The sequence below is a fragment of the Microbacterium foliorum genome (assembly GCF_003367705.1).
Classification (GTDB): domain Bacteria; phylum Actinomycetota; class Actinomycetes; order Actinomycetales; family Microbacteriaceae; genus Microbacterium; species Microbacterium foliorum.
Genome location: NZ_CP031425.1, coordinates 1591348 through 1703994, shown reverse-complemented (window position 1 = coordinate 1703994; position 112647 = coordinate 1591348). Strand labels below are relative to the sequence as shown.

The following is a 112647-nucleotide window of genomic DNA, read 5'->3' as shown; positions in this document are numbered from 1 at the left end:
CGTACCAGAACGGAGTGCCGATCTTCTCGATGATCGCCTCGTTCCAGGACGCCGACCCCGGGGTGGAGCACGCGGTGCCGATGCCCGATGACGTGCCGGGGCCGGAGATGCTGCTCCCCGACGAGCAGCGGGTCGAAGGGCTGCCCGCGGGGGTCGTGCGGATGCTCAGCGATCGTGCGGCGGATGTGCGACACATCGATTCGCCGCTCTTCCTGCCGAGCGACGACTCCCGCGTGCCGCAGCAGGGTGTCTGGATGCGGATGAAGGCGCCTCTGCCCGATGACCAGAGGATCCATCGCGCCGCGCTCGCCTACTTGAGCGACATGACGATCCAGGAGTCGATCCTGCGCGCCCATGGCCTGTTCTGGGGGCTTCCGGGGTTGAAGGTGGCGAGCCTCGATCACGCGATGTGGTGGCACCGCCCTGCGCGCGTCGACGAGTGGCTGCTGTATCTGCAGGAGTCGCCGAACTCCCGAGGAGGGCGAGGGCTCGCCCAAGGGCGCATCTACACCGAGACCGGCGACCTCGTCGCCTCCGTGGCGCAGGAGATCATGGTGAGGGTGCCGACGGCGGAGTGACGGCGCCCGTCGGATCACCGGTGGGTGTACGCGACGCCTCAGCGGTGGTTGCCGTCCTGCCGGCTCAGCGGTGCGAGTACTCGATCGACGGGCCCACGAACGGTTCCCACGCCTCGCGCATCTCCGGGGTGAGCCGTGTGGGGCGCCCGGTGCCGGCGTCGACCAGCACGATCACGGCCGTGGAGCGCGCGTAGATGACGCGCGGCTCCGACGCGGGGTCGTTGTGCACCTCGTAGCAGACCTCCACGCTGGATCCGCCGAGCTTGCCGAACCACATCTGCACTTCGAGCGGTCGACGCTGGTACGGAACGGGCGCGAGGTATTCGATCTCCTGCCGAGCGATCAGGGTGAGCACGCCCTCGTCGATTCCGGAGTCGAGCACTGCCGTCGACGGCGCCTGCTCACCGGGCCCCGCACGCCAGAACGCGCGGACGCGCGCCTCCTCGAGCAACTTCAGCATCGAGGTGTTGTTGACGTGGTTGAAGGCATCCAGATCCCCCCAGCGGAGGTGGATCGGGATGTGCAGTCGGGGTCCCGGTGACAGATCGACCATCAGTGGCTCAGTCGCGAGTGAGCTTGCGGTGCGTGGAGCGGTGCGGCTTCGCGGCGTCCGGGCCGAGGCGCTCGATCTTGTTCTCCTCGTAGGCTTCGAAGTTGCCCTCGAACCAGTACCACTTGGCCGGCTTCTCGTCGGTGCCCTCGTAGGCGAGGATGTGCGTGGCGATGCGGTCGAGGAACCACCGGTCGTGCGTGATGACCACGGCGCAACCGGGGAATTCGAGAAGGGCGTTCTCGAGCGAGCCCAGGGTCTCGACGTCCAGGTCGTTGGTCGGCTCGTCGAGAAGCAGCAGGTTGCCACCCTCCTTGAGGGTCAGCGCGAGGTTCAGACGGTTGCGCTCACCGCCGGAGAGCACGCCCGCCTTCTTCTGCTGGTCGGGCCCCTTGAAGCCGAACTTCGACACGTACGCCCGCGAGGGGATCTCGGTCTTGCCGACCGTGATGAAGTCGAGGCCGTCGGAGACGACCTCCCACAGGGTCTTGTCGGGGTCGATGTTTGATCGCGACTGGTCGACGTAGCTGATCTTGACCGTCTCGCCGATCTTGAGGTCACCGGCGTCGAGCGGCTCGAGACCGACGATCGTCTTGAAGAGCGTGGTCTTGCCGACGCCGTTCGGGCCGATGACGCCGACGATGCCGTTGGGCGGCAGGTTGAAGCTGAGCCCGTCGATGAGCATCCGGCCGTCGAAGCCCTTCTCGAGCTTCTTCGCGTCGATGACGATGCTGCCGAGACGAGGACCCGCGGGGATCGAGATCTCCTCGAAGTCCAGCTTTCTGGTCCGCTCGGCCTCGTTCGCCATCTCCTCGTAGCGGGCGAGACGAGCCTTCGACTTGGTCTGACGACCCTTCGCGCTCGACCGGACCCACTCCAGCTCCTCCTTGAGGCGCTTGGCGAGCTTGGCGTCCTTCTTTCCCTGGATCTCGAGGCGTTCGCCCTTCTTCTCCAGGTAGGTCGAGTAGTTGCCCTCGTATCCGATGAGGCGCCCGCGGTCGACCTCGGCGATCCACTCCGCGACGTGGTCGAGGAAGTACCGGTCGTGGGTGATGGCGATGACGGCGCCCTTGTAGGCCTGCAGGTGCTGCTCGAGCCAGAGCACGCTCTCCGCGTCGAGGTGGTTGGTGGGCTCATCGAGGAGCAGGAGGTCGGGCTTCTGCAACAGCAGCTTCGCCAGGGCGACACGGCGCTTCTCTCCGCCGGACAGGGGTGCGATCGCGGCGTCCGCCGGCGGCGTGCGCAGCGCGTCCATCGCCTGCTCGAGCTGGGAATCGAGGTCCCAGCCGTCTGCAGCGTCGATCTCCTCCTGCAGCGTGCCCATCTCGGCGAGCAGAGCGTCGAAGTCGGCATCGGGATCAGCCATCAGCATGGAGATCTCGTTGAATCGATCGACCTTCGCCTTGATCGCGATCCCGTCCTGGATGTTCTCCAGCACGGTCTTCGACTCGTCGAGCTCCGGCTCCTGCATGAGGATGCCGACGGAGAACCCGGGCGAGAGCTTGGCTTCGCCGTTCGACGGCGTGTCGAGACCCGCCATGATCTTGAGGATCGTCGACTTGCCGGCGCCGTTCGGCCCCACCATGCCGATCTTGGCGCCGGGGAGGAACGCCATCGTGACGTCGTCGAGGATGAGCTTCTCGCCCACCGCCTTGCGCGCACGAACCATCGAGTAGATGTACTCAGCCACCGAAAACCGCTCCTTCTGTTGGCGTCGAAGATCGACACTCCAGCCTACCGGCGATTACGGCGCGGACCACCGAGAGCACTGCCAGGTGAAGGTCGTCACCAGTCGATGGCACGGGTGGTGCCGACGAGGCACCGCCCCTCGGCGAGCTGCGGCAGCACGACCGTCACGGGGTCGCCGGTGGACGGACCCACCTGACCGACCAGGCACTCCTTCTCGCCCCACCGCACGGAGAACTGCAGGCTCTCCGCCGGGTTGCCCACGGTCGTCGAATCCTGCGTCACCTGCATCGCCGAGCGGTCGAAGCCCGCAGCGATCAGCGCGTCGATGTACGCCCGACCCGAGGCCCGCTGATCGGACGCCCACACCTGGGCCACGATGGCCGAGAAGAGCGGGAGATTGTCATCGGCCGTCCCGTCGGGCACATAGGTCGGACCCGCCGGCTCATCGGTGGCACCCGGGGTCTCGACGGCCGGCGACGGATCGGGATCCGGCGACGGACTCGGACCGCAGGAGGTCAGAATCAGCATCAGGATCGCCGTGGCGCCGACCGCGCCGACCGCGCCGAGGACGTGACGTACGTGGGAGTCCGGTCGTCGAAGCACGAACCGAGTCTAGAGTGCGCGCCCGCGACCACACGCCGCGCGCGTCAGGCCTGCACGTCCGCAGCGGTCGCGTCGGGCTGCACGCCACTCGAGAGGTAGCCGCCATCGTCCATCGCCCACGGTGTCTGGATCTCCTGCTCCTCTCGCTCGACCGACCCCTCCGCGGTGTCGGGGAGCGTCTGGTCGGAGCCTCCGGCCTCGCGGGAGCCCTGCGGGGTTGAGGTCGACCGCGCGCTGCGCCGATAGGCGGTCGTCCCCCAGCGCAGGTCGTGCCCGATGACCTCGGCGTCGATGTCGACGCTCGTGCCCTGCTTGCCGTTGTTCTCCCATGTGCGGATCTTCATCCGCCCGGTGACGATGACGCTGTCCCCCGATCGGAGCGAGGTCTTCGCGTTCTCCGCGAGCTGCCGGAACGCGGCTACGGAATACCAGTTCGTGCCCACGTCGATCCAGGTCTGGGTCGCCTCGTCGAAGCGACGATGCGTGCTCGCGAGTCGGAAGTTCGTGACCGGGACGCCGCCTGACGTGCGCCCTTGCGTGGGATCCGTTGCGACGTTTCCGACGATGGTGACCGTGTCGTGCATGATGCCTCCTCTGTGGCCCGGGACTGCCCCCGGATCGATCCAGCGTGCATCACGTCGGGGCAGCGGTGCGGGGGCGAGAACACGACAACGGAACAACCTCGTCACACCGAGAATCGTGCAGAAGACGCGGTCTCGACCGCCGGTCTGCCGGGCGAGTCGCAATGTCGGTGGTCGATCGTATGTTCGAGGAATGAGAGGAGATTCCATGTCCGACACCCTGATCACGTCCCTGCCCGAGGTTCCTTACGCGACTCCGCGACTGTCCAGTCCTCGAACGCATCTCGTGCGCGCGTCCGACCACCTCTGGCGTGTGCAGGACGACGACGGCCGAGTCCTGGGACACCTGCGTCTCGTCCCGCACCCGCTCGGCATCCGCTATCGCGCGGAGCGTCTGCATCTCGCCACCGCGACGTTCCGCCTGGTGGGCGACTTCTGGAACCCTGACGACGTGGTCGCGGCGCTCCGAGCCGGGTGACGAGCACAGGGTGCGCAGCTCACGGCGGGGAGCGTGCGGAGGATGGTGCCCCCGGCAGGATTCGAACCTGCGACCAAGAGATTAGAAGGCTCCTGCTCTATCCCCTGAGCTACGGAGGCGCACGCATCCAGCGTACCGTCCCGGGCTGCGATGTCGGAGCCGTCGATAGGATGGCGACATGGTATCTGCCTCAGAGAACGACCGCCTCGTGTGGATCGACTGCGAGATGACCGGCCTCGATCTCTCCATCGATGAGCTTGTCGAGATCGCGGTGGTCATCACCGATTTCGAACTGCGACCGGTCGACCCGGGCTTCCAGGTGGTGATCCGGCCGAGCGCAGCGTCTCTCGAGAACATGAGCGACTTCGTCACGAAGATGCACGAGACTTCGGGGCTCATCACCGAGATCCCTAACGGCGTCTCGCTGGCCGAGGCCGAGGCGCAGACCCTCGCCTACATCAAGCGATTCGCCCCCGTGGAGCGCAAGGCCCCCCTGGCCGGCAACACGATCGGCACCGATCGCATGTTCCTCGCGAAGTACATGCCGCAGGTCGACAACTGGCTGCACTACCGGAACGTCGATGTCTCGAGCATCAAAGAGCTCTCGCGCCGCTGGTACCCCCGGGTCTTCTTCCAGGCGCCCAGCAAAGACGGCGGACATCGCGCCCTCGCCGACATCCTCGAGTCCATCCGCGAGCTGCGGTACTACCGCGAGGCGGTGTTCGTCGACGAGCCAGGGCCGTCGAGCGACGAGGCCCGCGACATCGCGACGCGCACCGTGTCAGAGTTCCCTCTCAACATGTAATAGACTCGTCTGGTTGCCAACTCCGGTTGGCGCATGGTGGGTATAGCTCAGCTGGTAGAGCGCTGGCTTGTGGTGCCGGATGTCGCGGGTTCGAGTCCCGTTACTCACCCCACACTGAACGAAGGCCCGGGTCCGAGACCCGGGCCTTCACTCGTATCACCTCGGATATCACCGTCGCCGGTCGAAGTCGACGCTGTGCTCGCCCGTAGGATTGCGTGATGTCCCCCGCCGTCTGGTTCTCACTGCTGACAGCGTGCGTGGTGATCAGCTTCACGCCGGGCGCGGGTGCCATCAACACCATGTCCAATGCCCTCAACCAGGGCTGGAAACGCGCGATCTGGGGCATCATCGGGCAGCAGCTCGCGCTCGTCGTGCACGCGGCCATCGTCGCCGCGGGTCTCGGGCTCATCGTCTCGCAGTCCGAGGTGCTGTTCACCGTCATCCGCTATGCCGGAGCCGCCTACCTCGTGTTCCTCGGGCTCCGGCTGATCCTCGCCACGCCGAGCGTGCCGGATGCGGTCGACGAGACGCTCGTCGATATCCGCGAGGGGCACTGGCCGATGATCAGACGTGGCTTCTGGGTGAACCTGCTGAATCCGAAGGCGATCGTCTTCTTCCTCGCGTTCATCCCCCAGTTCATCCGTCTCGATCAGCCGCAGCTCCCCCAGTACCTCGTTCTCATCGCCACCGTGATCGTCGTCGACGTCGCCGTGATGTGGGGTTTCTTCGCCGCGGCGGCACGGCCCTTCCGCAGGCTCACGCGCTCGTCCCGGGGACAGCGCACGCTGAACTCGGTCTTCGGCGTGCTGTTCATCGCCGTTGCCGGGCTCCTCGTCTTCCTGCACTGACAGCAGCGACGCGGTCGGCCATCGGCGGGCAATAGGCTGAAGACGATGGAGATGGATGCTGCCCCCTTCGAAGAACTCGTCGTCGACGAGCTCGATCGTCTGCCCGATGAGATGGTCGACGGCCTCGAGAACGTCGTCTTCGTCGTCGAGGACCGACCCGAGGACGGAAGCCTCGACCTCCTCGGCCTCTACGACGGGCTGGCGCTCACTGAGCGCACTCAGTACGGATCGGGCGAGCTTCCTGATCGGATCGTCGTCTACCGCGAGTCCCACCTCGCCGCCTGCGACACCGTCGAAGAACTCCGAGACGAAGTCCACACGACCCTCGTGCACGAGATCGCCCACTTCTACGGGATCGACGACGACCAGCTGCACGAATTGGGATGGGCATGACTCCGCTCGCCACACCCGACGTCGACGAGACGACAGACCTGTCCGCTGCGCCTCTCGAGCCCTGGGAGGTCGTGGTGTGGAACGACCCGGTCAACCTGATGAGCTATGTCGTCCGCGTGTTCCGCACGTACTTCGGATACTCGGTCGAGCACGCCACGCAGCTGATGCGCTCGGTGCACCATGACGGTCACGCGATCGTCGCGACCGGGCCCCGCGAGACCATGGAGGTTCATGCGCAGGCGATGCACGACTACGGGCTCTGGGCGACCGTGAGGAGATCGGCCGAATGAGAAGCGATGTCCTGCACATCGAGATGGCCAGGGTCGAGGGCGCGCAGCTCGCCCGCCTCGTCGACGACCTCCGCGATCTGGTCGGGGCCGACCGGGACCTCACTGATCCCGCCATCGATCGACTCGTCCCCGATCCCTACCCGGAGGATGCCGACGCCTCACGCTCGTTCAGGGAGACGACGCGGGACGATCTGCTCGACCGCCGCGCCCTCGACGCCGATACGGTGCGCGCCGCACTCGACGCCCTTCGAGCCGACCTGGACACGATCACTCAGTCCGAAGCGTTCGAAGAGCACGTCATCGAGATCCCGGAGCCGGAGGTCGATGCCTGGATGCGCACCCTCACGGCGCTGCGGCTCGTGATCGCATCACGCCTGTGCATCGAGACCGACGAGGATCACGACGCAGAGGATCCGAGGTTCGGGGTCTACGACTGGCTCGGATACCGGCTCGAGCTCATCATCGAAGCCGCCGACGAGCTGCTGTGAGTCGACGAGCTGCGGTGAGATCGGCTCGGTTCGGCATCATGGCACTTCTACGACTCGGGTCGCGAGCGCCCGGGGGCCGTCGAGCGCGATGTGCTCTTCCTCCTGTGCAGCCCAGCGTTCCCAGTGCGGGCGATAGGTGTCGCCGTCACGTCGCAGCGCCCGCGTCTTGCGTCCGCTCTCTCCCGACTCCACCCAGATGCTCACATCGGCGATCGCCGCTGTCGCCGGCGTGAGTATGCCGCTGCCTTCGACGATCACTCCGAGAGCCGGATCGACCGCGTGCGTCTCGGCCTCTGCAGCCGCGCCCCAATCCCAGCGCTGCCAGGACCCGAGGTATCCGCGACCGTGGGGTCTGAGAATCCCGTCGAGAGCGCGCGACACTCCTTCCTTCAGCCCATCCCACCCGGGATAGATCGAGTCCAGAGCGATCAGCTGCACGCGCCCCGCTATCGGCCAACGATCGACGAGCATGCGGGCGAGTGTGGTCTTGCCTGCTCCACTGCGCCCATCGATCAGGACGACGGGGTTCGATGCGGCGAGAGCGCGCACGTCAGTGATGATCGACGTCGCCGCTCGCTCGAGTGCGGCAGCGACGGGGTCGTCACTTCTTGAGGGCACGGATGATGCGGGAGAGAGCGCGTCCTGCGGTCCAGACGAACGGGATGGCGACCACGATCAGCGTGACGATGTTCGGTTCGAACCTGAGTCCTTCTTCACGACGCACGTAGACGCCGACCGGTACGGATACACCGCCGCCGCCACCACCCTCGGCGCCATCGCCGCTGCCTCCTCCGAAGCCTGAATACGTGAATGCGACCGGAGTGATGCTCACGCCGTCGACATCCAGTGTTTCGCCGTACGCGCTCTTCACGCCGAACGACGCAGTCTGCTTTCCGAGTTCCAGTGCAATGTTGGGCATTCCCCCACGCTAGCCCAGTCCACGTGAGGTGGAGGAGTCAATCCAGGCCGTGCGCCTTCGGATGCTGGGCCGACCCCCGCCCCTCTCCTCGTCCGATGTGCCGCGCCCGACCGATCATCGCCGATCCGAATCGAGCGACCGCGTCATCGACCGCCCCTTCGACTCGACGCCAGTCCTCGTCGTCGTCCCAGAGCCCGAACCCGCCTCCTCCGGCGGGTCGCAGCTTCTCGGCGCGCACACCGACGAGCCGCACCGGATCGCGCCGTTCGATCTGGTCGAAGAGCATCTGAGCGGCCTCACCGATCCGCTGACTGACCGCAGTGGCCTCCGGGAGGGTGAGGGAGCGACTGATCGTGCGGAAGTCGTCGAAGCGCACCTTGATCGCGACGGTCGACGTCTCCCACTCCGCCCTCCGCAGACGGGCACCCACTCGGTCGGCGAGACGCAGCAGCTCGGCGCGCAGATACGAGCGATCGGTGACATCGGCGTCGAACGTCTCCTCATGACCGATGCTCTTCTCGACGCGCTCGGTCTCGACGGCCCTGGCGTCTTCTCCGCGTGCGAGTTGAGTCATTCTGGAGGCCAGAGCGGGTCCGACCGCTCGGTCGAGCATGGGGCGTGACGCCATGCGAATGTCGCGGATCGTTCGTATGCCGCGGCTCTCCAGTGCCTCAGCGGCTTTCGGCCCCACACCCCACATCGCGCGGACCGAACGTGGATCGAGGAACGCCTGCGTGTCGGCCGCGGCGACGACGAGCATGCCGTCCGGCTTCGAGACGGTCGAGGCGATCTTGGCCACGTGCTTGGTCGCGGCGACGCCGACGCTGCAGGTGATGCCCACCTCCTCGTGCACACGCTCCCGCACCAGGTGGGCGATCCGGGCGGGACTCCCCCACAGACGGCGCACGCCGCGGACGTCCAGAAAGGCCTCATCGACCGACAGCGGTTCGACCAGAGGGGTGATCGACTCGAAGATCGCCATCACCTGACGCGAGACCTCGTGGTATCGATGGAAATGCGGGGGCACGATCCTCGCAGAAGGGCACAGGCGCAGAGCTTGTGACACCGGCATGGCGGCATGAACACCGTAGCGGCGCGCCTCGTAGGACGCACTCGAGACGACGGACCGACCGTCGGGCGCCCCGATGATCAGCGGAAGACCGCGAAGAGTCGGGTCGTCGAGAACCTCGACCGCAGCGTAGAACGCGTCCATGTCGACATGGAGGATACTCGTGCCGGCATCGTCGGCATCGGCGGGCGAGACGATGCGCCCTCTGCCGTCACCGTGTCCCATGAGACCATTGTCCCCCGGACCTCCGACATGAGGCCCGGGGAACTCGGTTACTGGGCAGCGCGCTCGAGAACGAGTTCGCGGACCCGGGCGGCGTCAGCCTGACCCTTCATCGCCTTCATGACCGCGCCGATGACGGCGCCGGCTGCCTGCACCTTGCCGTCCTTGATCTTGGCGAGCACATCCGGCTGCGCGGCCAGCGCGTCGTCGATGGCGGCGATGAGCGCTCCATCGTCCGACACCACCGCCAGTCCGCGGCTGTCGACGACCTCCTGCGGCGTCCCCTCTCCGGCGATGACGCCCTCGAGCACCTGACGCGCGAGCTTGTCGGTCAGGGTTCCCGCATCGACGAGCTTCTGCAGAGCGGCGACGTTCTGCGGCGAGATCAGCTGCGCCGCCTCCTTCTCCTGAGCGTTCGCGAGGCGGGTGATCTCACCCGTCCACCACTTGCGCGCTGTGGCAGGAGCGGCACCGGCCGCGATCGTCGCCTCGACGACGTCGAGCAGGCCGCCATTACGAACATCCTGGAACTCCAGGTCCGTGAACGCCCACTCGGCCATGAGTCGACGGCGGCGGGCCACAGGCTGCTCGGGCAGCTGAGCACGCAGCTCCTCGATCAGCTCGGGTGCGGGCTCCACCGGAACGAGGTCGGGCTCCGGGAAGTAGCGGTAGTCGTCGGCATCCGACTTCGGACGACCGGGCGAGGTGGTGCCGGTGTCTTCATGCCAGTGACGCGTCTCCTGCGTGATCGTACCGCCGTCGGCGAGGATCTGCGCCTGGCGCTGGATCTCGTAGCGCACGGCTCGCTCGACCGATCGCATCGAGTTGACGTTCTTCGTCTCGGTACGGGTGCCGAGCTTCTCCTGTCCGCGCGGGCGCAGCGAGACGTTGGCGTCGCATCGCAGGTTGCCGCGCTCGAGTCGAGCCTCCGAGATCCCCAGGCTGCGCACGATGTCGCGGATGGTCGCGACGTAGGCCTTGGCGACCTCTGGCGCGCGGTGTTCCGCGCCGAAGATCACCTTCGTGACGATCTCGACCAGTGGGACACCCGCGCGGTTGTAGTCGACGAGGGAGTACTCGGCGCCCTGGATGCGGCCGGTCGCCCCACCCATGTGCGTGAGCTTTCCGGCGTCCTCCTCCATATGCGCGCGCTCGATCGGGATCTGCACGATCGTGCCGTCTTCGAGCTCGACCTCGACGGATCCCTCGAACGCGATCGGCTCATCGAACTGCGAGATCTGGTAGTTCTTGCCGAGATCCGGGTAGAAGTAGTTCTTGCGCGCGAAGCGGCTCGACGGAGCGATCGAGCATCCGAGCGCGAGGCCCAGGCTGATCGACGAACGGATCGCCGTCTCGTTCACGACGGGAAGCGCCCCGGGGAGGCCGAGGTCGACGGGAGCGATCAGGGTGTTCGGCTCGGCGGCGTGGTAGAGCTCGTTCGCGGGGTTCGGCGCGTCCGAGAACATCTTCGTGTTCGTGTTGAGCTCGACGTGCACCTCGAACCCGAGCACGGGCTCGAACAGTTCGAGGGCCTTGTCGAAGTCCATGAGCTTGGCGGTGGCCATCAGCGGGTCCCTCCTGCGAGCTGCGGTGCACGGGTGAGGAGCGGCGCCCCCCACGAATCGACCAGCAGCGTCTCGACGGCCGCACCGACCGTGTAGAGACGGGCGTCCTGCCGCGCCGGCGCGATGAACTGGATGCCGACGGGCAGACCGTCGTCGGAGGCGAGACCGCTCGGGATCGAGATACCGGGCACTCCGGCGAGGTTCACCGGGATGGTCGTGATGTCGTTCAGGTACATCTGCAGCGGGTCGTCGATCTTCTCGCCGATCTTGAACGCCGTGGTCGGGGCCGACGGCGTCGCGATCACATCGACCTCGGCGAACGCGGTGTCGAAGTCCTGCTGGATGAGCGTGCGGACCTTCTGCGCGCTGCCGTAGTACGCGTCGTAGTAACCCGCCGACAGCGCGTACGTGCCCAGGATGATGCGACGCTTGACCTCGTCGCCGAAACCGGCGTCCCGCGTCGCCGACATGACGTCTTCGACCGTGGGGTTGCCGTCGGGAGTGACGCGGAGACCGAAACGCACGGAGTCGAACTTCGCGAGGTTGCTGGAGGCCTCCGCCGGAAGGATCAGGTAGTACGCGGCCACGCCGTACTCGAAGTGCGGTGCGCCGATCTCCACGATCTCCGCCCCCTGCGCCTCCATCATGGCGAGTGCGCTGCGGAACGACTCCGCGACGCCGGGCTGGAACCCGCTGTCGGGAAGTTCGCGGATCACACCGACCTTGAGCCCCTTCAGCACGTCTCCGCGAGCGCCCTCACGGGCGGCATCTGCGAACGAGGGCCACTCCTCGCGCAGCGACGTCGAGTCCTTCGGGTCGTGTCCGCCGATCGCGTCATGCAGCAGTCCCGCGTCGAGCACCGTGCGCGTGACCGGGCCGACCTGGTCGAGGCTCGAGGCGAGAGCGATGGCGCCATAGCGGCTGACACCGCCGTAGGTCGGCTTCACGCCGACCGTTCCCGTGACGTGCGCGGGCTGACGGATCGACCCACCCGTGTCGGACCCGAGAGCGAGAGGCGCTTCGAAGGCCGCGACCGCCGCGGCGGACCCGCCGCCGGAACCGCCGGGGATCCGATCGAGGTCCCACGGGTTGCGGGTCGGACCGTACGCCGAGTGCTCGGTCGACGAGCCCATGGCGAACTCGTCCATGTTGGTCTTGCCGAGGGGGATGAGTCCGGCCGCCCGAGAGCGGGCGACGACGGTGGCGTCGTACGGAGAGCGGTAGCCCTCGAGGATCCGGGACCCGCTGGTGGTCGGCTGGTCGGTCGTGACCAGAACGTCCTTGATCGCGAGGGGGACGCCGGCGATCGGGCCGAGCTGCTCTCCGGCCGCGCGTCGCGCGTCGATGTCGGCCGCCGCGTCGAGCGCACCCTCGTTGACGTGCAGGAAGGCGTGGACGTCGCCGTCGACGGCCGCGATGCGGTCGAGGTGCGCGCGCGTCGCCTCGACGCTGGAGATCTCGCGGCTCGCGAGCTTGTCGGCGAGTTCTGCCGCGGTCAGACGGATGATGTCGCTCACTGCTCTTCTCCCAGGATCGCGGTGACGCGGAAGCGGCCGTCGGCCTGATCGGGTGCGTTCTGGAGCACCTGCTCGTGCGTCAGGGTCTCGCCGACCACGTCGGGGCGGTAGACATTGCTCAGCGGGATCGGATGGCTCGTCGCGGCGACCTCGGGGCCCGCCACCTCCGACACCTTCGCGATGTTGTCGACGATGGCGTCGAGCTGTCCCGTGAGCCGGGACACCTCATCGTCATTCAGCTGGATACGCGCGAGCACGCCGAGATGGCGTACGAGTTCAGGGGTGATTTCAGACACCCTCCCAGTGTAGTCAGCGGGCCCGACGTCACCCCGCCGCCGGCACACCCCACCCCTATGCTGGGCTGGTGAGCTCGTTCCAGCCTCCTCGTCCGTGGGTCGCCAGCTACGCCGCAGGCGTCCCCGAAGACCTCTCCCCCGTGTCCGGATCGCTGATCGACATCGTCTCCGCGTCGGTCAGGGACTACCCCGACGCCCCGGCGCTGCAGTTCTTCGGCCGCGAGATCACCTACGCCCGGATGCAGGATGCGATCGATCGGGCGGCCGCCGGACTCCGCGATCTCGGTGTGCGTGCGGGTGATCCCGTGGCGATCGTGCTCCCGAACTGCCCTCAGCACATCATCGCGTTCTACGCCGTTCTGCGGCTCGGCGCCGTCGTGGTGGAGCACAACCCGCTCTACACACCGCGCGAGCTGCGCAAGCAGTTCGAGGATCACGGCGCGAAGCACGCGATCGTGTGGAACAAGGTCGTCGGCACCGTGCAGGAGTTCCCGGCCGACCTCGCGGTCACGAATCTGATCTCCGTCGACGTGACGCGAGCCATGCCGCTTCTGACCCGCGTCGCACTCCGACTGCCCGTGGCCAAGGCCCGCGACTCCCGCGCAGCGCTGACCTCGCGAGTCCGCGGCACCGTGCTGTGGGAGACACTGCTGCGCTCCGCCCCGATCCCCGCCACGCATCCCGCACCCGCGACCGACGACCTGGCGATCATCCAGTACACGTCGGGCACGACGGGCACGCCGAAGGGCGCGGCGCTCACTCATCGCAACCTGCTCGCGAACGCGGCGCAGTCCCGCGCCTGGGTGCCATCGATCCAGCGCGGCAAGGGCTGCGTCGTGTATGCGGTGCTGCCGATGTTCCATGCGTACGGTCTGACGCTGTGCCTGACCTTCGCGATGTCGATGGGCGCGCGGCTCGTGCTCTTCCCGAAGTTCGAGCCCGACCTCGTCCTCGAGGCGATGAAGAAGCATCCCGCGACCTTCCTGCCCCTGGTGCCTCCGATCGCCGATCGCCTGCTCGCGGCCGCGACCGCGAACGGCATCTCGCTCGACGGCATCGAGGTGGCGATCTCCGGGGCGATGGCGCTGCCGCACGATCTGGTGGTGCCGTTCGAGGCCGCCACGCATGGCTATCTCGTCGAGGGCTACGGACTGAGCGAGTGCTCGCCCGTGCTGATGGCGAACCCGGTCGCGGACAACCGGGTTCCCGGCACCGTCGGCCTTCCCCTTCCCGGCACCGAGTGCCGGGTGGTGGATCCCGAGAACCCGACCGTCGATGTGGCCGAGGGCGCTCCGGGTGAGCTGCTCGTGCGCGGCCCGCAGGTGTTCTCCGGCTACTACGGCAAGCCCGAGGAGACCGAAGCGGTGTTCATCGACGGCTGGTTCCGCACCGGAGACATCGTGACGGTCGACCGGGCCGGGTTCGTCCGGATCGTCGATCGCATCAAGGAACTCATCATCACGGGCGGATTCAACGTCGCGCCGACAGAGGTCGAGAACGCCCTGCGACAGCATCCGCTGATCGTGGATGCCGCCGTGATCGGCCTGCCCAGCGAACACTCCGGCGAAGAGGTCGTCGCGGCGATCGTGGTCGACGGATCGGCGGCTGTCGATGTCGAGGCCATCCGCGAGTACGCCCGCAGCATCCTCACTCCCTACAAGGTGCCCCGACGCGTCTTCGTCGTCGACGAACTTCCGAAGTCTCTGATCGGGAAGGTGCTGCGGCGCCAGGTCAGGGAGAGGCTGCTCGCGCTCAGCGCCTCCTGAGGGCGGCCTCACAGGCGCCGGATCTCGGAAGGCGCTACCCTTGGTCAGTGACTCCTGAAGACGCTGTGCCCACTGACGCCCCCGAGACCCCTGGATTCGAGGAGCTCGGCATCACCGGGCCCGTCCTCAAGGCCATCAAGGACCTCGGATACGAGACCCCCTCCCCCATCCAGGCCGCGACCATCCCGACTCTCCTGTCCGGACGCGATGTCGTCGGCATGGCGCAGACCGGAACGGGAAAGACCGCGGCCTTCGCGCTCCCCGTGCTGGAGCGCCTCGACGTGTCGCAGAAGACCCCGCAGGCGCTTGTGCTCGCACCGACCCGTGAACTCGCCCTGCAGGTGTGCGAGGCCTTCGAGTCGTACGCCTCGAAGATGAAGGGCGTCCACGTCCTCCCCGTCTACGGCGGCCAGGGCTACGGTGTGCAGCTGTCCGCGCTCCGCCGCGGCGTGCACGTGATCGTCGGCACCCCCGGTCGCATCATGGACCACCTCGCCAAGGGCACGCTCGACCTGTCCCAGCTGCAGTACCTGGTTCTCGACGAGGCCGACGAGATGCTGAAGATGGGCTTCGCCGAGGATGTCGAGCAGATCCTCGCGCAGACGCCGGAGGAGAAGCAGGTCGCCCTGTTCTCGGCCACCATGCCGCCCCAGATCCGTCGCCTCGCGCAGAAGTACCTGCGCGAGCCCGAAGAGATCAGCATCAAGTCGAAGACCGCGACCGGCACGAACATCACCCAGCGCTATCTCGTGGTGTCGTACGCGCAGAAGGTCGACGCGCTCACACGCATCCTCGAGGTCGAGAACTTCGACGGGATGATCGTGTTCGTCCGCACGAAGAACGAGACCGAGACACTGGCCGAGAAGCTCCGCGCCCGCGGATACTCCGCTGCGGCGATCAACGGCGACGTGCCTCAGGTGCAGCGCGAGCGCAGCGTGAACCAGCTCAAGGCGAGCAAGCTCGACATCCTCGTCGCGACCGACGTCGCAGCCCGTGGGCTCGACGTCGAGCGCATCAGCCACGTCGTCAACTTCGACATCCCCACCGACACCGAGTCGTACGTGCACCGCATCGGCCGCACGGGGCGCGCGGGACGCACCGGCGACGCGATCAGCTTCATCACGCCGCGCGAGCGGTACCTGCTGAAGGCGATCGAGAAGGCGACCCGCCAGCAGCCGACCCAGATGCAGCTGCCGAGTATGGATGACGTCAACACGACGCGTCTCGCCCGGTTCGACGATGCGATCACGGCTGCCCTCGGTGATGACGGGCGCATCGAGAAGTTCCGCGACATCATTGCGCACTACGTGCGCAACCATGATGTGCCCGAGGCCGATGTGGCCGCGGCTCTCGCGGTGGTCGCGCAGGGCGACACCCCGCTGCTGCTCGATCCCGCCGACGATGCCCTGTCGAAGGCCGTCGAGTACGACAACCGTCCTCCTCGCGAGAACAGCGGCCGCGGCGATCGGCGCGAGACCCGCGAGCCGCGGGAACGTCGTGGGCGCGGTGACTACACCCCGTACCGTATCGAGGTCGGACGCCGTCACCGCGTCGAGCCGCGTCAGATCGTCGGCGCGCTGGCGAACGAGGGCGGTCTCGGACGCGACGACTTCGGCGCGATCAACATCCGCCCCGACTTCACCGTCGTCGAGCTGCCCGCGAACATGGACTCCTCGGTGCTCGAGAAGCTGAAGGACACCCGCATCTCGGGTCGCCTGATCGAGATCAAGCCCGACCGCGGACCGGGTGCGCGCCGCAACGACGGACCTCGCGACGGTGCGCGTGGCGGCTTCGAGCGTCGCGACGAGCGTCCGCGCTACGACCGTGACGAGCGTCCCGCTCGGGGCGACCGCGACGAGAAGCCGTTCCGCAAGCCGCGCCACAAGGCCTGAGCGGTACGCTCATGCACATCGAGCGCGCAGGCCCCGAGGATGTTCGGGGCCTGGCGCGCGTCAAGTGGATCGACAGGGGCACTGACGGTCCGAACGTCGCGGAGTTCGAGTCTTTCGTGACAGCTCTCGCGTCCTGGTGGGAGGTCCATCGTGGGACGCACTCCGCGTTCGTCGCGCGCACGATTGATGAAGAGATCGTCGGTGCCGCGTGGGTCGCACTGTTGCCCCGAGTTCCGAGCCCGGGCGCGAACAACCGCCTTTCGGCAGACATCCAGAGCGTCTTCGTGCTGCCCGAGCACCGCAATGACGGTGTGGGAACCGCCCTCGTCGAGGTGGCGACAGCACACGCACACAGCGCCGGTGCCTCCAGAGTCATCGTGCACTCGAGCGAACGCGCTGTGCCGGTCTATCTAAGGCTCGGTTTCACAGAATCATCGAAGCTGCTCCAGCGCATCTTCGACGCGTAGGCCCCTCAGAAGCCCGACGGACCTGGCGCCGCGCTGCGTGCGAGCTTCGCCGCGACCTCGAGAAGGGATTCCGGGCGTGCGAGAAGCGCGCGCTGTTCGGGATGCGCGATCAGATGACGCAGCAGTCGGTGTGCCCCGTCGACCGTGGGCGCCCAGTAGCCGCCGACATGATGACGGCTGAGCGGCGTCGTGGTCGTCTCTCCTGCCGCCGTCACCGCGATCGACCCGTCGGCGGGGTCGAGATCGAGGCTGTCGAGAGTCAGGAAGGTCAGTGCGCCGATCACGACCGTGCTGACGAGGCCCGGCAGCCGGAAGCGTGTGGTCGGCACATCGAGCACCACGCGGTCGATTTCTGACCACGCGAGGATCCCGGTGTTCTCCGATCCCCGTCGGAACAGCACCGCATCCGGCGTCAGCCGCAGATGATGCCTGCCGGGGTCGCCGACCGCCAGCGCACCGGGAACGACGATCAGTGGTCCATAGCGCTTCATCCGAGCGCGTCCGGCCCTTCGGTCACGAGGATGTGGAACTGGGCGGCATCGAGGATGCGGATGCCGAGCTCCTCCGCCTTGCCGAGCTTCGATCCTGCGCCCGGCCCGGCCGCCACGAAATCGGTCTTCTTCGAGACGCTCGACGCGGCCTTGCCCCCCGCCTTGATGATCGCCTCCTGCGCGCCGTCGCGCGTGTAGCCGTCGAGGGACCCGGTGGCGACGACGGTGAGCCCCTCGAGCACTCCGCCCTCGACGACCGCAGCGCCCGGTCCCGGGTGTCCGGGAGTCGACCACTGCACGCCGGCTTCGGCCCATCGCCGCACGATGTCCTGATGCCAGTCCACGTCGAACCAGGCGAGCAGCGAGTCCGCGATGATGCCGCCGACCCCTTCGACCGCCGCGAGCTCGTCACGGGACGCCGCGCGGATGGCGTCGAGCGAGCCGAACCACTGCGCGAGCGCACGCGCGGCGACGGGGCCGACATGACGGATGTTCAACGAGACGAGAAGACGCCAGAGATCCTTCGTCTTGGCCTTCTCGAGCTCTGCGAGCAGCGTGAGCGCCTGGGATGAGGGCTGAGGCCCCTCGAGGCCGGACTTCTTCTCGGCGGCGGTCGGGTTGCGGCGGAAAGGCGCCCGAGTCTTCACCAGCCCGTCATCGTCTTCTTTGGGCAACCCTGTCTCGGCATCGCGCACGAAGAGCTCGATCGGCACGATCTCATCGAGGGTCAGGGCGAACAGGCCCGCCTCGGTCTCGAGAGGGGGCGTGGCGGGTGTCGTGGGCTGCGTCAACGCCGCCGCCGTGACCTCGCCGAGCGCCTCGATGTCGAGAGCGCCGCGGGATCCGATGTGCTCGACGCGCCCGCGCACCTGGGCGGGACATGAGCGCGCATTCGGGCAGCGCAGGTCGATGTCGCCCTCTTTCATCGCGCGCAGCGGCGTGCCGCATTCGGGGCAGTCGACAGGCATCACGAACTCCCGTTCGGTGCCGTCGCGCTTCTCGACGACCGGCCCGAGCACCTCGGGGATCACGTCGCCCGCCTTGCGCAGCACGACGGTGTCGCCGATCAGCACGCCCTTCGCCTTCACGACGTCTTTGTTGTGCAGCGTCGCCTGCCTCACGACGGACCCCGCGACGTGAGCGGGAGCCATCACGGCGAAGGGCGTGGCCCGCCCCGTCCGCCCGACGGACACGACGATGTCGAGGAGCTTCGTCTGCACCTCTTCGGGCGGGTACTTGTATGCGATCGCCCAGCGCGGCGCGCGGCTCGTTGCGCCCAGTTCGTCGTGCAGGGACAGCTCGTCGACCTTCACGACGATGCCGTCGAGCTCGTGCTCGATGTCATGCCGGTGCTCTCCGAAGTACTCGACGAACGCCGCGACCTCGTCGATGCTCGTGCAGACCTTGGTGTGCGGGCTCGTGGGGAGTCCCCACTCGGCCAACGTCTCGTATATCTGACTCTGCGCCGCCACCGGGGGGTTCTCCCAGGCGCCGATGCCGTGCACGTACAACGCGAGCGACTCGATCCGCAGCATTCCCGCTTCGAGCTCGAGTCCGTCCTTCTTGTCGATCTGCTGACGCAGACCGCCGCTCGCCGCGTTCCTCGGATTGGCGAACGAGGGGAACCGCCGGGCAGCCGCGGTGCGCGCCTTCTCTTCGTCGAACGGCTTCTTCGCCCCGCCCCGTGCCTCCCAGCGAGCGAGCGCGTCGGCATAGGCCCGTTCGCGGAACGTGGCCTGTGCGGCGTTGAGCCGTTCGAAGGCGGCCACGGGTATGAACACCTCTCCCCGGACCTCGACGATCTCGGGGTGCCCCTCGCCGCTGAGCTCCCGGGGGATCTCGGGCAGACGCAGCGCGTTCTCGGTGACGATCTCGCCGACCCGGCCGTCGCCCCGCGTCGCGGCCGACGTCAGGATCCCGTTCTCGTAGCGCAGATTGATCGCGAGTCCGTCGATCTTGAGCTCGGTCAGCCAGTCGACATCTCGTCCTGCCGCGGCGCGCGTCTTCGCGGTCCACTCACGGAGCTCGTCGATCGAGAACACGTTGTCGAGGCTCAGCATGCGCTCGGCGTGCTCGATGGTCGCAAGCCCTGTCGCTTCGGCCACGCCCACCATCTGGGTGGGAGAATCCTGACCCTGCAGCTCCGGATGCAGCCGCTCGAGCTCTTCGAGCCGGTGCATCCAGCCGTCGTAGGTGGCGTCGTCGACGACGGAGGTGTCGCGCCCGTAGTACGCGTCCTTCGCCTCGAGGATGCGAGTGGTCAGCCCGTCGGCTTCGTTTCGGGCGTCTTCCAGCGAGATGTTCTCCGGCACTCCGCCAGTCTACGAGCGGCCACCGACATCGGGAGCGAGACGCTACGCGTCGACCGGCACCGCCGACACCGTGCGATCGATCGTGAACTGACCGAGCACGCGGGTGCCGACGTAGAGCACGGCGGTCTGCCCCGGTGCGACTCCGTTGAGCGGCTGCTGCGGCTCGACGCGCACGCCCTCGGGCGACACGAAGGCACGGGCGGGCTCGGGCTCCGCATGGGCGCGGATCTGCACCTCGCACTCGAACTCCGACTCCAGAGGAGCCGCCCCTGCCCAGCTGAATCGCTCACCGGAGATCTCGCGGATCGCGAGCGCCTCCTTCGGACCGACGACGACCGTGTTCGAGACAGGTCGCACCTCGAGCACGAACCGGGGCTTGCCGTCCGCCGCCGGAACTCCGAGCTTGAGTCCTCGACGCTGACCCACGGTGAACGCATGCGCGCCCTCGTGCGACCCCACGATCTCGCCCGTGCGGTCGACGATCTCCCCCGTCGCCGTGCCGACCTTCTCGGCGAGCCAGCCGCGGGTGTCGCCGTCGGGGATGAAGCAGATGTCGTGGCTGTCGGGCTTCTGCGCGACGGTCAGCCCGCGCTCCGCGGCCTCCGCGCGCACGACGGCCTTCGAGGGCGTCGTACCCAAGGGGAAGTACGTGTGGGCGAGCTGCTCGGCCGTCAGGACTCCGAGCACGTACGACTGGTCCTTCGCGTTGTCGGCCGCGCGGTGCAGCTCGAGGCCTGCATCCGTCGGGATCAGGGTGGCGTAGTGGCCCGTGCAGACCGCGTCGAACCCCAGCTCGATCGCGCGCTCGAGCAGCGCGGCGAACTTGATCTTCTCGTTGCAGCGCATGCAGGGGTTCGGGGTGCGACCCGCCTGATACTCCGAGACGAAATCGGCGATCACGTCTTCGCGGAAGCGTTCGGAGAAGTCCCACACGTAGAACGGGATGCCGAGCAGGTCGGCTGCGCGCCGGGCGTCCAGCGCGTCCTCGATCGTGCAGCATCCGCGGCTGCCGGTGCGCAGCGTGCCTCCTGCTCGCGAGAGCGCCAGGTGCACTCCGACGACGTCGTGGCCGGCGTCGACGGCGCGGGCGGCCGCGACGGCCGAGTCGACGCCACCGCTCATGGCCGCAAGAATCCTCATGCTGCCAGTCTACGAGCGCTCGGCTGAGCCGGAGCCGGATGCGCGCGAGTAGGCATCGGCGATGGCGGCGAGCACCGCATCGATGTCGTCATCGCTCGACGTGCGCCCGAGGGAGAACCTGAGGACGCTGCGCGCGTCCTGTTCGCTGCGGCCCATGGCCATCACGACGTGCGACGGCTCCGCCACACCGGCCTGGCAGGCGGATCCGGTCGACACGGCGATGCCGGCCATGTCGAGCAGGAACAGCAGGCTCTCGCCGACGGCGCCGGGAAAGAGGAGGTGCGCGTTGCCGGGGAGCCTCTCGCGGGGGTCACCCAGGAGCTCCGCCTGCGGCACACGCTGCCGGATGCCGTCGACCAGACGATCCCGCATCGTCTGCAGTCGCGAGTTCTCGGCCTCCCGCTCGGCCTCGGCGAGCTCCAGCGCGACGGCGAACGCGGCGGCACCGGCGACATCCTGGGTTCCCGCGCGCAGACCGCGCTGCTGTGCACCCCCGCGCAGCATCGCGGCGAGCCGAGCCGTTCGCGCCGTGACGAGGGCGCCGACGCCGACGGGGGCGCCGATCTTGTGGCCGGCGACACTCATCGCGACGAGGCCTGCGGCGTCGGGAGCGTCACCGCGCAGCCCGCGGAACGAGAGCGGGACGTGCCCGAGAGCCGACACCGCATCGAGGTGCAACGGGACCCGCGCCGCGGCCGCCGCGGATGCCAGTGCGGGTGCGTCGTTGATCGTCCCCGCCTCGTTGTTGGCGATCAGCGCGGTGGCCAGCGCCGCACCGGGCAGTCGAGCGGCGAAGGCGCTCGCATCGATCGCAGCAGTGGGACGCACCGGGACGGGGCGCAGAATCGCTCCGTCCGCCAGCAGCGCCTCCACCGTGTCGACAGTCGCATGGTGCTCGGCATCCGGCATCACGATCGCATCGGTGCCCGCGGCGCGCGCGTGCCACAGTCCCTGCACTGCGAGGTTGATCGACTCGGTTCCGCCGGACGTGAAGACGACCTCTATGGGATCGCAGCCGAGCACCGCCGCCGCACGCTCGCGCGACTCCTCCAGCAGGCGCCGCGCGTCCTGACCCGCGCCGTGTGTCGAGGACGCATTGCCCACCGTCTCGCTGGCGGCGAGCCATGCGCCGCGCGCCTCGGGGCGCAGCGGTGTGGTCGCCGCGTGATCGAGATAGTGCTGCATGCCTCCACTCTCCCGCATTTCCCGGCGTCCTGGCTCGTGCGCGCCCCGGCGGCCGGTGTCCTGGCACCACAGCGCAGACCTCTAAGGTGTACTCATGCCCGCGAACCGAGACTTCACCGTGCCCGGCGGTCCTGTACTCGACGACCTCGGCGTCCGCCTCCACGACGGCGTGGGGACGCTCCGAGTCTGGTCGCAGAACGCCTCGTCGATCGAGCTCGTCGTCTTCGATGCGACGGATCTCGACTGGGTGGTCGATCAGGCGCCTCTCGAACGACTCCCCGGCGGAGTCTGGGAGGTCACGACGGAACTGCTGCAGCCCGGCACGCGCTACGCGATCCGCGTCGGCGGACCCCACGGACCCGGCAACACCTTCAACCCCGAGACACTGCTGCTCGACCCGTACGCCCGCGGTCTCGCGCAGGGAGACGGGTACGAGGAGTGGCGTTCGGTGGTCATCGTCGACGGATTCGACTGGGGGCAGTCGGCGAAGCCGCGCATCCCCCTCGACCGCACGGTGCTCTACGAAGGCCACCTCAAGGGGCTCACCAAGCGGCAGCCCGACGTCCCGCCCGCTCTGCACGGCACCTATGCGGGTCTCGCCCACCCGGCGATGATCGAGTACTTCCGCGAGCTGGGGATCACCTCGATCGAACTGCTGCCCGTGCATGCCTTCGTGCCCGAGCCCCGTCTGCTCGAACGCGGCCTCACCAACTACTGGGGGTACAACACCCTCAACTTCTTCACCCCGCACAACGCCTACGCCACCGAAGATGCTCGCAAGGGCGGACCCGAGGCCGTCCTCGCCGAGTTCAAGGGAATGGTGAGGCTGCTGCACGAGGCGGGTCTCGAGGTCATCCTCGACGTCGTCTACAACCACACATCCGAGGAAGGACTCGGCGGACCACGATCCAGCTTCCGCGGCATCGACAACGCGTCGTACTACCGGCAGGACGCCTCGGGCGCCTACATCGACACCACCGGATGCGGCAACACGCTCGACACCTCGACCGACGCGGGCGCCCGGCTGGTCCTCGACTCGCTGCGCTACTGGGCCGAGGAGATGCAGATCGACGGATTCCGGTTCGACCTCGCTGCGGCGATCGCCCGTGATTCCGCGCACACCTACACTCCGGAGCATCCTCTGCTCACCGCCATCGCGAACGATCCGATCCTGAAGGACACCAAGCTCATCGCCGAACCCTGGGATGTGGGGATGGGCGGCTGGCAGACGGGGAACTTCCCTCGCGGCTGGATGGAGTGGAACGACCGCTACCGTGATCGCGTGCGCAACTTCTGGCTCAGCGACATCGACTACGCGCGCCGGGCATCTGCTCCGGTCGGAGTCGGTGGCTTCGCGACCAGGCTGGCCGGATCCTCGAACACCTTCGCAGACGAGCGCGGTCCGCTCGCCAGCATCAATTTCGTCACCGCGCACGACGGCTTCACCCTGCACGACCTGGTGTCCTACGACGTCAAGCACAACGAGGCGAACGGCGAGCAGAATCGCGACGGCGCCGACATGAACCGCGCGTTCAACCACGGGATCGAGGGGCCGACCGACGACCCGGCCATCCTCGCTGCTCGCCGCAAGGCCATGCGGAACCTGCTGGGCACGCTGCTGCTGTCGGCGGGCATCCCCATGCTCACGGCGGGCGACGAGGTCGGACGCACGCAGCGCGGCAACAACAACGCCTATGCGCAGGACTCCGCGATGACCTGGTTGAGCTGGGAGCCGGAGCCCTGGCAGGACGATCTGCGCGCACACGTCGCTCGGCTGATCCGACTGCGGTCGGAGAATCCCGCTCTTCGTCCCAGCAGGTACGCACGTCTGGGAGAGCACATCCCCAACGCCTCCGTCATGGACTGGTTCGACCAGAACGGCGAGACGATGGAGAGCGAGCAGTGGACCGACCCGGGAAACCGCACACTGCAGTACGTCGCGGCGTCGACGCCCGACCGCGAAGAGGCGAACCGGATCCTGCTGATCGTGCACGGCACGGAGTCCCCGATCGACGTGCGGCTGCCGGAAGACCTCGAGGATGCGACGCGCTTCGTGTCGTTGTGGTCGAGTGCCGACGAGCATCCGAGCACCGACGAGGAGACCTTCGCCCCCGGACACATCCTGCCCACCCCGGGCACCTCGATGCGACTGTTCCGGGTGGAGTGACGTGCGGCGCGCCGGAGCCGTCGGCGCGCTACCCGCTGCGCGTCCGGGACGGTACATTCGGGGAGTGGCCGCACGTACAAGCAGCATCCGTCCGAATGCTCTCCGGAGCCCGTCTCAGATCCCGCTGCGCCCCGTCGGCGCCGTGTCCGATGGTGAAGGCCTCCGCACCACCAGGATCCCCTTGCTGGATGCGCGTCCGCACGTCCCCGGCGGATTCGCGCCCAAGGCCGTGGTCGGGGAGGTCGTGCCGTTCGGCGTCGTGTCGTTCCGCGAGGGCCACGACATCATCGGGGTGCACCTGCGCCTGACCTCGCCGGACGGGAACGAGACCTTGCATCGTCTCACTCCGCTGCTCGACGGCACCGACCGGTGGGCCGCCGACGTCGCCGTCGACATGCAGGGCGACTGGTCCTTCCGCTTCGAGGGATTCGCCGACGACTTCGCGACCTGGGCGCACGCGGCCGAGCTCAAGGTGGCGGCAGGTGTCGATGTGCCGGTGATGGCGGCCCTGGGCGCCCAGCTGGTGACTCGCGCCGCAGCCGAGAAGGATCGGCCCGCGGCGCAGCGCAAGACGCTCTCCGCCGTCGCCGCCTCGCTCGCCGACGGCGACGCCGCGACGACCATCGCCGTGTCCACCGACCCGGAACTCGCGAAGATCTTCGCCGACCGACCGCTGACGTCGCTGCGCTCCGTCTCCGCCTCCCACCGTCTCCTGGTCGAGCGCACCGCAGCGGGCGTGGGCGCCTGGTACGAGTTCTTCCCGCGCTCGGAGGGCGCACGTCGCCTCAAGGACGGCTCGATCAAGAGCGGCACGTTCCGCACAGCGGCCAAGCGCCTGCCCGCGGTCGCGGCGATGGGGTTCGACGTGATCTATCTGGTGCCCGTGCACCCGATCGGCATCACCAACCGCAAGGGTCGCAACAACACGCTCACCACAGAGCCCGCAGACCCCGGATCCCCCTACGCGATCGGCGCTGCAGGGGGTGGTCACGACGCCATCCACCCCGATCTGGGCAAGCCCGCCGACTTCCGGGCGTTCGTTCGGGCCGCCCGCGCGGAGGGGCTCGAGGTGGCCCTCGACCTTGCGCTGCAGGCCTCGCCCGACCACCCGTGGGTCGCGGAGCACCCCGAATGGTTCACGACGCTGCCCGACGGCACGATCGCTTACGCGGAGAACCCTCCGAAGAAGTACCAGGACATCTATCCGCTCAACTTCGACAACGATCCTGAGGGCATCTACCGCGAGATGCTGCGGATCGTCCAGCACTGGGTGCGCGAGGGCGTGAAGATCTTCCGTGTCGACAACCCGCACACCAAGCCGCTGCAGTTCTGGGAATGGCTGATCGCCACGGTGAACGCCGCGGATCCCGACGTCATCTTCCTCGCCGAGGCGTTCACTCGTCCCGCCGTCATGCGGGCCCTGGCTGCCGTAGGCTTCCAGCAGAGCTACAGCTACTTCACCTGGCGGAACACGAAGTCGGAGCTCGAGGAGTTCCTCGCCAGCGTCTCGCACGACACCAGCGACTACATGCGGCCGAACCTGTTCGTGAACACCCACGACATCCTCACCGAGTACCTGCAGTTCGGCGGGAGGGCCGCCTACCGGATCCGCGCCTGCATCGCCGCGACCGCCGCGCCTGTGTACGGCGTCTACGCGGGGTATGAGCTCTTCGAGAACGTCGCCCGCCCTGGTTCCGAGGAGAACATCGACAACGAGAAGTACGAGTACAAGATCCGGGACTGGGAAGGTGCCGAGGCTGCGGGCGACTCACTGGCGCCCCTGCTGCGCAGGCTCAACGAGATCCGTGGTGCGCACCCCGCGCTGCGTCAGCTGCGCAACCTCTCGGTGCACTGGAGCGACGACGACGCCGTGCTCGTCTACAGCAAGCATCTGGACGCCGCGTTCACCGGGACCGGCTCCCCCGACACGATCCTCGTGATCGCCAATGTCGACCCGCACTCGGTGCGCGAGACCACCGTTCATCTCGACACCACCATCTGGGGTGTCGAGCCGGGCCAGCCCTTCGAGGTCGAGGACCTGCTCACCGGAGCCGTCTGGACCTGGGCCGATCACAACTACGTGCGCCTCGACGCCTTCGCCGAGCCGGTGCACATCCTGAAGGTGAGGAGCCGAGCATGAGCCACGCGGAAGACACGACGATGACGTCGGAATGGACAGCGGTCGCGGCGGGCGGTCACCACGACCCGCACGCCGTCCTCGGCTCGCACCCCGCCACGGACGCGAGCGGTCGGACTGCCACCGTGATCCGCGCGCGGCGCCCTCTGGCAGAGTCCGTCGCGGCGGTGTTCGACGACGGTTCGCGCCTAGAGCTCGCGCATGTCGCAGAGGGCATCTGGGAGGCTCAGCATCCCGGGGCGCCTGTCGCCTACCGCCTCGCCACCGCCTACGCCGGCGACGACGACGAGACCATCGTCGGCGATCCGTATCGGCACTCGCCGACCCTCGGAGAGCTCGATCTGCACCTGATCGCCGAAGGACGCCACGAACGGCTGTGGGACGCGCTCGGCGCTCATCCACGCGTGGTCGACGGAGAGTCCGGCGTGGCGTTCGCCGTCTGGGCTCCGAACGCGACCGCCGTGCGCGTCGTCGGCGACGTGAACGGATGGAGCGGCGAGTCCCACGCGATGCGGTCGATGGGCGGAAGCGGGATCTGGGAGCTGTTCGTCCCCGACCTCGCAGTGGGCATGACGTACAAGTACCAGATCCGCACGCGGGACGGGTCCTGGATCTTCAAGGCGGACCCGATGGCGCAGGCCGCGCAGGTACCGCCCGAGACGGCCTCCGTGATCACGCAGTCGACCTATGCCTGGTCGGACGGCGCGTGGATGACCAGGCGCGCGGCGACCCACGCGGTCGCGCAGCCCCTCTCGGTCTACGAGGTGCATCTGGGCTCCTGGCGGGGCGGTCTCAGCTACCGCGACGCCGCGGACCCTCTGATCGCACACGTCACGGAGATCGGCTTCACCCACGTCGAGTTCATGCCCCTCGCGGAGCATCCGTTCGGGGGATCCTGGGGTTACCAGGTGAGCGGGTACTACGCCGCGACGAGCCGTTTCGGCAGCCCCGACGATCTCCGGTATCTGATCGACCGCCTGCACCAGGCCGGCATCGGTGTGATCATGGACTGGGTCCCCGGACACTTCCCGAAGGATGCCTTCGCACTCGCCCGTTTCGACGGGCAGCCGCTCTACGAGCATCCCGATCCGCGCCGCGGCGAGCACCAGGACTGGGGCACGCTCATCTTCGACTACGGCCGTGCCGAGGTGCGCGGCTTCCTGGTCGCGAACGCACTGTTCTGGCTCAGCGAGTTCCACGTCGACGGGCTCCGTGTCGACGCCGTCGCATCGATGCTGTATCTCGACTATTCGCGCAACGACGGCGAATGGGAGCCGAACATCCACGGCGGCCGAGAGAACCTCGAGGCCATCCGGTTCCTTCAGGAGGTCAACGCCACCGCGTACCGTGTGCACCCCGGCGTGCTGATGATCGCGGAGGAATCCACGAGCTTCCCCGGCGTCACCGCTCCGACTGACCACGCCGGCCTGGGGTTCGGGTTCAAGTGGAACATGGGGTGGATGAACGACTCGCTCCAGTACATCGAGCGCGATCCGATGTACCGGGCACACCACGAGGGTGAGATGACCTTCTCGTTCGTCTACGCCTTCGGCGAGAACTACCTGCTGCCGATCAGTCACGACGAGGTCGTGCACGGCAAGGGCAGCCTGGTCTCGAAGATGCCGGGCGACCACTGGCACAAGCTCGCGAACGTGCGGGCGTACCTCGGCTACATGTGGGGTCACCCCGGCAAGAAGCTCCTCTTCATGGGGCAGGAATTCGGCCAGCTCGGCGAGTGGTCGGAGTCCCGCGAGCTCGACTGGTGGCTGCTGGACCAGCCCTCGCACGCACAGCTGCAGAGCTTCGTCGGCGAACTCAACCGCGCATACCGCGCGCAGGCGCCGCTGTGGGAGCGGGACAGCGACGGCTCATCGTTCTCGCGCCTCGGGGCGCCGAGTTGGGATCCGAACGTGATCGCGTTCGAGCGTCGCGACGCGCACGGCGGCCGGGTGGCTGTGATCAGCAACTTCGCCGGCCTGGAACGCAGCGGATACCGGCTGACGCTCCCCGGCGCCGGGGTGTGGCAGGAGATCCTCAACACCGACGCGTCTGCCTACGGCGGCCGTGGCTCCGGCAACCTCGGCATGGTGGTCGCTCATGACGACGGCGATGGCGTCGCGTCCGCGACGATGACGCTGCCTGCGCTGTCGACGATCTGGCTGCGCTACGAGGGAGAACCGCACGTCCCGACGATCACCCACGGGTGACCGTCTGCGCCGCGCGGGCGCTGATCGGCAGACGCCGAGTGTCGACCGCGCGGCGGACGCCTCAGAAGAGCAGTGACGTGAGCCTGTTGCGCGCCGTGACGACGCGGGGGTCGGTCACGCCGATGAGCCCGAAGAGCTCGACGAGGCGCTCGCGCACCGGCGTGCGCTCGTCCGACGGCAGCTGCGCGAAGAGATCCAGGAGGCGCCCGAAGGCATCCTCGACATGGCCGCCGGCGAGATCGAGGTCGGCGACGTCGAACTGCGCCGCGATGTCCAGCGGCCCCGCGGCGGCCGCGGCCCGTGCGTCCTGAAGGTCGAGCTTCTGCACGCGCTCCAGGAGGCGCACCTGCCCGAGACCCGCGATGGCGTCTTCGTCGCGGGGGTTCTCCGCGAGCGCCTTCTCATAAGCGACGATCGCGGCGGCGTAGTCACCCGTCTCGATCGCGGCGAACGCCTCCGCGTGCAGCGGGGGCATCGGCGGCTCCTCGGGCGCGTCCGGCTGCTCGGAAGGCGCCCCCACGTCGAGTGAGCCGGTGACGCCGTTCTGTGCCGCGAGCTGCAGGAGCTGTGCGAACACCTCGCGCACCTGCTGCTCGGGAACGGCGCCGGTGAACATGGGGACCGGCTGACCCGCGATGAGCGCGACCACCATGGGGATCGACTGCGCACGGAACCCCTGTGCGAGCTGAGGGTTGGCATCGACGTCGACCTTCGCGAGCAGCACCTTGCCGCCGAGCTCGCGCGTGACCTTCTCGATGATGGGGCTGAGCTGCTTGCAGGGTCCGCACCACTCGGCCCAGAGGTCGACGACCACCGGAACGGTGCGCGACAGCTCGAGGATCTGGCCGAACGACTCATCGGTCGCGTCGACCACCAGATCGGCGACTGGCGCGCCTGCCTGTGGTTGTGCACCGGGCGCGGGAGCCGCGGGACGATTGCGGAGGGAGGAGAGGTCGACCGCACCTCGGAGAGCGGCGGGAGACATTTCGGTCACTTGATCACCTCGACGGAGAGAAGGTCCTGACGGACGGCGAGAAGCCGGATCTGCTCGGAGGAACCCTGGGCGGGGACCGAGAAGAACAGCTGGAATTCGTACTTGGTGGTCACGCCCTTGGCGGACTCGGTCACCCCGGTGAGCGCCTTCGCCTGGGCGTTGTCGCCGAAGCGGATCACCGCGTCTGCGGAGGTCGGCGTCACCGACTCGGTGTCGATGAGCGAGACCGCGACGATCGCGCCGCTGTCGAGCGTGGCCATCGACACCGGTGCGGAATCCGCCGGCACGATGTCGAACGACGTCTGGCTGGTCTCGGCTGCGCCGTTGTCAGCCAGGTTCTGCACCACTGCCTGCCGACTGTCGCGGATCGACTGCGCGAGGTTCTGCGAGAGTTCGTCGAACTGTCCGTACGACGCGCTCTGCTCACCCTCGTCGACCGCATCCGCGAACATCGTCGCGAGGTCCGCGGGTCGAATACTCAGGAACGCGGAGTCATCGGGGATGAGCGACGTGCCGAGCCAGGCTGCGGCGACCTTCGGGAAGGCGGCGTCCGCCGACATCTCGGCCATGTTGTCGACCTTGTAGTTCGACCACGGGTCCTGCTGGGTCATCGTCAGGATGACCGGCGGGATGGTGTCGTCCCCGCTGCTCTTCGACAGCAGCAGCACAGTGCGCGGCCAACGGTCGGTCGCCTCGGGGAGCACGACCTCGACCTCATCGGTCGGGATCGTCGCAGGTGGGGTGGTGTCGGGCAGCGCGGTGCGCAACGCGTACTCCGTGGTGCGGGCGGTCAATGCCGGCCCGTCGAGCCTGGTGGCCGCGAGATCGATGTCCATCGCCGCATCCGCATCGGACAGCGTGGCCGACACCTCCTGCAGGATGCGCTTGGCCTGCGCCTCGGTGACGGCCGGCGGCTTCTGGTTCTCGGGGGCGATGATGGTCGCAGTCGGTGTCGGCGACGGAGTGCCCTCGCCGAACTGCGGCCAGGACTCCGCCGAGCATCCCGTCGCGATGAGCGCGGTCAGAGCGATGGCCGGGATCGCCAGAAGACGTCGCCTCCGCACCGGCCCGGATGCGCGTCGCTCCGACGTGCGGACATCGCTGCCGGACGTGTCGCTGCCGGGCGTGGCCGACGCGTCCGCGGGCTTCCCATCCGGTGCCGGAGCGTCAGTCGCCGAGGTGTCCGGCGCCGGTGTGACGGGCGTCGAGGCGTCCGGCGAGCCCGCCGACGGCGTCTCCTCGATCGCCGCGCGCTCCGCCGGCGGGAGCTGTGCGATGTCGATGGGCTCCGTGGGCGGAAGCGGGCCGGGTCCCTTGCGTCGCGGACCGCGGCCTCGGCGCTGGTGGCGGATCGCCAGGACGTAGAGGACGAGGCCGACGAGGAGCATCGCGGCTCCGGCGGAGAGCAGCGGCCCCGCGAGCGGCGTCGACGTGTCGAGCGGCCAGGAGACCGCGATGTCCTCGGGTGCGTCTGCGGTGCCGTCGCGCGCGATGATCACGCTCACGCCCTCCGGGAGCTGCATGTCGGCGATGAGCGAATCGGTGTCGGTGAAGGAGTCGAGCCAGAGGTCGGACCCCACAGGGCTGCGCGCGGTCGTGCTCTCCTCGGCAGGAGCCTCCTCGGCGGGAGCCTCCTCGGCAGGAGCCTCCTCGGTGGTCGGCGTCTCTTCTGCCGCAGGGGTCTCCTCGGTGGCGGGAGTCTCCTCCGTGGCAGCGGACTCCTCGGGTGCGGGAGTCTCCTCCACCGCAGGGGTCTCCTCCGGGGCCGGGGTCTCCCCCGCCCCGTCGCCTCCGTCATCCTCCGGCTCTGCGGCGTCGACGAACGCGACGTCGATGTCGCCGTCCGCGCCGACCGAGGCGTGGTTGTACGACGAACCGGCGAGCCACGCCTCCATGTCGGCGGTCCTGCCATACGCCGCGAAGATGTCGCCGTCACCACGCACGAGCAGGGTCTGAGCGCCCGGGTGCTCGCGCAGGACGTCGCCGTCCAGCAGCACATACGGGGCGGGTTCTTCCACGGCGACCGCCGCCTCCTGGGTCGACGGACCCATGAAGATGGTTCGCTGGGCTATGCCTGCAGCGATCAGTCCCGCGGCCAGCACGAAGGCCACGACGGCCCATACGAAACGCACGAATAGTCTCCTCACACGACGCGGGCGCACACCCGAGTCGCAACACTCGACGTTTCAGACTAGCGAAAGCTCCTGAGTGTTGCCCACGAGGGCATGCCTCACCCGGTCGCGCGGCACGTCGTGTCGGCGAGTCCCGGTGCGCTCGATAGCCTTGCAGCACACGCATTCCCGAGGAGCCGCGATGAAGATCCACAACCCGTTCCGCACCGCCCTGGTGGCGACGCTCGGCGTGGGACTCGGCATCCTGCTGATCGGCAGCGTCGAGAGTCTGTCGACCGTGCTGCTCTATGTCGGCACCGCCCTCTTCCTGAGCCTGGGACTCGATCCGCTCGTCTCGTTCCTCGAGCGCAAGAAGCTGCCCCGCTGGGTCGCGGTGCTGATCACGATCCTCGGCGTCCTCAGCATCTTCGCCGGCATCATCCTGATCGTCATCCCGGTGCTGGTCGACCAGATCTCGCAGCTCATCGCCCAGATCACGGTCCTCGTGCAGCGCGACACTCTGCTCGCCGACCTCCGACAGTGGATGGTCGACACCTTCCCGAACCTGAAGGTCGACGAGGTGTTCGCCTACGTCTCGAACTGGCTCGAGACCAATCTCGCGCAGATCGGCGGATCCATCGGCCAGAGCGTTCTCGCGGCGAGCGGCGCCGTGGTCAGCGGGCTCTTCGGCGCGTTCATCGTCCTCATCCTGACGATCTATCTGACCGCCTCCACTCCGTCGCTGAAGCGCGCTGTCTACCAGCTCGCCCCCGCGTCGAAGCGGGAGCGCTTCATCGACCTGGCCGAGCAGATCACGGACTCCGTCGGCTACTACGTCATGGGGCAGGTCACGCAGGGGGTGATCAACGGCATCCTGAGCATGATCTTCCTCACGATCATCGATGCGCCGTTCCCGGCCGTGCTCGCCGTCGTCGCTTTCTTCTTCTCTCTGATCCCGCTCGTGGGAACACTCACGGGTTCGACGATCATCGTGCTCGTGTGCCTGATCCCGGGCCTCGGCTCACCGGCCACCGCGATCGCCGCGGCGGTCTACTACCTCATCTACATGCAGATCGAGGCGTACGTGATCTCGCCGCGCATCATGAGCCGGGCCGTCTCCGTGCCTGGCGCGGTCGTCGTCGTCGCGGCGCTCGCGGGTGGAAGCCTGCTGGGCCTTCTCGGCGCTCTGATCGCCATCCCGGTGGCAGCGAGCATCCTGATCCTCTACCGCCAGGTGCTGATCCCGCGGATGAACGAGCTCTAGGCCGACGGCCACTCGGTCGGCAGCGGGAGCGCCGTCGGATTCACCGCTGCGACGATCTCCGTCAGCACGCGGCGCGTCTGGCTCTCCCCCACCCACAGGTGCTTGCCGCCCTCGACCGCGATCAGTGTCGCGTGCGGGATGGAGGCGAAGCGCTCCCGGGCCTCGGGCGGGCGGAGGTAGTCGTCGAGCTCAGGCACGAGGACGACCACGTCGACGTCCGAATCCGCCCACGCCGCGACCTCTGCGGCTGTCGCACGGTGCAGCGGAGGCGAGAGGAGGATGATGCCCTCCACGTCGTGCTGGCGCCCGTACTTGAGCGCGAGCTCCGTGCCGAAAGACCAACCGAGCAACCAGGGGCGAGGCAAGCCGCGTTCGCGCACGAAGTCCATCGCGGCGGCCACGTCGAACTGCTCCGCCGCTCCCCCGTCGAACGCCCCGTCGCTGGTGCCTCGCGGCGAGGTGGTGCCCCGGGTGTTGAAGCGCAGCACGGCGAGGTCCGCCAGTGCCGGCAGACGTGCCGCCGCCTTGCGGATGATGTGGGAGTCCATGAAGCCACCGGCGGTGGGCAGCGGATGCAGTGTGACGAGCGTCGCCACCGGCTCGGCCGACTCCGGCTTCGCCAGTTCTCCGACGAGGCTCAGCCCGTCGGCCGTCTCCAGGACGATGTCCTCGCGTCGAGCCGGAAGCTCCAATGGTCCGCGAATCTCGATGCTCATGCGATCCTCCAACAGTGTGTGTGCCAGTGTCGCCGGGAGGCGAGATCTGCCGCGTCGCCGAGTACGCCATCGGCGCGCCAGACGACCAGGTGCGCCGTGCCGGGCACGACGCTGCGTCCGCACCCCGGGCAGACGTACTCCTTGAGCGCCTGGGCCGCCGACACCGGCTGGACCGTCCACTCCGACCCGCGGCGCACCTCGGTGCGCTTCCAGGAGGCGAGCAGTCGCTCGAGCGAATCCTCAGCGTCCGGGCGCGACGGACGGCGTCTGCGGGAGCGGGCCATGACGGCCGCTCACCACCAGTGGTTGTTCGTCCAGAACGCGTGCGCCCCGGCCCAGCTGCCATAGCGACCGGTGGCGTAACCCGTCGCCCACCGGAGGTTGTCGACCGGGTCGTAGCCGTTGCCCGGCACCTTGCTGCACGGGAGCGCCTGGACGAGGCCACAGGCACCCGACGACTTGTTGGTCGCGTTCGGGTTCCACCCGCTCTCACGCGAGACGATGTAGTCGACGTATCCCCAGTCGGACTCGGCGATTCCGGCCGCAGCCATCCATTCCGCAGGGGCGCCGCCGCCGGTGTAGAAGAGCGGTCCGCCACCGCCGCCCGAGCCGGAGCCCGAGTTCCCGGAGGACTCCGTGGAGGGAGTGGGCGTCGGCGTGGGCTTCGGGGTGACGTACACCGAGAAGGTCCCGCGCTGGATCGGAGCGATCTGGGCGCCCTCGACGGTCACGGTGAGGTTCTGCGTCTCGGTGAGCGCAGCCGAATACGCGGATTCGGGCCCATCCGCCACGGGCTGCTCAGCCAGCGCCACGCCCGTCGGCGCGACCATGGCAGCGGCGAAACCCACGACCGCCAGCGCACTGAAGAACCCGACCACACCTCGCCGACGACTGCCCGAGCGCGCGGAGAGAGTCGCTGATGCAGGCATCGGCGAGACGTCGTCGCGGAGGGGGGTCATGTCGTTTCGGGAGTTCACGATAGAGGCGAGTCTACCCGGTGCGGCTCGACGAGGCCACGAGAACGCTCAGCGAACGGCCAGGATCACGTCGACGGCTGCGTCGAGCAACGCATCGACCTGCTCTTCGCGGTACCCGCCCCGCTGCATACGGAACGCCGCGGACCGCAGCTGCTCGGCCGTCAGCGGCTCCCCGTCACGGAGATACCGGGCGATCCGTCCACCGACGTGGTCGACCTCGTCGATCCGGTAACCGAAGGTGAGCACACCCGTTCGCGCGAAGCGGTGCTTCGCAGGACGCGCGAGATGATCGAGGATGACCTGAGCCTCGTCACGCGCCTGCTCCACCCACGCACCGGCACCCGACGAGCGGACGGCGCGTTCTCGGGCGCGTGCCGCCAGAGCGTCCTCCACACGACCGAGTGCGGCATCGACCTCGGTGACGACGTACCCGTTCTTGACCAGGGGGAAGGAGGCGACGCGCACGTCGGCCGCGCTGAGCTCGTCGGTGTCCGCCTCGAAGGCAGCCCGGGCCGCGGCGAGGAAGGTGTCGACGGCGGCACGGTGGTATCCGCGCACTCTGCCGCTCGTCATCGAGAATGCCGGCGGTGCCTGCTCGGCACCGTCAGCGACCTGCTCGACATCGTCAACCATCAGAGCACCATCCAGGAGGAGAAGAGGAAGTAGAGGCAGAGTGCCGGGATCGTCGACGGCAGGATGCTGTCGAGCCGGTCCAGCAGTCCGCCGTGGCCGGGAAGCCAGGAGCTCATGTCCTTGATCCCGAGGTCGCGTTTGAGCATGGACTCGCCGAGGTCGCCCAGCGTCGCGGACAGCAGGATCGCTGCCCCGAAGATGACGCCGATCCACCACGGCAGCTGCAGCAGGAAGAGGGCGAGAAGCACTCCGGCCGCGACCGATGCGACTACCGCGCCCGCGAACCCCTCCCAGGTCTTCTTGGGGCTGATCTTCGGGGCCATCGGATGCCGTCCGAACGCGAGGCCGGCGGCGTACGCCCCCGTGTCCGCCGCCACGGCGATCGCGATGAAGCTCAGCACCCACCACTGCCCGTCCTCCTGTTTGAGGAGGATCAGCGCGATGGCGGCGAGGAACGGGACGTAGATCTGCACGAAGCCGCCGATGACCACATCGCCGAGGACGTCGCCGTATGTTCGACCGTCCGCGGCGATCATCTGCCCGACCAGCCGCCAGACGATGACGAACGCGACGGCGAGGAACAGGACGATCCAGACGAGCCACAGATCGAGGAAGAACGCCGACAGGACGATCATCGTCGCCGCCGCGAATTGCGGGACGACATCGATCCGACGCCCCGAGCCTCGCAGCGCCAGCGACAGCTCGTACACGCCGAGCAGCGCTGCCGCGAGGGCGAACGGCACGAAGAGCACCTTGATGAAGAGCAAGGATGCGAGGAGCGCTGCTCCGAACGCCAGACCGATCAGGATGGCGAGGATCAGGTCGCGGCCCGTGCGCTCCTTGATGCGTTCGTTCGCCTGATCGAGTTGACCTCGTGCGTTCGACACATGCGTGCCCAGTTCATCCCTGGCCGCGCGCCACTGCTCTCTGATCGCATTGTGATCAGCGGTGTCCAGCGGGGTGGAGACCGCCGCGGGCGAGGCACCACGTGGGGAGACGTCGGGTACGGGCGGTCTCGGAGGAACCGCTGCGGGGTCGAACGCCGGGAACGCCCGGTCTTCGAGGGGCCCGCCGCCCGGGTTCGCCGAGTCACTCACCTTGCGGCGCATCGGCGGCGTGTCGGTGTCGTCAGCGGTCGGATCGTCGGACATGCCGCCTACACCTCGAGAAGCTCAGCCTCTTTGCGCTTGAGTGCGTCGTCGATCAGGTCGACGTGCTGGCGCGTGAGGACGTCGAGCTCCTTCTCCCCCCGAGCGATCTCGTCTTCGCCGAGTTCGCTCTTGAGGGCGTCGAGCTCGTCCTTCGCCTTGCGACGGATGCCGCGGACGTGGACCTTCGCGTCCTCACCCTTGGACTTCACGAGCTTGACATACTCCTTGCGGCGATCGGCAGTGAGCTCGGGCATGGTCACGCGCACGAGGTTGCCGTCGTTCGTCGGGTTCGCGCCGAGGTTGGGCATGTCGCGGATCGCCTGCTCGATGCTCTTCAACGCCGACTTGTCGTACGGCGTGATGATGAGCGTGCGCGCCTCCTGGTTCGCCAGAGAGGCGAGCTGCGAGAGCGGAGTCGGCGTCCCGTAGTAGTCGATGAGCACCTTCTGGAAGAGCTGCGGGTTGGCGCGGCCGGTGCGGACCGTGGAGAAGTCCTCCTTGGCGGCCTCGACGGCGCGCGCCATACGGGAGGTGGTTTCAGCGAGGACATCCGCGATCACGGTGACTCCTATCGTCGGGGTGTTCTGAAATTCTATCGGTCGCGGACGCCGGGCATCCGCAGGCACTCAGGACGTGACGAGAGTTCCGATGGGCTCTCCGAGCAGTGCGCGCGTGACGTTGCCCGCAGGCTCCATGCCGAAGACGCGCATGTCCATGTTGTTGTCCATGCACAGGCTGAACGCGGTCGAGTCGACGACCTTCAGACCACGCTGCAGGGCGTCACGGTAGGTGACCCGTTCGATGCGCTCGGCATCCGCATGCTTGTTGGGATCCGCCGTATAGATCGCGTCTACGCCGTTCTTGGCGACGAGGACCTCCTGCGCACCGATCTCGAGAGCACGCTGCGCGGCGACGGTGTCTGTGGAGAAGTAAGGAAGTCCCGCTCCTGCGCCGAAGATCACGACGCGTCCCTTCTCCATGTGGCGCTCGGCGCGCAGAGGGATGTAGGGCTCGGCGACCTGGGTCATCGAGATGGCGGACTGCACGCGCGTCGGCGCGCCGGCCTGCTCGAGGAAGTCCTGCAGCGCGAGCGCGTTCATCACGGTCCCGAGCATGCCCATGTAGTCGGCACGGCCGCGATCCATGCCGCGCTGGCTGAGCTCGGCTCCGCGGAAGAAGTTGCCGCCACCGACGACGATCGCGATCTCGACGCGATCGACCGCCGCGGCGATGTCGCGAGCGATCTGGCTGACGATGTCGGGGTTGACGCCCAGCTGGCCGGCGCCGAACGCCTCGCCGGAGAGCTTCAGAAGTACACGACGGCGTCCAGTGCCTTCGGTCATGGGGGTGTTCCTCTCGTCCCGATTCAAGATAGTGCCTTGTGGGCATGAAGAAGGGGTTCGGATCTCGTTGATCCGAACCCCTTCGACTCTGCTACGCGCCGACCTTGAAGCGCGCGAAGTCCGTCACGGTGATACCGGCGTCCTTCGCCACCTGGGCGACAGAGAGCTTGTTGTCCTTCGCGTAGTCCTGCTCGAGCAGGGCGACCTGCTTGATGAACGCGGAGACACGGCCCTCGACGATCTTGGGCAGAGCCGCTTCCGGCTTGCCCTCGTTGCGGGAGATCTCGGTGACGATCACGCGCTCCTTCTCCACGGCGTCTGCCGGGACGTCCTCGCGGGACAGGTACGACGGGTTCGCGAACGAGATGTGCTGGGCGATGCTGCGAGCGGTCTCGGCATCGTCACCCGAGTAGGCGACGACGACGCCGATCTGCGGCGGCAGGTCCTTGCTGGTGCGGTGCAGGTAGACCTCGACGTGGTCGCCGGAGATCGTGCGCACGCGGCGCAGCTCGACCTTCTCGCCGATGATCGCGGCCTCTTCCGAGATGACCTGCTCGACGTTCTTGTCGCCGGCGGGCGCGGCGAGAGCCGCCTCGACCGAATCGGCCTTGACGGCGGCGACAGCATCCGCGACCTTCTCGGCGAGCGTGATGAATCGCTCGTTCTTCGCGACGAAGTCGGTCTCGCAGGCGAGCTCGATGAGCGTCACGGCGCCATCCTGCTCGCGAGCGACGACGAGTCCCTCGCTCGTGGAGCGGTCGGCACGCTTCGCGTTGCCCTTGGCACCCTTGAGACGCAGGATCTCGGTGGCCTTCTCGACGTCTCCGTCAGCCTCCTCGAGCGCCTTCTTGGTGTCGACCATTCCGGTTCCGAGCTGCTCACGCAGCGCCTTGAGGTCAGCGATGGTGAAGTTGGCCATGTGTGGTGGCTCCTTGCTTCGTAAATGTGTGGTGGTCGCGGAATTACTTGGCGTCTGCGGCCTCGGCGGCGGCGACCTCGGAGGTCTCCTCACCGGAAGCGGCGGCGATCGCCTCGTCGTGTGCCTCTGCACCGGCCGCGTCGGCGGCGGTCTTGTCGTCGGCCGGCGTCTCGACGACAGCAGCCTCATCGGCGGCGGTCTCGACGGTCGCGGCGTCCGCGGACTCCTGGACGGGAGTCTCGAGAAGCTCCTTCTCCCAGTCGGCGAGCGGCTCGGCGTCGCCCGTCTCGGGGTTGTGCTTCTGCTGCAGGCCCTCGGCGGCCGCGTCCGCGATGATGCGGGTGAGCAGCGAGACGGAGCGGATCGCGTCGTCGTTGCCGGGGATCGGGTACTGGAAGTCGTCGGGGTCGGCGTTCGTGTCGAGGATTCCGATCACGGGGATGCCGAGCTTCTTGGCCTCATCGATCGCGAGGTGCTCGCGCTTGGCGTCGACGACCCAGATGGCCGACGGCGTCTTCGTGAGGTTGCGGATTCCGCCGAGCGACTTGTGCAGCTTGTCGAGCTCACGCTTCTTGAGCAGGAGCTCCTTCTTCGTGAAACCGCTGTTCGCAGGGGTCTCGTAGTCGAGCTCCTCGAGCTCCTTCATGCGAGCGAGTCGCTTGGAGATCGTCTGGAAGTTGGTGAGGAGGCCACCGAGCCAGCGCTGGTTCACGAAGGGCTGGCCGACGCGGGTCGCCTGCTCTGCGAGGATCTCCTGCGCCTGCTTCTTGGTGCCGACGAAGAGGATCGTGCCGCCGTGGGCGACGGTCTCCTTGACGAAGTCGTAGGCCTTGTCGATGTAGCCGAGGGACTGCTGCAGGTCGATGATGTGGATTCCGCTGCGCTCGGTGAGGATGAAGCGCTTCACCTTCGGGTTCCACCGACGGGTCTGGTGTCCGAAGTGCACGCCGCTGTCGAGCAGCTGGCGGATGGTGACCACAGCCATGGTCGTCTCCTTGTTCTGACGCGGTTCTGCGTCGTTGAGGTTGTCAAGTCGATCGGAACGATCGAACTCCCTGGTACCCGGCGCACACCCGCCCGCCGTGAGGCGAGACCTGTGGGAGTGGATGCCACGACCGAAGTCGCTGTGGGCACGCGTAGTCACCTCGAGATCGAGGTGCTCCTCCAGCATACAGGACGCGCGGCTCGCACACCCGCTCTGCACCGAACGCATCTCGACCGTGTGGCGCACACCTGCCGGGCAGATCACGGGTGACGCGAGGCGCGAGCAGACGGGAGCGCACAGGATGATCCGATGCGAACCCACCTGCCCCCGCGCGCACCCGTCGTCGCCCTCGCGCTCGTCATGCTTCTCGTCGCTCTGGGCGGTCGCGCGGACGCGTCTGAGATGCCGGCGACGCCGGCGAGCGGCATCGCCGTGAGCGCGGATCCGGTTCCCGACGCTGTCCACCCCCGATGGCACTGGCCGCTCGAGGGGCCTCGCGAAGTGACGTCGCCCTATCGGGCACCCGCCCACGAGTACGGCGCAGGGCACCGTGGCATCGACGTGATGTCGGCGATCGGTGCGGAGGTCACCGCGCCGGCGGAGGGTCGGGTCGCCTTCCGCGGGACTGTCGTCGACAGGCCGCTGCTCACCATCGAGCATCCCGGAGGGTATGTGTCCACATTCGAACCTCTGATCTCGACATGGGAGCCCGGCGACACGGTGGCGGCCGGCGAGGTGATCGGGACCGTCGCTGTCGGCGGACATGCCGCGGCAGACACGGTGCACCTCGGAGTCAGACTGCACGGGGTGTACATCGATCCGCTGCTCCTGTTCGAGCCTGCAGCGAGAGCAGTGCTCCTCCCCTGCTGCGACGGGTCGTGACCTGTAGGTCATCACCCGTATGTCTTGACCCGTCGGGTCACGCGCGGGGGTGCGCCAGACGGTACGTGGCGGTGAGTCGCTCCGCCGAGACGTGCGTGTAGATCTGCGTGGTCCCGAGGCTCGCGTGCCCGAGGATCTCCTGGACGGCGCGCAGGTCGGCACCGCCGTCGAGCAGGTGCGTGGCCGCCGTGTGCCGCAGCGCGTGCGGTCCGACCGTGTCGGCCCCGACGAAAGGGGCGAGCACCTCGGCGACCAGGGTGTAGACGGCGCGAGGTCCGATGCGGCCCCCACGAGTTCCCAGGAACAGCGCAGCGGACGGATGCGCCGCTCGGGCGAGAAGCGCGGGGCGACCGCGGGTGAGATACGTGCCGATGGCATCCCGCGCGGGCACCCCGAACGGGACGACACGCTCCTTGGCCCCCTTTCCCATCACCCGGGCAGTGCCGCGATCGAGGTCCAGGTCGTCGACGTCCAGGCCGCACAGCTCCGAGACGCGGATGCCCGCACCGTAGAGAAGCTCGAGGACACCGTGGTCGCGAAGCGCCGTCGGTTCGCCGGATTCCGCCGCCTGCCGCTGTGTGTCGAGGAGGGCCGTCATGGCGTCTTTCGAGGCGACGGTCGGCAGCGTCCTCCCGCGCTTGGGTGCGACCAGACGCAGGCTCGGGTCGTGCGTGAGGAGTTCCTGCTCCACCGCCCAGCTGAAGAAGGACCGCGCGGCAGCGGCGCGACGGGAGAGAGTCGAGCGGGCGTCTCCCCGCTGCGTGGCCTCCCACAGCCAGTCCCGCAGCGTGTCCAGCGTGATCTGCTCCAGAGAGAGACCGGACGAGGACGCGCCGAGGTCGCGAAGGTCGGACCTGTACGCACGCACGGTCGCCGAGGACAGCCGACGCACCCGCTCGAGATGGTCGGCGAAGGCGTCCACTGCCGCCGGGAACTCCATACCTCCAGCTTGCCGGACCGTGCGCCGCCCCGACGTCAGCCGCGCCGCCGGCCATCCCCGGCCGGAGCTTCCCCGGCCGGAGCTTCCCGCCACTGGCGCTTCCCCGCCCGTCGGAGCTCCCCCGCCCGCCGGGCCCACCGGTGGGCCCGGCGGGCGGCCTACGGCTCATCGTCGATCACTGTGCCCACTCAACCAGCCGCCGTCGGCGCGACGGGCGTCGCCCTCCAGTTCGAGGAGCCCGAGCAGCGCGCTCACGCGCGTGGGCGCCAGACCCGACCGGCGGGCCAACTCGGTGACCGTCGACGGCGTGCGCACTCCCAGCGCATCCCGCAGACGCCGTCGCTCGGGGTCGACACCCGGGCCCTCCTGCGCGGAACCCTCCACGTACCCCGAGATGCCCCACAGCTCCCGGATCTCCTCGGAGGTGGTCACGCATCTCGCATCGTATTCACGGAGCAGCCGGTGGCACCCCGCCGATGCCGCGGAGGTCACCGGTCCCGGCACGGCACCCAGCGGACGCCCCAGTGCCGCCGCATGCCCGGCAGTGTTGAGCGAGCCGCTGCGCCACCCCGCCTCGACGACGACGGTCGCGTCGGCCAGCGCGGCGATCAGGCGATTGCGCGCGAGGAAGCGCCACTTCGTCGGTGCCGTGCCGCAGGGGACCTCGCTCACCACGGCACCGGTCGCGACGATGCGCTGGAGCAGCTGACGATGCCCCTGCGGATAGGCGCGATCGACTCCACCGGCGAGGAACGCGATCGTGCGGCCCTCTACGCCGAGGGCGGCACGATGCGCGGCACCGTCGATCCCGTACGCTCCCCCGGAGACGATGACCGCGCCCGAGGCGGCGAGCTCCCCGGCGAAGTCGCCCGCCAGCATCTCCCCGTATCCGCTCGCGGCGCGTGCTCCGACGATCGCCACGCGTGGCGCGGCGGAGAGCAGCGATGCATCGCCGCGCACCCAGAGCACCATCGGCGCATGCGCACCGAGATCGTCGACCGCGTGCGGCCACTCGGGATCGCCGGGTATCAGCAGTCGCGCCTGCACATCGCCCGCGGCGCGGACAGCGGCGGCGACCGCTCGGACCTCTGCACGCACCCGCCATCGTGCCCGCCCCTCGGCCAGCTCCGCCCTGCCCCGCCCGGGGACCGGACCGACACCGTCATCGAGAGCGACTCTGAGGGCCTCCGACGCGCCCAATGCCTGAACCAGCGCGCCCGCGACACCGTCACCCGGTTCTGCGACGACGGACCACGCGACCCTGGCCAGCGCCTCGAGATCGCCCGCCGCGCTGCGGACCGCCGCCATCGCCGAGACGAGTTCCCCGTCGCTGCGCAGTTCGTCGATCATGATGCGAACCCCCGCTTCAGATACAGTGCGCGTCCGACCTCGTCCGGCCCCGGTCGGGCCACACCCTCGAGGTCGGCCATCGTCCATGCCAGCCTCAGCACGCGGTCGTAGCCGCGCAGCGTGAGCGTGCCACGCTCCAACGCGCGGTCGAGCGGAGCCCGTGCGGCCGCCGGGATCCTGAGGTCGGGCTGTCGAAGCCGGGCGCCCGGCACATCGCCGTTGCGTCGCCACGGTGTCCCGCGCCATCGCTCTGCTGCACACTCCCGAGCCCGCAGAACCCGACTTCTGGCGACCTCGCTGGTCAGCGCCGCCTGATCGCCGGTCATCGCGCGGCTCGCGGACACACGCGCGACGCGCAGTTCGATGTCGATGCGATCCCGAAGCGGACCCGACAGTCTCGTCGCATAGCGGCGGATCGCGAGCGAGGGACAGAGACACTCGGCACCTCGCACGCCGTAATTGCCGCAAGGACACGGATTCAGCGCCATGACCAGTTGGAACCGGGCGGGGAACAGCGCAGTCATGCCGGACCGACTGACTTCGATCGACCCGGTCTCGAGCGGCTGCCTCAGCGCGTCGAGCGCGACCCTCGAGAACTCCGCGGCCTCGTCGAGGAAGAGCACGCCTCTGTGCGCTCGCGAGATCGCCCCAGGTCTCACCACTTTCGACCCTCCGCCGACCAGGGCTGCCACGGAGGCGCTGTGGTGCGGCGCCTCGAGAGGAGGCATGACGGTGAGGCTCCGCACGGATTCACCGGAGAGAGAACGGATCGAGGCGACCTCCAACGACTCGTCCTCGGAAAGCGCAGGCAGGATGCCCGGGAGCCTGCGGGCCATCATCGTCTTTCCTGCTCCGGGCGGCCCGCTGAGGAGCAGATGATGTCCTCCGGCCGCGGCAGCGACCAGAGCGTTCACCGCATCTTCCTGTCCCACCACGTCGGCGAGGTCGAGATCTGGCATCTCCTCGATCGCGGGAGCGGACGAGGGCACGGGGTCCGCGTCCTGAACCTCGATGTCGGCCCCATGCCAGACGGCGACCTCCGACAGAGTGCTGGCGGAGCGCACCTCCACCCCGGGGACGAGACGAGCCTCGGCCTCGTTGCCGCGGGGCACGATCACCGTGTCGAACCCGGCGCGCGCGGCCGCGAAGACCGCGGGCAGCACACCGGGCACGGGGCGCAGCCGACCGTCGAGCCCGAGTTCACCGAGGTGCACGGTTCCTGCGATCGCGCGCGTCGAGATCGCTCCGCCCGCAGCCAGCGCGGACACTGCGATGCTCAGGTCGAATCCCGACCCCTGCTTCGGCAGGCTCGCCGGGGACAGGTTCACGGTCAGACGCCGCCGCGGCAGATCCAGAGCGGAGTTCTTGCACGCGTTGTGCACGCGCTGGACGGCCTCGGCCAACGACTTGTCGGGCAGGCCGATGATCTTGAAGTCGGGGGTCTGATTCGAGAGGTCGGCCTCGACCTCGACGAGATGTCCGTCCACTCCGGTGAGAGCGACAGCCCACGTGCGGGCCGTCGTCATGACACATCCTCGAGGTGCTCGACCGTTCCGTCAGCAGGATCGCCGACGATGCCGATCGCCTCGACACGTATCGTGCGGCCCCGTGACGTCTCGGGATGCGCAGCAGCCCAAGCGTGCGCCAGTTGCCACAGCCTGCGCGCCTTGCGGGCATCGATCGCTTCGAGCGGATGCCCGAAGCCGACTGTCCGCCGTGTCTTCACCTCGACGATCGCGAGGACATCGCCGTGCACCGCGACGATGTCGATCTCTCCCTGTGGACACCGCCAGTTGCGGTCGACCACCTCGTAGCCGGCTTCCGTCAGATGACGGACCGCTCGCTGTTCACCGTCTCTGCCGAGTTCGTCTTTCGCTGCCATGAGGACAGCGTCGCGTGCGCACGCCTCCGGCCATGCGCCCGATCAGTCGATCCGCCGACCGCTGAGGATAACCCGTCGTCGAGCTGCGTCGGGGAGGAGAGATCACTCTCCGTCGAGCGACAGCTCCTGAGGGATCTCGAACTCGCGACGCTGCAGCTCCTCGACGTTGACGTCTTTGAAGGTGAGCACGCGGACCGCCTTCACGAAGCGGTCGGCCCGGTAGATGTCCCATACCCAGACATCACTCATCGAGATCTCGAAGTAGAAGTCGTTCTCGGTGTCACGACGCACCACGTTGACCTCGTTGGCCAGGTAGAAGCGTCGCTCGGTCTCCACGACGTACTGGAACTGCGCGACAACATCGCGGTACTCGCGGAACAGCGCCAGCTCGAGCTCGCGGTCGTAGTCGTCGAAGGCTTCCTCATCCATGATCACTCCATCCTAGAGTCGGCGGCGCGACCATGACGCACCGCAGCTCAGAACAGGGTCGGCGCATCCGCGATGGCCCAGGATGCACGGTGGTGCGGAGACAGCCCGAGCACCCGGATCGCATCCCGGTGCTCCAGGCTCGCGTAGCCCTTGTTGCGATTCCACTGATAGGCGGGATGCCCGTCGTGGAGCTCCGCCATATACGTGTCGCGCGCCACTTTCGCGATCACCGACGCCGCCGACACCGAGGCGCAGTCGCGGTCCGCCTTGATCACAGGTCGCACAGTCAGCGGCGTGGGATGCACGGCCGAGAGATAGTCGTGGTTGCCGTCGAGCAGCACCAGCGCGCCGTCGGCGGCGACACCCTGGTCGAGCACGCTCTGCACGGCCCGGGAGGCGGCGAGTCCCAGTGCCCGCATGATGCCGACCTGGTCCACCTCCGCGGCGCTGGCCCATCCCACGCTCGATGCCTGCACCCAGGCGGTCGCCCTCGCGGCGACATCGGGTCGTCGCTTCTCGGTCACGAGCTTGGAATCCCGCAGGCCCTCCGGAACTCGGCGACGCGCACCTGCGGCGTCCATCACCGCCGCCCCCACCGCGACCGGGCCCGCGAGTGCACCTCGACCGACCTCGTCGAGGGAGATCACGATCTCGCACTCGCGCAGCAGGCGACGCTCGAGAGCCAGCGTGGGAGCCACCGCGCTCATTCCGGGTCCGGAACGCCGTTGAAGATGTCGTGGTGTCCGTCGATCGGGCCGAGGCGGTCGAACGGCCACGTGGTGAGGAACGCCTTGCCGACCACGTTGTCTATCGGCACGAATCCGCCTGACGGCAGGTCCTGATGCGCACGGGCATCCCGCGACCGGTCGCGATTGTCTCCGAGGAGCCAGAGGGAGCCCTCCGGGACGACGACGTCGAACGGCTCGTTGGAGGCGGCGGTGTCGCCGTCAGGCAGATTGAGATAGCTGAGCTCATCGATCGGCGCACCGTTGATCGTGATCTGACCGAGAGCGTTGCAGCATACGACATGGTCGCCGGGAAGACCGATGACGCGCTTGACGAGGTGGTCCTGGGAGTCGGTGGCCGAGATGCCGACGAGGGTGAGCACCCAGTCGACGGCCTCCATCAGCGGAGGCTGCGCGGGCGTCTGCGGCTGGCCGTCGAGCCATCCGCCCGGGTCCTTGAACACCACGACGTCGCCTCGCTCATAGGGCGCCCAGCGCGGGGTGAGCTCGTCGACGAGGATGCGGTCATCGACGATGAGCGTGCGCTCCATCGAGGCCGAGGGGATGTAGAACGATCGCACGACGAACGTCTTCACGACGAAGGACACGAGCGCGGCGATGACCACGATCACCAGTACGTCGCGCAGGAAGACGAGGAACCCGCGGCGTCGTCCGGTGGACGGCGTGGATGCGCTCGCGGAGTCGTTCGTCATCAGGTTCCTTCACTGTCTCGCACCGCTCGGAGACGGCAGTATCAAGGGTCGCACACCCCGGGGAGAACACAGCACCCCGGGACATCGTGTCCCGGGGTGCTGTGGAGAACCTGCGCGTCAGTTGAAGCGCTTCTCCTTGATCTTGGCCTTCTTGCCCCGCAGCTGGCGGAGGTAGTACAGCTTCGCGCGACGCACGTCACCGCGGGTGACGACCTCGATGTGGTCGATCACCGGGGAGTGCACCGGGAAGGTGCGCTCGACGCCCACCTGGAAGCTGATCTTGCGGACGGTGAAGGTCTCGCGAACGCCATCTCCCTGGCGGCCGATGACGACGCCCTTGAAGACCTGGATACGCGAGCGGGTGCCCTCGGTGATGTTCACGTGCACGTTGATCGTGTCACCGGGGTTGAAAACGGGAACGTCGGTACGCAGCGATGCTGCGTCGACGGCGTCGAGGATCTGCATGATCGTCTCTCTCTGCACTCGCCTCAGGTCGGATGCATGATGTAGGAAGGAATAAGAACGATGTGTGCTGAACGGCGCCTAAGCGTCCGCGGGCTCCCCTGGGGCAGAGCCGGTCACGGCACAAACATTCATTCTGCCACGGATGCCTCGCGCGACCAAAACGTCGCTGAGGCGTCGCCGAATCCTGCCGAGGCCGGGCTCAGGCCCGGTCGTCGCTCTCACGGACCACGATGACCTCGTGCGCGCGGGTCGCCGGCGCCGGTTCGTCGACACCGGGCACGGTCGACCAGGCGATCGTCTCTCGGAAGCGCGCCCCGTTGCCCTTCGCTTCGCTCCACAGCTGCCAGAGCTGCAGCCAGACCAGGCCGATGCCGACCACGACGGCCGCGGCGAGCAGCCAGCCGAATGCCCCGTCGATGAAGCACCCGACGGCGATGGTCAGTCCGTGCCAGACGGTGAAGCCCGCGACGTCCCACCAGGACACCGCGCGCTCGGCGCGCACCGAGGGACGCGATCGCGTGAGGAGGGTGAGGAAGAGCTGTCCGACGAAGACCGAGGGCACCGCGATGAACAACACCCAGAGGATCGCCCATCCGCCCTGGAACACGCCCCAGCCGATGAAGAGCCACAGTGGCAGCAGGAAGGCCGCGGGGATCAGCCACCGGAAGAACGCCTGACGCAACCTCATGTCTTCGATGCTACGACCCGTGAGGCGGTCCGCACTCGGTGTTCGCTGAGAGCAGGGCGGGATGCTCGCGCGGGCCCGTCTCGACGAATGCCGGAACCGCATGGATCAGAGAGAATGGAGGAGACGAGAGGACACCCCCCGATGATCGAACTGCGCACCCCTGCCGAGATCGACGAGATGCGCGCCGCGGGCCGCTTCGTGGCCGAGACGCTGGCCACCCTGCGTGAGGAGACGAAGGTCGGCACCAATCTGCTGTCGATCGACCGTCGTGCGCACGATCTGATCCGGAAGGCGGGAGCGGAGTCCTGCTACATCGACTACCACCCGTCCTTCGGAGCGAGCCCCTTCGGCAAGGTGATCTGCACCTCCATCAACGACGCCGTGCTGCACGGGCTCCCCCACGACTACGTGCTGCGCGACGGCGATCTGGTCTCCCTCGACTTCGCCGTCTCCGTCGACGGATGGGTCGCGGATTCGGCCGTGTCCTTCGTCGTCGGCACCCCGAGAGACGAGGATCTGCGGATCATCGAGACGACGGAGCGAGCGCTCGACGCCGCCATCGCCGCCGCCGTCGTGGGCAACCGGATCGGCGACATCTCGGCCGCCATCGCCGGGATCTCGCACGGCGAGGGCTACTCCATCAACACGGATTTCGGCGGCCACGGCGTCGGGCGCATCATGCACGGCGATCCGCACGTGCCGAACGACGGCCGCGCCGGCCGCGGATTCCCGCTTCGAGAGGGTCTCGTGTTCGCACTCGAGCCCTGGCTGCTCGAGACGACGGACGAACTCGTCACCGATCCCGACGGCTGGACGCTGCGCAGCGTCGACGGCTCACGCGGAGCGCACTCCGAGCACACGGTCGCAGTGACAGCCGATGGACCGATCGTCCTCACCGACCGTTCCTTCCTCGGCGTCGACTGAGACGGGCCCGCCTCTTTCAGAGGCTCCGGTAGAGATAGACGTCGGTGACGACCGGGAGGTCGAACTCGGCGCGTCCGCGCGTCTGCGGATCGCCGTCCAGCACGGCCTCGATCTGCGCCGACATCTCCGCCCTGGTCGCGGAGTCCGCCACCAGGAACGTGCTGACCGTCGACCAGCGCTTCACATACGCGTCGCGGCTGATCCTGTCCACCCATCGGATCTCCTCACGCCGGACGAGCTCGAATCCCGGAAGCTCCTCGCCGGCGCTGCTGGTCGTGTCATCCGACGCGGCCACGGCGGGGTGCGCGATCCGGTGCGCCGCTCTGTCCCAGGCGCACTCCGGATCCGAGCGGTTCCAGATGAGCCCGAGTGCTCCCCCGCTGACCAGCACCCTGGAGATCTCGGCGCAGGCCGGGTCGCGGTCGAACCAGTGGAAGGCCTGCGCGACGGTGACGAGATCGATCGATCCCGACTCCACCGGGATCTGCTCGGCGCTGCCGAGCATCGCCTCGACGTCAGGGAGCTTGGAACGCAGCACCGAGATCATCGCCTCGGAGGGCTCGACCGCGACGACGCTTTGCGCCCTGTCCACGAGCACCTCGGTGAACTTGCCGGTGCCGGCACCGAGATCGAGGGCGGCGCGGACGGGTCTCGGACAGAGCACGTCGACCGCCGCAGGGGGAAACCCGGGACGATAGCGGTCGTACTCCGTCCCGATCGACTCGAACGACTTCGCCAGAACCTCATCAGCCATGGTGCGACGCTATCAGCGCGAGGAAACGGCCTCTCTAGGACGGGTCGTCGGGCAGCAGGTCGGGCCGTCGCCGACGGGTCCGCTCGATCTGCTGATCTCTACGCCAGGAGGCGATCACGCCGTGGTTGCCGCTGAGCAGGACGTCGGGAACGCTCCGGTCCCGCCAGATCGCGGGCTTCGTGTAAGACGGGTACTCGAGCAGGCCGTCCTCGTGGGACTCCTCCACCAGGCTCTCGGGGTTGCCCACGACGCCGGGGATGAGCCGACCGATGGCCTCGATCATCGCCATGGTGGCGACCTCGCCCCCGTTGAGCACGTAGTCGCCGAGGCTGACCAGGCGCACCTCGCCCCGGGACGCGGCGTACTCGAACACCCGTTCGTCGATGCCCTCGTAGCGGCCGCAGCCGAAGATGAGGTGATCACGGGTGCTCAGATCGCGGGCGGTCGCCTGCGTGAACACCTCGCCCGCGGGTGAGGGGAAGATGATCGTCGGCACGGACGTCCCGACGGATTCCGAGGACGCCGTCAGCTCGTCGATCGCCAGTCCCCACGGCTCGGGCTTCATCACCATGCCCGCACCACCGCCGTACGGGGTGTCGTCGACGGTGCGATGGCGGTCCGAGGTCCAGTCCCGCAGGTCGCGCACGCGCAGGTCGATGATGCCGGCGCTCTGCGCCCGGCCCAGCAGCGAGAGAGTCAGACCGTCGAAGTACGACGGGAAGATCGAGAGGACGTCGATGCGCACGGAGGAACCGTACCCGCGGTCACTCGGATGCGTCGGAGCCCTCGGGCTCCCCCGCATCCGCGGTGTCGGGAAGCTCTTCGAAGAGCCCGGGAGGGGGCGTGACGATGACCCGCCCTGCCGCGACATCGACGGTGGGGACGATCGCCTTGACGAACGGGACGAGGACCTCGGCCTCGCCGGCACGGACGATCAGCAGATCCTGTGCCGGGAAGTGCTCGACGCGAGCGACCTTGCCGATCACCACGTCGTCACGGACCACGTCGAGCCCGACGAGCTCGTGGTCGAACCAGGCGTCGTCCTCGACCTCGTCGACGTCCTGGTCGATCCAGAGGATGGCCCGGACGAGCGTCTCGGCACCCTCGCGGTCGTCGACGTCGTTCAGGAAGACGACAGGATTGCCGTTCATCACGCGGTACTCGCGGACGGTGACGGTCTTGCCGTGCCACGGAGATGCCTCGGGCACCTGCAACGTGAACTCCGCACCCGGCGTGAAGCGTCGCTCCGGGTTGTCGGTGTACAACTCCAGCTTGAGTGCGCCCTTGAGGCCGTGGGCCTTGACGAGACGCCCGACGCGCAGCTGGTTCTTGCCCTGGTTGCGATCCTTCGCAACCACGTCAGTCGTCCGCGACATCGACGCGGACGCGACGCCCATCGGCCAATGCCGAGATGAGCGTACGCAGTGCCTTCGCGGTGCGGCCGCCGCGCCCGATCACGCGCCCACGGTCATCGGGGTGCACACGCACCTCGAGGATGTCGCCTCGCGGCGATGTGGAGGCGTTGATACGGACATCCTCAGGGTGATCGACGATCCCCTTGACGATGTGTTCGAGCGCGGCGGCGAGCACGACGGATTACTCTGCGTCGGCGGCGGGAGCCTCAGCGGCCTCCGCGTCGGCCTTGGCGGGAGCCTCCGCAGCGGGAGCCTCCTTCTTCTCGGCCTTGGGCTTGACGACGGACTTCTTGGACGCGTCGATCTCGAACGGAACCTTGGGCTCCTTGACCTTCAGCGTGGACTTGGCGTCCTTGTCGCCCTTGAACTTGCCCCAGTCGCCCGTGATCTTGAGCAGAGCGGCGACCTGCTCGGTCGGCTGCGCGCCGACGGAGAGCCAGTACTGTGCACGCTCGGAGTCGATCTCGATGAACGAGGGCTCCTCGGTGGGGTGGTACTTGCCGATCTCCTCGATGACGCGACCATCGCGCTTGGTCTTCGAGTCGGCGACGACGATGCGGTAGTAAGGCGCGCGGATCTTGCCCAGGCGCTTGAGACGAATCTTGACAGCCACGATTCTCCTGAATTGTGTGGAAGGTGACGAACCGATCGCCTGGAGCGTGGGGTGCACACCCGGCGGAAGCTCAAATAGGAGGACGAGCGCTGGATAGAGGGTCGAGCACGTCGTCCGACCTTCTATTCTGCCAGATTCCCGGCGCAGGAGCGAAACGCGGCGACACGGCGGGTGTCGTGTCGCCGACGACGCGTGTCAGACTGTGGTCGTGAAGCTCGAATTCGCGCCATCGGCGCGGTCCACCGTCGGCCTGGAGTGGGAGATCATGCTCGCCGATCCGGTGAGCGGCGATCTCGTCGGGCGCGCACCGGAGCTCCTCTCGGCCCTCGAGGCGGAGAGCGCCGACGAGCGCCACACGGTGACCGGCGAGCTTCTCACCAACACGATCGAGGTGACCAGCGGGATCGGCGATTCCGTAGCCCATGCGGTCGACGACATCGCCAACGCGATCGCCGCGGTCCGATCCGCGACGGATCCCGCCGGGATCGAACTGCTCTCCGCGGGGAGCCACCCGTTCGCCCAGTGGTTCGACCAGGGCGTCACCGACAAGACGCGGTATCACACGCTGATAGAGCGGACCCAGTGGTGGGGCCGCAACATGATGATCTGGGGCATCCACGTGCACATCGGCGTGGAGGATCAGCGCAAGGTCATCCCGATCATCAACGCCCTCGCCGCGTACCTGCCGCATCTTCAGGCGCTGTCGGCCTCCAGCCCGTTCTGGGCCGGCGAACGCACGGGCTACGCCTCGAACCGCGCGCTCGTCTTCCAACAGCTCCCGACGGCAGGTCTGCCCTGGCCGCTGCAGGACTGGTCGGACTACGAGTCGTACCTCGACGACATGGTGCGCACCGGAGTGATGGCCGATGCCACAGAGGTCCGGTGGGACATCCGTCCGGCGCCGCGGTGGGGCACGATCGAGGTGCGCGCGTGCGACGGCCTCTCCTCACTGCCCGAGCTGGCAGCGGTCGCGGCTCTCGTGCAGGTTCTCGTGGAGCATCTCTCGCGTCAGCTCGACGAGGGTCGCACCCTTGCGCAGATGCCGGCGTGGTTCCACCGCGAGAACAAATGGCGGGCGGCACGCTACGGACTCGACGCGCGCGTCATCCTGGATGCCGACGGCACGCAGCGACCGGTGCGGGAGCATCTCGATGAGATCCTCGAGGAACTGGCCCCGGTGGCAGTCGAGCTGGGCTGCGTCCGGGAGTTCGGCAGCATCGGCACGATCCTGAACGACGGCGCCAGCTACGAACGCCAGCTGACCATCGCGAACGCGACTGGCGGGGATCTCCGTGCGGTGGTGCAGCACCTGATCAGAGAATTCCGCACCGGCCCCGAGGCGTCGACGCAGGAGCCGTAGCACCCGATCCTCGGGAGTCCTCAGTCGTCGAGGAGCCGGCGCGCGAGCCCCTCGTCGAGGACGACGTCGGTGACGAGCTCGGCCGCGATCGCCGCACGCAGGCTGACGAGCTTGGGCACACCCGAGACCACGCAGACCCGTCGTGGCACGCGACGGAGCCTGTCGAGGCCGGGGCCCGTCGCCCGCGCATTGACACGGATGTCCCGCCACGACCCGTCGGCACGGAAGAACACGGTGGCGACGTCGCCGATCGCGTGGTCCTCGCGCAGACTGCGGTAGTCGTCCCGGCTGAGGTAGCCGCCGACGTACACCCGGCTCGGCACTTCGGCCGCAGGTGAACCGAGGCTGAACACGGCGATGTCCATCTTGGACTGCAGATCGAGAACGCGTCGTGTGCTGCGTTCGCGCCACATGGCCTCCCGGGTCGACGGGTCGTCGAAGAACGCCGGCACCGGGAACTGCTGCACCTGCGCTCCGAAGGCGCTGCCGAATCTCTGCAGGATGTCGCTGGAGTACTCCACGCCGCTGGTCTGCGTGTTGCCCGCGCCGTTCAGCTGCACGAACGTGGTGTTGTGGGTCTCCTTCTGGGTGAGGCCCCGACTGACCGCGCTGATCGTGGATCCCCAGGCCACACCGACGATCATGTTGGAGTCCACGAACTGCGAGAGCAGGCGTCCCGCCGTCAGGGCGACCCGGTCGAGCCGCTCGACCTCGCTGACGATCTCCGGGATCGGCACGACGTGCGCGACCACGTGATAGCGGTCCTTGATGTGCTGCTCCAGCATCCCGAGCCGTTCCAGCGGGGAATTGATGCGGATGTCGACGAGTCCGCTCTCCCGTGCGAAGCTCAGCAGTCTCGACACCGAGGAGCGCGACGTCTTCAACTCCTTGGCGATGACCTCCATCGTCTTGTCCTGCATGTAATAGAGCTGCGCGGCGGTGAGCGCGGCGACCAGCTTCGCATCGCGGAATCCCGCGTCGGGTTGGCTCATGACGACCTCCTCCCCTCGATACTTGCACATATGTGCATCAGGCTTGCGCGCAACGGTCGCATGGGTCGAAGCTGGGGGCAAGCAGAGAGAAGGGTCGAAGATGATCGAGTCGACACACTCATCACCGGAACGCGCCGAAGTCCGCGCGGTCCGTGAATCCGGACGCACGACCGTCCTTGTCATCGGAGCCGGCATCAACGGCATCTCCACATTCCGAGATCTCGCCCTTCAGGGCGTCGACGTCGTGCTCGTCGAGCGCGGTGACTTCGCCTCGGGTGCGTCCGCCGCATCGAGCCACATGATCCACGGCGGCATCCGCTACCTCGAGAACGGCGAGTTCCGACTCGTTCGCGAATCGGTCGAGGAGCGCAACGGTCTGCTCAAGATCGCTCCGCACTACGTCAAGCCGCTGCAGACCACGATCCCGATCTACTCCACGTTCTCGGGCATCCTCTCGGCGCCGTTGCGCTTCCTGACCCACAAGAGCGGGAAGCCCCAGGAGCGCGGTGCGTTCCTCATCAAGATCGGTCTCACGATCTACGACACGTTCTCGCGAGACGGCGGCACCGTGCCGCGTCACCGGTTCCTCGGACGCAAGAAGTCGCTCGCCGAACTCCCCGCGATCGACCCGAACATCAAGTACACCGCGACCTACTACGACGCCTCGATGCACGATCCCGAGCGCCTGGCCCTGGACGTCCTCCAGGACGGACTCGCCGCGCACCCGGGAGCGCGCGCATTGAACTACGTCGAGGCGATCTCGCGCGACGGCGCGAACATCGTGCTTCGCGACCGCGAGAGCGGCACCGAGTTCCCGATCACCGCCGACGTCGTGGTCAACGCGTCGGGTCCGTGGACCGACCTCACCAACGACGCGCTCGGCACCGACACCCGCTTCATGGGCGGCACCAAGGGGTCGCACATCGTGCTGGATCACCCCGAGCTGCTCGAGGCGACCCGCGGTCGGGAGATCTTCTTCGAGCACTCCGACGGCCGCATCGTGCTCATCTACCCGCTCAAGGGCCGCGTGCTCGTCGGGACCACCGACATCGACGCGGACCCGCGCGAGGTCCCGGTGTGCACCGAAGAGGAGATCGACTACTTCTTCGACCTCATCCACCACGTGTTCCCCGAGATCGATGTGACGCGCGAGCAGATCGTCTTCAACTTCTCCGGCATCCGCCCGCTTCCTCGTCACGAGGACACGGCACCCGGGTTCGTGTCCCGCGACTACCGCATCGAGGTCGACGAGAAGGGCGCCGCCCCGCTCGTCAGCCTGGTCGGAGGAAAGTGGACGACGTTCCGCGCGCTCGGCGAGTCCCTGTCGGACGTGGTCCTCGGACTCCTCGGACGCACGCGCACCGTGTCGACGGTGGGCCGTGCGATCGGTGGCGGCCGGGACTTCCCTCGCACGGAGAAGGCACGTCGGATCTGGATCCAGGAGAACCTCCCCGGTGCCGGAGACCGTGCCGAGCGTCTGCTCGCCCGGTACGGCACGCGAGCGGCCCAGGTCTGGGCCCACATCGAGCAGGGCGAGGACGCGCCCCTCGCCGGCGGCGACCTGTCCACCCGCGAGCTCGCCTGGATGGTCGAGAACGAGATGGTCGCGCGACTGCAGGACGTCATTCTGCGCCGCACCAGCATCGCCTTCACCGGCAACGCCGACGCGGATGTGCTCGAGGAGCTTGCAGACGCGCTCGCTTCTCTGCTCGACTGGGACCGTGCACGGCACGACGCCGAACTCGAGCAGACGCGACTGCTCCTGAACGAACGACATGGACTCCAGATCTCGTCTCGCGCGCGCGGGTGACGAGAGATCCGAACGCCGCCCTCCACGCGGTGTAACTCCCAACAAGTACCGGGGCTATGGGGCCCCGGTACTCAAGAAAGGTCAATGAAGACATGACTGATGTGAATCTCGGTCTCTACTTCCTGTCGGAGTTCGTCGGCACAGCGATGCTGATCCTCCTGGGTTGTGGTGTGGTCGCGAACGTCGCCCTGGCGAAGAACAAGGGCTTCGGCGGCGGCTTCCTGATGGTCAACTGGGGATGGGGCCTCGCGGTCTTCGTCGGTGTCCTCGCCTCCGCGTACTCCGGTGCGATCCTGAACCCCGCCGTCGGCATCGGACTGCTCATCGGCGGGAAGATCGACTTCTCGCAGTTCGCCGTCGCCACCGGCGCCGAGCTCCTCGGTGCCATCGTCGGTGCGATCCTCACCTGGCTCGCCTACAAGCAGCACTTCGACGAGGAGCCCGACGCGGCCAACAAGCTCGGCGTCTTCTCGACCGGCCCGGCGATCCGGTCCTACGGATGGAATCTCGTCACAGAGATCATCGGCACCTTCGTGCTCGTCTTCGCGGTCTTCGCGTTCGCCGACTACGGCGTCGCAGACATCGGTACCCCCGGAGGCCTCGGACCGCTCAGCGCACTGCCCGTCGCCCTCGTCGTGGTGGCCATCGGCGCATCGCTCGGTGGACCGACCGGGTACGCGATCAACCCCGCACGTGACCTCGGTCCTCGTATCGCGCACGCCATCCTGCCGATCAAGGGCAAGGGCTCGAGCGACTGGTCCTACTCGTGGGTTCCGGTCGTGGGCCCGCTGATCGGTGGAGCTCTCGCCGCTCTCGCCGCCCCGGTCCTGCTGAACCTCGCCTGATCCGAACCTGACTTCAAAGGAGAACACCATGGCTGACTACATCCTCGCCATCGACCAGGGAACCACATCGAGCCGCGCGATCATCTTCGACAAGAAGGGCAGCATCATCGCGACGGGCCAGAAGGAGCACGAGCAGATCCTGCCCAAGGCCGGGTGGGTCGAGCACGATGCCTCCGAGATCTGGCGCAACGTGCAGGAGGTCATCGGTCTGGCATTGAGCCGCGCCGACCTGACCCGTCATGACATCGCCGCGGTCGGAATCACCAACCAGCGCGAGACCGCAGTCGTCTGGGACAAGACCACCGGCAAGCCCGCCTACAACGCCATCGTCTGGCAGGACACCCGTACGCAGGCGATCGTCGACCGCCTCGCGGCGGACGGCGGCGTCGAGCGCTTCAAGCCCATCGTCGGCCTTCCGCTCGCGACCTACTTCTCGGGCACGAAGATCGCGTGGATCCTCGAGAACGTCGACGGGGCCCGCGAGAAGGCGGAGGCCGGTGACCTGATCTTCGGCACCACCGACAGCTGGGTGCTCTGGAACCTCACGGGCGGCGTCGACGGCGGCGTGCACGTCACGGACGTCACGAACGCCTCGCGCACGATGTTCATGGATCTCGAGACGCTCGAGTGGCGTGACGACATCCTCGAGGCCTTCGGCGTCCCGCGCTCGATGATGCCGGAGATCCGCTCCTCCTCCGAGGTCTACGGCGCCGCAGAGGACTCCTCGCTGCTGCGGGAGACCCCGATCGCAGGCATCCTCGGCGACCAGCAGGCCGCCACCTTCGGCCAGGCCGCGTTCCAGCAGGGCGAGAGCAAGAACACCTACGGCACCGGTTGCTTCCTGATCTTCAACACGGGCGAGGAGATCGTCCACTCGAAGAACGGCCTGCTGACCACCGTCGGCTACAAGCTCGGCGACCAGCCCACGCACTACGCGCTCGAGGGCTCGATCGCCGTCACCGGGTCGCTGATCCAGTGGCTGCGCGATCAGCTGGGGATCATCTCCTCTGCCCCCGAGGTCGAGGAGCTGGCCGAGAAGGTCGAGGACAACGGCGGCGTGTACATCGTGCCGGCCTTCTCCGGCCTGTTCGCCCCGTACTGGCGCCCGGACGCGCGCGGCGCGATCGTCGGTCTCACCCGCTACGCGAACAAGAACCACATCGCGCGCGCCGCTCTGGAGGCCGTGGCCTTCCAGACCCGCGACGTGCTCGACGCGGTGAACGCGGATGCGGGCGTGGATCTCACCGAGCTCAAGGTCGACGGCGGCATGGTCGCGAACGATGCGCTCATGCAGTTCCAGGCGGACGTCCTCGGCGTGCCGGTGGTCCGTCCCGTGGTCGCAGAGACCACCGCCCTCGGCGCGGCATACGCGGCCGGGCTCGCGGTCGGCTTCTGGAACGGTCTCGACGACCTCTCCGCGAACTGGCAGGAGGACCGCCGGTGGGAGCCGTCGCTCGACGAGGCCGAGCGCGATCGCCAGCTGCGCCTGTGGCGCAAGGCCGTCGACAAGTCGATGGACTGGGTCGACGAAGACGTGAAGTGACCTCAGTGTCGTGAGGGAGCGGGCTCGGAGGATTCCTCCGGGCCCGCTTCGTCGTCCGGGCCCGCTTCGTCGTCGGGGCCCGCTTCGTCGTCAGGGGTCGCCGCGTCTCTCCCGACCGGGGCGAGCCCCTCGATCGCGCGGAGCAGAGCGGATGTGACACCGCGTGGCGAGCGGGCGTCCCACGCCGCGTACTCGATCCGCTCCGGCCCGTCGGACACCGCGACGGCGACCACGCCGGAGGCGGCGGAGGCGACCGCCCCCGGCGCCAGCAGCGTCACGGCGACCCCGGCGCTCACGAGTCCGAGCATGAGCGCGGCAGAGTCCGCCTCGAAGGCCACGTCACGCGCGATGCCCGCCGCAGCGAATGCGGCGTCGCTCTGCGCGCGCCCCGACGTGCCGGACGGGAAGTCCGCGAAGGTCTCGTCCGCGAGGTCGGCCAGGCGCACGCGCCGGCGCCCAGCCAGGCGATGTGCTCGCGGCACCGCTGCCACGAGCCGCTCCCGCGAGAGCTCACGCACCGCGACGCCGCGAGGCTCCACGCCTGGCCGCAGGCCGAGCAGTGCGGCATCGAGCTCGCCCCGGCGCAGCGCGTCGACGAGCGCGTCGCTGTTCCCGACGGTGAGCTCGACCCTGGCGTCCGGATGGGCGGAGCGGAATCGCGCGATGAGCGCGGGCACGTCGAGCGCGGTGACCGTGGGGATGATGCCCAGACGGAGCGTGCCCACGACCCGTCCTCCTGCCGAGCTCGCCGCATCCCTGGCGTTCTCTGCCGCGGCGACTGCGGTGCGCGCGTGCTCGAGGAAGGCCTCCCCCGCCTCGGTGACGCGGACGCTGCGACTCGATCGGACGAACAGACGCTCTCCGAGCTCGCGCTCGAGTGCTGCCACCTGATGGCTGAGAGCGGATTGCGTCACGAAGCATCGCTCCGCCGCGCGGGTGAAGCTCGACGTCGCGGCGACCTCGATGACGTACCTCAGCTGCTGCAGTTCCATGTATCCATGATCTATCCTCATGTCTTCGGTGACAAGCATGCATTGGACTCATTCGAAGGTGCATCCCACGATGGAAGGATGAACCGCACCGCGACACTCCTCCTCACTGCGCTGGCCCCGATCTCCTGGGGCACCACGTACCTGGTGACGACCGCGCTCCTCCCCGCAGGTCATCCCCTTCTGGCAGGCGTGCTGAGGGCTCTCCCCGCCGGCATCATCGCTCTCGCGATCGGCGGCACGCTGCCGCGTGGGGGCTGGTGGGGCAAAGCCGTGATCCTCGGCATCCTCAACATCGGCGCCTTCTTCGCGCTCCTTTTCGTCGCTGCAGAGCGGCTGCCCGGAGGTGTCGCCGCCGCCGTGGCCGGCGTGCAGCCACTGATCATCCTCGCGTTGGGCGCACTCGTCGTGCAGGAGCGCATCCGCCCGACGGCGGCGACTGCCGCCGTCGTAGGCGCGGCCGGCGTGGCACTGATCGTGCTGAGTCCGGCGGCATCGCTCGACCTGCTCGGTGTGCTCGCGGCGACCGGGGGCGTGACCGCGACCGCTCTCGGGATGGTTCTCACCAAACGCTGGGGTCGGCCGTCCGGCGTCGGCCCTGTCGCGTATGCGGGCTGGCAGCTGACCGCCGGTGGGCTCTTTCTGCTGCCGCTCACGCTCATGTTCGAAGGTCTCCCCCCGGCGATCGACGGCACTGCAGCCCTCGGCTACCTGTGGCTCGGGAGCGTCGGCGGCCTGCTCGCGTACACGCTCTGGTTCCGCGGCATCCAGCAGCTGCCGGTGATCGCGCCGGGGTTGCTCGCGCTGCTCTCCCCCGTGGTCGCAGCGATTCTGGGCACGCTGGTCGCCGGAGAGAGGTTCGCTCCTGTGCAGACGGTCGGCCTCGCACTCGTCCTGCTGGCTCTCGTCGCGGGGCAGCTCGGAGCGCTGCGCCGCCCTCGCGCCTGAGCGTCAGCCCTTGCCGAACAGTTTCTGGATCTCGGCGAGGTCGGCTTCGCTGGGCGCCTTCGCACCGCCGAGGCCGAAGCCCGATCCCGTCGGCGACGAAGACGGCGCGATCCCCGCGTTCTCGGCAGCGCGCTTCGCGGGGTTACCGGAGCGAGAACCGGCGGCGGACTTGCCCTTCTTGCCGCGCTTCGACGACGCGCCGGGCTTGCCCATTCCGGGCATCGATCCCATACCCGGAATGTTCGGTGTGCCTCCGCGTGCGACGGTCTTCATCATCTTGGCCGCCTGGTCGAAGCGCTGCACGAGCTGATTGACGTCGGTGACCGTCATCCCTGAGCCGCGCGCGATGCGCAGCCGACGCGATCCGTTCAGGACCTTCGGGTTGCGGCGCTCGCCCGGCGTCATCGACCGGATGATGGCCTCGGTGCGATCGATCTCGCGCTCATCGAAGTCATCGAGCTGCTGCTTCATCTGCCCCATGCCGGGGAGCATCCCCAGCATCTTCTTCATCGATCCCATCTTCTTCATCTGCTGAAGCTGGTCGAGGAAGTCTTCGAGGGTGAACTGCTCGGTGGCGAGCTTCTCGGCCATCTTGACGGCCTCTTCCTCATCGAAGGCCTGCTGGGCCTGTTCGATGAGGGTGAGGATGTCACCGAGGTCGAGGATGCGACTCGCCATACGGTCGGGGTAGAAGGGCTCGAGGTCCTCGAGTCGCTCGCCGGTCGAGGCGAAGATGATCGGCCGGCCGGTCACCGAGGCGACGGACAGCGCTGCACCACCGCGCGCGTCACCGTCGAGCTTGGAGAGCACGACGCCGGTGAAGTCCACACCCTCCTGGAAGGCCTTCGCGGTGTTGACCGCATCCTGACCGATCATCGCGTCGATGACGAAGAGCACCTCGTCGGGGTCTGTCGCCTTGCGGATGTCCGAAGCCTGCTTCATCAGCTCGGCATCGACACCGAGACGACCGGCGGTGTCGATGATGACGACATCGTGCTGGTGACGACGCGCATGCTCGACGCCGTCGCGTGACACGCGCACCGGGTCACCGACGCCGTTGCCGGGTTCGGGGGCGTAGACCGTGGCGCCCGCCTGCGCGGCCACGACCTGCAGCTGGTTGACGGCGTTCGGACGCTGCAGGTCGGCGGCGACGAGCAGAGGCGTGTGCCCCTCTCCCTCGAGCTGCTTGGCGAGCTTGCCGGCGAAGGTCGTCTTTCCTGAGCCCTGCAGTCCTGCGAGCATGATCACGGTCGGCGCGGTCTTGGCGAACCGCAGGCGGCGCTGCTCTCCGCCCAGGATCTGGACGAGCTCCTCGTTGACGATCTGCACGACCTGCTGCGCCGGGTTGAGCGCCTTGTTGACCTCATCACCCAGTGCTCGCTCGCGCACCTTCGCAGTGAACTCCTTGACGACGACGAGCGCGACGTCGGCATCGAGCAGTGCGCGACGGATCTCGCGCACTGTGCCGTCGACGTCGGCCGCGGTGAGCTTTCCCTTCGTGCGCAGATTGCGGAAGGTCTCGGTGAGCCGATCGGAGAGCGTGCCAAAGGTAGCCATGGTGACACCGAGTTTACGCGACTCGGAGACAGATCTCGGCGCGGGATGCGCGCGAACGCGGTCAGCGCGTCGACGCCCGCCAGGGCAGCGCGTCGACGGCCTGCACCGCGTCGTCGAACCTCTCCGAGACCGTGCCCCGCCCGGCGCCGCTCTCCGCCCATGCCCGCACTGCCGCGAGGACGGCCGCCGACCAGGTGGCGGCGACGATGTCCGCGGCCACCGCGGCGACGCCCGACCGCAGGGCGAGGTCTCGAAGTGCCGCCGAGAGCCGTGCCTGGCGCAGCGCCGCATCCTGCACCAGTTCATCGTCGAGCCCCATCGCGGACGCGTTCGTCATGGCGAGGGCAAGACTGTCCGGTGCGAAGTCCGCGACCAGGGTCGTGAGGATCCGCCGGACCTCGCTTCCCTGGCGATCCTGCGGCACGGCGCTCAGGTCATCGACCGCTGCCGCGATCCGGTCGTCCAAGCCCGACCACAGCACGTCGCTCTTCGAGGAGAAGTAGTTGAAGAAGCTCGACCGGCTCACCCCTGCCCGCTGGGTGATGTCAGCCACGGAGGTCGCGTCGTAGCCGCGCTCGAGGAAGAGCTCGCATGCAGCGTCGGCCAGCGTCTCGCGGGATGACGCCCTGGGGCGTCCGGCGCGGCTCGTGCTGGTCATGCTCACACGCTACCGCGCGACGCGTCACGGTGACGCGGATCACAGATGAGGGTATTGTTAGACGCAATCCATCTATCCCGAGTGGGAGTGACATGACCACGCTCGACATCCTGACTCCGGGCCTCGCGCCTGACTGCATCCCCTATGCCGAGGGATGGGATCTGCAGCGCCGCGTGCACGCCGACGTGGTCTCAGGCGTTCGCCCCGACACGCTCATCCTTCTGGAACACGAGGCCGTGTACACGGCGGGCAAGCGCACGGAACCACAGGAGAGACCCCACGACGGCACGCCCGTCATCGATGTCGATCGCGGTGGGAAGATCACCTGGCACGGCCCGGGGCAGCTCGTCGGGTATCCGATCGTCCGCCTCCCTGAGCCGATGGACGTCGTGGCCCATGTGCGTCGTCTCGAACGCGTGCTGATCGACGTGCTGCGCCCATTCGGTGTCGACGGATATCAGGTCGACGGCCGGAGCGGCGTCTGGGTGCGTCGCCCCCTCTCGGAGGACAAGGTCGCCGCGATCGGTGTGCGTGTGCAGCAGGGCGTCACCATGCACGGCTTCGCGATCAACTGCGACAACAGCCTCGCCGGTTTCGGAGGCATCATCCCCTGCGGCATCACCGACGCGGGCGTCACGACTGTGAGCGAGGTCGTCGGAGCTGACCTCTCCCCCGCCGACATCGTCGACGCCGTGTCCGCCGCCTTCCTCGCCGAGTACTCGACCGCCCACCACGCAGGAGTTCCCGCATGACCGCCGCACCCGAGGGACGCAAGCTCCTCCGCCTCGAGATCCGCAACGCGGAGACCCCCATCGAGCGCAAGCCCGAATGGATCAAGACCAAGGCGAAGATGGGGCCCGAGTACACGGCTCTGCATTCGCTGGTGAAGAGCGAAGACCTCCATACCGTCTGCCAGGAGGCCGGCTGCCCCAACATCTTCGAATGCTGGGAGGACCGCGAGGCGACGTTCCTGATCGGCGGCTCGCAGTGCACGAGACGCTGCGACTTCTGCCAGATCGACACGGGCAAGCCCGACGCCTACGACACCGACGAACCGCGCCGGGTCGCCGAGAGCGTGGCGCGCATGAACCTCCGCTACGCCACAGTCACGAGCGTGGCCCGCGACGACCTCCCCGACACCGGCGCATGGCTCAACGCCGAGACCGTCCGCAGGATCCACGAGCTCAACCCGAACACGGGTGTCGAGCTGCTGGCGAACGAGCACAACGCGGATCCCGCATTCCTCGACCAGATCTTCGACGCGCGTCCCGAGGTGTTCGCGCACAATGTCGAGACGGTGCCCCGCATCTTCAAGCGCATCCGTCCGGCATTCCGGTACGAGCGCTCACTCGACGTGCTCACCCAGGGGCGCACCGCGGGCCTGATCACCAAGTCCAACCTCATCCTCGGCATGGGCGAGGAACCGGAGGAGGTGGTGCAGGCGCTGCAGGACCTGCATGACGCCGGGTGCGACATCATCACCATCACCCAGTACCTGCGCCCGTCGCCTCGGCACCTGCCGGTCTCCCGGTGGGTGAAGCCCGCAGAGTTCGTGGAGTTCAAGGAGGAGGCGGAGCGGATCGGCTTCCTCGGCGTGCTCGCCGGTCCCCTGGTGCGCTCGTCATACCGCGCCGGTCGCCTGTGGGCCCAGTCGATGGTGTCGAAGGGACGGGAGATCCCCCCGCACCTCGCGCATATCGCCGAGAGCGCCGACCTCGGGTTCGCTCAGGCCGTCTGAGCGGCGGCTTCCGTCATACGGAGTCCCACCCGTGCCGACCTCTCAGTCGGCACTCATCACCGACTGCACGCTGCCGTCGGAACCGAGGTTCACGAGCAGCACATCGTCTGTGGTGCCGGCGTCGAGTGCGTACTCGAGCACGGCGAACGGCTCGGATCCTCCGTGCTCGTCGGCCAGGATCGTCATGCTCATCAGCCGCAGCGAGCGGATGATGTCGACGGCGGCATCGCCGCTCACATCGACCAGCACATCCTCCAGCTCGTCGCCGTACGCCTCCTGCTGCTGCAGGATGTACTCGGTCACCTCGCTGGTGCGGTCGTCGACCTCTGCGAGCATCCCACGGCGGGAGGTGTCGTCGACGCTCTCCAGCCCGGCGATCAGCGACGCTGCGATGTCGAGGGCGTCAGTGGAGACGTCGTCCTGATCAGGGGCCGTGAGATCGACGGTGACGCTCTGGTCACCGAGTTCCACGGTCTCCGACCAGAAGATCGAGCCGTCGGGTCCTGACGACAGGAGTCCGAAGTAGTCGTGTTCGATCGCCATAACGCTATGAAACCAGCCTCGTGCTCGCGGCGGTAGTCCCGTCGTCAGCCGACGAGCGACTGGACGAAGACATGGGGGGTGAATCCGGTGAGATCGTCGATTCCCTCGCCCTGTCCGAGGAGCTTGACCGGGATGCCGGTGCGCTCCTGGACGGCGAGGACGAAACCTGCTTTGGCGGAGCCGTCGAGCTTGGTGAGGACCAGCCCCGTCACCCCCGCGTGCTCGAGGAACGCCTCGGCCTGCATGACGCCGTTCTGACCCGTGGTGGCATCGAGCACCAGCAGCACCTCGCTGATCGGAGCCTGCTTCTCGATGACCCGACGGATCTTGGTGAGCTCGTCCATCAGACCGCCCTTGGTGTGCAGCCTGCCCGCGGTGTCGATGATCGCGATCTCGATGCCCTCGCGCTTGGCGTACTCGATGGTCTGGAAGGCGACGGATGCCGGATCCTGCCCCTCCTGCTGGGGGCGTACGATGGCGGCGCCGCCGCGCTGCGCCCAGGTGGCCAGTTGGTCGACCGCGGCCGCGCGGAACGTGTCGGCAGCGCCGACGACCACGCTGCGCTGGAATCCGCGGAGGAACTTGGTGAACTTGCCGATGGTCGTGGTCTTGCCGACGCCGTTCACCCCGACGACGAGCACCACGGCCGGCCGTTCGGTGAGCTTCAGCGTGGTATCGAACTTCGCGAAATGTTCCTCGAGCGTCTCGCGGAGCATGCGCTGCAGATCCTGCGGATCGGTGGTGCGGAAACGCTCGACCTTCTCACGCAGTTCGTCGACGACGCGCTCGCTGATGTCCGGACCGAAGTCCGCCGTGATCAGCGCCGTCTCGAGGTCTTCCCACGTCGTCTCGTCGATCGTGGGCTTGACGAACATCCCGCGCAGTGCACGGGTGAGGGACCAGGACTTCTCCGCCATGGGTCCAGCCTACGGGTACCATCCTGAGATGCCTCCCGAACACGTGTTCGTCCATGGGGCCGGACGGCGTGGCACGGACGCATGGCCGAGACTCGACGCCGCGGACGGCGACTTCGTCTCGTTCACCCCCGACAGCGCGATCGCCACGCAGGTGAGCGAGCTGCTGTCGACACGAGCGCATGCTCGAACGCTGTTCGTCGCTCACTCCATCGGCGCGGTACCGACTGTGCTCGCCGCCGCTCACCTCGACGTGGCCGGGATGGTCCTCGTCGAGCCGGCACTGTATGACATCTCCCGCGGGCACCCGTCCATCGAACGCCACATCGCCATCGTCACCGAGGCTCGGGCACTGGCCGCAGCAGGCGATGTCCGTGGCTTCTGGATGATGCTGCGCCCAGTCATGTTCGGCGGGTCATTCCGGCCCGAGCTGTGGGACAGGGAACAGGCTCTCGCGCGGCACTGGGCCCGGACGGCTCTTCCCTGGGGCCACGGAGTGCGCGAGCGGATGGTGCACGGCATCCCGACCCTGGTCGTGACCGGCGGCTGGAACGACGAGTATGAGCAGATCGCCGCCGACCTCACGCATGGGGGCGCCACCCACGAGATCCTGAGCGGTCACGGGCACAGACCGCAGGATGCTCCGGGTTTCCGCGAACTCGTCAGCAGGTTCGCCGCGGATCTCCGCGCCTGACGATCCAGCACACCATCGGCGGCCGCATCCTGAGCACGACTTCGGATGACGGATGCGGCGCGCCGGGGATCGGAGGCTCCGGTCGGCGTGGCGTGGCGCAGCATCCGCATCCGTGCCCGGGAGCGGGCGAGTCCGTGTTCGGGAGCGGGCGAATCCGTGCCCGAATGAATCCGAATCTGTCGTGATCAGGGCGCCCGAACGGATGCCGGGTCAGACGGCAGCGCGGTCGCCGACACGCTGACCGACGACGGCCGAGACGCCGTCCTGGCGCATCGAGACGCCGTACAGCGCATCCGCGATCTCCATCGTGCGCTTCTGATGCGTGATGACGAGGAGCTGGGAACTCTCGCGAAGCTGTTCGAACACGGTCAGGAGCCGGCCGAGGTTCGCGTCGTCGAGAGCCGCCTCGACCTCGTCGAGGATGTAGAACGGGCTCGGCCGCGCTTTGAAGATGGCGACCAGAAGCGCCACCGCCGCGAGTGAGCGCTCGCCACCGGAGAGGAGCGAGAGCCTCTCGATCTTCTTGCCGACAGGTCGCACGGAGACCTCGATGCCCGTCGTCAGCATGTTGTCGGGGTCGGTGAGCGAGATGCTGCCCGACCCGCCGGGGAACAGCAGGGGGAACACCTCGCCGAACGCTCGCTTCGTGTCCTCGAATGCGCTCGCGAAGATGATCTGCATGCGCTCGTCGAGGTCCGCGATGATGGTCAGCAGATCCTGACGGGTCTGCGTCAGATCTGCCAGCTGCTCGGTCAGGAACGCGTGCCGCTGCTCGAGGGCTGCGAACTCCTCCAGGGCAAGCGGATTGACGCGACCGAGCTGAGCGAGCTTGCGTTCGGCATCAGCGAGTCGACGCTGCTGGATGCGGCGATCGAACGGGATCGCCGGGTCGTCCGCCTGGTCGCCATCGCTGGCCGCCGCACCGGGGTCGCGTGGAACAAGCTGATCCGGGCCATATTCCGTAACGAGAATATCTTCGTCCAGTGCGAGTTCGGACGCGACGCGCTCGAGCAGGCTGTTGAGGTGGAGCTTCTTCTCGTGGATCTGCAGTTCGAGTCCGTGGACGCTCTCCGTCAGTCCTGCGAGACGCTCCCGCAACGACGATTCCTGCGCGCGCAGTGCGGTGAGCTCCTCGTTCTGCGCCGAGCGCGCGGCTTCGGCCTCGGCCAGCACGACCCTCGCCTCGGTGACGGACCGATCTATCGAATCCAGGATCCGCGGCAGCTCCGACGCGACACCGGCGGCGGCTTCGCGCTGCGCCCGCCTGACGACCGCGCGGCGGGCGGCCTCGGCCGCGGCGTCCCGCTCCTGTTCGCGTTGTCGCTCCAGGCTCGCGACCCTCGACTGCGCCGCACGTACGCGCTCACGGAGCGTCTCGATGTCGAGTCGCGCCCGCACCTCGGCCTCGCGAGCGAGCTCGAGGGTCTCCAGAAGACCGTCTCGCGCGGATGCGTCGAGCACCGGACGCGGCGCCGACACTGCCGCGTCCAACTCCGCCTTCGTGGACTCCGCCTTCGCCGCGGCGTCTTCGACCGCCTTCTGCGCCTGTTCCAGTCCGGCCTCCAGGCGCTCGCACTCGGCGACCGCCGACTCGTGTGTGACCGTGATGCGGTTCACCTGCTCGGCGTGACTGGCGAGCGCTGCGTCGTGCTCGCGCAGAGCACGCAGCGCGTCCTTGGCATGTCGACGAGAGACCTCGACGGCCTCGTTCGCCTCCTCGCGCGCCTCGCGCAGCGTGTCGACGATCACCTGCACCTCAGCGAGCCGCTCGTTCGCGGCGTCGCGCTCGGCCGCGAGCTCGAGTCGGGATCGCTCGCCGCCCGACCCTGTGCGCAGAGTCTGTGCGGTGACGACATCGCCTCCGGTGGTGACGATCGTCGTGGTGGTGTCGCCTGTGGCATCGAGTGCGGCGCGGGCGCTGCGGGCGGCGTCGAGCCCGTCTGCGATCAGCACGTGCGACAGGATCCCGAGCACTCCGTCAGGTGCGGTGACCGTGTCGACCGCGGGCGTCACGCCCTCGAGAACGGGAAGATCGACCGTCGGTCGCGGGGCATCGGCGACCACGAAGTCGACCACTCCCCTGCGCTGTGCGGCCGCATCGTGGGCGAGGGAGAAGGCATCGGCGGAATCGCCGACCAGCACCCCCTCGGCGAGCGGGCCGAGAACCGCAGCGATCGCCGCCTCGAATCCGGCTCTGACCTGCACCGCATCACCGACCAGACCGAGGATGCCGTCACCACCGTTCTTGACGATCTCTGCCGCGCCGCCCGAGATGGCCAGGGCGCTGCCGAGTGCGGCGGACTTCGCGGTGAGCGCATCGACCTCCCGCTCCGCCGCGTGCAGCCGCTCGCGCAGTGCCTCCCGCTCGGTCTCCGCAGCCGTCGCCGCGCGTTGTGCCGTCTCGTACGCAGCGGAATGCTCGGCGGCCGTCCCCTCGGGTGCCTCGGCATCGTCGATCGCCTCGAGTGCCTCCGCGGCCTCACGACGGCGGTTCTCGGCGGCCTCGAGCGCATTCTCCTGGCGCAGCACGGCACCACGCACGGCGGCCAGAGCGGAGGCCGCAGCATCGGCCGTTCCCCGAAGAGAGCTGATGCGCATGTCGTAGGCCGAGACCAGAGCGCTCTGCTCGGCGATGTCGACGTCGAGGGTGTCGAGCTCGGCACGCGCCAGCACGACCTCCCTGCTCGCCGCCGTCGCTGCTTCCTGAGCATCGCCGAGTCCGGCGGAGATCTCGGTGATCTCGTCCTTCGCATCGTCGATCGTGCTCTGCGTCACGGTGACGGAGGCCACGGCCGCATCGTCCTCCTCGGATCCGAGGAGCGCGAGCCGCTGATTGGCGAGCGTGTACAGACCGCGCATCCGCTCCTGAACCTGTTCGAGTCCGAAAGCGACGCCGCGTGCCTGGTCGACCGCGACGGAGTTCTGATCCTGTTCGAGTCGCGCGATGCCGGCTCGAACGGCCTCGGCCTGATCCGACAGCACCAGACGCTCGGTGTGCCGCTCGTGCTCCGTACGGGTGTGGTCCGCCAACGCGGTACGCAGTGCGACCACGTCGTCGGCGAAGATACGCGCCTTGGCATCACGGACCACGGCAGCGATCGTCGCGGCCTCTCGAGCGACCTCGGCCTGGCGCCCGAGGGGCTTGAGCTGTCGGCGGATCTCCCCCGCGAGGTCGCTGAGGCGGGTGAGGTTCGTCTCCATCGCATCGAGCTTGCGGAGCGTCTTCTCCTTGCGCCGTCGATGTTTGAGGATGCCCGCGGCTTCTTCGATGAAGCCGCGACGGTCCTCGGGGGACGCCTGCAGCACGGTGTCCAGACGACCCTGCCCGACGATCACGTGCATCTCGCGCCCGAGCCCGGAGTCACTGAGCAGTTCCTGCAGGTCGAGCAGACGGCAGGTCTCCCCGTTGATGGCGTACTCGCTCGAGCCGCTGCGGAACAGCGTCCTGCTGATCGTCACCTCGGCGAACTCGATGGGCAGCGCGCCGTCGCTGTTGTCGATCGTGAGCTGCACCTCGGCGCGCCCCAGCGGCCCCCTCGTCGAGGTGCCGGCGAAGATGACGTCCTCCATCTTGCCGCCGCGCAGTGTCTTGGCACCCTGTTCGCCCATCACCCAGGCAAGGGCGTCGACGACATTCGACTTGCCGGAGCCGTTGGGTCCGACGATGCAGGTGACACCCGGTTCGAAGACGAAGCTCGTGGGCTGCGCGAAGGACTTGAACCCTTTGAGGGTCAGGCTCTTCAGGTGCATGCGCGTACCGCGCTTCCGGGGTGGATCACGCCCATACGCTACCGGAATCACGCGGCACGACAGGCATCCCGCGCTGGTCGACGACGAACTCGACCTCGTCGCGACACGCCGACCGGACACGTCCGTGCTTGACGGACACGCCCGGGTGTCGCTACCGTAACCTGCGGATCGCCACACGAAAGGAGGTTACCGATGATGATCACAATCACTGCACAGGCCACTGGCCTCGCCGCGCCGTTCGCGCCGCGTCTTGCGCATTCGGTAGCCGCCGGCGTCCGCACCAGCTCTCTCTCGTAGAGCCGAGGATCCCGCGCAGCGGCATCCGCAGCGCTCTGCCCGTCTCGGGCTCCTCCGACGCGTGTACGCACGCCCACCCTCTGCTCCGCCTCGGAGCACGGATCCCCGCCGCATCCGGCGGTCGCCTCTTCGGCGCAGCCCGGATCGCGCGCCGCAGCACAGCGCCCAGACTCCGCGTCGACGGCGCCTGCGCTGCTTCTCGCTCCGCACACACTCTCGAAGGACACATCGTGAACACGACGTTGCACCGCAACCTCACCCATCCGCCCGATACCGAGGACCAGCTGGTCCTCCATCTCCCCGCCCCCGACGAGCTGCGTCGTCTCGCCCTCTCGGATCGACTGTCACTGCGAATCGGCCTCTGGCTGCTGCAGCGGGCGCAACGACCGCGGCGGGAGCATCGCGTCGCATCTCCCACCGCGTACGACTCGCTGCATCTCGAACGACGCGGGCGGACCCCCGCCGAATCGTTCGCTCTGCTCACCTACGACCTGCAGCGTCAGCTGCGCTGACCTGGAGGCCACAGATGAGCATCTCTCTGATCGAGGACGCGACGCTGCATCCGCTCGTGCTGCCGGCACGAGCGGATGCCGCGGACGCGGACGAGTTCCGCGAGCTGACCCGCGTGCGCAACGAGGTGTACCGCGAGCTGACGGGCCGCACGGAGCAGGACCTCACCCCCGAGGCCCTGCTGCCTCTGCTCCGCTCCCGCAGGGAACGGAGCACGGTCGCGTGGATCGTGCGCGTCTCCGGCGAGATGGTCGGTCGCGCAGTGGTCGACATCCCTCACGAAGAGGGGTCGAAGGTGTCCAACGCTTCGATCGAACTGCACCCACGGGCGTGGGGTCGCGGTATCGGGACGGCCATCCTGCCCCATCTGGAAGCAGTCGTGCGCGAGCACGGTCGCACCGTCATCCAGGACTGGACCGAGCAGCAGGCGAGCGACGGCGCCCGGCTGGAGGCGCGCACCGGGTTCGGAAGCGTGCCGGACGACCATGTCGCACGGTTCCTGCGGCGCCACGGCTTCACGCTCGAGCAGGTGTATCGGGTGAGCCGCCTCGATCTGACCGCCGGTGCGCGCGCACTCGCGGCCTCGCTCTTCGAGGAGGCGGAGGCTCATGCGCCGGGATATCGAGTGCGGCAGTGGATGGCGCCCACCCCACCCGAGCACCGGGACGGCTACGCATGGCTCAAGTCGCGCATGTCCACCGACGCCCCCTCGGCCGATCTCGAAGCCGACGAAGAGGCGTGGGATGCGGACCGCCTGATCGCGGGTGAGGCTCGTCTGGCCGAAATGGGCCAGACATACCAGGTCACGGTCGCACAGCACCTCGAGACGGGTGCGCTGGCGGCTTTCACCGAGCTCGGCATCGGGCCCGACCGCACGGGCACGACGCATCAGCACGACACTCTCGTCCTGAAAGAACACCGTGGCCACCGTCTCGGCCAGCTGGTGAAGTGCGCCGCGCTGCTGTCGTGGATCGACGTCGCACCGGAGTCGACGGACATCATCACCTACAACGCCGAGGAGAACCGGCCCATGCTCGCCATCAACGAGGCCATGGGCTTCACCGCCATCGCCTACGAGGGCGCCTGGAAGAAGGACCTGTCATGACCACGATCGAGATCGCGCCGATCATCTCCCCGCTGACCGTGCCGAGCGCGCTCGGCGACGAGGATGCCGCGGACTTCCGGGCCTACGCCGAGCTCAACCGGCAGATCTGCGACGAGTCCGTGGGTCTCCCGGATCTCGCTCCTGACGCCGCTCAGCTGCTGGCCGGATGGCAGGACGGGACCGACACCCTCCACACGGGCTTCGTCGCGCGGCGCGGAGACGAGATCGTCGGCATGATCACGATCGACTACGCCCAGGAGGCCGACGCGCACGCCGCGGAGGTCGACCTGATGGTGCCCGAGCGGTACTGGGGGCACGGAGTCGAGGACGCCCTGCTCGATCTGGCCGAGATCGAGGCTCGCGCCCGCGATCGCTCGCTGGTGCAGATCTGGTCGCTGCATCGCCCCATCGAGACGAAGCGCATGCTCGCGCCGCGCACCGGATGGGGGCGCATCCCGGCGATCCCCCTCTCCGACCTCCTGGAGGGACGGGGGTACGAACTCGAGCAGGTCGAGCGCAACAGCGAGTTCGATCTCCGCACGGACCCGGCACCCCTGCAGGCGGCGAGGCTGGCTGCCGAGTCGGCCGCCGGCGACGACTATCGCGTTCTGCAATGGATGGCGCCGACTCCCCCGGAGCTCCGCGCGGGATACGCGGCGATCCTCGCACGTCTCTCGACCGACGCGCCGAGCGGAGACATGGACTTCGTCGCCGAGGTCTGGGACGCCGACCGGGTGGAGCGCCGGGAGAGACGCCTCGCCGGCGCCGGCCAAGCCCTCTCGATCGTGGCCGTGCAACACATCTCCACGGGTGACATCGTCGCTTACAACGAGCTGCTCATCGGGGCGGACCGTACGGGAGCGACCCATCAGTTCGGCACACTGGTCTCGAGCGCGCACCGAGGTCACCGCCTGGGTGCACTGGTGAAGACCGTGAACCTCCTGCACTGGCGCGAGGTCATGCCCCAGTCGCCGACGGTCTCGACCTTCAATGCCGAGGAGAACCGTCCGATGCTGAGCATCAACGAGGCCCTCGGCTTCGTTCCGGTCTCGTACTCGGGGGCATGGCAGAGGCGTCTGTGAAGGTCATCCGATCGGTGTACTCGGCGCGCGGCGGATCATCCCCCCGGCCGATGCACCGATCGGGTGCCTGCCGCGAGGCTGGACACATGAACAATTCCGTCCTCGATGCGCACACCCTGACCAAGACCTATGGCGAGACACATGCTCTCGCCGGCGTCGATCTGTCCATCGCCCGCGGCGAATCCGTCGCCATCATGGGCGCATCGGGGTCGGGTAAATCCACTCTGCTGCACGTGCTCGCCGGCATCATCGTCCCTGAGACCGGCGCCGTCACGTATCATCCGGCGACCGGTGCGCCGATCGAGCTGTCCGCCCTCGGCGAGTCCGCGCGCTCGCGCCTGAGGCGGGAGCGGTTCGGTTTCGTCTTCCAGCAGGGTCTGCTCATCCCCGAGCTGACCGCCGTCGAGAACGTCGCACTCGCCTCGATGATCAACGGCGTCAAGAGAGCGGATGCCGTCACTCACGCCGCCGCCTGGCTCGCCGCACTCGGTCTCGCCGGAATGGAGGATCGCCGCATCGGCGAACTCTCCGGCGGCCAGGCGCAACGCGTCGCGATCGCACGCGCCCAGGCGACCGGCGCCGATCTGGTGTTCGCCGACGAGCCGACAGGCGCCCTGGACTCGCACACGTCGCAGGAGGTGATGGACGCGCTCCTGTGGTCGACGACCGGTCAGGGGCGAACCCTGCTTGTCGTCACCCACGACGCCGACGTCGCCGCACGGTGCTCGCGGATCATCGCGGTCCGCGATGGCATGGTCGTGTCGGCGGGGGTGTCGGCATGAACCCGAACGTGCTCGCGCTGCTCCTGCGTCCCACGAAGGAGCAGACCGGCGTGGTGGTGCTTCCCGTCGTCGCCTTCGGCGTCGTGACCGCCCTCGTGCTCACCGTCGTCGGCGGCGCTCAGTCGTTCTGGGGATGGACCGACGAATTCGCCCCGCTCTATCAGGCGCTGGCCGCGATCGCTCTCGTACTGCTGGTGGTGCCGCTGACGACCCTCGGCGGTGCCGCGGCGCGACTCTCCGCACGTCGGAGGGATGAGCGGCTCTCCACCCTGCGTCTGCTCGGAGTCACGCCGATGGGCGTGGGGATCGCCACGGTGATCGAGTCGGTGATCGTCGCCGCCGCTGGTGCGATCGCCGGCGTGCTCGCCTACTTGCTGATCTCGCCGTTGATCGGGCTGATCCCCTTCCGCGGCGCCGCCCTCGGCCTCGATGCCGTGCTGCTGAGGCCGCTCGGCATCGCCGCCGTCGTCGGTGGGATCCTCGTCGTAGCTGCAGGAAGCTCCGCGCTCGGACTCCGGCGCGTGATCATCTCGCCGCTGGGCGTGCGGTTGCGGGCGACGGCCGCCCCCGTGCATTGGGTTCGAGCCGTCATCGGGATCGCGGTCATCGCAGTCGCCTTCGCGGTCGTGAAGGTCTTCCCCACGGTCGCGGGTCTCGCCGTCACGATCGCCGTGCTCGCGGCCACGTTCGCGCTCGCGCTCGCGGTGCTCAATCTCGTCGGGCCCTGGGTTCTCAAGATCACCGCCTCACGTCACCTCCGTCGAGCGCAGACACCCGAGAGACTGCTCGCGGCCCGCATGGTGCTCGACTCCCCCAAGGCCGCCTGGCGTCAGGTCAACGGGATCGCCATGGCCAGCTTCATGGCCGTGTTCGCCGGAACCGGCGTCTCACTGATCAACGCGATCGGCGGTGAGGCCGCCGCGGCCTCGGACGTCGCGCTCGCGGTCGACATGCGCACCGGGCTCATCATCACGCTCGTCGCCTCGTTCCTGATGGTGGCCGCATCCGTCGGAGTGAATCAGGCCTCCGCCGTCCTCGATCAGAGTGAGCTGCACCAGAGCCTGCACCGGCTCGGGGTGCCGGTCTCGACCGTCGACCGCGCCCGTCAGCGTGCGATCATGTCGCCGCTGCTGATCACCGCGCTCGGTTCCGCCCTGTGCGCGGCCGTGCTGGTGTTCCCGCTACTCGGCATCGCAGTGATCGTCGCGCCGGAATCCCTGCTCACGATCGGCGGGGTCCTGGCGCTCGGCATCGGGCTGGTCTGGGCCAGCACGCGGGCGACCGCGCCGCTGCTGGGCCGCTCGTTCCGGGCCGTATGACGCGGCCCGGATCGTCCGCAGAACACGGTCGGGCATCCGAGGTGTCGGCGTGCGCTCAGCGGCGTCGCTGGCACCTCGGGCAGTAGTGGCTCGAGCGATTCATGAACGCCTCCCGGACGATCAGGGTGCCGCACCGTGGGCACGGCTGGCCGCCCCGCCCGTACGCATTGAGGGAGTGGGCGAAGTAGCCGGCCTGGCCGTTCACGTTCACGTACTGCGCGTCGAAGCTCGTCCCGCCCTCGGCGAGTGCCTTCGCCAGCACGATCCTGATCTCGGCGAGCAGCCGCTTCACCGCCACCGTCGAGAGCGCATCGGCAGAAGTCTCGGGGTGGATGCGAGCAGCCCACAGCGATTCGTCGGCGTAGATGTTCCCCACCCCGCTGATGACCTGCTGGTCGAGCAGCACCCGCTTCACGGCACTCCGCCGGCGTGTCAGCGCGCGAATGAATTCGGCGTCGTGGAACAGCGGATCGACAGGGTCCCTGGCGATGTGCGCGACCTGGGTGGGGATGCGCGACGGGCCATCCGGCACCAGACGATCGACGGCGAGCGAGCCGAAGGTGCGTTGGTCGGCGAAGACGATCGCAAGCTCGCCGTGCTGAGGATGCTCGACGAAGATGCGGATCCGCTCATGACGTTCGGCTGCGGCATCCGGAGCACGCAGGAGCATCTGTCCGCTCATGCCGAGATGCGCGATCACCGCATCGACGTCGGAGTCGAGCGGCAGCCAGAGGAACTTGCCCCGCCGCTCGGCTCCGCGGAACGTTCGGCCCTCGAGACGGGAGACGAAGTCGGCCGCGCCGGCGGCGTGACGGGTCAGCGCCCTCTCGTCGAGGACCGAGACCGCGGTGATCAGCGACCCCGTCGCTGCCGGAGCGAGACCGGCTCTGACGACCTCTACCTCGGGGAGCTCAGGCACGCTCGTTGAGCAGCCGCCACGCGCTGAGCGCCGCGGCCATCTCGGCGGTCTTCTTGCTGCTGCCCTTGCCGGTCATCGCGACATCGCCGACGACGACCGTCGCGAGGAAACGACGATCATGGTCGGGTCCGCTCGCCTCGACCGAGTACACGGGCGGAGTGGATCCGGCGCGAGCCGCGAGTTCCTGGAGGCTCGTCTTCGGGTCCATCGCGGCACCGTAGCGCTCGGGATCGGCCAGCAGCGGTGCCGTCAACCGCAGCACGAGCTCGGTCGCGGCGTCGGGGCCGGCCGACAGGTACGTCGCCCCGATCACAGCCTCCATGGTGTCGGCGAGGATCGAGTCCTTGTCGCGTCCGCCGGTCTGCTCCTCGCCTCGGCCGAGCCGCAGATGGCTGCCGAGACCGATGGCTCGTGCGACCTCCGCCAGGGCGACCGTCGACACCACGCTGGCGCGCCGCTTGGCGAGCTCACCCTCGTCGAGCGTGGGGTGTGTGGTGAAGAGCATCACCGTGACGGCCTGACCGAGCACAGAATCGCCGAGGAACTCCAGGCGCTCGTTGTGAGGGATTCCCCCATGCTCGTACGCGTAGGAGCGATGGGTGAGAGCCAACTCCAGAAGCTCCGCGTCGATATCGACGCGGAGCTTCTCTGGGAGATGTCTCGTCCCCTCAGGGACCTTCGTCACAGTAGTGAAGTCGCGACTCAGACGTCGGCGACCTTGCGACCCTTGTACTCGAGGAACAGCTCGGTGCCCTGCGAGTCGGTGACGACCTTCGCCTGGTGCGGACGGCTGTAGACGACCTGGCCGTTCTCGACGGTCTTGACGAGCGCGACGGGCGCCGCCTTCCACTGCGCGCGGCGCGAGCGGGTGTTCGAACGGGATACCTTGCGCTTCGGGGGGTTACCAGCCATGACTAGCTCTCTTCTTTCTCGGCGGCACGAGATTCTTCCGTGCCGTCTTGGTCTGTGATGTTCTGGAGCGCACTCCACCGAGGATCGATGGGAGCGGCGTGCTCCGTTCCGGTGCTCTCGGTCAGCCTCTCGCCCGTTTCCGGGTCGAGACCCGGGCAATCCGGCTGACACACCGGCTGAAAAGGAAGTGCCAGTACGGCAGCATCCCTGACCAGAGTTTCAAGATCCACGTGGTCGTCTTGAACCTCGAAGTCAGTTTCTTCCTCACCAGGATACGCGAAAAGCTCCTGGAACTCGACTTCGACGGGCCGGGTGATGTCGATGAGGCAGCGACCGCACACGCCGGAGTACTCCGCATCGGCGGTTCCCGACACCAGGATGCCCTCGTGGACGGACTCCAGACGCACGTCGAGGTCGAGCTCGGAACCGGCCTCGAAGGCCACGATCCCCTCCCCCCAACCGTCCTTCAGGGTCACCGAGAACTCGTGCTCGCGCATCTCGCCCGGTCTACGGACGATGTCGCGGACGGGCAGGACGAAAGGACCATTCATTCGGGAACGCACCCCGCAATGGTACCGGCTCCTGGGCGTGCGAGGCTGGTTCCGGGCTGAGCGCGACAGCGCCCGGCTGCGCTCTAGATGCCGCGCGAGCCGGTGTCGAGGAACGCGGCGACGGCGGGTGGCACGAACGGCGACACATCGCCGCCGAGTCCGGCGACCTGCCTGACCAGCGAGCTGGATACCAGCGCGTGGGCGGGATCCGGCAGCAGGAAGACCGTCTCGATGTCGGCGAGATGACGATTCACGATCGCCATGGGCGATTCGTAGGCGACGTCGATCTGAGAGCGGATGCCCTTGACCAGCACTCCGGCACCCACATCACGCGCGTAGTCGACCAGCAGGCCCATGCTCCACGAGCCCACCACGACGTTGTCGCCGATGCCCTCGTCGGCGATGGACTGCTCGATCAGCGACATGCGCTGGGCGATCGGGAGCATCGCCTCCTTGCCCGGGTTGTGCACGACGAGCACGTGGAGTTCGTCGTACAGCTTGGCCGCACGACGGATCACATCGAGATGACCCAGGGTCGGCGGATCGAAGGAACCCGGGACGACGGCGATCCGACTGCTCATCCCCCCAGCCTAAAGCACATGGTGCGCAGGTCAGTTCTTGGCGAGTGCCGCGCGGTCGTCGTCGGTCACACGCCTCTCGATCGCCGACCGCAGCCCCGAGTTGGCCACGAGATCGGGATCGGCGGCGAGGATGCTCTCGGCGAGCTCGCGCGCCCTGACGATGAGCCCCGAGTCCTTGACCACGCGCAGCAGCTTCAACGACGAGCGCACCCCCGCCTGCGCGGCACCGAGCACGTCTCCCTCACCGCGGAGCTCGAGATCCACCTCGGCGAGAGCGAAGCCGTCGAGGGTGGCGGCGACCGCATCGACCCGTTCACGGGCGACCGAGCCGGACTCCGCCTCGGTCACGAGCAGGCAGAGACCGGGGACCCCGCCTCGGCCCACACGGCCGCGCAGCTGATGCAGCTGCGACACTCCGAACCGGTCGGCGTCGAGGACGATCATCGTCGACGCATTCGGCACGTCGACGCCCACCTCGATCACGGTGGTCGCCACGAGCAGATCGATCTCCCCACGGGCGAACGCCTGCATCACCGCGTCCTTCTCGTCCGAGGGCATGCGTCCATGCAGCACGGCCCGCCGCACGCCTCCGAGTCGTGGGTGCGTCTCGAGCGCCTCATCGAGCTGCACGACGCCCCACCGAGGGCCCGCCGCGCCCTCGGGTTGCACGAGCGGCTGCTCGCCCGACTCGGCCGTCTTCTTCGCGGTGTCGATCGCCGCGCAGACGGCGAACACCTGCCGCCCCTGCGCGATCTCCTCGGCCGCCCTGTCCCAGACCCGGTTGAACCAGCCGGGGTGCTCTGCGAGCGGTGCGACGAACGACTCGATCCCCGCTCTCCCCTTCGGCATCGTGCGGATCACCGAGGTGTCGAGGTCGCCGAACACCGTCATCGCGACGGTGCGAGGGATCGGCGTGGCCGTGAGCACGAGAGCGTGCGGGCTGGATCCCTTCGCGCGGAGCGCCTCGCGCTGCTCCACGCCGAAACGGTGCTGCTCGTCGACGACGACCAGACCGAGATCCGCGAAAGTCGTCTTCTCACCGAGCAGGGCGTGTGTGCCGACCACGATCAACGCCTGACCGGAGGCGACCCGCAGCGCCGCTTTGCGGCGCTCCGCCGCCGGCATCTGACCGGTCAGGAGCGTGGGCATGACCAGGGGCCCGAGCTGGGGTCCGAGCATCTTCGCGATCGACCGCAGGTGCTGTCCTGCGAGCACCTCGGTCGGGGCGATGAGCGCCGCCTGCCCACCGGACTCGGCCACCTGCAGCATCGCGCGCAGCGCCACCAGCGTCTTTCCCGAACCCACCTCTCCCTGCACCAGGCGATTCATCGGCCAGGAGCCGACGAGGTCGTCGGCGACCTGCGCTCCGACCGTCTGCTGATCGGGGGTGAGGTCGTAGGGCAGGGATGCGTCGAATCGCTCGAGCAACCCGCCGGGCCTGGCAGGTCGGGCCGTCGCCGAGAGCGAGCGCACCGCATCGCGCTGCTGCAGCAGTGCGGTCTGCAGCGTGAGAGCTTCGTGCATGCGCAGGGTGCGCACCGCGGGATCGATGTCATTGCGCGTCTTGGGGCGGTGGATCAGTTCGAGCGCCTCTCGCGCCGTCAGCAGTTCCTCCCGCGCCCGCACATCGTCGGCGAGCGGTTCGGGGACGTCATCGACCGCATCGAGGACACGAGCCATGAACTTCGCGATCTGCCAGGTCTGCAGGGTCGACGTCGCCGGGTAGATGGGGATGAGCACGGCCGCTCTGGCATCGGCGCGACGCCGCGCCGCGTCTTCGTCGTCGAAGAGCTCGTACTCCGGATGCGCGAACTGGGTCATGCCGTTGAACTCGCCGACTTTGCCGGAGAATACGCCACGGCGCCCCACCGCCAGATCTTCTGAGCGCCACTTCGCCGCCCCCAGGTTCTTCGCGAAGAAGGTCAGCGACATCTTGCCGATCCCATCGCCGATCACCACATCGACCATCGCGCCACGGCGGTTGCGCATGGCCCGCGCACTCGAGGACAGCACCTCGGCGACGATCGTCACGGTCTCACCGATCGGGAGCTCTCGGATCGGCGTGAGCTCGCCGGGGTCGGCATACCGCCGCGGATAGTGCGAGAGCAGGTCGCCGACGGTCTTCATGCCGAACGCGCGACCGAGCGTCTTCGAGGGTGTCGCGCCGAGCGCGTCCTCCAGCGACGAATCGAGCGTGAGCGACATGCTCCGAGTCTAGAAGGCGGCGCCGACACGACGTGCACCGCGGCTGTCGTATCGTGAGGAGGTGACGAGGATCATCGCGGGCAGGGCGGGAGGCGCGCGACTCGACGTGCCCTCGTCGGGAACACGACCGACCAGCGACCGCGTGCGGGAGTCGCTCTTCGGCGGTCTCGACTCGGCCGACGTCATCATCGGCGCACGCGTGCTCGATCTGTACGCCGGCTCCGGCGCCCTCGGACTGGAGACCCTCAGCCGAGGAGCCGCGAGCGCCGACCTCGTCGAGCAGGGCCGGACCGCGGCGGGGCTCATCCGGCGGAACGCCGCTGCGGTGGCCAAGGCGGGGGTCCCCTCGGCCCGGGTGCACCAGAGCAGCGTGCGCGCGTTCCTCCAGCGCGCGACAGGCCCGTACGATCTCGTCTTCTCCGACCCTCCCTACGACCTCGACGACGCCGCGATGACCGCCGATCTCGTGGGTCTGGCGCCGCTGCTCGCGCCCGACGCCCTGGTGATCATCGAACGGGCTCGCCGTTCCACGCCGCCCGACCTCGACTCGGCCGGACTCGAGCTCGTGCGCGAGAAGTCCTACGGCGACACCGCGCTGTGGTGGGCGCAGCCTGCTCGCGTGGACGCCGGTCAGCCGGCCGTCGAATCCCAGTCACGGTAGGGATCCCAGCCCGAGACATCGACGGGAGCGTCGTCGACAAGGAGGTCGTGATCGCCACGGGCCCGCACCTCGCCGATCGGGCGGAACCCCGACGGCAGCATCCCCGGAGGGAAGGCGGCCAGCAGGGCATGATCCTCCCCGCCCGCGAGCGCACGCAGAGGATCGTCGCCGAGCGTCGCCGCGTCGAGGGCGATCGTCACCTCGGATGCTGCCGCCATCCGTCGCGCGTCGAGGGCGAGACCGTCCGAGACGTCCATCATCGCGGTGGCGCCGGCGGTCGCCGCGAACGCGCCGAGGCCGATCGGCGGAGACGGCCGGAGCTGCGCCTGCAGTGCGGCGCTCTCGCCGGAGCCGAGCGCCGACACGTCGACAGGCAGCGGCACCCCGGTGCCGGTCTCGCGGAACCTGCCGAAAAGCACCGACAGGCCGTGTGCGGCGTGACCGAGCTCGCCCGCGACCGCGATGACATCGCCCACCCGCGCACCCGCTCTCGTGACCGGTGCGCGGCCCTCGAGGTCGCCGAGTGCGGTCACCGCGACCGTGAGCACGTCGGAGACGGTCAGGTCTCCCCCGACGACGGCGCACCCGGGGGCGAGCGCTGCGCAGGCCTCCCGGAAGCCGTCAGCGAGACGCTCCACGAACGACAGCCGCAGGTCGCGCGGGATCGCCAGCGCGACGAGCAGCGCGGTGGGACGCGCTCCCATCGCGGCGATGTCGGCGAGATTGACGGCCGCCGCCTTCCAGCCGAGGTCGTACCCCGACGACCATGCGAGACGGAAGTCCGGACCGTGCACGAGGGTGTCGGTGGTGGCGACCACGGATCCCGACGGGGCGGCGACGACCGCCGCATCGTCGCCGGGACCGAGCAGCGTATGACTGCCGCGTGCGGTCCGCGACAGGATCGCTCGCAGTATCTCCCCCTCGGAGAGGTCACCCAGCAGAGGATCGGCGTCGCGAGGTCGGGAGGGCATGCAGTCAAAGGTAGCCTGGACGCATGCCCCGATCTCGTCGTCTCGCCGTCGTCGCGGGTGCTGCGGCCCTCGTGGCGCTGCTCTCCGGATGCTCGACCACCGTTCATCTCGAGCCCGCCGACGATGCCGACAACCCCGCGTGCGCCGAGGTGTCGGTGCTCCTCCCCGATGCCGTCGGCGATCTCGACCGCGTCTGGACCGACGCGCAGGCGACCGGAGCCTGGGGCGACCCGACCGTCGTGCTGCGCTGCGGGGTCGAGCCTCCCGCACCCTCCGCCGAAGTGTGCACCACCATCGGCAATGTCGACTGGCTCGTCCTCGACCAGGAGGAGGAACGCCAGCGGCTCGTGACCTACGGTCGTGATCCCGCGATAGAGGTGATCATCCGCCGCGGGGAGGAGATCGATTTCCGCTCGGTCGTCGAGCGGCTCTCGACCAGCATCCGCGCGGGTCTCGCACCCGCCACGGCGCGATGCACCGACCGCATCCCCACCGACGACCAGAGCGAGCCCGCCCCCGAGGGGTGAGCTCCGACCTTCAGCGGCGCAGGCCCGCCTCGATGAGCTCGGTGATCAGGTCGCCGTAGCTCAGGCCCGACGCCACCCAGCACTTGGGGAACATCGAGATCGGAGTGAATCCCGGCATGGTGTTCAGCTCGTTGACGACGAGCTCCCCCGGCGCGGTGAGGAACATGTCCACCCGAGCGAGCCCGCGTCCGTCGACCGCCTCGAAGGCCCGGATCGCGGTCTCCTGGATGGCGTCGATCTCGGACTGCTCGAGCTCGGCGGGGCACACGACATCGACGCCGTCGCCACCGAGGTACTTGCCCTCGAAGTCGTAGAACCCGCGCGAGGTCAACACGATCTCACCGGGAAGGGACGCGCGCACACCCTCGGCCCCTTCGAGCACGGCGACCTCGATCTCGCGACCCACCACGCCCGACTCGATCAGCACCTTGTCGTCTTCGGCGAACGCGATCGCGAGGGCGGCGTCCAGCTCCTGCGCCTGCGTCACCTTCGAGACGCCCACGCTGGAGCCGGCCCGCGCGGGCTTGACGAACAGGGGAAGACCCAGCTCGACCGCCTGCGAGCGGATGCGCTCGGCATCCTGCTGCCACTGACGGGCGCGCACGGTCAGCCCCGGGGCCACCGAGATGCCTGCCGCGCCCAGCGCGATCTTCATGAAGTGCTTGTCCATGCACAGCGCCGAATCCAGAACGCCGCCACCCGCGTAGGGCACCTCGAGGGTGTCGAAGTACCCCTGGATGGTCCCGTCCTCGCCATGCGTCCCGTGCAGGATCGGCAGCACGATGTCGATCTCTCCCAGGTCGTCGGTGGTGCCGTCGGGGCGCACGACGCGCAGAGTGCGGTCTCCCCCCGGCTCCGGCCAGCGCACCCGAGTGCCGTTGTCGGCCACCTCGGGGAGATGCGCGGCATCGAGCGGGAACTTCGCCGGATCGTCGTCCTCCAGCACGAAGGCGCCCTCTCGGGTGATCCCCACCGGGATCACGGCGTAGCGGTCGCGATCAATCGCGCCCAGCACCCCTCCCGCCGTTGCGGAACTGATCGAATGCTCGCTGGAGCGCCCTCCGAAGAGCACCACCACCGTCTGCTTGTCCATGGTTGGTCCTCTCACCCTGCGGGGTGTCGTCGTCCGTCGTCAGGTGGGGTGCGATGTCGCGCGGGTTCATCTTGCCGTCGAGCACCATCTTCACCTGCTCGACGATGGGCATGTCGACCTCGGATTCGCGGGCCAGCTGCAGCACCGGTGCGACGGAGGCGAGTCCCTCGGCCGTCTGCTGCATCTGCTTGACGACGTCCTGGAAGCTGTATCCCTGGCCGAGCAGGCGCCCGGCCGTGTTGTTGCGGCTCAGCGGCGACTGGCACGTGGCGATCAGATCGCCGAGCCCCGCGAGTCCCTGAAGCGTCTCGGGGTGGGCGCCGTTCGCCACTGCGAAGTCCGTCATCTCGACGAGACCGCGGGTGATGATCGACGCCTTCGTGTTCTCGCCGTATCCGACGCCGTCGACGATGCCGATGGCCACGGCGATGAGGTTCTTCAGCACCCCGCCGAACTCGGTGCCGATCACGTCGGTGTTCACGAACGTGCGGAAGTAGCTGTTGCGGGCAGCCCGCGCGACCTCCTCGGCCGTCTCCCGGCTGCGCGACGAGATGACGGCGGCGGTCGGCTGCTCCCGTGCGATCTCCAGCGCCAGGTTCGGCCCGGAGGCCACGGCGATGCGGTCGGGGTCGCAGCGCAGCTCCTGCTCGATGACCTGGCTCATCCGCAGCCCGGTGGTGCGCTCGACACCCTTCATCAGGCTGACGATCTTCGCGTCGTTGTCGGCCAGCAGCGGGCGCAGCGCCTTGAGGTTCTCTCGCAGCGATTGGCTCGGCACCGACAGATACACCTGATCGACGTCCTGCAGTGCGATGGCCAGCTCATGGGTGGCAGCCATGGTGCGGGGCAGGTTGATGCCCGGCAGGTAGCGCGAGTTGCGCTTGGCCTCGTCGATCTCGTGTGCGAGCTCGGCGCGCCGGGCCCACATCGTGACCTGGGCACCGCCGTCGGCCAGGATCTTTCCGAACGTGGTTCCCCAGCTCCCGGCACCGATGACGGCGACTCTCGGTCCCGCCGGCACGCCGCGTTTAGGAGTCAAGGCGACCCGTCTCCTTCTGTCCGTGCGTCGACGGGTTCCATCGCTCCGCCGGCGCCTTCTCGTCCCGCAGCTCCTCGAGGAGCACGGTGATCGCGTTCATCAGACGGGTGGTCGCCTCGTTCAGCGCCGAGGCCTCGCCCGCACGCCCCTGCAGATCGGACACGTCGACCGGATCACCGATGATGACGTCGACCCGCTTGCGCGGCGGCCACAGGCTCAGGCCCTTCTGGTACCTGCCCATGATCTCCTGAGCGCCCCAGTGCGCCATCGGGATCAGCGGGATGCCGTCCGTCAGCGCCAGTCGCACCGCACCCGACTTGCCGCGCATCGGCCAGAGGTCGGGGTCGCGCGTCAGCGTCCCCTCCGGGTAGACGATCACGCCGCGCCGGTGCTCGACGAGTTCGGCCGACTGCTTGAGGGTCTGCTTCGCCGCCGCCGCCGACGACGACCTCGCCACCGGGATCATGCCGGTGGCCCGCAAGGCGGCTCCCAGCACGGGGACGCGGAAGAGGCTCTCCTTCGCCATGAAGCGCGGAGCGCGGCCGATCCGCCATACCGCCACGGCGACGATGAGCGGATCGAACTCCGAGTAGTGGTTCGGGGCGAGCACGTATGCGCCGTCCTGAGGCAGCTTCTCCGCGCCCCTGATGCGGATCTTCGCGATCAGCGACACGATCGGGACGATGATGGCCGCCAGCGGCCAGAACACGCTGGGCCGCGTGGACTCCGGCGAGCGGGAACCCATCGCGGTCACCGGATGACGTCGAAGTCGGCACCCACGGCGTCGAGCTTGGTGAGGAACTTCTCGTACCCGCGGCTGAGGATGTCGACGCCGGAGACCCTCGACTCGCCCTCGGCGGTGAGCGCGGCGATCACGTGGCTGTATCCGCCACGGAGATCGGGGACGACGATGTCTGCGGCGTGCAGCGGCGTCGGCCCGGTGATCACGGCGGCCTGCTCCAGATCGCGGCGCGGAACACGACGAGGGCCGTCCTGCAGACCGCGCGGGTGCACGACGATGTCGGCGCCCATCTTGACCAGCGCGTCGGTGAAGCCGAGTCGGTTCTCGTACACGGTCTCGTGCACGACCGAGCGGCCGTTCGCCTGAGTGAGCGCGACGACGAGAGGCTGCTGCCAGTCGGTCATGAAGCCGGGGTGCACGTCGGTCTCGACGACGACGGGCTTGAGCTCGCCGTCACGACGGAAGAGGATGCCGTCCTCCTGGATGTCGAACCATCCCCCCGCCTTGCGGAACACGTTGAGGAAGGTGAGCATCTCCTGCTGCTTGGCGCCGCCGACGAAGATCTCGCCGTCGGTCGCCAGCGCGGCAGACGCCCAGGACGCGGCCTCGTTGCGGTCGAAGATCGAGCGGTGGTCGTATCCGCGGAGCTTCTCGACGCCCTCGATGACGATGACGCGATTGGGCTCGTAGGAGATGATCGCGCCCATCTTCTGCAGCACAGCGATCAGGTCCATGATCTCGGGCTCGATGGCCGCGTTGCGCAGCTCGGTGGTGCCCTCGGCACGGACGGCCGTCAGCAGGACCTGCTCGGTCGCTCCGACGCTCGGGTACGGCAGGTGGATGTTCGCGCCGTGCAGACGCGCGCCACCCGTCGACAGGCGGATGCCGCTCGGCAGCTTCTCGACGATCGCGCCGAACTTGCGCAGTGCGTCGAGGTGGAAGTCGATGGGGCGGTCGCCGATGCGGCAGCCGCCGAGGTCGGGGATGAACGCCTGTCCGAGACGGTGCAGCAGAGGACCGCAGAAGAGGATCGGGATCCGCGACGCACCCGCGTGCGCGTCGATCTCCTCGAAGTGCGCGGACTCGACGTCGCTCGGGTCGAACACCAGGGCGCCGGGCTCATCGCCGTCGGACACCCGCACGCCGTGCACCTCGAGCAGCGAGCGCACCACGGCGACGTCGCTGATCGCGGGAACATCCCGAAGGGTGCTCACCGTCTCGCCGAGGAGCGAGGCCACCATCGCCTTGGTCGCGAGGTTCTTCGCGCCCTTGACATCGACACGGCCGCGCAGCGGTCGTCCGCCGCGGATCGCGAGGACGTCTCCGGTCAGTGGGGGGACTCCGTCCGCAAGAGCGTCGCGCACAGGTGTGGTCATTCGGAGCCTCACTTCATTCAGGGAATTCGGGGCGGGGTCGCCCTCGGCTCCCCCTGCCCCGCCGTTCACTGAACGGGGAGGGTCCGGGGCCGCCACGACTCGCGACGGGCCTCGAACTGCGCGATCTTGTCTTCGTTGCGCAGCGTGAGCCCGATGTCATCGAGCCCTTCGAGGAGCCGCCATCTAGTGTAATCGTCGATACCGATCTCAGCCTGGACGTCGCCGATCGACGCGGTGCGCGCCTCGAGGTCCACGGTGATCGATGCCCCGGGCTCGCGGTCGATCTCGGCCCAGATGCGCTCGAGATCCTCTTCGGAGATCGTCGCTGCGAGAAGGCCCTGCTTGCCGGAGTTGCCACGGAAGATGTCGGCGAAACGGGGGCTGAGCACGACGGCGAATCCGAAGTCGCGCAGCGCCCACACCGCATGCTCCCGGCTCGAGCCGGTGCCGAAATCGGGACCTGCGACGAGCACGGAGGCTCCCTGGAACTGCGGCTGATTGAGGACGAAGTCAGGATCCTGACGCCATCCGTGGAACAGCGCGTCTTCGAAGCCGGTCTTGGTCACCCGCTTGAGGAACACGGCGGGGATGATCTGGTCGGTGTCGACGTTCGAGCGCTTGAGAGGAGCGGCGACGCCGGTGTGCGTGGTGAACTTCTCCATGGTCAGACCTCCGCCATCTCGTGCAGATCACTCGGACTCGACAGCGTGCCGCGGATCGCCGTCGCGGCGGCGACCAGGGGCGAGACCAGATGCGTGCGGCCGCCCTTGCCCTGCCTGCCCTCGAAGTTGCGGTTCGAGGTCGACGCGCAGCGCTCCCCCGGTGCGAGCTGATCCGGGTTCATGCCCAGGCACATCGAGCAGCCGGCGAACCGCCACTCGGCTCCGAAGTCCGTGATCACCTTGTCGAGGCCCTCGGCCTCCGCCTCGAGACGAACGCGCGCCGAGCCGGGGACGACCATCACGCGCACGCCGTCGGCCTTCTTCCTGCCCTCGACGATCGAGGCGAAGGCTCGCAGGTCTTCGATGCGGCTGTTGGTGCACGAGCCCATGAACACGGCGTCGACAGGGACCTCCTTCAGCGGGGTCCCCGGCGCCAGGTCCATGTACTCCAGCGCGCGCTGGGCGGCGGCGCGCTCGTTGGGGTCCGTGATGTCGGCGGGATCGGGAACGGATGCCGACAGCGAGCTGCCCTGACCGGGGTTGGTTCCCCAGGTCACGAACGGCTCCAGCTCGTCGGCGTCGATGAAGACCTCCGCGTCGAAGGTCGCGCCCTCGTCCGTGGGCAGCGTGCGCCAGTAGGCGACAGCATCCTCCCAGTCCTGCCCCTTCGGGGCGTGCGGGCGGCCCTTCAGGTACTCGAAGGTCGTCTCGTCGGGCGCCACCATGCCCGCGCGAGCACCCGCCTCGATCGACATGTTGCAGATCGTCATGCGGCCTTCCATCGACAGCGCACGGATCGCGCTGCCGCGGAACTCCAGCACGTAGCCCTGGCCACCGCCGGTGGTGATCTTCGCGATGACCGCGAGGATGATGTCCTTCGCCGTGACGCCGGGGCGCAGCGTGCCGTCGACGGTGATCGCCATCGTCTTGAACGGCTTCAGCGGGAGCGTCTGCGTCGCCATGACGTGCTCCACCTCGCTGGTGCCGATCCCGAAGGCCATCGCTCCGAAGGCTCCGTGGGTCGAGGTGTGCGAGTCTCCGCAGACGACGGTGATGCCCGGCATGGTGAGCCCGAGCTGCGGTCCGACGACGTGGACGATGCCCTGCTCGGCGTCGCCGAGCGAATGCAGGCGCACGCCGAACTCGGACGCGTTGCGACGGAGCGTCTCGATCTGCGTCCGGCTGGTGAGGTCGGCGATCGGCTTGTCGATGTCCCAGGTCGGGGTGTTGTGGTCCTCGGTGGCGATCGTCAGATCGAGCCGCCGGAGCGGACGCCCCTCGGCACGCAGGCCGTCGAAGGCCTGCGGGCTCGTCACCTCGTGCACGAGGTGCAGATCGATGTAGATGAGGTCCGGCTCCCCGTCCTCGCCCTTCACGACGAGGTGGTCGTCCCAGACCTTCTCGGCGAGGGTTCTCGGGCGGACGGAAGCGGAGTCTGCTGCGGGGCTGTTCATTGCGTTTCTCCTGAAGCTGGCGGTTCGGCCCACGATGGACTCCGCGACGAGGAGGGGCTCAGAACGAGGTCTCGTCGCGGCAGCTAAGAAGGAGCACGATCCGCATGACGTCAGATTACCACCGCTCGGGCGGTGGATGACGCGCCGTGACACGCTACTGACACCCGACGCATCGAGAGGCCCCCGAATGACCGACGAATCCACCGGCTTCGCCACCAGAGCCCTCCACTCGGCCAGGAATCAGACGGCCGCGACGTCTCGGGCGACCCCGATCTATCTGACCGCGGGGTTCGAGTTCGACGACTTCGACCACGCGGCCGACCACTTCGGCACCGGCAGCGGGTTCGGATACACCCGCACAGGGAATCCCACCGTCCGTGCAGTCGAACGGCAGCTGGCGACCCTCGAGTCCGGCGTCGACGCGGTCCTCGTCGCGAGCGGCCAGGCCGCCGTCGTCACCGCCCTGCTGACGGTCGCCGGGGCGGGCGATCACATCATCTCGTCGACGCACATCTACGAGGGCAGCAGGGGTCTCTTCCTCGACAACCTCGCGCGACTGGGCATCGAGACGACCTTCGTCGACGACATCGGCGACCCGGATGCCTGGCGCGCAGAGATCCGCCCGAACACCCGCGCGCTCTTCGCGGAGTCGATCGCGAACGCCCGCAACGACCTTCTCGACATCGCCGCGATCAGTGCCGTGGCGGACGAGGCGGCGGTCCCGCTGATCGTCGACAACACGCTGGCGACCCCGTTCCTCGTGCGTCCGCTGGAGCACGGGGCCGCGATCGTCGTGCACTCGGCCTCGAAGTTCCTGGCCGGGCACGGGTCGGTGCTCGGCGGCGTCATCGTCGACGACGGACGCTTCGACGCCGCAGCAGCGGGGCACAACGCCCCGCACCTCGTGCTCCCCGGTCGTGGCGGATTCCCCAGCGTCGCCAGTCGGCACGGCGGTGCGGCGCGGATCGCCTACGCGAGAGAGTCCGTCGCCCCGCGTTTCGGCGCCTCGCCGTCTCCGCTCAACGCCTTCCTGATCGGCCAGGGCGCCGAGACGCTCGGACTCCGGGTCGAGCGTCAGTCGCGCAACGCGCTCGACGTGGCGCGATGGCTCGCCGCGCACGACGAGGTCGAGAGCGTCGACTATCTCGGGCTGGAGAGCCACCCCGATCACGCCCTCGCGCAGAAGTATCTCGACGGCGGGCACGGCTCGGTGTTCACCTTCACCCTGCGCGGTGGAATCGATGCGGCGCGCTCCTTCGTCGACGGCGTCAGAGTGTTCACCCACATGACCCACATCGGCGATGTCCGCTCACTGGTGCTGCATCCCGAGACCACGAGTCATTCGCATCGCAGCCGGCAGGAGCGCGATCTGCTGGGTGTGAGACCGGGAACGCTGAGGCTCTCGATCGGCATCGAGGACGTCGCCGACCTGATCGCCGACCTCGATCGCGTCCTCCAGCCGGCGCGGGAGGTCGCGGCATGAGCAGACCCCAGCACTTCGGGTGGTTCCTCGCCCGCGGTTTCGGCCCCCAGGGTTGGGGCCACCCCTCTCTCGACTGGGACTACGACTGGACGCGACCCGAGATCTACCAGGAGGCGGCCCGCACCCTGGAGCAGGCGGGATTCGACCTGGTCATCATCGAGGACGCCCCCTCGCTCGGATCCCCGTCGACGATCGACCTGCGGGTGCGACACGCCTTCGGCGGGCCCAAGCACGACCCGCTGCTGCTCGCTCCGTACCTGTTCCAGGCCACCCGCCACCTCGGTGTGGTCCCCACCGTCAACCCGGCGGCCTACCTGCCCTATACGGCTGCGAGGCAATTCGCCACGCTGCAGCACCTCAGCGGCCATCGGCTCGGTCTGAACGTCGTCACCGACACGGGAAGCGCGCGGCACTTCTCCGCCGACGCGCAGCTCGGTCACGATGAGGCCTACGACCGTGCCGAGGAGTGGCTCGACGGCATCCGCTCGCTCTGGCGCAGCTGGGAGGACGGCGCACTGGTCCGCGACAGGCCGAGCGATGTGTTCGCAGACGGTGCACGGCTGCGCGCCGTGCACCACCGCGGCTCGCACTACTCATTCGACGGCCCCCTCAACGCGCTGCCCTTCACCGACGGCGAACCGGCCATCGTCTCGCCGGGCGGATCGGGTCGGGGCCTCGGCTTCGCCGGCGCCAACTCCGACGTCCAGCTCGCGCTGGCTCCTCTCGACGAGGCCTCGGTCCGCGCCTATCGCGCGAAGATCCACGATGCGGCGACCGCCGCCGGCCGCTCCGCCGAGGACATCAGGATCCTGTTCGCCATCCAGCCCGTCATCGTCTCCTCGGCCGAGGAGGCCGACCGTATCGTCGCCGCCTCCGCCCGCCCCGACGATGCGGCGCTCGTGCAGATCGCCAGAAAGCAGTCGAGCGACCTCGAGACCGACCTCACCGCACTCGATCTCGACCGCCCGCTCGATCTCGCGGTGTTCGGGGAGCATGTGTCGCAGGGCAGCATCCGTCGACTGATCGGCGATCGCGGCGACGATGCCCCGCTGCGTGCGCACCTCACGGCGCTCGCACGCAGTGGACGCCTGTCCGATCGTTCGGGGTTCGTCGGCACGGCGGTCGAGTTCGCGGATCTCGTCGAGGAACTCGGCGAGTGGGGCAACGACGGCGTACTGCTGTGGGGGGACTTCCACCCGGTCACCCTGCACCGCACGCTGGACGAGCTCGTCCCGGAACTGCGACGCCGCGGCATCCTCCGCCGCAAGTACGTCGACGGCGGGCTGCAGGCGAACCTCCGCGCCTTCTGACCGATCTGGCGACCGGCTACCAGCCCATCGAGCCCGGCCCGCCCTTGAACGGACCGACGACGGAGGACGTGACCCAGCCGCCGTAGAACCCGCCCGGCTGCGGGACCACGACCTCACCTCCCACCGTGCACTCGTCCATCGGCCCCGCGTAGACCGCGACACGATCGGTCAGCGCCTCGAATCCGGGGGTGGGATCCGGGTAGTTCCACGCGGCGCCCGCGGCCACAAGACCTCCGCCGCGCACGTCGAGATAGCGGGCGGCCCCCTTGAACTCGCAGAACGACGAACCGGGAGCATCGGAGAGCGCTCCGTCGATGAAATCGGCTATCGGCAGGTAGTACACCGGGGGATGACTCGTCTCGAGCACCCGCATCGCCGCCCGGGTGTCGGCGACGAGCACGCCGCCGAGGCGGATGGTGACACGCTCGTCCACCTTCTCGATCCTCGGAGGCCGCGGATAGTCCCAGACGGATTCCTGGCCGGGAGACGGGACGAGGGGACTCGGTCTGCGCATCTTTTCACTGTACGTCTCCCAGTGTTGACTGGGGTCATGGCCGCACTACCGATGTTCCCCCTTGGCTCGGTGCTCTTCCCGTACACCCCGCTTCCGCTCCGCGTGTTCGAGCCGCGCTATCTCACGATGATCGGGCACCTTCTCGACGAGGAGGATCCGCAGTTCGGTGTCGTGCTCATCGAGCGGGGTCAGGAGGTCGGCGGCGGCGACCTGCGCAGCGGCATCGGCACGATGGCGAGGCTCACGAGCGTCTCGGCCGACGCGGACGTGCTGCACATCGTCGCTGTCGGCACCACGCGCTTCTCGATCGACGAGTGGGTCGATGACGCGCCCCATCCCCGTGCGGCCGTGACGCCGCTGCCCGAGCTGACCTGGGACGACGCCCTCACTCCCCTGCGCACCCTGGCCGAGTCGACCGTGCGGCGGGTGCTCGCACGCGCCGACTCGCCCTGGAGCGCCGACACCGACCTCTCGGACGACCCTCTCGCCTCGTCGTGGCAGCTCGCCGAGATCGCCCCGCTGGGCGACTACGACCGGTACACCCTGTTGCGATCGACCTCGCTCGGCGCACTGCTGCGCCAGGTCATCGACCTCACGCTCGAGGCTGAGTCTCTGTGGACAACCGGGTGAGGTGCCGCTGACGCATGGCGAGGAACAGCGGGAACATGAAGGCGAATGCCGTCACCCCTGACGCGACCACGTACAGCCAGCCGTGTCGCATGCCGATCCGTCGTGCCTCGACGATGATGAAGATGCTTCCGGCGATCGCCGCGATCAGGAGGTCGATGGTGATCGACGACACGGCAGGGCCGCTGCCGACGAGGTCGCCGATGAAGTCCACCATCTGCGTGATGGCCAGGACGTTGAACGCCCAGGTGCCGACGAGTCCGGCCATCGCCAGGACGAGGTAGACGACGGCCATCGGTGTCCAGTGACGCATCACGATGCCCTCACTCCACCGGCTGGTCGAGCCGCTTCGCCGCCCGCTTGTCACGGGACGACGCGATCAGGCTCGCGACCGTCGCGACGGTCATCGCCGCGACGATGACGCCCAGCGAGACCATGTTGTCGATGTCGGGCACCCACTCCACATGCTGGCCGCCGTTGATGAAGGGCAGCTCGTTCTCGTGCAGGGCATGCAGGATCAGCTTGATGCCGATGAATCCGAGGATCACGGCGATGCCGTAGTGCAGGTAGCGGAGGCGGTCGAGAAGATCGCCGAGCAGGAAGTAGAGCTGGCGCAGCCCCATGAGGGCGAAGATGTTGGCTGCGAAGACGAGGAAGCCGTTCGTGGTGATCTCGAAGATCGCCGGGATCGAGTCGATCGCGAAGATGAGGTCGGTCACGCCGATCGTGATGAAGACGATCACCATCGGGGTCCACATGCGCGTGCCGTCGACCGTGGTGCGCAGCTTCGATCCGTCGTACGTCTCGCTGATGTCGACGCGTCGACGCAGCAGGCGGACGATGAAGTTCTCGCGCTGCACCTCGCCGTCGTGATCACCTTCCGGCATGGCCTGCTTGATCGCGGTGTAGATCAGGAACGCGCCGAAGATGTAGAAGATCGGCGAGAAGTGCTCGACGATCGTGACGCCCACGAGGATGAAGGCCCCGCGGAGCACCAGCGCGATGATGATGCCGACCATCAGCACCTGCTGCTGCAGGCGCCGCGGGACGGCGAACTGCGCCATGATCAGCACGAAGACGAAGAGATTGTCGATCGAGAGGCTGTACTCCAGCGCCCAGCCGGTGATGAAGTCGCCCGCGTTCCGCCAGCCGCCCACGTTCCCCAGCAGCACCGCGAAGAGCAGGGCGAGTCCGACGTAGAAGACCACCCACAGGGTCGACTCCTTCGTCGACGGGATGTGCGGGCGGAGGCGGATCAGGAGCAGGTCGCCGAGCAGGATGATCGACAGGACGATCATCGAGGTGATCTCGAACCAGAGAGGGATTTCCACGGGCGTGCTTGACCTTTCGGAGGGTCGGGAGTTGATCGAAAGTCTCTCCCACGCACGAAGTGCGTCGCATTACCGGAGCAGCGATGTCGATGCTCGTGATGACGGCGGATGCGCTGACGGGATACTCCCTCTCGCGTCGCCAATGCTAGCCGAGCGCGGAGCGTTCGGGTGCACGCTCTCACAACATGACGCACGACCGGCCGCCACGAGGAACATCTCCTCGGCATCTGAGACGATGAGGCATCCGCCGACACTTCCCGGGTGAGAGACACCGAACGGAAACAGGATGCCCGTGCAGACGAGTGATCAGAGATGGGCGGCTCAGGCCGCGGCCGGCGACGAGAGCGCCTTCCGCGAGCTGTACCGCCTGCACGTACGCCCGGTCTACTGGATCGCCCACGGCATCCTCGGCTCCCCCGCCGACGCCGAGGACGTCACCCAGGAGACCTTCGTGACCGCCTGGCGCAAGTTGCCGGACCTCGAGCTGCGGGGAGAATCGATCCTCCCGTGGCTGGCCACGATCTGCCGGTTCCAGGCCGCGAACCGTCTGCGCCAGCGCCTGCGGGATCGGGCGCACACGACAGAGGCCGTCGATGACACCCTCCCCTCCACGATCAGCGTCGAGGAGCAGGTGATCACCGCGGCGATGGCGGCGAGGATCGCAGCCGAGGTGGGAACGATGAGCGACCTCGACCGCGAGATCTTCCGGCTCTGCGCAGCGGAGGGTTACGCGTATCAGGCCGCTGCGGACGAGCTGGGCGTGAGTCACGCGATCGTCCGGAACCGTCTCTCCCGAGTCCGCACCCGACTGCGCGGTGCCGTGAAGGAAGCGAGCGACGCATGAACGACCACACACCCCACGACGATCTTCCCGAGCTGTCGGATGCCGCGGCTGCGCGCATCGAGGCCGCCGTGTTCGACGAGATCGCCGCCCGGCGTCCCCGGCAGACCCCGGCCACGGCCCGATCGCGGGCGCGACGCCGCGGATGGCTCACCGGCACCGGGGTGGCCGCCGCGTTCGTGGTGGGCGTCCTCGTCACGCCGCCCATCCTGGGCATCGTCGGAGGCAGTGCGTCCAGCACCGCCGACGGGAGCGGCATGCCCGCAGGCGTCGCCGTCGACACCTCCCGTTCCGGCAACGCCGACCAGAGCGCGTCCGATGCGGCCCAGGAGTCGACAGGGGTGGCGCCCGCGGCCGTCGACGCGGTGGACCGCGAGATCATCGCGACGGCCACCGCCAGCCTCGAGGTGAAGGACATCGCGGATGCCGGGGCGGCGATCGCCGCCCTCGCGGAGAAGCACGGCGGCTACGTCGAGAGCACCGAGATCGGCAAGAGCGAGGCGACCGATGACACCTCCGCGCCCGCACCCGTGGATCCGGGCTACGGGTGGGTCAGCATCAGGGTGCCCTCCGCAGACCTCACCACCGTGGTCGACGAGCTCGCGGAGACCGGCGACGTGCTCTCATCCTCGATCTCGAAGCAGGACGTCACCTCCGCGGCGATCGACCTGCGCGCGCGGGTCGACGCGACGTCCGCGTCGGTGCAGCGGCTGACCGAGCTCATGGCGCAGACCGGGACGGTCGCCGAGCTCATCGAGGCCGAGGTCGCGCTCACCGACCGACAGGCTCAGCTCGAGTCCTACCAGCAGCAGCTCACCGCCCTCGAGGACCAGGTCTCGATGTCGACTCTGCAGGTGCAGCTCACCCGCACGGCTCCCGCCACGACCGCCGATCCCGCCGGCTTCGCCGACGGCCTGTTCGCGGGCTGGAACGGGCTCGTGGTGTCGCTGAACGCCCTCGTCATCGCACTGGGCTTCGTCCTCCCCTGGCTCGCACTCGCTGCCGTCGTCCTCCTCGCGATCTGGTCGATCCGACGGGCACGTCGCGCTCGCCGCACGGTCGGGGCGCCGGCCGCCGAGGAGTTCTCGGAGTGAGGCTCCCCGGGCCGGGAGCCGTGCACCGCTAGAGTCTTCGGCATGAGCAGCGCCGCCGCAGTCTCGACGCCTCGCACGGCCCCGCAGGGCCGCGACCTCACTCTCGATCTGGCACGGGTGACGTGCGTGCTGCTGGTCGTGTTCGTGCACATCCTCTTCACGGGGGTGGGGCGTGCGCCCGACGGGTCACTCCTCATCGAGCGGACGGTCGAGGCGCAGCCGTGGTTCACGGCCGCCTCCTGGATGGCGAACATCATGCCGCTGTTCTTCGTCGTCGGCGGATATGCGGCACGCGCCGGCTGGCGGTCGGCGGTCGCTCGCGGTGAGTCCGCCGACGTGTTCGTGCGCGTGCGCCTGCTGCGGCTCGCGCGCCCCGCGCTCGCACTCTTCGTCTTCCTCACCGCAGTGCTCGGCGCCGCCCGACTGATCGGGCTCGACCCCGCGCTCGTCGATGTGGTCGCCATCGGCATCGGATCACCGCTCTGGTTCCTCGCGGCGTACATGATCGTCCAGGCCCTGGCCCCGACGATGATGGGACTGCACGAACGCCACGGCATGCCCGTGCTGATCGTCCTTCTCGCGGGCGCCGTGGTGATCGACACGCTGCGCTTCACGGTGGTGGGTGGGATGCTCGCGATCCAGCCGATCGCGGGCACCGGCTACGGCCTCGGTCAGGAACTGTTCGGCATTCCCAACATCGTGTTCGTGTGGCTGTTCGCCCAGCAGCTCGGGTTCTTCCTGTTCGACGGGTGGTTCGCCGCGAGGCGGGGCTGGCAGCTGGCGCTGCTCATCGCCGCCGGATATGCCGCGCTCTGGGGCCTGGTGTCGCTCGGCGGCTACTCCTGGAACATGCTCGGCAACCAGTGGCCGCCGACCACGGCGATGGTGCTGCTCGCCGTCATCCAGGCATCCGCTCTGACGCTGCTGCGTCGTCCCCTCACTGCGCTCATGCGAACCAGAGCGGCCCAGGGCGCGGTGTTCCTCATCGGCTCCCGCCTCATGACGATCTACCTGTGGCACCTGCCGGTGATCATGATCCTCATCGGCATCCAGCTCCTGTTGCCGCTCCCCCTTCCCGCGCCGGGGAGTCCGACCTGGTGGTGGACGCGACCGCTGTTCCTCCTCGTGGTCCTCGGAGCCGTGTGGGCGCTCTCGCTGTGGCTGGTGCGGTTCGAGAAGACCCCGCCGGCCGGAGTCGCCCGTCACCCGAGCACCGGCGCAACCGTCGCCGCCGTGCTGCTCTTCGTCACGCCGGTCGTCGGGATCACGGCGTACGGGCTGGACTTCCCGCTCGCAGCGGCCGCGCTGATCGGCACGGCGGCTGCGCTGCGACTGATGTCGACGACCCGATCAGCCGTGCGCTGACCGACAGAACCGAGGAAGAGGGCGGGAACGACGAAAGCCCTCGGCGAACCGAGGGCTTTCTGTGTTGTGTGACCCCAGCGGGATTCGAACCCGCGTTACCGCCGTGAGAGGGCAGCGTACTAGGCCGCTATACGATGGGGCCGTCTGGCGGAACGTTTCCGTGCCGCGACAACTGTTCAAGTATGCCATGACGATTATCGCGCCGCCAAATCGAGCCGAACTCCATCTGAATCTCGGGCGTGGCGCACGCGCAAGGGGTTTGCCACCACCGCCGAGAGGGAGTTGACTCGTCTCATGCGCGTCACCAAATTCGAACATGCCGCTCTCCGCATCCAGCAGGGCGACGACATACTCCTCATCGATCCGGGCTCGTTCACCGCCCCGCTGAACGACCTCGGCGGGCTGGTCGCCCTCGTCATCACGCACGAGCACCCCGATCATTGGACCCCCGAGCACCTCGACCGCATCCTCCGGGCAGCCCCCGGCACGCCGATCTATGCGCCCGTCGGGGTCGCGTCCGCCGCCGAGGGATACGAGATCTCCGTGGTGGCGCCCGGCGACACGGTCGAGATCGGTGCTTTCACGCTGCGGTTCTTCGGTGGCACCCACGAGGTGATCCATTCCTCTCTTCCCACGGTCGACAACGTGGGCGTGCTGGTCAACGACACGTTCTACTACCCCGGCGACTCCTACGCGGTGCCCGAGGGCGTCGAAGTCGGCACGCTCGCCGCCCCGCTCGGCGCCCCCTGGCTGAAGGTCGGTGAGGCGATGGACTACGTGCTCGCGGTCAACCCCCGTCGTGCGTTCGGGACGCACGACATGACGCTGTCCGTGGCGGGAAAGACCATGCACCGCCAGCGCCTGCAGTGGGCCACCGAGCAGGGCGGCGGAGAGTTCTCGGTTCTCGAGCCGGGCGAGTCGCTCGACATCTGAGCATGGCGGACTCCCCCGCCGCAGAGTATCCGGTCGATGAGGCCGCCGTGCGGGCGCTGCTCCGCACGGCGGCGCCGACCCTGGCCGCACTTCCTCTCCGGCCCTTCGCCGAGGGGTGGGACAACACGATGTGGAGTCTCGGCTCCGAGCTGCTCGTGCGCCTGCCGAGGCGAGCGCTCGCGGTGCCGCTCATCGCCAACGAGCATCGCGCTCTGCCGGAGATCGGGCCGGCACTGGCGGCGGTCGGCATCCGCACTCCGATACCGGTGCTCGCCGGCGAGCCGACCGAGGCGTTCCCTCGACCGTGGTCGGTCATCCCCCTGATCGACGGCACGACTGCGCTGCGGTCACCACGATCCGCGAACTCCCGCTGGGCGCCCCGGCTCGCCGAAGCACTCCTCGCCCTGCATGCACCGGCACCTGCCGACGCCCCGCGCAATCCCGTGCGCGGTCGAGCCCTGAGCACACGGGAGAGCGCTATGCGCCCTCGGCTCGACGCGCTTCCAACCCGCTCGGGGCTGCAACACGCGTGGGCTGACGGCCTCGAGGCCCCGCCGAGCGACGAGCAGGTCTGGGTGCACGGCGACCTGCACCCCGGAAACCTCCTGCTTCGCGACGGGTCGCTCGTGGCGCTCATCGACTTCGGCGACGTCACCTCGGGAGACCCCGCCTACGACCTCGCATCGGCATGGATGCTCTTCGACCCGCCGGGCCGCGCGGAGTTCCGAGCGTCGACCGGCTCACGATACGACGACGCGACGTGGGTGCGCGCGCGAGCCTGGGCCGCGTACATCACCCTCGTCCTCCTGACGCAGAGCGACGATCGACCGGACCTTCGCGCTGTGGGTCAGAGCACCGTCGCAGAGCTCGAGGCCGGCTGAGACTGCGCCGCTCGCACGCGGATGTCCCGGGCGAGATGATCGCGCTGCTCGATGACGATCCGGCGAAGGGCGGCCGGGGCGTCGTCGTGCTGCTCCAGCCACGCATCGACGCGCTGCAGCGTCGGCATCGCGGGAAAGAGCCCCGCGACCAGGCGTCGGGCCAGCTCGATGCTCCGGGTGCGCCACGCGTGCAGGATGCGGTCGAAGTACTCCTCGTCGAAACCCTCGATGAGATCTCGGCGGCCACCGGCACGGAACCCGGCGATCTCGGCGTCGAGGTGATCGTTGCTGAGGCTCTCGTCCGTCCAGGCGGCGTGCCACGCGGCGGCACGCACACCCTCATCGGGCAGCCCGGCCCGAGCCCGACGTGCGGCGGTGCGGCCGCTTCCGGTGTCGTCCCGCGAAAGCTCATCCGTGATCTCGGTCGACCCCGCGTGTCCCGTCGTCGCGAGTGCCGTCAGCAGATGCCACCTCAGGTCCGGGTCGACGACGAGTCCTTCGGGCACCTCGCCGTCGAGCATGCCGCGGAGACCATCGGCACGCCCGTCGTCGAACGCCGATGCCGCCGCCACCGCACGTGCCCAGGAGAGCTGCGCGTCGCTGCCGGCATCCGCTGCGTGCATAGCGCTCCAGGCGGCCTCCACCCACTGCCTCTGCTCGTGCTGCCTGTCATCGTCCGCGACGTAGTGCCTGACAGCGAACAGGGCATTCGTGAGCACGCCGCCGAGGAGGCCGATGTTCGTCTCCCGCGGCGCGTGCGCTCGCACGATCGAGGTGTAGCGGGTCGCCGCCAGCTCGCCGTCGCGCGTCGCGTTCCACAGCGACGACCAGATGACCGCGCGCGCGAGCGGGTCCTCCAGGTCGGACAGCAGGTCGTGGACGGTCGCCAGTGACGCCTCGTCGAGGCGCACCTTGGCGTAGGTCAGGTCGTCGTCGTTGAGCAGCACGAGATCGGCGTCGGGAAACTCGACCGGAGTGCGCTCCTCGTGGATGTCCAGCGCGATCTGCTCGCGGCGCACCACTCGGCCGTCCACGCGGTCGTAGAACCCCACACGCAGGCGGTGCGGGCGCGCATCGCTCTGCACGAGTGCCGTCGCCCCGTCGGCATCCCGCTCGATCCACAGCGTCGACACGCCGGTCGTCTGCAACCAGGCTCGTGACCATTCGGACATGTCGCGGCCGGAGACTGCGCTCAGTTCGACGAGGAAGTCGTCCAGCGTCGTGTTGCCGAACGCGTTGGCGGCGAAGTAGCGACGCGCGCCCTCGAAGAACGCCTCATCCCCGACGAAGGCGACGAGCTGCTTGAGCACGGCCGCGCCCTTCGCGTACGTGATGCCGTCGAAGTTGAGTTTCGCCGCCTCGAGATCCGTGATGTCCGCGACGATCGGATGCGTGGTGGGGAGCTGGTCCTGCTGATACGCCCACGCCTTGCGGTTCGCGGCGAACTTCACCCACGCGTCGTGGAAGCGGGTCGCCACGGCCGAGGCATGCGATCCCATGTAGTCGGCGAACGACTCTTTGAGCCAGAGGTCGTCCCACCACTTCATCGTCACGAGGTCGCCGAACCACATGTGGGCCATCTCGTGCAGGATCGTGTTCGCCCGGGCCGCACGCTGGGCCTCCGTCGCGGCGCCTCGCGAGAGATACGCCTCGGTGAAGGTCACGAGACCCGGGTTCTCCATGGCTCCGAGGTTGTACTCGGGGACGAAGATCTGGTCGTACTTGCCCCACGGGTACGGGTAGGCGAACGACTCGTCGAAGAAGTCGAGGCCCTGGCGGGTGACCTCGAGGATCTCGTCGGATTCGAGGTGCGGCGACAGGGACCGACGGACGAACAGGCCGAGCGGGATGTGCTGCTCGTCACGGCGCCACTCGCCGTCGACGCGGAGGTAGGGGCCGGCGGCGACAGCGGTGATGTAGCTGGAGATGGGGAGTGTCGGGGCGAACTCGACGCGCTGCACACCGACGCCGACGTCCACGACCGCGGCGACCTGATTCGACAGCACCTCCCAGCCCGACGGCGCGTCGACGACGAACGTGTAGGGCGTCTTGATGTCGGGCTGCTCGAAGCAGGCCATCACGCGCCGGGAGTCGGCGGGTTCGTACTGCGTGTACAGATACGTCCGGTCGTCGACGGGGTCGTGGAAGCGGTGCAGTCCCTCACCCGAGCGGCTGTAGACGCCGACGGCCTCGACCCGGACGGTGTTGACGTCCACGAGGCCACGCAGCGCGATGCGGGCGCCGTCGTAGACGATCTCCTGCTCAGCACCGTTGACGACGACGCGCGTCACGCTCTCGCCGATGAAATCGAGCCACGTCGTCTCGACCGTCGAGGCGAACTCCACCGTCGTCGCCGTCGGGAATCCGCTGCGGGCCCGCTCGGGCGCTCCGGTCAGATCGAGTTCGACGCGGATGCTGCGGACCGAGACCGCGGCGGATCGCGCGGCAGTCTCCTCTCGCGTGAGGTTGGCTGTGTCCATACCCCCATCCTTTCATCTGCCTCCCCAGACGATTCCCCCCGTCACGGACGCGACCAGCACGACGACGAGCACCGCGTACCCGGCGAGGGTCAGATACCCCAGCACCAGGCCCGCGATCGCCATGCCGCCGCCGCCCTCATGTCGCGCGCGGATCTGCGCCAGAGCGATGTGACCGAGGATGATCGGGATGAGGGCGAAGCCGCAGATCCCCAGCACGAGGGTCGCGATGGCGAGACCGTTCGTGCGCGACGGCGGTGCGGGCGAGAGCGGGTGCGGCGGGTACGGAGTGGTCATGCCGTCAGCGTAGGGAGCGGATCGCGGCAGGTGGTCGCCAGGGCGTCGCAAAGCTGGCGCAGTCCTGCGACGGGCTGAGTTGCATTACGCAACATAGAGGTTTACAGTTGCACCATGCAACAAGAGAACGACGCGGATGCGCGAGGAGCGGACAGTGCGACGGTCCTGCGATCTCTCCTCGCCATCACCCGCCGAGGACTGGTGGACGCCCGATCCGGCGAGACCCGACTCTCGATCACCGATCAGTCGATCGTGATGGCGATCGCCGACACCCCGGGGATCCGGTCCATCGACATCGCGCAGATGTTCCGGCTCAACCGCTCGACGGTGTCGCGACAGCTCGCCTCCCTCATCACGCTCGGGCTCGTCCGCGAGGCGCCGGGAACCGCGGGTCGCGGTCGCCCGCTCGAACTCACACCCGACGGCGAAGACGCCTTCCGACGCACGCTCGACACGCTGCAGGACGTGATCGACACCCATCTCGCTCGGTGGTCGGATGCCGAGGTCTCGCGCTTCGCGCATGACCTCCAGCGCTTCGATCGCGACGACACCACATCGTGACCACGGCCCACAAGGCCCCCATAGAAGGAAGAGAAATGAAGAACATCACCGTTCTCGGCACCGGCGTCCTCGGATCGCAGATTGCGTTCCAGACCGCCTTCCACGGCTTCGACGTCGTCGCGTACGACATCGATCAGGCCGCGCTCGACCGCGCGGCCGAGCGGTTCGACGCACTCGCCGCACGATACGTCGCTGACGGTGTGGAGAATGCCGCAGGCGGCGGAGCCGAGGCGGCCATCGCCCGTATCCGCCTCACCTCCGAGCTGACGGATGCCGCCGCCGCCGCCGACCTCATCATCGAGGCGGTCCCCGAGAACCTGGAGCTGAAGCAGAGCATCTACCGCACGCTCGCGGATGCTGCGCCGGAGACGACCATCTTCGCGACCAACTCCTCGACTCTGCTCCCCAGCGCACTCGCCGCGTCGACGGGGCGCCCCGATCGCTTCCTCGCCCTGCACTTCGCCAACGAGATCTGGTCGCACAACACCGCCGAGGTGATGGGAACGCCCGAGACCGACCCGGCGGTCTACGACGCAGTCGTCGCGTTCGCGGCGGAGATCGGCATGGTCCCGATCCCGATCAAGAAGGAGAAGGCGGGCTACCTGCTGAACTCCATGCTCGTGCCGTTCCTCGAGGCGGGCGCAGGACTCCTCGTCGACGGCATCGCCGATCCCGAGGCGATCGATGCGACCTGGCGGATCGGCACCGGAGCGCCGGCCGGTCCGTTCGAGATCTATGACGTCGTCGGCCTCACGACGGCCTACAACATCTCTCGGATGGGTGGCGAGAAGCAGCAGCGCTTCGCCCAGCTGCTCAAGGAGCAGTACATCGACAAGGGCAAGCTGGGCGTCTCGACGGGCGAAGGCTTCTACACCTACCCGCGCGCGAACTGACCGACCTGACCGCCCGACGCAGACGGCGTCACCGCGCGAGCAGCTTGCGGATGGCGGTCTCAGGCGACACCGAGAGATCGAGCAGGCGCCCTCGGGCGTACAGCCGGAACACCTTCGGGTCTATGTAGCTCCCCCTGGCGACCGCGATGGTGTTGCCGAGCGCCGAGGCCGTGGCCTGCACGGCCAGGCGCTCGGCTCGCCGCCGCTCGTTCTTCGTGTCCAGGCGGCCGATCCGGGCGAGAGCGTCAGCGGCGAGGATCGTGCCGTGAAGGGTGCGGAAGTCCTTCGCCGTGAACGCGGACCCGGCGACCTTTCGCAGATAGTCGTTGATCTCCCCCGATGTGAGCCGCACGCGGCGCCGCCCCTTGCGATATGCCAGAAGCGTCTCCCGCGGGGAGCCGACCGCGAATTCCGACAGAGCCTCGGCCAACGGCGCGTCGGTGATCTCGATCGAAGCCAGCTGCTTGCTCTTGGCGGGGAACTCGAGGGCTACCGTGCTCCCGTCGATGCGCACGTCACGCCGCCGCAGCGTGCTGAGCCCCCTGCTGCCGTGCTTGACGAGGTAGCGCTCCGAGCCGATGCGCAGCGCACCGTCGTCGAGCAGGCGGAAGGCGACCGCGAGGGCCCGCTCCTTCGACAGGCCGGGTTGGCCGATCGCGCGGGTGACCTTCGCCCGCGCCGCGGGCAGCGCCGCGGCGAGCTTCAGCGCGCGGGCGAACTTGCGCTGATCGCGGCCGGTGCGCCACAGCGGGTGATAGAGGTACTGACGTCGGCCCGCGTCGTCGGTGCCCACCGCCTGGATGTGCGCGAGCGGATCCGCGGCGATCCAGACGTCGTGCCACCGCGGCGGGATCACGAGGTCGTCGATGCGCTCGCGGTCGGCCTCGACGACCGGCTGACCCGCCGCGTCGAGGTAGCGGAACCCCGACCCCGATCGCACGCGACGGATGCCCGGGGTCTGCCCGGGCACGACTCGGGTGAGTGCCATGGTCTGCTCCTGCCTGCATCCCGGGTGTGGCGCCGTTCTGCGGAATACCGACATTACGATGCCGTCCCCGGCGCACCTCGGAAAGGGTGTGGCGCCGACCGCATCCGACCTGCTAGGCGCGGTCGCCGGATTGTCGGCCGCCGCACGCGTCTGCCATTCTCTTGACTATGACGATGTCGCTCGAGGACTTCCGCGCTTCCCTGGTCAGGCCCGATCTGAGGACGACGCTGGGACTCCCGCTCACGGATCTCGAGGCTCAGCAGGTCGCCGACGACCCCGCATCCACGCAGAGCTGGTACGCGTACTGGCTGTCGATCCAGCCGTCCCCGGCAGCCGCTCCCCCGCTGCCTCCCGCGTACGCCGTGTCCGCGCCGCACGCCCCGCCCGGATCCGAGAGCGCCCCTGCCGCGGATTCGCAGCCGACGATCCCGATCCACGACACCGTGCCAGCCGATCAGGGGTACGTCGCACCCGCCGGCCAGGCATACGCGACGACGCAGCCGTACCCCGGATACGACCCCGCGTACGGGGCAGTTCCCGGTTACCCGGGTCATCTGCCCGGTCCCGACGGTCAGCCCGCGACGAAGAAGCGGGTGGGGCTGTGGGTCACCCTCTCGATCCTCGGAGCCCTGTTCGTCATCGCGGCGATCGTGGTGGTCTTCGCGTTCACGACGGCACGGCATTGGACCAAGACCGACGTGCCCGAGCAGCCCGAGACCTTCCACAGCGAGGAGTTCGAGACCGGTCGTTACGACGTGACGATGAACTCGACGAACCCGTGCACCGTCAACCAGGACTGGACCGACTGTACGAACCTCATGGTCGCCACCTACACCGCTTCCTGTGTCGGCGTGGAGCTCACGGAATCCGCGACCGCCCTGTGCACCGAGTACAGCGGTGCGATCGATGAGATGAGGGCGCAGGACGGCGACGGCTACTACGTGGCCACGCTGGGCACCTATGGCACGCTGAGCCGCACGCCCGAGATCGACACGAGGCAGGTGTCCAACGACGACTACCGGCCCGCCGAGACGCACGAGGCCGTCTGCTACCTCGGATTCCTCGGAGAGTGCGAATAGAAGCCGGGAGCAGAAACGACGAAACCCCCGCCTGAGCGGGGGTTTTCGTCTTGCTGGGGTACCTGGACTCGAACCAAGAACAACGGAACCAGAAACCGCCGTGTTGCCAATTACACCATACCCCAAGGGCGAAACCGGAGCCTCGCACCGAGAGTCAAGCCTACCCGAGCCACGGCCCTAATGCCAAAACGCACCGGCCGGGCCGGGCGCGTCGTCCTCGGATCCGTCTCCCGCGCCGCCATTCGGCGCGAAGACGGCGAGAGGGCGGGCGCCCGTCGGCACCCGCCCTCTTCGGCCATCCGCTCTGCGACTCAGCGGGCGAGGAACGCGGACAGCGCCCGCAGACGCCGCAACGACTCGTCCTTGCCCAGCAGCTCCATCGACTCGAACAGCGGCGGCGAGACCCGACGACCGGTGATCGCGACGCGCGGGGGTCCGTAGGCGATGCGCGGCTTGAGCTCGAGCTTCTCGACCAGAGCCTCGGCGAGAGCCTCCTGGATCCTGTCCGGGGTGAACTCGTCGACCGGCTCGAGTGCCGTGGCGCACGCCTCCAGCACCTCGGCTGCGTTCGCCGGCAGGCCCTTCAACGCGTCCGCGTCGTACGACACCTCGTCGGTGAACAGGAACCCGACCATGCCGGGCACCTCCCCCAGCAGCTGCACACGCTCCTGCACCAACGGCGCGACCCGGAAGGCCAGCACCAGCTGCTCGTGCGTCGGCTCGTCGAAGAGTCCGGCGGCGGCGAGGTACGGGATGGTCCGCTCGGCGAAGTCCTTGCCGTCGAGCGCCCTGATGTGGTCGCCGTTGATCGACTCGGCCTTCTTCTGGTCGAAGCGGGCCGGGTTCGGGTTGACGTCGACGATGTCGAAGGCGGCCGTGAACTCCTCGAGCGAGAAGACGTCGCGGTCATGGCTGATCGACCAGCCGAGGAGCGCGAGGTAGTTCAGCAGCCCCTCGTGGATGAACCCGCGGTCGCGGTGCAGGAACAGGTCGGCCTGCGGGTCGCGCTTGGAGAGCTTCTTGTTGCCCGTCTCTCCCAGCACCAGCGGCATATGCGCGAAGCGCGGCACGAACGTCGTGACGTCCGCCTCGATCAGCGCGGCGTACAGCGCGAGCTGGCGCGCGGTCGACGGCATCAGGTCTTCGCCGCGCAGCACGTGCGTGATGCCCATCAGCGCATCGTCGACCGGATTGACGAAGGTGTAGAGCGGGATGCCGTTCGGGCGCACCACCACGAAGTCGGGGAACGATCCCGCGGGGAAGGTCACCTCGCCGCGGATCAGGTCTACATAGGTGAGATCCTCGTCGGGCGCCTGCAGTCGGAGGGCGGGCTGGCGCCCCTCCGCACGGAACGCGGCCTTCTGCTCCTCGGTCAGGGTGCGATCGAAGTTGTCGTAGCCGAGCTGCTTCGCGCGACCGTTGGCCTCGTTGCGGGCGTCGATCTCCTCGGCGGTCGAGTAGCTCTCGTAGAGAGCGCCGGTCGCGAGCAGCTTGTCGATGACGCCGCGGTAGATCTCGTGACGCTCCGACTGCCGGTACGGCGCGTGCGGGCCACCGACCTCCACACCCTCGTCCCAGTCGATCTTGAGCCAGGTCAGGGCGTCGACGAGCTGGCGGAAGCTCTCCTCGCTGTCGCGCGCGGCGTCGGTGTCTTCGATGCGGAACACCATCTTCCCGCCCGTGTGGCGCGCATACGCCCAGTTGAACAGGGCCGTGCGGACCATGCCGACGTGCGGCAGTCCGGTCGGCGAGGGGCAGAAGCGGACGCGGACGTCGGCGCCACTGGCGGTCGTGGTGAGGGGGTGCGGGGTAGCCATATCCCTCCGATTCTAGTTGCCGCTAGTCGTCGAGACCTGCCCGCCCCCCGGGGGTTCGTGAGTGCCCGCCTCCCGTCACGCCGGGTCACAGATGCTCACCCGGCGTCACACCCCCTCACCCGGGGTAACAGCGCTCGTCGCTGCGGCATCGTGCTCCTATCGTTGCCGCATCGACCAACAGGAAGGGGACAGACGTGACGATCACGGATGCAGTGACCACAGGACTCGGAGACCGCTGGCGGGAGGGCGCGCGACCGCAGACCACGGACGAATGGCTCGCCCGCGCCCAGGAGGTGGCCGACATCCTCGCGGTGGACGCCGTCGAGCGCGACCGCGCGAACCAGACACCGCACGCCGAGGTGCAGCTGCTCAAAGACTCCGGTCTGGTGACGCTGCTCGGTCCTCGGGCGCACGGCGGCGCCGGCGAGACGTGGGACACCGCGTACCGGGTCATCAGGACTGTGGCTCGCGGCGACGGGTCGATCGGGCAGGTCCTGGGCTATCACTACCTCTGGGCGTGGGCCGCGCGGCTCGTGGGGACGGAGGAGCAGATCGCGGCCGTCGAAGAGCTGTACACCTCGAACGCCCTCGTCTTCGGCGGGGCGGTCAATCCGCGCGATTCCGACCTCGTGATCCGAGAGGACGGAGACGACCTCGTCTTCTCGGGGCGCAAGTCGTTCTCCACCGGCGGCCAGATCTCGGATCTCACGGTGCTCGAAGGTGTCCTCGAGGGCTCCGACACGCACATCTTCGCGATCGTCCCCACCGCTCAGGACGGCATCGTGTTCGCAGACGACTGGGACAGCCTGGGCCAGCGTCTGACCGAGTCCGGCTCGGTGGAGATCCGCGACGTCCGCGTGCCGTGGGCTGCGGCTGCAGGATTCGTCGACAGGGTCTTCCGCCCGCTGACCTACAACACTCTCAACGTGCCGACGATCCAGCTCGTGTTCGCGAACTTCTACCTCGGCATCGCGCAGGGAGCGCTCGAGACGGCATCCGCATACACGCGCACCCGCACACGCCCCTGGCCATACGGCGGAGACGACAAGCAGCACGCGACCGACGAGTGGTACCTGCTCGAAGGCTATGGCGAACTGGCGTCGACGCTCTGGGCCGACGAGGCACTGCTGGACGCCGTCGGCGGCGAGATCAGCGCGGTGCTGCACGCCCCGAGGGAAGAGCTGACCCCCCGCCGTCGCGGTGAGATCGCCGTGCGTGTCGCAGCGGGCAAGCTGCGGGTCGTCGACGACGGGCTGACGGTCGCCACGAAGGTCTACGAGCTCACGGGCGCGCGGGCGTCGGCGAGTTCGGTCGGCCTCGACATCTTCTGGCGCAACCTGCGTACGCACAGCCTGCACGATCCGATCGCGTACAAGAAGCGCGAGGTCGGCACGTTCGTGCTGAAGAACGAGGTGCCCGAGCCGACCTGGTACACCTGAGCGACGGGGTGGGCGCGCGTCCGCGCCCACCCCGTCCTTCACGGCTTCGCGCGTCCGAGCGGCGAGAGCACGACGATCGCCAGGACGATCACCGATGCCGCGATGCCCAGCCCCGCGTACTGGAAGTTCGAGAGCACGACGCCGGCGAGCACGGCACCTGCTGCCGCCGACAGGCTCATCAGGGAGTCGCTGCGTCCCTGCCGTCGCGTGCGGACCTCGGGCGCGCTCGACTCGGTGAGCAGAGCGGCGCCTGCGACCGTCGCCGCGCTCCAGCCGAGGCCCAGGAGGATCAGCGCGACCATCACGCCCCACTCCTCATCGTTCACGAGCACCGCGAAGGCGAGAGCGCCGCCGAGCAGCAGCTGGCCGAGCAGTACCACTCGCAATCGCCCCCACCGGTCGGCGAGGATGCCGAACAGCGGCGACAGCGCGTACATCCCGCCGACGTGCAGGGCGATGGTGATCCCGACGAGCGCCGAGACATCGGCCGGCGTGGGCGCCATGCCGTGCGCACCATGGGCCATGTGCGCGAGGTGCACCGGCGTCATCGCCATCACCGAGGCCATCACCACGTGCGAGCCGGCGACGGCGAAGATCGCATAGCGAGCGACCACGGGGCGATCGGCGACGGCCACACCGGTCGCCGCGACGGCCGCCGTGGCGAGTCGCTGCGCGGACAGCAGCGGATCCGGACGCAGGGCGACGAGGTAGAGCAGGAGTGCGGCGCACTGCGCGACGAACGAGAACGCATACGAGCCGGTCTGCGGGGGCATCCCGATCGCCTCGCCGACGATCTCGCCGGGGCCGAGCAGAAGCGGGCCCGCCACGCCGCCGATGGTCGTCGCCCACACGACGATCGAGAGATCACGCCCGCGGTGCTGCGCGGCCGCGAGGTCGGTGGCGGCGAAGCGGGACTGCAGGTTGCCGGCGTTGCCGGCGCCGATCATGAGGATGCCGACGAGCAGCAGAGGGAAGACCCGCAGCGATGCGGCCAGGATCACCACGGCGATGCCGACGAGGGCGAACATGTTGCCGAGAGTGAGCGCCCGACGACGCCCGACCCGCGCCGCCAATCGGGCGAGCGGGATCGCGCACAGTGCAGCCCCCAGGGTGACGGATGCCGTCGCCAGGCCCGACAGCGCGTCGTCGCCCGACAGGTCGGCCGCGAGCAGCGCGCCGAGCGAGACCGTCGCACCGAACGCGATCCCCCCGAGCACCTGCCCGATCGACAGGACGAGGACCGTACGCCGCTGGATCGCAGCCTGCTCGGCCACGGTCAGAGCGGCGTCGGTCATGACGCGCGTGCGGCGTCGCGCACGGTGTTGCGCAGGATCCCCAGTCCGGTGATCTCGACCTCCACGGTGTCCCCCGCGCCGAACTCCCCGACACCGGCGGGCGTGCCGGTGAGGATCACGTCGCCGGGCAGCAGGGTGAACACCGCGGACGCGTGCTCGATGATCGCCTCGACGGAGTGGATCATGTCCGACAGCGGCGCCTTCTGGCGCACCTCGCCGTTGACGCGGGTCTCGATCGTCGCCTCGGCGGGGTCGAAGTCGGTGCTGATGGTCGGTCCGAGCGGGCAGAACGTGTCGAAGCCCTTCGCACGCGCCCACTGGCCGTCCTTGCGCTGCAGGTCGCGGGCGGTGACGTCATTCGCGATCGTGTAGCCGAGCACATGGTCGAGCGCATCGGCCCGGCTGACGTTCTTCGCGACCTTGCCGATCACCACCGCGAGCTCGCCCTCGTACTCGGTCTGCTCCGAGATCGCCGGGCGCACGATGGCGTCTCCCGGTCCGATCACGGACGTGTTCGGCTTGAGGAAGAGCAGCGGCTCCTCGGGAGCCTCCCCGCCCATCTCGGCCGCGTGGTCATGGTAGTTCTTGCCGACGCACACGATCTTCGAGCGAGGGATCACCGGGGCGAGGATCACCGCATCCGCGATCGGCACGCGGTCTCCCGTGGGCTCATACCCGGCGAAGAGGGGGTCGCCCGAGAGGACGACGAGGTCGGTGTCGTCGACGATCCCGAACAGGATGGCGTCGTCGTGGCTGAAACGGGCGATCTTCATACGACCAGCCTATCCAGCCGCACGGACGACGAGACCCCGCCATGCGCCGTCGGCACAGCGGGGTCTCGTCAGATGATGCGCAAGTCAGGCGTCGAGACGCAGGAGCCAGCCGTGCGTGTCTTCACGGCGGCCGTACTGGATGTCGGTGAGCTCCTCGCGAAGCGACAGCGCGAGCTCGCCGAGCGGCTGCGTCTCGTCGAAGCCCTCGCCGACCAGAGCGCCGATCGGCGTCACGACGGCGGCGGTGCCGCACGCGAAGACCTCGACGATGTCGCCGGAAGCGACGCCTTCGCGCCACTCGTCGATCGAGATGGGTCGTCTCTCGACGGTGTAGCCGCGGTCCTCCGCGAGCTGCAGCAGGGAATCGCGCGTGATCCCGTCGAGGATGCTGTCGGACTCGGGGGTCACGATGCGGCCGTCCTTGAACACGAACACGACGTTCATGCCGCCGAGCTCCTCGACGTTGCGCTTCTCGTCGAGGAAGACGACCTGGTCGCAGCCCTTCGCGCTGGCTTCACTCTGTGCCAGCAGGCTGGAGGCGTAGTTGCCGCCGGTCTTGGCCTTGCCGGTGCCGCCCTTGCCCGCCCGGGCGTAGTCCTCGGAGAGCCAGATGCGCACGGGCTTCACCCCGCCGCTGAAGTACGCGCCCGCCGGGCTGGCGATCACGTAGTACGCGACCTTCTGCGCAGCGCGGACGCCGAGGAAGGCCTCCTTGGCGAACATGAACGGACGCAGGTAGAGGCTCTGGTCAGCTCCGGAGGGCACCCATCGACCGTCCACCGCGACGAGCTCGCGGAGCGACTGGATGAAGTACTCGGTGGGCAGCTCGGGCAGTGCCAGCCGACGCGCGCTGGCCTGCAGACGTGCGGCGTTGCGGTCGGGGCGGAAGGTGTGGATCGAGCCGTCCTCGTGACGGTAGGCCTTGATGCCCTCGAAGATCTCCTGACCGTAGTGCAGCACAGAGGCCGCGGGGTCGAGCGGGATCGGCCCGTACGGCTGCACGCGCGGACGATGCCACCCGCCCTTGACCGACCAGCAGATGTCGACCATGTGATCGGTGAACACCACGCCGAAGCCCGGGTCCTCGTGGACCTCGGCGACGCGTGCGGGCGTGGCCGCGCTCAGATTCTTCCTGACCAGGAACTCCAGCGGAGTCGTGGCGGTCTCGGCATCGATGGTCGTCATCTCGTCATCCATTCCTCGTGCGGCGCGCAACCTCGCGCGGGTCCAGCCTACGCCCGTCGTTCAGAGCAGTGCGGTGATCGCGGAGCCGACCTCCGCGGTGGTGCGCGCTCCCGTGCGGGTGGCGATGTCCGTCTCGACGGCGGCGCTCACGCGCGCCGCCTCGGCGGTGAGACCGAGATGGTCGAGCAGCAGGGCCACCGACAGGATCGCCGCGGTGGGATCGGCCTTCTGCTGACCGGCGATGTCAGGCGCGGAACCGTGCACCGGCTCGAACATCGACGGGAACGCACCGTCGGGGTTGATGTTCCCGGAGGCCGCGAGACCGATCCCCCCGGTGACCGCGCCGGCGAGGTCGGTGAGGATGTCGCCGAACAGGTTGTCGGTCACGATGACGTCGAAACGCGAGGGGTCGGTGACCAGGAAGATGGTCGCGGCATCGACGTGCAGGTAGTCGACCGTGACGTCGGGGTGTGCGGCGGCGACCTCGTTCACGATGCGCTGCCAGATCGCGCCTGCGTGCACCAGCACGTTGGTCTTGTGCACGAGCGTGAGCTTCTTGCCGCGACGCTCGGCGAGGTCGAACGCGTAGCGGACGACCCGCTCGACGCCGAAAGCCGTGTTGACGGACGTCTCGTTCGCCACTTCGTGCGGCGTGCCCGTGCGGATCGCCCCGCCATTGCCGACGTAGGGTCCCTCGGTGCCTTCGCGGACGACGACGAAGTCGATCTCGCCGGGGTTCGCCAGAGGTCCTGCGGCGCCGGGGAACAGCTTCGAGGGACGCAGATTCACGTAGTGGTCGAGCGTGAA

Annotated in this window: 113 protein-coding genes and 4 tRNA genes (2 of these 117 cut by a window edge); 44 read left to right on the top strand and 73 right to left on the bottom strand. The window is 68.4% G+C overall.

Annotated features, from left to right (window positions below; all coding sequences use genetic code 11):
* A protein-coding gene (locus DXT68_RS07865; RefSeq protein ID WP_045255183.1) for an acyl-CoA thioesterase crosses the window boundary here: on the top strand, positions 1-578 show its 3' portion. 310 nt of this gene lie to the left of the window's left edge; only the last 578 of its 888 coding nucleotides appear in the window; its start codon lies off the left edge, out of view; the stop codon is at positions 576-578.
* 64 nt (positions 579-642) lie between these two features.
* Here the strand turns inward: DXT68_RS07865 and DXT68_RS07860 are convergent, their stop codons facing one another.
* From DXT68_RS07860 to DXT68_RS07845, 4 genes are all read right to left on the bottom strand, one after another.
* On the bottom strand, positions 643-1131 hold the full coding sequence (locus tag DXT68_RS07860) for an acyl-CoA thioesterase (RefSeq protein WP_045255184.1): 489 nt from the start codon (positions 1129-1131) through the stop codon (positions 643-645).
* Positions 1132-1138: 7 nt separating this feature from the next.
* Positions 1139-2818 carry an energy-dependent translational throttle protein EttA gene (gene ettA / locus DXT68_RS07855; RefSeq protein ID WP_045255185.1) on the bottom strand — a complete coding sequence of 560 codons (1680 nt, stop codon included), beginning with the start codon at positions 2816-2818 and terminating at the stop codon, positions 1139-1141.
* A gap of 95 nt (positions 2819-2913) precedes the next feature.
* Positions 2914-3420: a DUF6993 domain-containing protein gene (locus DXT68_RS17070; protein WP_174233200.1), complete on the bottom strand. Its 507-nt coding sequence runs from the start codon at positions 3418-3420 to the stop codon at positions 2914-2916.
* Positions 3421-3464: 44 nt separating this feature from the next.
* Positions 3465-4004: a single-stranded DNA-binding protein gene (locus DXT68_RS07845; protein WP_082069028.1), complete on the bottom strand. Its 540-nt coding sequence runs from the start codon at positions 4002-4004 to the stop codon at positions 3465-3467.
* A gap of 205 nt (positions 4005-4209) precedes the next feature.
* Here DXT68_RS07845 and DXT68_RS07840 point away from each other — a divergent pair, with 205 nt between their 5' ends.
* Positions 4210-4479: a hypothetical protein gene (locus DXT68_RS07840; RefSeq protein ID WP_052677827.1), complete on the top strand. Its 270-nt coding sequence runs from the start codon at positions 4210-4212 to the stop codon at positions 4477-4479.
* A 43-nt stretch (positions 4480-4522) separates the two neighbouring features.
* Here the strand turns inward: DXT68_RS07840 and DXT68_RS07835 are convergent.
* Positions 4523-4598 (bottom strand) — tRNA-Arg (locus DXT68_RS07835).
* Positions 4599-4657: 59 nt separating this feature from the next.
* Between DXT68_RS07835 and orn the strand changes: the two genes are divergently transcribed.
* From orn to DXT68_RS07805, 6 genes are all read left to right on the top strand, one after another.
* A complete protein-coding gene (gene orn, locus DXT68_RS07830; RefSeq protein ID WP_045255186.1) occupies positions 4658-5284 on the top strand; it encodes an oligoribonuclease in 627 nt (208 codons plus the stop codon).
* A 36-nt stretch (positions 5285-5320) separates the two neighbouring features.
* Positions 5321-5396 (top strand) — tRNA-His (locus DXT68_RS07825).
* Between the two features lie 106 nt (positions 5397-5502).
* Positions 5503-6132 carry a LysE family transporter gene (locus DXT68_RS07820; RefSeq protein ID WP_045255187.1) on the top strand — a complete coding sequence of 210 codons (630 nt, stop codon included), beginning with the start codon at positions 5503-5505 and terminating at the stop codon, positions 6130-6132.
* A 45-nt stretch (positions 6133-6177) separates the two neighbouring features.
* Positions 6178-6525, top strand: coding sequence for a metallopeptidase family protein (locus DXT68_RS07815; RefSeq protein ID WP_045255188.1), 348 nt, complete (start codon positions 6178-6180; stop codon positions 6523-6525).
* The gene (gene clpS / locus DXT68_RS07810) at positions 6516-6815 is read left to right on the top strand and encodes an ATP-dependent Clp protease adapter ClpS (protein ID WP_045255189.1); all 300 of its coding nucleotides are present in this window, start codon (positions 6516-6518) and stop codon (positions 6813-6815) included. Before DXT68_RS07815 ends, clpS begins: the two co-directional genes overlap by 10 nt.
* The gene (locus DXT68_RS07805; protein ID WP_045255190.1) at positions 6812-7303 is read left to right on the top strand and encodes a DUF2017 family protein; all 492 of its coding nucleotides are present in this window, start codon (positions 6812-6814) and stop codon (positions 7301-7303) included. The genes clpS and DXT68_RS07805 overlap by 4 nt, the downstream gene beginning before the upstream one ends.
* Positions 7304-7339: 36 nt before the next feature.
* Here the strand turns inward: DXT68_RS07805 and DXT68_RS07800 are convergent, their stop codons facing one another.
* From DXT68_RS07800 to gatC, 6 genes are read right to left on the bottom strand one after another with little or no spacing between them, the layout of a single operon-like run.
* Positions 7340-7921 carry a nucleoside/nucleotide kinase family protein gene (locus DXT68_RS07800; RefSeq protein ID WP_082069029.1) on the bottom strand — a complete coding sequence of 194 codons (582 nt, stop codon included), beginning with the start codon at positions 7919-7921 and terminating at the stop codon, positions 7340-7342.
* Positions 7905-8222, bottom strand: coding sequence for a hypothetical protein (locus tag DXT68_RS07795; protein ID WP_045255191.1), 318 nt, complete (start codon positions 8220-8222; stop codon positions 7905-7907). Before DXT68_RS07795 ends, DXT68_RS07800 begins: the two co-directional genes overlap by 17 nt.
* A gap of 37 nt (positions 8223-8259) precedes the next feature.
* Positions 8260-9516 carry a DNA polymerase IV gene (dinB, locus tag DXT68_RS07790; protein ID WP_045255192.1) on the bottom strand — a complete coding sequence of 419 codons (1257 nt, stop codon included), beginning with the start codon at positions 9514-9516 and terminating at the stop codon, positions 8260-8262.
* 47 nt (positions 9517-9563) lie between these two features.
* Complete coding sequence (gene gatB, locus DXT68_RS07785; protein ID WP_045255193.1) at positions 9564-11078, bottom strand: Asp-tRNA(Asn)/Glu-tRNA(Gln) amidotransferase subunit GatB; 1515 nt, start codon at positions 11076-11078, stop codon at positions 9564-9566.
* The gene (gene gatA / locus DXT68_RS07780; RefSeq protein ID WP_045255194.1) at positions 11078-12595 is read right to left on the bottom strand and encodes an Asp-tRNA(Asn)/Glu-tRNA(Gln) amidotransferase subunit GatA; all 1518 of its coding nucleotides are present in this window, start codon (positions 12593-12595) and stop codon (positions 11078-11080) included. The genes gatB and gatA overlap by 1 nt, the downstream gene beginning before the upstream one ends.
* The gene (gene gatC, locus DXT68_RS07775) at positions 12592-12891 is read right to left on the bottom strand and encodes an Asp-tRNA(Asn)/Glu-tRNA(Gln) amidotransferase subunit GatC (protein ID WP_045255195.1); all 300 of its coding nucleotides are present in this window, start codon (positions 12889-12891) and stop codon (positions 12592-12594) included. The genes gatA and gatC overlap by 4 nt, the downstream gene beginning before the upstream one ends.
* Positions 12892-12959: 68 nt before the next feature.
* On the opposite strand from gatC, the gene DXT68_RS07770 reads away from it, so the two are divergent.
* The 3 genes from DXT68_RS07770 to DXT68_RS07760 are packed head-to-tail and all read left to right on the top strand — an operon-like array spanning position 12960 to position 17016.
* Entirely contained in the window at positions 12960-14657 is a 1698-nt protein-coding gene (locus DXT68_RS07770) for a long-chain-fatty-acid--CoA ligase (protein ID WP_045255196.1), read from the top strand.
* 47 nt (positions 14658-14704) lie between these two features.
* A complete protein-coding gene (locus DXT68_RS07765) occupies positions 14705-16549 on the top strand; it encodes a DEAD/DEAH box helicase (protein ID WP_045255197.1) in 1845 nt (614 codons plus the stop codon).
* Positions 16550-16560: 11 nt separating this feature from the next.
* The gene (locus DXT68_RS07760; RefSeq protein WP_045255198.1) at positions 16561-17016 is read left to right on the top strand and encodes a GNAT family N-acetyltransferase; all 456 of its coding nucleotides are present in this window, start codon (positions 16561-16563) and stop codon (positions 17014-17016) included.
* Positions 17017-17021: 5 nt separating this feature from the next.
* Here the strand turns inward: DXT68_RS07760 and DXT68_RS07755 are convergent, their stop codons facing one another.
* From DXT68_RS07755 to DXT68_RS07740, 4 genes are read right to left on the bottom strand one after another with little or no spacing between them, the layout of a single operon-like run.
* Complete coding sequence (locus DXT68_RS07755; protein WP_045255199.1) at positions 17022-17507, bottom strand: hypothetical protein; 486 nt, start codon at positions 17505-17507, stop codon at positions 17022-17024.
* Positions 17504-19819, bottom strand: a complete 2316-nt coding sequence (gene ligA, locus DXT68_RS07750) for an NAD-dependent DNA ligase LigA (RefSeq protein ID WP_045255200.1) — start codon at positions 19817-19819, stop codon at positions 17504-17506. The genes DXT68_RS07755 and ligA overlap by 4 nt, the downstream gene beginning before the upstream one ends.
* 42 nt (positions 19820-19861) lie before the next feature.
* Entirely contained in the window at positions 19862-20959 is a 1098-nt protein-coding gene (gene mnmA / locus DXT68_RS07745; RefSeq protein ID WP_082069031.1) for a tRNA 2-thiouridine(34) synthase MnmA, read from the bottom strand.
* A 9-nt stretch (positions 20960-20968) separates the two neighbouring features.
* On the bottom strand, positions 20969-22144 hold the full coding sequence (locus DXT68_RS07740; protein ID WP_045255202.1) for a cysteine desulfurase family protein: 1176 nt from the start codon (positions 22142-22144) through the stop codon (positions 20969-20971).
* Positions 22145-22238: 94 nt separating this feature from the next.
* Here DXT68_RS07740 and glgX point away from each other — a divergent pair, with 94 nt between their 5' ends.
* The 3 genes from glgX to glgB all read left to right on the top strand — a co-directional run bounded on the left by glgX (position 22239) and on the right by glgB (position 28655).
* Positions 22239-24311: a glycogen debranching protein GlgX gene (gene glgX / locus DXT68_RS07735; RefSeq protein ID WP_045255203.1), complete on the top strand. Its 2073-nt coding sequence runs from the start codon at positions 22239-22241 to the stop codon at positions 24309-24311.
* A gap of 181 nt (positions 24312-24492) precedes the next feature.
* Positions 24493-26451 carry an alpha-1,4-glucan--maltose-1-phosphate maltosyltransferase gene (locus DXT68_RS07730; RefSeq protein WP_373372456.1) on the top strand — a complete coding sequence of 653 codons (1959 nt, stop codon included), beginning with the start codon at positions 24493-24495 and terminating at the stop codon, positions 26449-26451.
* Entirely contained in the window at positions 26448-28655 is a 2208-nt protein-coding gene (gene glgB / locus DXT68_RS07725) for a 1,4-alpha-glucan branching protein GlgB (protein ID WP_045255204.1), read from the top strand. Before DXT68_RS07730 ends, glgB begins: the two co-directional genes overlap by 4 nt.
* Positions 28656-28716: 61 nt before the next feature.
* Here glgB and DXT68_RS07720 read toward each other — a convergent pair whose 3' ends face one another.
* Together DXT68_RS07720 and DXT68_RS07715 are read right to left on the bottom strand one after the other, a co-directional pair.
* The gene (locus DXT68_RS07720) at positions 28717-29640 is read right to left on the bottom strand and encodes a tetratricopeptide repeat protein (RefSeq protein WP_045255205.1); all 924 of its coding nucleotides are present in this window, start codon (positions 29638-29640) and stop codon (positions 28717-28719) included.
* A 5-nt stretch (positions 29641-29645) separates the two neighbouring features.
* Complete coding sequence (locus DXT68_RS07715) at positions 29646-31781, bottom strand: DUF8094 domain-containing protein (RefSeq protein ID WP_052677828.1); 2136 nt, start codon at positions 31779-31781, stop codon at positions 29646-29648.
* 181 nt (positions 31782-31962) lie between these two features.
* Between DXT68_RS07715 and DXT68_RS07710 the strand changes: the two genes are divergently transcribed.
* A complete protein-coding gene (locus DXT68_RS07710; protein WP_045255207.1) occupies positions 31963-33024 on the top strand; it encodes an AI-2E family transporter in 1062 nt (353 codons plus the stop codon).
* On the opposite strand, the gene DXT68_RS07705 is transcribed toward DXT68_RS07710, so the two are convergent.
* The 9 genes from DXT68_RS07705 to rpsB form a co-directional block, all read right to left on the bottom strand.
* A complete protein-coding gene (locus DXT68_RS07705; RefSeq protein WP_045255208.1) occupies positions 33021-33740 on the bottom strand; it encodes an alpha/beta hydrolase in 720 nt (239 codons plus the stop codon). The two genes, DXT68_RS07710 and DXT68_RS07705, sit on opposite strands and share 4 nt — an antisense overlap.
* Complete coding sequence (locus DXT68_RS07700; RefSeq protein WP_045255209.1) at positions 33737-34024, bottom strand: Rv1322 family protein; 288 nt, start codon at positions 34022-34024, stop codon at positions 33737-33739. The genes DXT68_RS07705 and DXT68_RS07700 overlap by 4 nt, the downstream gene beginning before the upstream one ends.
* A 9-nt stretch (positions 34025-34033) precedes the next feature.
* Positions 34034-34699 carry an aggregation-promoting factor C-terminal-like domain-containing protein gene (locus DXT68_RS07695; protein WP_230109830.1) on the bottom strand — a complete coding sequence of 222 codons (666 nt, stop codon included), beginning with the start codon at positions 34697-34699 and terminating at the stop codon, positions 34034-34036.
* A 66-nt stretch (positions 34700-34765) separates the two neighbouring features.
* Positions 34766-35350 (bottom strand): DivIVA domain-containing protein, encoded by a 585-nt coding sequence (locus DXT68_RS07690; protein WP_045255210.1) that lies wholly within the window; start codon positions 35348-35350, stop codon positions 34766-34768.
* On the bottom strand, positions 35350-36501 hold the full coding sequence (locus DXT68_RS07685; RefSeq protein ID WP_045255211.1) for a phosphatidate cytidylyltransferase: 1152 nt from the start codon (positions 36499-36501) through the stop codon (positions 35350-35352). Before DXT68_RS07685 ends, DXT68_RS07690 begins: the two co-directional genes overlap by 1 nt.
* A 5-nt stretch (positions 36502-36506) precedes the next feature.
* Complete coding sequence (gene frr, locus DXT68_RS07680; protein ID WP_045255212.1) at positions 36507-37061, bottom strand: ribosome recycling factor; 555 nt, start codon at positions 37059-37061, stop codon at positions 36507-36509.
* 66 nt (positions 37062-37127) lie between these two features.
* Positions 37128-37844, bottom strand: coding sequence for a UMP kinase (gene pyrH, locus DXT68_RS07675; RefSeq protein WP_045255213.1), 717 nt, complete (start codon positions 37842-37844; stop codon positions 37128-37130).
* Positions 37845-37935: 91 nt separating this feature from the next.
* Entirely contained in the window at positions 37936-38763 is an 828-nt protein-coding gene (tsf, locus tag DXT68_RS07670) for a translation elongation factor Ts (protein WP_045255214.1), read from the bottom strand.
* A 43-nt stretch (positions 38764-38806) separates the two neighbouring features.
* The gene (gene rpsB, locus DXT68_RS07665; protein ID WP_045255215.1) at positions 38807-39748 is read right to left on the bottom strand and encodes a 30S ribosomal protein S2; all 942 of its coding nucleotides are present in this window, start codon (positions 39746-39748) and stop codon (positions 38807-38809) included.
* 309 nt (positions 39749-40057) lie between these two features.
* Here rpsB and DXT68_RS07660 point away from each other — a divergent pair, with 309 nt between their 5' ends.
* Positions 40058-40630: a murein hydrolase activator EnvC family protein gene (locus tag DXT68_RS07660; RefSeq protein ID WP_052677829.1), complete on the top strand. Its 573-nt coding sequence runs from the start codon at positions 40058-40060 to the stop codon at positions 40628-40630.
* 37 nt (positions 40631-40667) lie between these two features.
* Here DXT68_RS07660 and DXT68_RS07655 read toward each other — a convergent pair whose 3' ends face one another.
* The 9 genes from DXT68_RS07655 to DXT68_RS07615 all read right to left on the bottom strand — a co-directional run bounded on the left by DXT68_RS07655 (position 40668) and on the right by DXT68_RS07615 (position 47822).
* Positions 40668-41570: a tyrosine recombinase XerC gene (locus tag DXT68_RS07655; RefSeq protein WP_045255216.1), complete on the bottom strand. Its 903-nt coding sequence runs from the start codon at positions 41568-41570 to the stop codon at positions 40668-40670.
* A 165-nt stretch (positions 41571-41735) separates the two neighbouring features.
* Positions 41736-42920, bottom strand: a complete 1185-nt coding sequence (gene dprA, locus DXT68_RS07650; protein ID WP_052677830.1) for a DNA-processing protein DprA — start codon at positions 42918-42920, stop codon at positions 41736-41738.
* Positions 42917-44446, bottom strand: a complete 1530-nt coding sequence (locus DXT68_RS07645; RefSeq protein WP_045255217.1) for a YifB family Mg chelatase-like AAA ATPase — start codon at positions 44444-44446, stop codon at positions 42917-42919. Before DXT68_RS07645 ends, dprA begins: the two co-directional genes overlap by 4 nt.
* Positions 44443-44802, bottom strand: a complete 360-nt coding sequence (locus DXT68_RS07640; RefSeq protein WP_045255218.1) for a YraN family protein — start codon at positions 44800-44802, stop codon at positions 44443-44445. Before DXT68_RS07640 ends, DXT68_RS07645 begins: the two co-directional genes overlap by 4 nt.
* Before the next feature lie 102 nt (positions 44803-44904).
* Positions 44905-45231, bottom strand: a complete 327-nt coding sequence (locus tag DXT68_RS07635; RefSeq protein WP_045255219.1) for a DUF2469 family protein — start codon at positions 45229-45231, stop codon at positions 44905-44907.
* A gap of 47 nt (positions 45232-45278) precedes the next feature.
* On the bottom strand, positions 45279-45938 hold the full coding sequence (gene rnhB / locus DXT68_RS07630) for a ribonuclease HII (RefSeq protein ID WP_045255220.1): 660 nt from the start codon (positions 45936-45938) through the stop codon (positions 45279-45281).
* On the bottom strand, positions 45935-46669 hold the full coding sequence (lepB, locus tag DXT68_RS07625) for a signal peptidase I (RefSeq protein WP_045255221.1): 735 nt from the start codon (positions 46667-46669) through the stop codon (positions 45935-45937). Before lepB ends, rnhB begins: the two co-directional genes overlap by 4 nt.
* 117 nt (positions 46670-46786) lie before the next feature.
* Complete coding sequence (gene rplS, locus DXT68_RS07620; RefSeq protein WP_045255641.1) at positions 46787-47134, bottom strand: 50S ribosomal protein L19; 348 nt, start codon at positions 47132-47134, stop codon at positions 46787-46789.
* Positions 47135-47333: 199 nt separating this feature from the next.
* Positions 47334-47822 carry a hypothetical protein gene (locus DXT68_RS07615; RefSeq protein ID WP_045255222.1) on the bottom strand — a complete coding sequence of 163 codons (489 nt, stop codon included), beginning with the start codon at positions 47820-47822 and terminating at the stop codon, positions 47334-47336.
* A gap of 141 nt (positions 47823-47963) precedes the next feature.
* On the opposite strand from DXT68_RS07615, the gene map reads away from it, so the two are divergent.
* Complete coding sequence (map, locus tag DXT68_RS07610) at positions 47964-48746, top strand: type I methionyl aminopeptidase (protein ID WP_045255223.1); 783 nt, start codon at positions 47964-47966, stop codon at positions 48744-48746.
* 16 nt (positions 48747-48762) lie between these two features.
* Here map and DXT68_RS07605 read toward each other — a convergent pair whose 3' ends face one another.
* The 5 genes from DXT68_RS07605 to rpsP are packed head-to-tail and all read right to left on the bottom strand — an operon-like array spanning position 48763 to position 51528.
* Positions 48763-49500 (bottom strand): class I SAM-dependent methyltransferase, encoded by a 738-nt coding sequence (locus DXT68_RS07605; protein ID WP_045255224.1) that lies wholly within the window; start codon positions 49498-49500, stop codon positions 48763-48765.
* Positions 49501-49534: 34 nt separating this feature from the next.
* The gene (trmD, locus tag DXT68_RS07600) at positions 49535-50245 is read right to left on the bottom strand and encodes a tRNA (guanosine(37)-N1)-methyltransferase TrmD (protein WP_045255225.1); all 711 of its coding nucleotides are present in this window, start codon (positions 50243-50245) and stop codon (positions 49535-49537) included.
* A 19-nt stretch (positions 50246-50264) separates the two neighbouring features.
* Positions 50265-50876 carry a ribosome maturation factor RimM gene (gene rimM, locus DXT68_RS07595; protein ID WP_045255642.1) on the bottom strand — a complete coding sequence of 204 codons (612 nt, stop codon included), beginning with the start codon at positions 50874-50876 and terminating at the stop codon, positions 50265-50267.
* A complete protein-coding gene (locus tag DXT68_RS07590) occupies positions 50860-51090 on the bottom strand; it encodes an RNA-binding protein (protein WP_045255226.1) in 231 nt (76 codons plus the stop codon). The genes rimM and DXT68_RS07590 overlap by 17 nt, the downstream gene beginning before the upstream one ends.
* A gap of 6 nt (positions 51091-51096) precedes the next feature.
* Positions 51097-51528, bottom strand: a complete 432-nt coding sequence (gene rpsP, locus DXT68_RS07585) for a 30S ribosomal protein S16 (protein ID WP_045255227.1) — start codon at positions 51526-51528, stop codon at positions 51097-51099.
* Between the two features lie 208 nt (positions 51529-51736).
* On the opposite strand from rpsP, the gene DXT68_RS07580 reads away from it, so the two are divergent.
* Positions 51737-52888 (top strand): glutamate--cysteine ligase, encoded by a 1152-nt coding sequence (locus tag DXT68_RS07580; protein WP_045255643.1) that lies wholly within the window; start codon positions 51737-51739, stop codon positions 52886-52888.
* Positions 52889-52908: 20 nt separating this feature from the next.
* Here the strand turns inward: DXT68_RS07580 and DXT68_RS07575 are convergent, their stop codons facing one another.
* Positions 52909-53880 (bottom strand): sugar-binding transcriptional regulator, encoded by a 972-nt coding sequence (locus DXT68_RS07575; protein WP_045255228.1) that lies wholly within the window; start codon positions 53878-53880, stop codon positions 52909-52911.
* A 100-nt stretch (positions 53881-53980) separates the two neighbouring features.
* Here DXT68_RS07575 and DXT68_RS07570 point away from each other — a divergent pair, with 100 nt between their 5' ends.
* The 3 genes from DXT68_RS07570 to glpK all read left to right on the top strand — a co-directional run bounded on the left by DXT68_RS07570 (position 53981) and on the right by glpK (position 58078).
* Positions 53981-55690 (top strand): glycerol-3-phosphate dehydrogenase/oxidase, encoded by a 1710-nt coding sequence (locus DXT68_RS07570; RefSeq protein WP_045255229.1) that lies wholly within the window; start codon positions 53981-53983, stop codon positions 55688-55690.
* Between the two features lie 92 nt (positions 55691-55782).
* Positions 55783-56535: an MIP/aquaporin family protein gene (locus DXT68_RS07565; protein ID WP_045255230.1), complete on the top strand. Its 753-nt coding sequence runs from the start codon at positions 55783-55785 to the stop codon at positions 56533-56535.
* Between the two features lie 28 nt (positions 56536-56563).
* On the top strand, positions 56564-58078 hold the full coding sequence (glpK, locus tag DXT68_RS07560; protein ID WP_045255231.1) for a glycerol kinase GlpK: 1515 nt from the start codon (positions 56564-56566) through the stop codon (positions 58076-58078).
* A 2-nt stretch (positions 58079-58080) separates the two neighbouring features.
* Here the strand turns inward: glpK and DXT68_RS07555 are convergent, their stop codons facing one another.
* On the bottom strand, positions 58081-59070 hold the full coding sequence (locus tag DXT68_RS07555) for a LysR family transcriptional regulator (protein ID WP_082069033.1): 990 nt from the start codon (positions 59068-59070) through the stop codon (positions 58081-58083).
* A 78-nt stretch (positions 59071-59148) separates the two neighbouring features.
* On the opposite strand from DXT68_RS07555, the gene DXT68_RS07550 reads away from it, so the two are divergent.
* Entirely contained in the window at positions 59149-60015 is an 867-nt protein-coding gene (locus DXT68_RS07550; RefSeq protein ID WP_045255232.1) for an EamA family transporter, read from the top strand.
* A gap of 3 nt (positions 60016-60018) precedes the next feature.
* Here DXT68_RS07550 and ffh read toward each other — a convergent pair whose 3' ends face one another.
* On the bottom strand, positions 60019-61572 hold the full coding sequence (gene ffh / locus DXT68_RS07545; protein ID WP_045255233.1) for a signal recognition particle protein: 1554 nt from the start codon (positions 61570-61572) through the stop codon (positions 60019-60021).
* Between the two features lie 61 nt (positions 61573-61633).
* Entirely contained in the window at positions 61634-62230 is a 597-nt protein-coding gene (locus tag DXT68_RS07540) for a TetR/AcrR family transcriptional regulator (RefSeq protein ID WP_045255234.1), read from the bottom strand.
* A gap of 92 nt (positions 62231-62322) precedes the next feature.
* On the opposite strand from DXT68_RS07540, the gene lipB reads away from it, so the two are divergent.
* Both lipB and lipA read left to right on the top strand, forming a co-directional pair.
* Positions 62323-62982 carry a lipoyl(octanoyl) transferase LipB gene (lipB, locus tag DXT68_RS07535; RefSeq protein ID WP_045255235.1) on the top strand — a complete coding sequence of 220 codons (660 nt, stop codon included), beginning with the start codon at positions 62323-62325 and terminating at the stop codon, positions 62980-62982.
* The gene (lipA, locus tag DXT68_RS07530) at positions 62979-63968 is read left to right on the top strand and encodes a lipoyl synthase (RefSeq protein WP_045255236.1); all 990 of its coding nucleotides are present in this window, start codon (positions 62979-62981) and stop codon (positions 63966-63968) included. Before lipB ends, lipA begins: the two co-directional genes overlap by 4 nt.
* A 42-nt stretch (positions 63969-64010) precedes the next feature.
* On the opposite strand, the gene DXT68_RS07525 is transcribed toward lipA, so the two are convergent.
* Together DXT68_RS07525 and ftsY are read right to left on the bottom strand one after the other, a co-directional pair.
* On the bottom strand, positions 64011-64511 hold the full coding sequence (locus DXT68_RS07525) for a DUF2004 domain-containing protein (protein ID WP_045255237.1): 501 nt from the start codon (positions 64509-64511) through the stop codon (positions 64011-64013).
* 44 nt (positions 64512-64555) lie between these two features.
* Positions 64556-65428, bottom strand: coding sequence for a signal recognition particle-docking protein FtsY (gene ftsY / locus DXT68_RS07520; protein ID WP_045255238.1), 873 nt, complete (start codon positions 65426-65428; stop codon positions 64556-64558).
* A 28-nt stretch (positions 65429-65456) separates the two neighbouring features.
* Here ftsY and DXT68_RS07515 point away from each other — a divergent pair, with 28 nt between their 5' ends.
* Positions 65457-66119: a hypothetical protein gene (locus DXT68_RS07515; RefSeq protein ID WP_156149316.1), complete on the top strand. Its 663-nt coding sequence runs from the start codon at positions 65457-65459 to the stop codon at positions 66117-66119.
* A 210-nt stretch (positions 66120-66329) separates the two neighbouring features.
* Here DXT68_RS07515 and smc read toward each other — a convergent pair whose 3' ends face one another.
* Positions 66330-69869: a chromosome segregation protein SMC gene (smc, locus tag DXT68_RS07510; RefSeq protein WP_045255240.1), complete on the bottom strand. Its 3540-nt coding sequence runs from the start codon at positions 69867-69869 to the stop codon at positions 66330-66332.
* 527 nt (positions 69870-70396) lie between these two features.
* Here smc and DXT68_RS07505 point away from each other — a divergent pair.
* The 5 genes from DXT68_RS07505 (at position 70397) to DXT68_RS07485 (ending at position 74964) form a co-directional block, all read left to right on the top strand.
* The gene (locus DXT68_RS07505; RefSeq protein ID WP_045255241.1) at positions 70397-70678 is read left to right on the top strand and encodes a hypothetical protein; all 282 of its coding nucleotides are present in this window, start codon (positions 70397-70399) and stop codon (positions 70676-70678) included.
* Between the two features lie 14 nt (positions 70679-70692).
* A complete protein-coding gene (locus DXT68_RS07500; protein WP_115760473.1) occupies positions 70693-71781 on the top strand; it encodes a GNAT family N-acetyltransferase in 1089 nt (362 codons plus the stop codon).
* Positions 71778-72863 carry a GNAT family N-acetyltransferase gene (locus DXT68_RS07495; protein WP_045255242.1) on the top strand — a complete coding sequence of 362 codons (1086 nt, stop codon included), beginning with the start codon at positions 71778-71780 and terminating at the stop codon, positions 72861-72863. The genes DXT68_RS07500 and DXT68_RS07495 overlap by 4 nt, the downstream gene beginning before the upstream one ends.
* Before the next feature lie 86 nt (positions 72864-72949).
* On the top strand, positions 72950-73645 hold the full coding sequence (locus tag DXT68_RS07490; RefSeq protein ID WP_045255243.1) for an ABC transporter ATP-binding protein: 696 nt from the start codon (positions 72950-72952) through the stop codon (positions 73643-73645).
* On the top strand, positions 73642-74964 hold the full coding sequence (locus DXT68_RS07485; protein WP_045255244.1) for an FtsX-like permease family protein: 1323 nt from the start codon (positions 73642-73644) through the stop codon (positions 74962-74964). The genes DXT68_RS07490 and DXT68_RS07485 overlap by 4 nt, the downstream gene beginning before the upstream one ends.
* 55 nt (positions 74965-75019) lie before the next feature.
* Here the strand turns inward: DXT68_RS07485 and mutM are convergent, their stop codons facing one another.
* The 6 genes from mutM to DXT68_RS07455 form a co-directional block, all read right to left on the bottom strand.
* A complete protein-coding gene (mutM, locus tag DXT68_RS07480; protein ID WP_045255245.1) occupies positions 75020-75883 on the bottom strand; it encodes a bifunctional DNA-formamidopyrimidine glycosylase/DNA-(apurinic or apyrimidinic site) lyase in 864 nt (287 codons plus the stop codon).
* Entirely contained in the window at positions 75876-76568 is a 693-nt protein-coding gene (gene rnc / locus DXT68_RS07475) for a ribonuclease III (RefSeq protein WP_045255246.1), read from the bottom strand. Before rnc ends, mutM begins: the two co-directional genes overlap by 8 nt.
* Before the next feature lie 17 nt (positions 76569-76585).
* Positions 76586-76795 carry a 50S ribosomal protein L32 gene (rpmF, locus tag DXT68_RS07470; RefSeq protein WP_029263535.1) on the bottom strand — a complete coding sequence of 70 codons (210 nt, stop codon included), beginning with the start codon at positions 76793-76795 and terminating at the stop codon, positions 76586-76588.
* 2 nt (positions 76796-76797) lie between these two features.
* A complete protein-coding gene (locus DXT68_RS07465) occupies positions 76798-77346 on the bottom strand; it encodes a YceD family protein (RefSeq protein WP_045255247.1) in 549 nt (182 codons plus the stop codon).
* Between the two features lie 83 nt (positions 77347-77429).
* Positions 77430-77927, bottom strand: a complete 498-nt coding sequence (coaD, locus tag DXT68_RS07460; RefSeq protein WP_045255248.1) for a pantetheine-phosphate adenylyltransferase — start codon at positions 77925-77927, stop codon at positions 77430-77432.
* Between the two features lie 30 nt (positions 77928-77957).
* Positions 77958-80132, bottom strand: a complete 2175-nt coding sequence (locus DXT68_RS07455; protein ID WP_045255249.1) for an ATP-dependent DNA helicase RecG — start codon at positions 80130-80132, stop codon at positions 77958-77960.
* Positions 80133-80193: 61 nt separating this feature from the next.
* On the opposite strand from DXT68_RS07455, the gene rsmD reads away from it, so the two are divergent.
* Entirely contained in the window at positions 80194-80793 is a 600-nt protein-coding gene (gene rsmD / locus DXT68_RS07450; protein WP_045255250.1) for a 16S rRNA (guanine(966)-N(2))-methyltransferase RsmD, read from the top strand.
* On the opposite strand, the gene thiL is transcribed toward rsmD, so the two are convergent.
* Positions 80763-81764: a thiamine-phosphate kinase gene (gene thiL / locus DXT68_RS07445; protein WP_045255251.1), complete on the bottom strand. Its 1002-nt coding sequence runs from the start codon at positions 81762-81764 to the stop codon at positions 80763-80765. The two genes, rsmD and thiL, sit on opposite strands and share 31 nt — an antisense overlap.
* A gap of 23 nt (positions 81765-81787) precedes the next feature.
* Between thiL and DXT68_RS07440 the strand changes: the two genes are divergently transcribed.
* The gene (locus DXT68_RS07440) at positions 81788-82291 is read left to right on the top strand and encodes a DUF3515 family protein (RefSeq protein WP_045255252.1); all 504 of its coding nucleotides are present in this window, start codon (positions 81788-81790) and stop codon (positions 82289-82291) included.
* Positions 82292-82301: 10 nt separating this feature from the next.
* Here DXT68_RS07440 and DXT68_RS07435 read toward each other — a convergent pair whose 3' ends face one another.
* From DXT68_RS07435 to leuC, 6 genes are all read right to left on the bottom strand, one after another.
* Positions 82302-83384 carry a D-alanine--D-alanine ligase family protein gene (locus tag DXT68_RS07435; RefSeq protein WP_045255253.1) on the bottom strand — a complete coding sequence of 361 codons (1083 nt, stop codon included), beginning with the start codon at positions 83382-83384 and terminating at the stop codon, positions 82302-82304.
* A complete protein-coding gene (locus tag DXT68_RS07430; protein WP_045255254.1) occupies positions 83290-84423 on the bottom strand; it encodes an NAD(P)H-dependent glycerol-3-phosphate dehydrogenase in 1134 nt (377 codons plus the stop codon). The genes DXT68_RS07435 and DXT68_RS07430 overlap by 95 nt, the downstream gene beginning before the upstream one ends.
* On the bottom strand, positions 84413-85168 hold the full coding sequence (locus DXT68_RS07425) for a lysophospholipid acyltransferase family protein (RefSeq protein ID WP_045255646.1): 756 nt from the start codon (positions 85166-85168) through the stop codon (positions 84413-84415). The genes DXT68_RS07430 and DXT68_RS07425 overlap by 11 nt, the downstream gene beginning before the upstream one ends.
* Before the next feature lie 5 nt (positions 85169-85173).
* Positions 85174-86541, bottom strand: a complete 1368-nt coding sequence (gene murA / locus DXT68_RS07420; RefSeq protein WP_045255255.1) for a UDP-N-acetylglucosamine 1-carboxyvinyltransferase — start codon at positions 86539-86541, stop codon at positions 85174-85176.
* Positions 86542-86606: 65 nt separating this feature from the next.
* Entirely contained in the window at positions 86607-87203 is a 597-nt protein-coding gene (gene leuD, locus DXT68_RS07415) for a 3-isopropylmalate dehydratase small subunit (protein WP_045255256.1), read from the bottom strand.
* A gap of 2 nt (positions 87204-87205) precedes the next feature.
* Entirely contained in the window at positions 87206-88657 is a 1452-nt protein-coding gene (leuC, locus tag DXT68_RS07410) for a 3-isopropylmalate dehydratase large subunit (RefSeq protein ID WP_045255257.1), read from the bottom strand.
* A 187-nt stretch (positions 88658-88844) separates the two neighbouring features.
* Between leuC and DXT68_RS07405 the strand changes: the two genes are divergently transcribed.
* On the top strand, positions 88845-90140 hold the full coding sequence (locus DXT68_RS07405) for an O-acetylhomoserine aminocarboxypropyltransferase/cysteine synthase family protein (protein ID WP_045255258.1): 1296 nt from the start codon (positions 88845-88847) through the stop codon (positions 90138-90140).
* Complete coding sequence (locus tag DXT68_RS07400) at positions 90137-91450, top strand: LLM class flavin-dependent oxidoreductase (protein ID WP_045255259.1); 1314 nt, start codon at positions 90137-90139, stop codon at positions 91448-91450. Before DXT68_RS07405 ends, DXT68_RS07400 begins: the two co-directional genes overlap by 4 nt.
* A gap of 16 nt (positions 91451-91466) precedes the next feature.
* On the opposite strand, the gene DXT68_RS07395 is transcribed toward DXT68_RS07400, so the two are convergent.
* A complete protein-coding gene (locus DXT68_RS07395; RefSeq protein ID WP_045255260.1) occupies positions 91467-91964 on the bottom strand; it encodes a DUF427 domain-containing protein in 498 nt (165 codons plus the stop codon).
* 36 nt (positions 91965-92000) lie between these two features.
* Here DXT68_RS07395 and DXT68_RS07390 point away from each other — a divergent pair, with 36 nt between their 5' ends.
* Complete coding sequence (locus tag DXT68_RS07390; RefSeq protein WP_045255261.1) at positions 92001-92594, top strand: LON peptidase substrate-binding domain-containing protein; 594 nt, start codon at positions 92001-92003, stop codon at positions 92592-92594.
* Here the strand turns inward: DXT68_RS07390 and DXT68_RS07385 are convergent.
* Together DXT68_RS07385 and DXT68_RS07380 are read right to left on the bottom strand one after the other, a co-directional pair.
* Positions 92557-92907: a DUF2834 domain-containing protein gene (locus DXT68_RS07385; protein ID WP_115760472.1), complete on the bottom strand. Its 351-nt coding sequence runs from the start codon at positions 92905-92907 to the stop codon at positions 92557-92559. The two genes, DXT68_RS07390 and DXT68_RS07385, sit on opposite strands and share 38 nt — an antisense overlap.
* A 7-nt stretch (positions 92908-92914) precedes the next feature.
* Positions 92915-93922, bottom strand: coding sequence for a TerC/Alx family metal homeostasis membrane protein (locus DXT68_RS07380; RefSeq protein ID WP_045255263.1), 1008 nt, complete (start codon positions 93920-93922; stop codon positions 92915-92917).
* A gap of 286 nt (positions 93923-94208) precedes the next feature.
* On the opposite strand from DXT68_RS07380, the gene DXT68_RS07375 reads away from it, so the two are divergent.
* Genes DXT68_RS07375 through DXT68_RS07365 form a run of 3 tightly spaced genes read left to right on the top strand, consistent with a single transcriptional unit; the run spans position 94209 to position 97222 of the window.
* Positions 94209-94766, top strand: a complete 558-nt coding sequence (locus tag DXT68_RS07375; protein WP_045255264.1) for an RNA polymerase sigma factor — start codon at positions 94209-94211, stop codon at positions 94764-94766.
* Complete coding sequence (locus DXT68_RS07370; RefSeq protein WP_045255265.1) at positions 94763-95857, top strand: DUF4349 domain-containing protein; 1095 nt, start codon at positions 94763-94765, stop codon at positions 95855-95857. The genes DXT68_RS07375 and DXT68_RS07370 overlap by 4 nt, the downstream gene beginning before the upstream one ends.
* A 42-nt stretch (positions 95858-95899) precedes the next feature.
* Positions 95900-97222 carry an acyltransferase family protein gene (locus DXT68_RS07365; protein ID WP_045255266.1) on the top strand — a complete coding sequence of 441 codons (1323 nt, stop codon included), beginning with the start codon at positions 95900-95902 and terminating at the stop codon, positions 97220-97222.
* Between the two features lie 69 nt (positions 97223-97291).
* Here the strand turns inward: DXT68_RS07365 and DXT68_RS07360 are convergent.
* A tRNA-Glu gene (locus DXT68_RS07360) sits at positions 97292-97364 on the bottom strand.
* Between the two features lie 152 nt (positions 97365-97516).
* On the opposite strand from DXT68_RS07360, the gene DXT68_RS07355 reads away from it, so the two are divergent.
* Together DXT68_RS07355 and DXT68_RS07350 are read left to right on the top strand one after the other, a co-directional pair.
* Positions 97517-98155 carry an MBL fold metallo-hydrolase gene (locus DXT68_RS07355; protein WP_045255267.1) on the top strand — a complete coding sequence of 213 codons (639 nt, stop codon included), beginning with the start codon at positions 97517-97519 and terminating at the stop codon, positions 98153-98155.
* A gap of 2 nt (positions 98156-98157) precedes the next feature.
* Positions 98158-99036, top strand: coding sequence for a phosphotransferase (locus DXT68_RS07350; RefSeq protein ID WP_045255268.1), 879 nt, complete (start codon positions 98158-98160; stop codon positions 99034-99036).
* Here DXT68_RS07350 and pepN read toward each other — a convergent pair.
* Together pepN and DXT68_RS07340 are read right to left on the bottom strand one after the other, a co-directional pair.
* Positions 99003-101516 (bottom strand): aminopeptidase N, encoded by a 2514-nt coding sequence (gene pepN / locus DXT68_RS07345; protein ID WP_045255269.1) that lies wholly within the window; start codon positions 101514-101516, stop codon positions 99003-99005. The genes DXT68_RS07350 and pepN overlap by 34 nt on opposite strands.
* Positions 101517-101528: 12 nt before the next feature.
* Positions 101529-101810 (bottom strand): DUF4190 domain-containing protein, encoded by a 282-nt coding sequence (locus tag DXT68_RS07340; protein ID WP_045255270.1) that lies wholly within the window; start codon positions 101808-101810, stop codon positions 101529-101531.
* 114 nt (positions 101811-101924) lie between these two features.
* Between DXT68_RS07340 and DXT68_RS07335 the strand changes: the two genes are divergently transcribed.
* Together DXT68_RS07335 and DXT68_RS07330 are read left to right on the top strand one after the other, a co-directional pair.
* Entirely contained in the window at positions 101925-102371 is a 447-nt protein-coding gene (locus DXT68_RS07335) for a MarR family winged helix-turn-helix transcriptional regulator (protein ID WP_052677831.1), read from the top strand.
* Between the two features lie 35 nt (positions 102372-102406).
* Positions 102407-103264, top strand: coding sequence for a 3-hydroxyacyl-CoA dehydrogenase (locus DXT68_RS07330; RefSeq protein ID WP_045255271.1), 858 nt, complete (start codon positions 102407-102409; stop codon positions 103262-103264).
* Positions 103265-103292: 28 nt separating this feature from the next.
* Here the strand turns inward: DXT68_RS07330 and DXT68_RS07325 are convergent, their stop codons facing one another.
* Positions 103293-104252: a DNA topoisomerase IB gene (locus DXT68_RS07325; protein ID WP_045255272.1), complete on the bottom strand. Its 960-nt coding sequence runs from the start codon at positions 104250-104252 to the stop codon at positions 103293-103295.
* 167 nt (positions 104253-104419) lie between these two features.
* Between DXT68_RS07325 and DXT68_RS07320 the strand changes: the two genes are divergently transcribed.
* Complete coding sequence (locus DXT68_RS07320; protein WP_045255273.1) at positions 104420-105331, top strand: hypothetical protein; 912 nt, start codon at positions 104420-104422, stop codon at positions 105329-105331.
* Positions 105332-105384: 53 nt separating this feature from the next.
* Here DXT68_RS07320 and DXT68_RS07315 read toward each other — a convergent pair.
* Positions 105385-105456: transfer RNA gene (locus DXT68_RS07315), tRNA-Gln, on the bottom strand.
* A gap of 186 nt (positions 105457-105642) precedes the next feature.
* Complete coding sequence (gene gltX / locus DXT68_RS07310; protein ID WP_045255274.1) at positions 105643-107148, bottom strand: glutamate--tRNA ligase; 1506 nt, start codon at positions 107146-107148, stop codon at positions 105643-105645.
* Positions 107149-107342: 194 nt separating this feature from the next.
* Here gltX and DXT68_RS07305 point away from each other — a divergent pair, with 194 nt between their 5' ends.
* The gene (locus DXT68_RS07305; RefSeq protein WP_244268217.1) at positions 107343-108587 is read left to right on the top strand and encodes an acyl-CoA dehydrogenase family protein; all 1245 of its coding nucleotides are present in this window, start codon (positions 107343-107345) and stop codon (positions 108585-108587) included.
* 38 nt (positions 108588-108625) lie between these two features.
* Here DXT68_RS07305 and DXT68_RS07300 read toward each other — a convergent pair whose 3' ends face one another.
* From DXT68_RS07300 to DXT68_RS07285, 4 genes are all read right to left on the bottom strand, one after another.
* Positions 108626-109882 carry an MFS transporter gene (locus tag DXT68_RS07300; RefSeq protein WP_045255275.1) on the bottom strand — a complete coding sequence of 419 codons (1257 nt, stop codon included), beginning with the start codon at positions 109880-109882 and terminating at the stop codon, positions 108626-108628.
* On the bottom strand, positions 109879-110655 hold the full coding sequence (locus DXT68_RS07295; protein ID WP_045255276.1) for a fumarylacetoacetate hydrolase family protein: 777 nt from the start codon (positions 110653-110655) through the stop codon (positions 109879-109881). The genes DXT68_RS07300 and DXT68_RS07295 overlap by 4 nt, the downstream gene beginning before the upstream one ends.
* A gap of 84 nt (positions 110656-110739) precedes the next feature.
* Positions 110740-111840, bottom strand: a complete 1101-nt coding sequence (locus DXT68_RS07290; protein WP_045255649.1) for a branched-chain amino acid aminotransferase — start codon at positions 111838-111840, stop codon at positions 110740-110742.
* Between the two features lie 60 nt (positions 111841-111900).
* Positions 111901-112647, bottom strand: partial view of a 3-isopropylmalate dehydrogenase gene (locus DXT68_RS07285; protein WP_045255277.1) — the 3' portion only. The gene runs 297 nt beyond the window's last position; only the last 747 of its 1044 coding nucleotides appear in the window; the start codon falls outside the window, past its right edge — the gene reads right to left on this strand; it ends in the stop codon at positions 111901-111903.

Coding starts and splice junctions, on each gene's coding strand:
- DXT68_RS07860 (WP_045255184.1), bottom strand. CDS start 1,131: ATGGTCGATCTGTCACCGGGACCCCGACTGCACATCCCGATCCACCTC.
- DXT68_RS07845 (WP_082069028.1), bottom strand. CDS start 4,004: ATGCACGACACGGTCACCATCGTCGGAAACGTCGCAACGGATCCCACG.
- DXT68_RS07840 (WP_052677827.1), top strand. CDS start 4,210: ATGTCCGACACCCTGATCACGTCCCTGCCCGAGGTTCCTTACGCGACT.
- orn (WP_045255186.1), top strand. CDS start 4,658: ATGGTATCTGCCTCAGAGAACGACCGCCTCGTGTGGATCGACTGCGAG.
- DXT68_RS07820 (WP_045255187.1), top strand. CDS start 5,503: ATGTCCCCCGCCGTCTGGTTCTCACTGCTGACAGCGTGCGTGGTGATC.
- DXT68_RS07815 (WP_045255188.1), top strand. CDS start 6,178: ATGGAGATGGATGCTGCCCCCTTCGAAGAACTCGTCGTCGACGAGCTC.
- clpS (WP_045255189.1), top strand. CDS start 6,516: ATGGGCATGACTCCGCTCGCCACACCCGACGTCGACGAGACGACAGAC.
- DXT68_RS07805 (WP_045255190.1), top strand. CDS start 6,812: ATGAGAAGCGATGTCCTGCACATCGAGATGGCCAGGGTCGAGGGCGCG.
- DXT68_RS07795 (WP_045255191.1), bottom strand. CDS start 8,222: ATGCCCAACATTGCACTGGAACTCGGAAAGCAGACTGCGTCGTTCGGC.
- dinB (WP_045255192.1), bottom strand. CDS start 9,516: ATGGGACACGGTGACGGCAGAGGGCGCATCGTCTCGCCCGCCGATGCC.
- gatB (WP_045255193.1), bottom strand. CDS start 11,078: ATGGCCACCGCCAAGCTCATGGACTTCGACAAGGCCCTCGAACTGTTC.
- DXT68_RS07760 (WP_045255198.1), top strand. CDS start 16,561: ATGCACATCGAGCGCGCAGGCCCCGAGGATGTTCGGGGCCTGGCGCGC.
- DXT68_RS07755 (WP_045255199.1), bottom strand. CDS start 17,507: ATGAAGCGCTATGGACCACTGATCGTCGTTCCCGGTGCGCTGGCGGTC.
- mnmA (WP_082069031.1), bottom strand. CDS start 20,959: ATGAGGATTCTTGCGGCCATGAGCGGTGGCGTCGACTCGGCCGTCGCG.
- DXT68_RS07740 (WP_045255202.1), bottom strand. CDS start 22,144: ATGCAGCACTATCTCGATCACGCGGCGACCACACCGCTGCGCCCCGAG.
- glgX (WP_045255203.1), top strand. CDS start 22,239: ATGCCCGCGAACCGAGACTTCACCGTGCCCGGCGGTCCTGTACTCGAC.
- glgB (WP_045255204.1), top strand. CDS start 26,448: ATGAGCCACGCGGAAGACACGACGATGACGTCGGAATGGACAGCGGTC.
- DXT68_RS07720 (WP_045255205.1), bottom strand. CDS start 29,640: ATGTCTCCCGCCGCTCTCCGAGGTGCGGTCGACCTCTCCTCCCTCCGC.
- DXT68_RS07710 (WP_045255207.1), top strand. CDS start 31,963: ATGAAGATCCACAACCCGTTCCGCACCGCCCTGGTGGCGACGCTCGGC.
- DXT68_RS07705 (WP_045255208.1), bottom strand. CDS start 33,740: ATGAGCATCGAGATTCGCGGACCATTGGAGCTTCCGGCTCGACGCGAG.
- DXT68_RS07700 (WP_045255209.1), bottom strand. CDS start 34,024: ATGGCCCGCTCCCGCAGACGCCGTCCGTCGCGCCCGGACGCTGAGGAT.
- DXT68_RS07695 (WP_230109830.1), bottom strand. CDS start 34,699: ATGACCCCCCTCCGCGACGACGTCTCGCCGATGCCTGCATCAGCGACT.
- DXT68_RS07690 (WP_045255210.1), bottom strand. CDS start 35,350: ATGGTTGACGATGTCGAGCAGGTCGCTGACGGTGCCGAGCAGGCACCG.
- DXT68_RS07685 (WP_045255211.1), bottom strand. CDS start 36,501: ATGTCCGACGATCCGACCGCTGACGACACCGACACGCCGCCGATGCGC.
- pyrH (WP_045255213.1), bottom strand. CDS start 37,844: ATGACCGAAGGCACTGGACGCCGTCGTGTACTTCTGAAGCTCTCCGGC.
- tsf (WP_045255214.1), bottom strand. CDS start 38,763: ATGGCCAACTTCACCATCGCTGACCTCAAGGCGCTGCGTGAGCAGCTC.
- rpsB (WP_045255215.1), bottom strand. CDS start 39,748: ATGGCTGTGGTCACCATCCGCCAGCTGCTCGACAGCGGCGTGCACTTC.
- DXT68_RS07660 (WP_052677829.1), top strand. CDS start 40,058: ATGCGAACCCACCTGCCCCCGCGCGCACCCGTCGTCGCCCTCGCGCTC.
- DXT68_RS07655 (WP_045255216.1), bottom strand. CDS start 41,570: ATGGAGTTCCCGGCGGCAGTGGACGCCTTCGCCGACCATCTCGAGCGG.
- dprA (WP_052677830.1), bottom strand. CDS start 42,920: ATGATCGACGAACTGCGCAGCGACGGGGAACTCGTCTCGGCGATGGCG.
- DXT68_RS07645 (WP_045255217.1), bottom strand. CDS start 44,446: ATGACGACGGCCCGCACGTGGGCTGTCGCTCTCACCGGAGTGGACGGA.
- DXT68_RS07640 (WP_045255218.1), bottom strand. CDS start 44,802: ATGGCAGCGAAAGACGAACTCGGCAGAGACGGTGAACAGCGAGCGGTC.
- DXT68_RS07635 (WP_045255219.1), bottom strand. CDS start 45,231: ATGGATGAGGAAGCCTTCGACGACTACGACCGCGAGCTCGAGCTGGCG.
- rnhB (WP_045255220.1), bottom strand. CDS start 45,938: ATGAGCGCGGTGGCTCCCACGCTGGCTCTCGAGCGTCGCCTGCTGCGC.
- lepB (WP_045255221.1), bottom strand. CDS start 46,669: ATGACGAACGACTCCGCGAGCGCATCCACGCCGTCCACCGGACGACGC.
- rplS (WP_045255641.1), bottom strand. CDS start 47,134: ATGCAGATCCTCGACGCCGTCGACGCAGCATCGCTGCGTACCGACGTT.
- DXT68_RS07615 (WP_045255222.1), bottom strand. CDS start 47,822: ATGAGGTTGCGTCAGGCGTTCTTCCGGTGGCTGATCCCCGCGGCCTTC.
- map (WP_045255223.1), top strand. CDS start 47,964: ATGATCGAACTGCGCACCCCTGCCGAGATCGACGAGATGCGCGCCGCG.
- DXT68_RS07605 (WP_045255224.1), bottom strand. CDS start 49,500: ATGGCTGATGAGGTTCTGGCGAAGTCGTTCGAGTCGATCGGGACGGAG.
- rimM (WP_045255642.1), bottom strand. CDS start 50,876: ATGTCGCGGACGACTGACGTGGTTGCGAAGGATCGCAACCAGGGCAAG.
- DXT68_RS07575 (WP_045255228.1), bottom strand. CDS start 53,880: ATGAGCCAACCCGACGCGGGATTCCGCGATGCGAAGCTGGTCGCCGCG.
- DXT68_RS07570 (WP_045255229.1), top strand. CDS start 53,981: ATGATCGAGTCGACACACTCATCACCGGAACGCGCCGAAGTCCGCGCG.
- DXT68_RS07565 (WP_045255230.1), top strand. CDS start 55,783: ATGACTGATGTGAATCTCGGTCTCTACTTCCTGTCGGAGTTCGTCGGC.
- glpK (WP_045255231.1), top strand. CDS start 56,564: ATGGCTGACTACATCCTCGCCATCGACCAGGGAACCACATCGAGCCGC.
- DXT68_RS07555 (WP_082069033.1), bottom strand. CDS start 59,070: ATGGAACTGCAGCAGCTGAGGTACGTCATCGAGGTCGCCGCGACGTCG.
- DXT68_RS07550 (WP_045255232.1), top strand. CDS start 59,149: ATGAACCGCACCGCGACACTCCTCCTCACTGCGCTGGCCCCGATCTCC.
- ffh (WP_045255233.1), bottom strand. CDS start 61,572: ATGGCTACCTTTGGCACGCTCTCCGATCGGCTCACCGAGACCTTCCGC.
- DXT68_RS07540 (WP_045255234.1), bottom strand. CDS start 62,230: ATGACCAGCACGAGCCGCGCCGGACGCCCCAGGGCGTCATCCCGCGAG.
- lipB (WP_045255235.1), top strand. CDS start 62,323: ATGACCACGCTCGACATCCTGACTCCGGGCCTCGCGCCTGACTGCATC.
- lipA (WP_045255236.1), top strand. CDS start 62,979: ATGACCGCCGCACCCGAGGGACGCAAGCTCCTCCGCCTCGAGATCCGC.
- DXT68_RS07525 (WP_045255237.1), bottom strand. CDS start 64,511: ATGGCGATCGAACACGACTACTTCGGACTCCTGTCGTCAGGACCCGAC.
- ftsY (WP_045255238.1), bottom strand. CDS start 65,428: ATGGCGGAGAAGTCCTGGTCCCTCACCCGTGCACTGCGCGGGATGTTC.
- DXT68_RS07515 (WP_156149316.1), top strand. CDS start 65,457: ATGCCTCCCGAACACGTGTTCGTCCATGGGGCCGGACGGCGTGGCACG.
- smc (WP_045255240.1), bottom strand. CDS start 69,869: ATGCACCTGAAGAGCCTGACCCTCAAAGGGTTCAAGTCCTTCGCGCAG.
- DXT68_RS07500 (WP_115760473.1), top strand. CDS start 70,693: ATGAGCATCTCTCTGATCGAGGACGCGACGCTGCATCCGCTCGTGCTG.
- DXT68_RS07495 (WP_045255242.1), top strand. CDS start 71,778: ATGACCACGATCGAGATCGCGCCGATCATCTCCCCGCTGACCGTGCCG.
- DXT68_RS07490 (WP_045255243.1), top strand. CDS start 72,950: ATGAACAATTCCGTCCTCGATGCGCACACCCTGACCAAGACCTATGGC.
- DXT68_RS07485 (WP_045255244.1), top strand. CDS start 73,642: ATGAACCCGAACGTGCTCGCGCTGCTCCTGCGTCCCACGAAGGAGCAG.
- rpmF (WP_029263535.1), bottom strand. CDS start 76,795: ATGGCTGGTAACCCCCCGAAGCGCAAGGTATCCCGTTCGAACACCCGC.
- DXT68_RS07465 (WP_045255247.1), bottom strand. CDS start 77,346: ATGAATGGTCCTTTCGTCCTGCCCGTCCGCGACATCGTCCGTAGACCG.
- coaD (WP_045255248.1), bottom strand. CDS start 77,927: ATGAGCAGTCGGATCGCCGTCGTCCCGGGTTCCTTCGATCCGCCGACC.
- DXT68_RS07455 (WP_045255249.1), bottom strand. CDS start 80,132: ATGTCGCTCACGCTCGATTCGTCGCTGGAGGACGCGCTCGGCGCGACA.
- thiL (WP_045255251.1), bottom strand. CDS start 81,764: ATGCCCTCCCGACCTCGCGACGCCGATCCTCTGCTGGGTGACCTCTCC.
- DXT68_RS07440 (WP_045255252.1), top strand. CDS start 81,788: ATGCCCCGATCTCGTCGTCTCGCCGTCGTCGCGGGTGCTGCGGCCCTC.
- DXT68_RS07435 (WP_045255253.1), bottom strand. CDS start 83,384: ATGGACAAGCAGACGGTGGTGGTGCTCTTCGGAGGGCGCTCCAGCGAG.
- DXT68_RS07425 (WP_045255646.1), bottom strand. CDS start 85,168: ATGGGTTCCCGCTCGCCGGAGTCCACGCGGCCCAGCGTGTTCTGGCCG.
- murA (WP_045255255.1), bottom strand. CDS start 86,541: ATGACCACACCTGTGCGCGACGCTCTTGCGGACGGAGTCCCCCCACTG.
- leuD (WP_045255256.1), bottom strand. CDS start 87,203: ATGGAGAAGTTCACCACGCACACCGGCGTCGCCGCTCCTCTCAAGCGC.
- leuC (WP_045255257.1), bottom strand. CDS start 88,657: ATGAACAGCCCCGCAGCAGACTCCGCTTCCGTCCGCCCGAGAACCCTC.
- DXT68_RS07405 (WP_045255258.1), top strand. CDS start 88,845: ATGACCGACGAATCCACCGGCTTCGCCACCAGAGCCCTCCACTCGGCC.
- DXT68_RS07400 (WP_045255259.1), top strand. CDS start 90,137: ATGAGCAGACCCCAGCACTTCGGGTGGTTCCTCGCCCGCGGTTTCGGC.
- DXT68_RS07395 (WP_045255260.1), bottom strand. CDS start 91,964: ATGCGCAGACCGAGTCCCCTCGTCCCGTCTCCCGGCCAGGAATCCGTC.
- DXT68_RS07390 (WP_045255261.1), top strand. CDS start 92,001: ATGGCCGCACTACCGATGTTCCCCCTTGGCTCGGTGCTCTTCCCGTAC.
- DXT68_RS07375 (WP_045255264.1), top strand. CDS start 94,209: ATGCCCGTGCAGACGAGTGATCAGAGATGGGCGGCTCAGGCCGCGGCC.
- DXT68_RS07370 (WP_045255265.1), top strand. CDS start 94,763: ATGAACGACCACACACCCCACGACGATCTTCCCGAGCTGTCGGATGCC.
- DXT68_RS07365 (WP_045255266.1), top strand. CDS start 95,900: ATGAGCAGCGCCGCCGCAGTCTCGACGCCTCGCACGGCCCCGCAGGGC.
- DXT68_RS07355 (WP_045255267.1), top strand. CDS start 97,517: ATGCGCGTCACCAAATTCGAACATGCCGCTCTCCGCATCCAGCAGGGC.
- DXT68_RS07350 (WP_045255268.1), top strand. CDS start 98,158: ATGGCGGACTCCCCCGCCGCAGAGTATCCGGTCGATGAGGCCGCCGTG.
- pepN (WP_045255269.1), bottom strand. CDS start 101,516: ATGGACACAGCCAACCTCACGCGAGAGGAGACTGCCGCGCGATCCGCC.
- DXT68_RS07340 (WP_045255270.1), bottom strand. CDS start 101,810: ATGACCACTCCGTACCCGCCGCACCCGCTCTCGCCCGCACCGCCGTCG.
- DXT68_RS07335 (WP_052677831.1), top strand. CDS start 101,925: ATGCAACAAGAGAACGACGCGGATGCGCGAGGAGCGGACAGTGCGACG.
- DXT68_RS07330 (WP_045255271.1), top strand. CDS start 102,407: ATGAAGAACATCACCGTTCTCGGCACCGGCGTCCTCGGATCGCAGATT.
- DXT68_RS07325 (WP_045255272.1), bottom strand. CDS start 104,252: ATGGCACTCACCCGAGTCGTGCCCGGGCAGACCCCGGGCATCCGTCGC.
- DXT68_RS07320 (WP_045255273.1), top strand. CDS start 104,420: ATGACGATGTCGCTCGAGGACTTCCGCGCTTCCCTGGTCAGGCCCGAT.
- gltX (WP_045255274.1), bottom strand. CDS start 107,148: ATGGCTACCCCGCACCCCCTCACCACGACCGCCAGTGGCGCCGACGTC.
- DXT68_RS07300 (WP_045255275.1), bottom strand. CDS start 109,882: ATGACCGACGCCGCTCTGACCGTGGCCGAGCAGGCTGCGATCCAGCGG.
- DXT68_RS07295 (WP_045255276.1), bottom strand. CDS start 110,655: ATGAAGATCGCCCGTTTCAGCCACGACGACGCCATCCTGTTCGGGATC.
- DXT68_RS07290 (WP_045255649.1), bottom strand. CDS start 111,840: ATGACGACCATCGATGCCGAGACCGCCACGACTCCGCTGGAGTTCCTG.